This is a genomic window from Nostoc sp. PCC 7524 (assembly GCF_000316645.1).
GTDB lineage: Bacteria > Cyanobacteriota > Cyanobacteriia > Cyanobacteriales > Nostocaceae > Trichormus.
The window spans coordinates 3,579,286-3,694,628 of record NC_019684.1; the positions used below are offsets into that span (position 1 = coordinate 3,579,286).

Annotated in this window: 89 protein-coding genes (2 of these 89 only partly in view); 38 read left to right on the forward strand and 51 right to left on the reverse strand. The window is 41.7% G+C overall.

The features are described 5' to 3' along the window. Positions 1 to 823 carry the 5' end (the start) of an excinuclease ABC subunit UvrB gene (uvrB, locus tag NOS7524_RS14375; protein ID WP_015139203.1) on the reverse strand. Its footprint begins 1,175 nt before the window's first position, so the window shows 823 of its 1,998 coding nt (coding positions 1-823); its start codon is at positions 821 to 823; its stop codon lies off the left edge, out of view. 276 nt (positions 824 to 1,099) lie between these two features. On the opposite strand from uvrB, the gene NOS7524_RS14380 reads away from it, so the two are divergent. After that, the gene (locus NOS7524_RS14380; RefSeq protein WP_015139204.1) at positions 1,100 to 2,746 is read left to right on the forward strand and encodes a tetratricopeptide repeat protein; all 1,647 of its coding nucleotides are present in this window, start codon (positions 1,100 to 1,102) and stop codon (positions 2,744 to 2,746) included. Positions 2,747 to 2,775: 29 nt separating this feature from the next. Here the strand turns inward: NOS7524_RS14380 and NOS7524_RS14385 are convergent, their stop codons facing one another. Together NOS7524_RS14385 and NOS7524_RS14390 are read right to left on the reverse strand one after the other, a co-directional pair. Beyond that, positions 2,776 to 3,198 (reverse strand): hypothetical protein, encoded by a 423-nt coding sequence (locus NOS7524_RS14385; protein WP_015139205.1) that lies wholly within the window; start codon positions 3,196 to 3,198, stop codon positions 2,776 to 2,778. Positions 3,199 to 3,458: 260 nt separating this feature from the next. Further along, on the reverse strand, positions 3,459 to 5,096 hold the full coding sequence (locus tag NOS7524_RS14390; RefSeq protein WP_015139206.1) for a CTP synthase: 1,638 nt from the start codon (positions 5,094 to 5,096) through the stop codon (positions 3,459 to 3,461). Between the two features lie 246 nt (positions 5,097 to 5,342). Between NOS7524_RS14390 and NOS7524_RS14395 the strand changes: the two genes are divergently transcribed. After that, a complete protein-coding gene (locus NOS7524_RS14395; protein ID WP_015139207.1) occupies positions 5,343 to 7,121 on the forward strand; it encodes an N-acetylmuramoyl-L-alanine amidase in 1,779 nt (592 codons plus the stop codon). Positions 7,122 to 7,256: 135 nt separating this feature from the next. Continuing rightward, a complete protein-coding gene (locus tag NOS7524_RS14400; RefSeq protein WP_015139208.1) occupies positions 7,257 to 7,946 on the forward strand; it encodes an N-acetylmuramoyl-L-alanine amidase family protein in 690 nt (229 codons plus the stop codon). Between the two features lie 10 nt (positions 7,947 to 7,956). On the opposite strand, the gene NOS7524_RS14405 is transcribed toward NOS7524_RS14400, so the two are convergent. From NOS7524_RS14405 to argZ, 4 genes are all read right to left on the reverse strand, one after another. Beyond that, a complete protein-coding gene (locus NOS7524_RS14405; RefSeq protein ID WP_015139209.1) occupies positions 7,957 to 8,301 on the reverse strand; it encodes a XisI protein in 345 nt (114 codons plus the stop codon). Continuing rightward, the gene (locus tag NOS7524_RS14410; protein ID WP_015139210.1) at positions 8,289 to 8,705 is read right to left on the reverse strand and encodes an element excision factor XisH family protein; all 417 of its coding nucleotides are present in this window, start codon (positions 8,703 to 8,705) and stop codon (positions 8,289 to 8,291) included. Before NOS7524_RS14410 ends, NOS7524_RS14405 begins: the two co-directional genes overlap by 13 nt. Before the next feature lie 154 nt (positions 8,706 to 8,859). Continuing rightward, positions 8,860 to 9,363 carry a DUF2085 domain-containing protein gene (locus tag NOS7524_RS14415; RefSeq protein ID WP_015139211.1) on the reverse strand — a complete coding sequence of 168 codons (504 nt, stop codon included), beginning with the start codon at positions 9,361 to 9,363 and terminating at the stop codon, positions 8,860 to 8,862. 32 nt (positions 9,364 to 9,395) lie between these two features. Continuing rightward, a complete protein-coding gene (argZ, locus tag NOS7524_RS14420; RefSeq protein ID WP_015139212.1) occupies positions 9,396 to 11,507 on the reverse strand; it encodes a bifunctional arginine dihydrolase/ornithine cyclodeaminase in 2,112 nt (703 codons plus the stop codon). A gap of 372 nt (positions 11,508 to 11,879) precedes the next feature. Here argZ and NOS7524_RS30970 point away from each other — a divergent pair, with 372 nt between their 5' ends. Next, complete coding sequence (locus NOS7524_RS30970) at positions 11,880 to 12,005, forward strand: GNAT family N-acetyltransferase (protein WP_268741962.1); 126 nt, start codon at positions 11,880 to 11,882, stop codon at positions 12,003 to 12,005. Between the two features lie 155 nt (positions 12,006 to 12,160). After that, positions 12,161 to 16,708, forward strand: a complete 4,548-nt coding sequence (locus tag NOS7524_RS14430) for a phytase (protein WP_015139213.1) — start codon at positions 12,161 to 12,163, stop codon at positions 16,706 to 16,708. A gap of 85 nt (positions 16,709 to 16,793) precedes the next feature. Here the strand turns inward: NOS7524_RS14430 and NOS7524_RS14435 are convergent, their stop codons facing one another. Further along, positions 16,794 to 17,225, reverse strand: a complete 432-nt coding sequence (locus tag NOS7524_RS14435) for an NUDIX hydrolase (RefSeq protein WP_015139214.1) — start codon at positions 17,223 to 17,225, stop codon at positions 16,794 to 16,796. Positions 17,226 to 17,591: 366 nt separating this feature from the next. Next, the gene (locus NOS7524_RS14440; protein ID WP_015139215.1) at positions 17,592 to 18,803 is read right to left on the reverse strand and encodes a TetR family transcriptional regulator; all 1,212 of its coding nucleotides are present in this window, start codon (positions 18,801 to 18,803) and stop codon (positions 17,592 to 17,594) included. Between the two features lie 181 nt (positions 18,804 to 18,984). Between NOS7524_RS14440 and NOS7524_RS14445 the strand changes: the two genes are divergently transcribed. After that, positions 18,985 to 19,842 (forward strand): acyl-CoA desaturase, encoded by an 858-nt coding sequence (locus tag NOS7524_RS14445; protein ID WP_015139216.1) that lies wholly within the window; start codon positions 18,985 to 18,987, stop codon positions 19,840 to 19,842. On the opposite strand, the gene NOS7524_RS28740 is transcribed toward NOS7524_RS14445, so the two are convergent. From NOS7524_RS28740 to NOS7524_RS14460, 4 genes are all read right to left on the reverse strand, one after another. Next, entirely contained in the window at positions 19,833 to 20,036 is a 204-nt protein-coding gene (locus NOS7524_RS28740) for a methylated-DNA--[protein]-cysteine S-methyltransferase (protein WP_083882612.1), read from the reverse strand. The genes NOS7524_RS14445 and NOS7524_RS28740 overlap by 10 nt on opposite strands. A 49-nt stretch (positions 20,037 to 20,085) precedes the next feature. Next, positions 20,086 to 20,499, reverse strand: coding sequence for an HNH endonuclease (locus NOS7524_RS14450; protein WP_015139217.1), 414 nt, complete (start codon positions 20,497 to 20,499; stop codon positions 20,086 to 20,088). Between the two features lie 3 nt (positions 20,500 to 20,502). Beyond that, positions 20,503 to 20,709: a hypothetical protein gene (locus NOS7524_RS14455; protein ID WP_015139218.1), complete on the reverse strand. Its 207-nt coding sequence runs from the start codon at positions 20,707 to 20,709 to the stop codon at positions 20,503 to 20,505. Positions 20,710 to 20,784: 75 nt separating this feature from the next. Next, positions 20,785 to 21,390 (reverse strand): hypothetical protein, encoded by a 606-nt coding sequence (locus tag NOS7524_RS14460; RefSeq protein ID WP_144050870.1) that lies wholly within the window; start codon positions 21,388 to 21,390, stop codon positions 20,785 to 20,787. Between the two features lie 146 nt (positions 21,391 to 21,536). Between NOS7524_RS14460 and NOS7524_RS14465 the strand changes: the two genes are divergently transcribed. From NOS7524_RS14465 to NOS7524_RS14490, 7 genes are all read left to right on the forward strand, one after another. Further along, a complete protein-coding gene (locus NOS7524_RS14465) occupies positions 21,537 to 21,860 on the forward strand; it encodes a hypothetical protein (protein ID WP_015139220.1) in 324 nt (107 codons plus the stop codon). 49 nt (positions 21,861 to 21,909) lie between these two features. After that, on the forward strand, positions 21,910 to 22,134 hold the full coding sequence (locus tag NOS7524_RS14470; RefSeq protein WP_015139221.1) for a DUF433 domain-containing protein: 225 nt from the start codon (positions 21,910 to 21,912) through the stop codon (positions 22,132 to 22,134). Then, positions 22,131 to 22,463, forward strand: a complete 333-nt coding sequence (locus NOS7524_RS14475) for a DUF5615 family PIN-like protein (RefSeq protein ID WP_015139222.1) — start codon at positions 22,131 to 22,133, stop codon at positions 22,461 to 22,463. Before NOS7524_RS14470 ends, NOS7524_RS14475 begins: the two co-directional genes overlap by 4 nt. 133 nt (positions 22,464 to 22,596) lie before the next feature. Beyond that, positions 22,597 to 23,298, forward strand: coding sequence for a hypothetical protein (locus NOS7524_RS14480; protein WP_015139223.1), 702 nt, complete (start codon positions 22,597 to 22,599; stop codon positions 23,296 to 23,298). A 33-nt stretch (positions 23,299 to 23,331) separates the two neighbouring features. Next, positions 23,332 to 23,454, forward strand: coding sequence for a hypothetical protein (locus NOS7524_RS29495; RefSeq protein ID WP_327084583.1), 123 nt, complete (start codon positions 23,332 to 23,334; stop codon positions 23,452 to 23,454). A 62-nt stretch (positions 23,455 to 23,516) separates the two neighbouring features. Then, positions 23,517 to 24,437 carry a ribonuclease D gene (locus tag NOS7524_RS14485; protein WP_015139224.1) on the forward strand — a complete coding sequence of 307 codons (921 nt, stop codon included), beginning with the start codon at positions 23,517 to 23,519 and terminating at the stop codon, positions 24,435 to 24,437. Positions 24,438 to 24,716: 279 nt separating this feature from the next. Continuing rightward, the gene (locus NOS7524_RS14490; protein ID WP_015139225.1) at positions 24,717 to 25,559 is read left to right on the forward strand and encodes a tetratricopeptide repeat protein; all 843 of its coding nucleotides are present in this window, start codon (positions 24,717 to 24,719) and stop codon (positions 25,557 to 25,559) included. 178 nt (positions 25,560 to 25,737) lie between these two features. Here the strand turns inward: NOS7524_RS14490 and NOS7524_RS14495 are convergent, their stop codons facing one another. From NOS7524_RS14495 to NOS7524_RS30975, 4 genes are all read right to left on the reverse strand, one after another. Continuing rightward, positions 25,738 to 27,414 carry a sodium:solute symporter family protein gene (locus tag NOS7524_RS14495; RefSeq protein ID WP_015139226.1) on the reverse strand — a complete coding sequence of 559 codons (1,677 nt, stop codon included), beginning with the start codon at positions 27,412 to 27,414 and terminating at the stop codon, positions 25,738 to 25,740. Positions 27,415 to 27,423: 9 nt separating this feature from the next. Continuing rightward, entirely contained in the window at positions 27,424 to 27,678 is a 255-nt protein-coding gene (locus tag NOS7524_RS14500; RefSeq protein ID WP_015139227.1) for a DUF4212 domain-containing protein, read from the reverse strand. A 519-nt stretch (positions 27,679 to 28,197) separates the two neighbouring features. After that, positions 28,198 to 29,583 (reverse strand): hypothetical protein, encoded by a 1,386-nt coding sequence (locus NOS7524_RS14505; protein ID WP_015139228.1) that lies wholly within the window; start codon positions 29,581 to 29,583, stop codon positions 28,198 to 28,200. A gap of 93 nt (positions 29,584 to 29,676) precedes the next feature. Beyond that, positions 29,677 to 29,802, reverse strand: coding sequence for a hypothetical protein (locus NOS7524_RS30975; protein WP_268741963.1), 126 nt, complete (start codon positions 29,800 to 29,802; stop codon positions 29,677 to 29,679). A gap of 16 nt (positions 29,803 to 29,818) precedes the next feature. Here NOS7524_RS30975 and NOS7524_RS14510 point away from each other — a divergent pair, with 16 nt between their 5' ends. After that, a complete protein-coding gene (locus tag NOS7524_RS14510; protein ID WP_015139230.1) occupies positions 29,819 to 31,633 on the forward strand; it encodes an aspartate kinase in 1,815 nt (604 codons plus the stop codon). A 91-nt stretch (positions 31,634 to 31,724) separates the two neighbouring features. On the opposite strand, the gene NOS7524_RS14515 is transcribed toward NOS7524_RS14510, so the two are convergent. Further along, positions 31,725 to 32,606, reverse strand: coding sequence for a hypothetical protein (locus tag NOS7524_RS14515; RefSeq protein WP_015139231.1), 882 nt, complete (start codon positions 32,604 to 32,606; stop codon positions 31,725 to 31,727). Positions 32,607 to 33,004: 398 nt separating this feature from the next. On the opposite strand from NOS7524_RS14515, the gene smc reads away from it, so the two are divergent. Further along, positions 33,005 to 36,631, forward strand: a complete 3,627-nt coding sequence (gene smc / locus NOS7524_RS14520; RefSeq protein ID WP_015139232.1) for a chromosome segregation protein SMC — start codon at positions 33,005 to 33,007, stop codon at positions 36,629 to 36,631. Between the two features lie 58 nt (positions 36,632 to 36,689). Then, positions 36,690 to 37,664, forward strand: a complete 975-nt coding sequence (locus NOS7524_RS14525) for a PRC-barrel domain-containing protein (RefSeq protein WP_015139233.1) — start codon at positions 36,690 to 36,692, stop codon at positions 37,662 to 37,664. A 68-nt stretch (positions 37,665 to 37,732) separates the two neighbouring features. Here the strand turns inward: NOS7524_RS14525 and NOS7524_RS14530 are convergent, their stop codons facing one another. The 12 genes from NOS7524_RS14530 to NOS7524_RS30980 all read right to left on the reverse strand — a co-directional run bounded on the left by NOS7524_RS14530 (position 37,733) and on the right by NOS7524_RS30980 (position 50,104). Beyond that, a complete protein-coding gene (locus NOS7524_RS14530; RefSeq protein WP_015139234.1) occupies positions 37,733 to 38,305 on the reverse strand; it encodes a hypothetical protein in 573 nt (190 codons plus the stop codon). 229 nt (positions 38,306 to 38,534) lie between these two features. Continuing rightward, positions 38,535 to 38,843 (reverse strand): putative toxin-antitoxin system toxin component, PIN family, encoded by a 309-nt coding sequence (locus NOS7524_RS30730; protein WP_327084612.1) that lies wholly within the window; start codon positions 38,841 to 38,843, stop codon positions 38,535 to 38,537. A 99-nt stretch (positions 38,844 to 38,942) separates the two neighbouring features. Further along, a complete protein-coding gene (locus tag NOS7524_RS14540; protein WP_015139235.1) occupies positions 38,943 to 39,161 on the reverse strand; it encodes a hypothetical protein in 219 nt (72 codons plus the stop codon). A 257-nt stretch (positions 39,162 to 39,418) separates the two neighbouring features. Further along, positions 39,419 to 43,303, reverse strand: a complete 3,885-nt coding sequence (locus tag NOS7524_RS14545; RefSeq protein ID WP_015139236.1) for a hypothetical protein — start codon at positions 43,301 to 43,303, stop codon at positions 39,419 to 39,421. Positions 43,304 to 43,309: 6 nt separating this feature from the next. Further along, positions 43,310 to 43,564, reverse strand: coding sequence for an FGGY family carbohydrate kinase (locus NOS7524_RS14550; RefSeq protein ID WP_041555329.1), 255 nt, complete (start codon positions 43,562 to 43,564; stop codon positions 43,310 to 43,312). Next, a complete protein-coding gene (locus tag NOS7524_RS14555) occupies positions 43,543 to 44,436 on the reverse strand; it encodes an ROK family protein (protein ID WP_015139237.1) in 894 nt (297 codons plus the stop codon). Before NOS7524_RS14555 ends, NOS7524_RS14550 begins: the two co-directional genes overlap by 22 nt. Before the next feature lie 107 nt (positions 44,437 to 44,543). After that, a complete protein-coding gene (locus NOS7524_RS14560; protein WP_015139238.1) occupies positions 44,544 to 44,744 on the reverse strand; it encodes a hypothetical protein in 201 nt (66 codons plus the stop codon). A gap of 134 nt (positions 44,745 to 44,878) precedes the next feature. Beyond that, a complete protein-coding gene (locus NOS7524_RS14565; protein ID WP_015139239.1) occupies positions 44,879 to 45,775 on the reverse strand; it encodes an ABC transporter permease in 897 nt (298 codons plus the stop codon). Between the two features lie 208 nt (positions 45,776 to 45,983). Continuing rightward, entirely contained in the window at positions 45,984 to 47,354 is a 1,371-nt protein-coding gene (trxB, locus tag NOS7524_RS14570) for a thioredoxin-disulfide reductase (RefSeq protein ID WP_015139240.1), read from the reverse strand. 430 nt (positions 47,355 to 47,784) lie between these two features. Further along, positions 47,785 to 48,417 (reverse strand): exopolysaccharide biosynthesis protein, encoded by a 633-nt coding sequence (locus NOS7524_RS14575; protein ID WP_015139241.1) that lies wholly within the window; start codon positions 48,415 to 48,417, stop codon positions 47,785 to 47,787. 180 nt (positions 48,418 to 48,597) lie between these two features. Then, the gene (locus NOS7524_RS14580) at positions 48,598 to 49,473 is read right to left on the reverse strand and encodes a lipid kinase (protein ID WP_041555330.1); all 876 of its coding nucleotides are present in this window, start codon (positions 49,471 to 49,473) and stop codon (positions 48,598 to 48,600) included. Between the two features lie 505 nt (positions 49,474 to 49,978). Further along, entirely contained in the window at positions 49,979 to 50,104 is a 126-nt protein-coding gene (locus NOS7524_RS30980; RefSeq protein WP_268741964.1) for a hypothetical protein, read from the reverse strand. Between the two features lie 381 nt (positions 50,105 to 50,485). Between NOS7524_RS30980 and NOS7524_RS14585 the strand changes: the two genes are divergently transcribed. Beyond that, positions 50,486 to 50,677, forward strand: a complete 192-nt coding sequence (locus tag NOS7524_RS14585; protein ID WP_041555331.1) for a hypothetical protein — start codon at positions 50,486 to 50,488, stop codon at positions 50,675 to 50,677. Positions 50,678 to 50,721: 44 nt separating this feature from the next. On the opposite strand, the gene NOS7524_RS14590 is transcribed toward NOS7524_RS14585, so the two are convergent. The 6 genes from NOS7524_RS14590 to NOS7524_RS14615 all read right to left on the reverse strand — a co-directional run bounded on the left by NOS7524_RS14590 (position 50,722) and on the right by NOS7524_RS14615 (position 59,890). After that, positions 50,722 to 53,157, reverse strand: coding sequence for a tetratricopeptide repeat protein (locus NOS7524_RS14590; protein WP_015139243.1), 2,436 nt, complete (start codon positions 53,155 to 53,157; stop codon positions 50,722 to 50,724). 72 nt (positions 53,158 to 53,229) lie between these two features. Continuing rightward, positions 53,230 to 53,688, reverse strand: a complete 459-nt coding sequence (locus tag NOS7524_RS14595) for a hypothetical protein (protein ID WP_015139244.1) — start codon at positions 53,686 to 53,688, stop codon at positions 53,230 to 53,232. A gap of 460 nt (positions 53,689 to 54,148) precedes the next feature. Continuing rightward, entirely contained in the window at positions 54,149 to 54,997 is an 849-nt protein-coding gene (locus tag NOS7524_RS14600) for a nitrate ABC transporter ATP-binding protein (RefSeq protein ID WP_041555333.1), read from the reverse strand. 415 nt (positions 54,998 to 55,412) lie between these two features. After that, a complete protein-coding gene (locus NOS7524_RS14605) occupies positions 55,413 to 57,416 on the reverse strand; it encodes an ABC transporter ATP-binding/substrate-binding protein (protein WP_015139246.1) in 2,004 nt (667 codons plus the stop codon). Between the two features lie 126 nt (positions 57,417 to 57,542). Further along, positions 57,543 to 58,382, reverse strand: coding sequence for a nitrate ABC transporter permease (ntrB, locus tag NOS7524_RS14610; protein WP_015139247.1), 840 nt, complete (start codon positions 58,380 to 58,382; stop codon positions 57,543 to 57,545). Positions 58,383 to 58,504: 122 nt separating this feature from the next. Then, positions 58,505 to 59,890, reverse strand: coding sequence for a CmpA/NrtA family ABC transporter substrate-binding protein (locus tag NOS7524_RS14615; protein WP_015139248.1), 1,386 nt, complete (start codon positions 59,888 to 59,890; stop codon positions 58,505 to 58,507). Between the two features lie 640 nt (positions 59,891 to 60,530). Between NOS7524_RS14615 and NOS7524_RS14620 the strand changes: the two genes are divergently transcribed. The 3 genes from NOS7524_RS14620 (at position 60,531) to NOS7524_RS14630 (ending at position 69,637) form a co-directional block, all read left to right on the forward strand. Then, positions 60,531 to 61,988 carry a protein adenylyltransferase SelO gene (locus NOS7524_RS14620; RefSeq protein ID WP_015139249.1) on the forward strand — a complete coding sequence of 486 codons (1,458 nt, stop codon included), beginning with the start codon at positions 60,531 to 60,533 and terminating at the stop codon, positions 61,986 to 61,988. Between the two features lie 1,524 nt (positions 61,989 to 63,512). Further along, positions 63,513 to 68,651, forward strand: coding sequence for a PAS domain S-box protein (locus NOS7524_RS14625; RefSeq protein WP_015139250.1), 5,139 nt, complete (start codon positions 63,513 to 63,515; stop codon positions 68,649 to 68,651). 2 nt (positions 68,652 to 68,653) lie between these two features. Further along, positions 68,654 to 69,637, forward strand: a complete 984-nt coding sequence (locus NOS7524_RS14630; protein WP_015139251.1) for a response regulator — start codon at positions 68,654 to 68,656, stop codon at positions 69,635 to 69,637. An 80-nt stretch (positions 69,638 to 69,717) separates the two neighbouring features. On the opposite strand, the gene NOS7524_RS14635 is transcribed toward NOS7524_RS14630, so the two are convergent. Together NOS7524_RS14635 and NOS7524_RS14640 are read right to left on the reverse strand one after the other, a co-directional pair. After that, positions 69,718 to 70,623 carry a S1 RNA-binding domain-containing protein gene (locus NOS7524_RS14635; RefSeq protein WP_015139252.1) on the reverse strand — a complete coding sequence of 302 codons (906 nt, stop codon included), beginning with the start codon at positions 70,621 to 70,623 and terminating at the stop codon, positions 69,718 to 69,720. A gap of 76 nt (positions 70,624 to 70,699) precedes the next feature. After that, the gene (locus NOS7524_RS14640; RefSeq protein ID WP_015139253.1) at positions 70,700 to 71,449 is read right to left on the reverse strand and encodes a dienelactone hydrolase family protein; all 750 of its coding nucleotides are present in this window, start codon (positions 71,447 to 71,449) and stop codon (positions 70,700 to 70,702) included. 151 nt (positions 71,450 to 71,600) lie between these two features. On the opposite strand from NOS7524_RS14640, the gene NOS7524_RS14645 reads away from it, so the two are divergent. Beyond that, entirely contained in the window at positions 71,601 to 72,584 is a 984-nt protein-coding gene (locus tag NOS7524_RS14645; RefSeq protein ID WP_015139254.1) for a GntR family transcriptional regulator, read from the forward strand. A gap of 88 nt (positions 72,585 to 72,672) precedes the next feature. Here the strand turns inward: NOS7524_RS14645 and NOS7524_RS14650 are convergent, their stop codons facing one another. The 8 genes from NOS7524_RS14650 to NOS7524_RS14685 all read right to left on the reverse strand — a co-directional run bounded on the left by NOS7524_RS14650 (position 72,673) and on the right by NOS7524_RS14685 (position 83,193). After that, complete coding sequence (locus NOS7524_RS14650; protein WP_015139255.1) at positions 72,673 to 73,617, reverse strand: DUF4351 domain-containing protein; 945 nt, start codon at positions 73,615 to 73,617, stop codon at positions 72,673 to 72,675. 124 nt (positions 73,618 to 73,741) lie between these two features. Further along, complete coding sequence (locus NOS7524_RS14655; RefSeq protein WP_015139256.1) at positions 73,742 to 74,686, reverse strand: DUF4351 domain-containing protein; 945 nt, start codon at positions 74,684 to 74,686, stop codon at positions 73,742 to 73,744. Positions 74,687 to 74,813: 127 nt separating this feature from the next. Further along, positions 74,814 to 75,722, reverse strand: coding sequence for a DUF4351 domain-containing protein (locus NOS7524_RS14660; RefSeq protein WP_015139257.1), 909 nt, complete (start codon positions 75,720 to 75,722; stop codon positions 74,814 to 74,816). Between the two features lie 142 nt (positions 75,723 to 75,864). Then, positions 75,865 to 80,871 (reverse strand): S8 family serine peptidase, encoded by a 5,007-nt coding sequence (locus NOS7524_RS30985; RefSeq protein WP_015139258.1) that lies wholly within the window; start codon positions 80,869 to 80,871, stop codon positions 75,865 to 75,867. Positions 80,872 to 81,079: 208 nt separating this feature from the next. Next, positions 81,080 to 81,517, reverse strand: coding sequence for a hypothetical protein (locus tag NOS7524_RS14670; RefSeq protein ID WP_015139259.1), 438 nt, complete (start codon positions 81,515 to 81,517; stop codon positions 81,080 to 81,082). A gap of 122 nt (positions 81,518 to 81,639) precedes the next feature. Next, positions 81,640 to 82,071 carry a hypothetical protein gene (locus tag NOS7524_RS14675; RefSeq protein ID WP_015139260.1) on the reverse strand — a complete coding sequence of 144 codons (432 nt, stop codon included), beginning with the start codon at positions 82,069 to 82,071 and terminating at the stop codon, positions 81,640 to 81,642. A gap of 80 nt (positions 82,072 to 82,151) precedes the next feature. Continuing rightward, positions 82,152 to 82,583, reverse strand: coding sequence for a hypothetical protein (locus NOS7524_RS14680; protein WP_015139261.1), 432 nt, complete (start codon positions 82,581 to 82,583; stop codon positions 82,152 to 82,154). Positions 82,584 to 82,743: 160 nt separating this feature from the next. Beyond that, positions 82,744 to 83,193, reverse strand: coding sequence for a CVNH domain-containing protein (locus NOS7524_RS14685; RefSeq protein WP_015139262.1), 450 nt, complete (start codon positions 83,191 to 83,193; stop codon positions 82,744 to 82,746). Between the two features lie 349 nt (positions 83,194 to 83,542). Here NOS7524_RS14685 and NOS7524_RS14690 point away from each other — a divergent pair, with 349 nt between their 5' ends. From NOS7524_RS14690 to NOS7524_RS14710, 5 genes are all read left to right on the forward strand, one after another. Continuing rightward, the gene (locus tag NOS7524_RS14690; RefSeq protein ID WP_015139263.1) at positions 83,543 to 84,604 is read left to right on the forward strand and encodes a LuxR C-terminal-related transcriptional regulator; all 1,062 of its coding nucleotides are present in this window, start codon (positions 83,543 to 83,545) and stop codon (positions 84,602 to 84,604) included. A gap of 732 nt (positions 84,605 to 85,336) precedes the next feature. Beyond that, positions 85,337 to 86,701 carry an AAA-like domain-containing protein gene (locus NOS7524_RS14695; protein WP_015139264.1) on the forward strand — a complete coding sequence of 455 codons (1,365 nt, stop codon included), beginning with the start codon at positions 85,337 to 85,339 and terminating at the stop codon, positions 86,699 to 86,701. Between the two features lie 43 nt (positions 86,702 to 86,744). Further along, the gene (locus NOS7524_RS27845) at positions 86,745 to 88,868 is read left to right on the forward strand and encodes an AAA-like domain-containing protein (protein ID WP_015139265.1); all 2,124 of its coding nucleotides are present in this window, start codon (positions 86,745 to 86,747) and stop codon (positions 88,866 to 88,868) included. Positions 88,869 to 88,888: 20 nt separating this feature from the next. Continuing rightward, positions 88,889 to 89,422, forward strand: a complete 534-nt coding sequence (locus tag NOS7524_RS14705) for a GNAT family N-acetyltransferase (RefSeq protein WP_015139266.1) — start codon at positions 88,889 to 88,891, stop codon at positions 89,420 to 89,422. Positions 89,423 to 89,490: 68 nt separating this feature from the next. Next, positions 89,491 to 90,165, forward strand: coding sequence for a nitroreductase family protein (locus NOS7524_RS14710; RefSeq protein ID WP_015139267.1), 675 nt, complete (start codon positions 89,491 to 89,493; stop codon positions 90,163 to 90,165). 64 nt (positions 90,166 to 90,229) lie between these two features. On the opposite strand, the gene NOS7524_RS14715 is transcribed toward NOS7524_RS14710, so the two are convergent. The 4 genes from NOS7524_RS14715 to tig all read right to left on the reverse strand — a co-directional run bounded on the left by NOS7524_RS14715 (position 90,230) and on the right by tig (position 95,066). After that, the gene (locus NOS7524_RS14715) at positions 90,230 to 91,150 is read right to left on the reverse strand and encodes an alpha/beta fold hydrolase (protein WP_015139268.1); all 921 of its coding nucleotides are present in this window, start codon (positions 91,148 to 91,150) and stop codon (positions 90,230 to 90,232) included. 84 nt (positions 91,151 to 91,234) lie between these two features. Next, entirely contained in the window at positions 91,235 to 92,575 is a 1,341-nt protein-coding gene (clpX, locus tag NOS7524_RS14720) for an ATP-dependent protease ATP-binding subunit ClpX (protein ID WP_015139269.1), read from the reverse strand. 9 nt (positions 92,576 to 92,584) lie between these two features. After that, positions 92,585 to 93,283 (reverse strand): ATP-dependent Clp endopeptidase proteolytic subunit ClpP, encoded by a 699-nt coding sequence (gene clpP, locus NOS7524_RS14725; protein WP_015139270.1) that lies wholly within the window; start codon positions 93,281 to 93,283, stop codon positions 92,585 to 92,587. A 361-nt stretch (positions 93,284 to 93,644) separates the two neighbouring features. Beyond that, positions 93,645 to 95,066 (reverse strand): trigger factor, encoded by a 1,422-nt coding sequence (tig, locus tag NOS7524_RS14730; RefSeq protein WP_015139271.1) that lies wholly within the window; start codon positions 95,064 to 95,066, stop codon positions 93,645 to 93,647. A 734-nt stretch (positions 95,067 to 95,800) separates the two neighbouring features. Here tig and NOS7524_RS14740 point away from each other — a divergent pair. From NOS7524_RS14740 to NOS7524_RS14755, 4 genes are all read left to right on the forward strand, one after another. Beyond that, the gene (locus tag NOS7524_RS14740) at positions 95,801 to 96,841 is read left to right on the forward strand and encodes an aspartate-semialdehyde dehydrogenase (RefSeq protein ID WP_041555781.1); all 1,041 of its coding nucleotides are present in this window, start codon (positions 95,801 to 95,803) and stop codon (positions 96,839 to 96,841) included. A 176-nt stretch (positions 96,842 to 97,017) separates the two neighbouring features. Beyond that, positions 97,018 to 97,902, forward strand: coding sequence for a 4-hydroxy-tetrahydrodipicolinate synthase (gene dapA / locus NOS7524_RS14745; protein ID WP_015139274.1), 885 nt, complete (start codon positions 97,018 to 97,020; stop codon positions 97,900 to 97,902). Between the two features lie 244 nt (positions 97,903 to 98,146). Further along, a complete protein-coding gene (locus NOS7524_RS14750; protein WP_015139275.1) occupies positions 98,147 to 99,916 on the forward strand; it encodes a ribonuclease J in 1,770 nt (589 codons plus the stop codon). 320 nt (positions 99,917 to 100,236) lie between these two features. Beyond that, complete coding sequence (locus NOS7524_RS14755; protein ID WP_015139276.1) at positions 100,237 to 101,277, forward strand: 1-acyl-sn-glycerol-3-phosphate acyltransferase; 1,041 nt, start codon at positions 100,237 to 100,239, stop codon at positions 101,275 to 101,277. Between the two features lie 22 nt (positions 101,278 to 101,299). Here NOS7524_RS14755 and rppA read toward each other — a convergent pair whose 3' ends face one another. After that, a complete protein-coding gene (gene rppA, locus NOS7524_RS14760; protein WP_041555334.1) occupies positions 101,300 to 101,992 on the reverse strand; it encodes a two-component system response regulator RppA in 693 nt (230 codons plus the stop codon). Positions 101,993 to 102,090: 98 nt separating this feature from the next. Here rppA and hisG point away from each other — a divergent pair, with 98 nt between their 5' ends. The 8 genes from hisG to NOS7524_RS14805 all read left to right on the forward strand — a co-directional run. Next, the gene (hisG, locus tag NOS7524_RS14765) at positions 102,091 to 102,735 is read left to right on the forward strand and encodes an ATP phosphoribosyltransferase (RefSeq protein ID WP_015139278.1); all 645 of its coding nucleotides are present in this window, start codon (positions 102,091 to 102,093) and stop codon (positions 102,733 to 102,735) included. A gap of 340 nt (positions 102,736 to 103,075) precedes the next feature. After that, complete coding sequence (locus NOS7524_RS14770) at positions 103,076 to 105,826, forward strand: GAF domain-containing protein (RefSeq protein ID WP_015139279.1); 2,751 nt, start codon at positions 103,076 to 103,078, stop codon at positions 105,824 to 105,826. Continuing rightward, positions 105,823 to 106,263, forward strand: a complete 441-nt coding sequence (locus tag NOS7524_RS14775; RefSeq protein ID WP_015139280.1) for a response regulator — start codon at positions 105,823 to 105,825, stop codon at positions 106,261 to 106,263. The genes NOS7524_RS14770 and NOS7524_RS14775 overlap by 4 nt, the downstream gene beginning before the upstream one ends. Before the next feature lie 5 nt (positions 106,264 to 106,268). Continuing rightward, positions 106,269 to 108,527 (forward strand): hybrid sensor histidine kinase/response regulator, encoded by a 2,259-nt coding sequence (locus NOS7524_RS14780; RefSeq protein ID WP_015139281.1) that lies wholly within the window; start codon positions 106,269 to 106,271, stop codon positions 108,525 to 108,527. A 164-nt stretch (positions 108,528 to 108,691) separates the two neighbouring features. Beyond that, complete coding sequence (locus NOS7524_RS14785; protein ID WP_015139282.1) at positions 108,692 to 110,572, forward strand: ABC transporter ATP-binding protein; 1,881 nt, start codon at positions 108,692 to 108,694, stop codon at positions 110,570 to 110,572. Between the two features lie 129 nt (positions 110,573 to 110,701). Further along, positions 110,702 to 112,378 carry a serine/threonine-protein kinase gene (locus tag NOS7524_RS14790; RefSeq protein ID WP_015139283.1) on the forward strand — a complete coding sequence of 559 codons (1,677 nt, stop codon included), beginning with the start codon at positions 110,702 to 110,704 and terminating at the stop codon, positions 112,376 to 112,378. A 139-nt stretch (positions 112,379 to 112,517) separates the two neighbouring features. Next, the gene (locus tag NOS7524_RS14795; RefSeq protein WP_015139284.1) at positions 112,518 to 113,111 is read left to right on the forward strand and encodes a Uma2 family endonuclease; all 594 of its coding nucleotides are present in this window, start codon (positions 112,518 to 112,520) and stop codon (positions 113,109 to 113,111) included. A 455-nt stretch (positions 113,112 to 113,566) separates the two neighbouring features. Next, positions 113,567 to 115,343: the 5' portion of a serine/threonine-protein kinase gene (locus tag NOS7524_RS14805; RefSeq protein WP_015139285.1), read on the forward strand. The gene runs 14 nt beyond the window's last position; the window shows 1,777 of its 1,791 coding nt (coding positions 1-1,777); the start codon lies at positions 113,567 to 113,569; its stop codon lies beyond the right edge, outside the window.

Here is a 115,343-nt window from a genome sequence, read left to right on the forward strand (position 1 = left end):
TTTCTTCTAGTTCAGCTTTGCGCTGTTTTAATTCGGCTGCAATGTCTTCGCAAGCTTTTTCTAAACGTTCCTCTGGGGTGACAAAGTGACGTGCTGGGTAAATATTCACAGCTTGCAAACTTTGGATAATTTCACCCGTTACCGGGTCAATATAGCGAATTGCGTCAATTTCATCACCAAAGAATTCCACCCGAATAATTCTATCTTCGTAGGCGGGGCCGATTTCTAAAACATCACCCCGGACACGGAAACGTCCCCTTCCCATTTCGATGTCGTTGCGGGTGTACTGGACTGAAGTCAAATCCCGCAAAATCTGACGCTGGTTAACTTCCATCCCGATTTGCATGGGAATTGCTGCTTTCAGGTACTCTGAAGGGATTCCCAAACCGTAGATACAGCTAATTGATGCTACAACAATGACATCACGCCGTTCAAATAGCGATCGCGTCGCGGAATGGCGTAACATATCAATCTCATCGTTAATTGCCGCCGTTTTCTCAATGTATGTGTCGGTAACGGGAATATACGCTTCCGGCTGATAGTAGTCGTAGTAGCTGACGAAATACTCAACGGCGTTTTTGGGGAAGAACTCCCGCAACTCATTACAAAGTTGTGCAGCTAGGGTTTTGTTATGCGCCAATACTAAAGTCGGCTTACCCACCTTCTCAATGACTGCTGCTATGGAAAATGTCTTACCTGTTCCCGTTGCTCCTAGTAAAGTTTGATAACGGTTGTTAGCTTCAATGCTAGCAGCTAACTGCGCGATCGCTCGCGGTTGATCACCTGTGGGACTAAAGGGAGCTTGCAGACAAAATTCTGACATACATCTGTACTAAGAAAAACCCTATATTATGGTAGCGAGATTATGCTTTTACGGGATCTGGAAAACCTCTCTCTAAATCTCTCTCCTACAAGGAGAGAGACTTTGAATGTTCCCCCTTCCCGATGCGGGAAGGGGGTTAGGGGGTTAGGTTTGCGTGGGTTTTTCCACATAGCGCGAAAAGTCAGCTCTTCCTTGCCGTCCCCTACTTCTTAAGAGCTTTACTCTCACCTAAAATCTGAATAAAATAATCTCATCCCCAGACTCGCATAATTATAGATGGACTGGATTACGCTCCTGCGATCGCTACAGTCTGATTTTATTCACAGGTTATCATCGGGTTGTCTTCTGCATTGCGAAACAGAAGGTCAATATAGTGAGTTAACAGTTATCTCCGGTGAGAGGTTAAAAGCATTACGGGATTTTTGCTGGCAAATGGCTGAGAAATATAAGCGGGTTTCGCCAGTGCGTGATGTTTTTATTAGCTATCTCAAAGGTAAGTTGGGTGAGGAAGTTGTTAAAGAACGTTTAGCTGATTTGATTACAGAAGTAGATTATGAAAAGCGATTTGGTGGCGATGGCAAGATTGATTTTACTTTAACTGCTGACTCTTCTATTGGTATTGAAGTCAAATCACGCCACGGTAGAATTGAGCGTGTGAGATGGTCTATTAGTGCGGAAGAAGTGGAAAAAAATGCTGTTGTTGCTTGTATTTTTATTCAGGAAGAAGTTAATGAAGCACAATCGGCATATCATTTATTGTTGGCTGGATTTCTGCCGACTCGCATGATTAAATTAAAAACTGGAAAAATATCTTTTGGTATAGAGCAATTGCTTTATGGTGGTGGCTTAAGGTGCTATCTAGAACAGTTACAAGCGTCAAATAATCATCATCAAACTAGGCAATTTATGCCAATTTATCAATATCAAAATTCGTCATTATTACCATCTGAGCCAAATCAAGAGCAGTTATTAAAACCTGCTATATCTCGTCCAAATAACAATCATGTTTCCAGTTATAAACAAGATGAACAACTAAATTTGGATTATACAAAACTGGGTGATGAATATTTTTCTAAAGGTGAATACACAGTATCTATTAATCACTATAATCAAGCCTTAAAACTTAATATCAATGATAGTGAACTGTATTATAAACGGGGTTTAGCTTATTATCAAATTGGGAATTACGAAGCAGCGATCGCAGATTATTCTCAGGTAATTAAAATTAATCTTCATGATGCTAAAGCTTACCATAAACGGGGTTTAGCTTTATCGCAATTAGGAGCGTATGAAGCAGCAATTGATGATTATACCGAATCTATTAGATTGAATCCTCATGCTGCTGTAGCTTATAAACACCGTGCCGAAGTACGTTCTTATCTAGGAGATAATCAAGGAGCAATTGAGGACTATACCCAAGCCATAAAAATTAATCCTCAGTATGCAGATACCTATAAAAATCGTGGGATTGCTCGTTATATTTTAGGAACTCAGCCGGGATTTACACAAGCAATTCAGCTTAATCCCAATGATGCGAATGCTTATAAAAATCGCGGTAATGCTCGTGCAGATATTGGTGATTATGCAGGAGCAATAGAGGATTATACGCAAGCAATCCAGATTAATCCCTATCTAGCTGATGCTTATTATAACCGGGGAAATGCCCGTTATGATTTAGGTGATAATGAGGGAGCAATTGATGATTATACTCAAGCCATCCAAGTTAATCCTAATTATGCCGATGCCTATTACAATCGGGGCAATATTTATGCTGAACTGAAAAATCAGCCAGATGCGATCGCAGATTTTCAAACAGCAGCAGATATCTATCGCCAAGAAGGTAAATTAGCAGCACTACAAGATACCAAAGACCGAATTTTAGAATTAGAAATAGTCGAATCTATAGATATCTTAAATTTTTAATATTTTGATTCAAAACTATTGCCTATTGCCTAAGAAAAATTATAACCCGTAGTTTTCTGCACGTACTGCAAAACCTTTTCATAGGAATCTGGATTGCTGACGGGGTTAATCACAATGGGAATAGTCCCATCAGGCAACCAAAAAGTGATTCTGCCATTAGATTCCTGACAAAATGAACTAATACAATTAAGGTTAATTACATATTCATTTCTTTCATACAGAATTTTTACCCAATAGGCACTCTCTACTTCAAAGTCAGTAACTTTCTCTAAATAATCTAGAATTTTTTGATAATCTTCTAGATTATTTTGAGGATTAATGACAATAGGAATGGCACTATCAGGCAACCAAAAGGTAACTCTGCCGTTTTTTTCATAACAAAAAGCATTCACGCGGTCAAAATTGATCACATATTCTTTCCTCTCATAAAAAAGTTTTACCCAGTACGCCACAACATCTCCTCAAGTCCCAAGTTCATGATTGATGTTTACCCTGTATGTTAAGAAATCTGCTGATTTCATGAGTGATACCAATTCACCAAAATTATGAAACAAATTCAAATTCTCAAACCCTGTGAAAATCTGGATTCCTTAATTTTGAATGTTGAATTGGTGTGAGTGTTGTTGTTGTTTGTTGATGGAAAATTCCAAAAATGGATGGTGAATATGGTAGATGCCCTTGCCTGGGAAACCTGTAGGGGATGGTAAATGGTTTAAGATACCTCTACGGGTGTCTGGATGTTAGCAGTGGGATGATTACGAGCGATCGCAGCCTGCATAAAGCCTTTAAATAAAGGATGGGGGTTGCTAGGACGAGATTGAAACTCTGGATGGAATTGACATGCAATAAAAAATGGGTGTTGCGGTAATTCTACAATCTCTACTAACCGTCCGTCAGGCGAGGTTCCACTGATCACATAGCCAGAATCTAACAATAACTGACGATATGTGTTATTAAACTCGTAGCGATGGCGGTGTCGTTCATCAACTACTTCTGCTTGATAAAGTTGATATGCCAAGCTATTGGGGAGAATATGGCAAGGATAAACACCCAAGCGCATGGTTCCACCTAAATCGACAATATCTTGTTGATCTGGCAACAGGTTAATAACTGGGTACTTAGTAGATGGATCAAATTCTGCGCTGTTAGCACCTGTTAAACCACCGACATTTCTCGCCCATTCAATCACAGAACATTGCATTCCTAAGCATAAACCGAGGAAAGGAATTTGGCGATCGCGGGCATATTTAATGGCGGCAATTTTGCCATCTACCCCACGAGTTCCAAAGCCTCCGGGTACAAGTACGCCATCTACACCCGCCAGATATTCTTCTGCGGGTTGGGTTTCCAAATCTTCGGAATTCACCCACCGTAGGCGTAAATCCCCGTGAGTGGCAAATGCGGCATGACGCAGCGCCTCAACTACCGACAAATAGGCATCACTTAACCTGACATATTTACCGACAATGGCGATTTCTACAGTGTGCTTAGGACTGTATAAACGTTCTACCATTGTTTGCCATTTTTCTAGATTGGGCTGGCGTTGTTCCATCTGCAACAAGTCTAGGGCTTGTTGTGCTAGTCCTTCCCGTTCTAGAATCAGTGGGACTTCATAGATACTGCTAGCATCTTGGGCAGTGATGACACAGCCTACAGGGACATCACAGAATTCTGACATTTTTTGCTTTAACCCGACAGGGATCGGGCGATCGCTCCGACAGACTAAAATATCTGGTTGAATGCCAATTGATCTGAGTTCCTTTACCGAGTGCTGTGTCGGCTTGGTTTTCATTTCCCCCGCCGAAGCAATGTAAGGTACTAGAGTCACGTGCATATACAGCACATTTTGCCGCCCTACCTCTTTGCGTAACTGGCGAATAGCTTCCAAAAATGGTAGTGACTCAATATCGCCGACAGTACCACCAATTTCTGTAATCACTACAGACGGATTTGTTTCTTTCGCCACTAACAAAATCCGTTCTTTGATTTCATTAGTAATGTGGGGAATTACCTGTACTGTGCCACCATTGTAGTCACCCCGGCGTTCTCTGGTAATCACTGCTTGATAAATTGAGCCAGTGGTGACGCTGTTGAGCCGTGACATCAATGTATCGGTAAAGCGTTCGTAATGTCCCAAGTCTAAATCGGTTTCTGCACCATCTTGGGTAACAAACACTTCCCCATGTTGAAAAGGACTCATTGTTCCTGGATCAACATTAATATAAGGGTCAAGCTTTAAAATTGACACCGAATAATTTCGTGATTTGAGTAAACGGCCTAGACTTGCTGCTACAATGCCTTTGCCAATACTGGAAACCACACCTCCAGTTACAAAGATAAACTTAGTCATAGTAGTTTGAATTGCAATCAACTGCTAAAAATACCTTCCAAAAAGACATTCCGTCATTGTGCCACAGTCATACCAATTCAAAATTCAAAATAGCCTTTGCTTCGCAACGCTAGCGCGAAGGGCAAGACTTGCGCCTACAAAATTCAAAAATCAGAAATCCATAGTTTACAAGGGTTTCTGAATTTGAATCTGTTGCAGAATTTTCGTGGATTGGTGTGATATAGCAAATTCTTCTGTGATCCTGCTGTGAAAAAACTCCTAGTACCAGTAATATTAAGCTGCTTTATCACCTCCTCTGTCGCTTTGGCTCAACCAACACCATCGCTGAAAGTTGTTTATCCCCAAACCAATCACCAGACAAGTGCGGAAAAAATCTTCTTTATTGGCACCGCACCACCCAATGGACAAGTTCTCATTAATGGTACGCCAATTAACCGCAGTCGATCTGGCCATTTTGCACCAAGTTTCCCATTAAAGTTGGGAGAAAATATTTTTGAAATACGTCACCAAAATCAAGTGCTTCAGATTCGGGTGACAAGAATTAGCACTCAGCCTGAGATACCACAGGGGTTAGCTTTTGCTCAAGGTTCTCTGACTCCATCTGCTGATATTGCCAGACTACCGGGAGAACTAATTTGTTTTAGCGCAGTTGCACCCCCAAACGCCAGTGTCTCTGTGAAATTAGCGAATCAAACTGTGGCACTTTTGCCGCAACCGCAACAAGCTCAACTACCAAGTAATTTGGCAGCTTTGACAGGGCGTAATCAACCCACTACCCAGTCTAGCGTGGGTAAGTATGAGGGTTGCACTTCTGGTGTTGTCGTCGCGGATATCAAACAAGAGGTAGATTTGGGACAACCCCAGTTTCAACTAACGCTTAATGGTCAGAAGATAACTCAACCAGGAACTGGTAAAATTACTATCCTCTCACCTGCTCAGTTACCAGTAGCTGAAGTCACAGCAGATGCAGGTGTAGCTCGTACTGGCCCTAGTACCGATTATTCTCGACTGACTCCACTGCCCAAGGGAACAAGAGCCAGTGTTACAGGAAGGGAAGGTGAATGGTTACGTCTAGACTATGGTGGCTGGATTAATAGTAAAGAAACCCGCACTCTTCCAGGAGCGATTCCGCCACGCTCAATCATTCGCAGTGTTGGATATCGAAGGCTTCCCGGTGCTACAGAGATGGTTTTCCCTCTACAAACTCCTGTACCTGTGAGTGTGCAGCAAGGTGAGCAAACTTTGAGCCTCACACTCTACAACACCACTGCCCAAACTGATATTATTCGCCTGGATGATGACCCCTTAATTTCTCGCCTGGATTGGCAACAGGTAGCTCCAGGACAGGTACAATACACCTTCAACCTCAAAAAAGCTCAACAGTGGGGATATAAGCTGAGATACGACGGTACAACCCTGGTTTTAACTTTACGCCATGCGCCTGTTATCAAGCAGAATAGGCAAAAGTTCTTATCTGGTATCAAGATTCTACTAGATCCTGGTCATGGTGGTAAAGAATCTGGTGCAGCTGGACCAACTGGATATTTAGAAAAAGATGTGAATTTAGTTGTTTCTAAGCTGTTGCGGGATGAATTAGTCAAGCTGGGGGCAACGGTAGTAATGACAAGGGAGACAGATCAGGAAGTCTCTCTGCCAGAGCGTCAAGCAATTATCAATCGAGAAGAGCCTGCGATCGCCCTTTCCATCCATTACAACGCCTTACCCGACGCTGGCGATGCGGAAAATACGAAGGGCGTAGGTATGTTTTGGTATCATCCCCAAGCCCATAATCTGGCTATATTTATGCAAAACTATCTAGTAACAAAACTCGGTAGACCTTCCTACGGTGTATTTTGGAATAACTTAGCACTGACACGCCCAGCCGCCGCCCCCTCAGTATTATTAGAGTTGGGTTTTATGATTAATCCCAATGAATTTGAGTGGATAGCAGATCCCCAAGAACAGCAAAAGTTAGCCAAAGCTTTAGCTGACGGAATTGTCGCGTGGTTTCAAAGTCGTTCTTAGGGGACATAGGTGACAGGTGACAGGTGACAGGTGATAGCTAGTAGGGTGCGTCAGTCAGATTAACTCTTGACGTAGTAGGGATTTACTCGTACTGACGCAACCTTGTATATTGAGAGAAGTAGTAGGGGAATTGAGGTGAAATTCACATCACTACTGATAGGATTAACAGTTTTAAATTTTCTAGTAACTTCTAACGCAACTTGGGCGCAAGATAAAACCCTGAATCTGGCTGACTCATCTGTAATTTCCCACAGACAATACAAGCCTTTATCTGGACTCAAAATTGCACTTAACGCTGGACATGGTGGTGCAGAATTGGGTGCAGCTGGGCCAACTGGTTATTTAGCAAAAGACTTGAATTTGCAAGTAACCAAGTTATTGCGAGATGAGTTAGTGCAGCGAGGTGCAACTGTAGTGATGATCAGGGAATATGATCGAGACTTATCACTTGCAGAACGCCAGAAAATTATAGATCAAGAAGCACCTGCGATCGCTCTTACTTTTCACTATCGATTTCTTCCAGATGATGGTGATGCGGAAAATACCAGAGGTGTCAGTAGCTATTGGTATCATCCCCAAGCCCATAGTCTAGCTGTCTTACTACACAACCGTCTAGTTAATGATTTGGGTAGGCCTTCTTATGGTTTGTATTGGCAGAGTTTAGCACTCACACGCCCCCATACTGCACCATCAGTATTATTAGAGTTAGGTTTTATGAGCAACCCTGACGACTTTGAAGAGGCGACAAATCCCCAGGAACAGAAAAAGTTAGTCAAAACTTTAGCAGAGGGTATTACTGAGTGGTTTAGAAGCATTAAACCTTAAAATGCAGCAGTCAAGAGACTACAGCAAAATCTGTATACTGTCTCATCTTCGGCTCATGAAATGCTAAAACAATGTCTTCTTTGGGAACTCCAGCACGAACCAAATCAGTTGCAATACCGTCTTCCGTCCAATCTTCTTCGATCCAGAACTTATCATCACGAATCCGCACATAGACAGTCATAGCAGAAATGCGATCGCCATTTTGCCAACCAAGATTCATCCAAATGTAATGAGCCTTTGATTCGTCCACAATTAAAAACGTCTCAATACCTGGATTAGGATTAAGGTGACACAGTTCTACATACTCAGTCAAAATACGCTTAATTAACTTAGGATACTCAGTTAATTTATCCATTGTGTAATCTCCTCTGTCTCTATATCTACAACAATAATTGGTAGTTGATGTTTCTTGAGAATAAGTTGAATTACATCCTGAGTGAAAAAATTATTGTAAGCAACTTGGCTCACAGAAATATATAATTTACGGTCTGGTGCTGTTTCCTCTAAAAGATAACGGTAGATGTCATATTGACCAAGAGCCTCTTTCAAATCTTGTATTTTTGATGCACTAATAAAGCTTTTCACTTCCACAACCAGTTTTTGCTTGTCTCGTTGGGCTGCGATCGCGCGATCAGCACCCAGATCAGCGTACAATGTTGTTCTGCGATACTGAATTACATAAGGGTCATGTGTAATTGCCCAGCCATCTTTTATAAGTGCGTTTTTTACTGCATTGTGAATAATATCTAACTTAGGCATAGTTTAAGTATAAGTTAGTCTTTATATCTGTCAGCTTCTAACTCTAAATTAAATAGCACTGTCAAGAATTTCTTTTCTGGGCATATCTTGGTGTTGGTACTTTCATCATAGAAAATTGTATCCACCTTTACTATTTGCTTTCTACAGTAATTTTTCAATCATGCTGCCAACCATGTAAAAATGGCATCATAAACAAACCCCAAGCCAAACCTGTAATTAAACCAAAGGGTGTGACTAAATAATTATTAAAAACCCATAAACCAAAAATTTGCGCTGCTAATTCCAGAGGATACGCCATCATCAACACGCTAGCCAACGCCGCACCATTCCAACCGTACTGACTCAGCCAATAAAATCCTTTACCACCAGTCACGGCATACAGCAAGCGAGTAATGAGTAATCCTGTGACAGTACCGTAGCAGCGCATACACACAGCCATGAGGAATGGGGTTGCTAAATCTAAGCCCATATGTGGTTGCGGACATACATGATTACCCATGAAATAAATAATGTCCGCAATACCCCCAAGTAACCAAACCCCAGACGCAGCCAGAAAGGGAGCTAATGGAGGGCCGAATACCATTCCCACCAGCATGAAGTCAGCGATGAAACTAACCCAGTTAATTTGCAACTCTTTTGTTAAAGCTACTCTTACCATTTCCCTTCTGCGCGTCTAGTGTAGTCCGTTGACTAACCTACCTTAGAAACGTAGGGGCTTGTCAACTTATCTAACTGCTGGATTAACAGACTGAGGAATAATCCTACGTCTGTAACTACACCCACTGATTCTATTGAACCGCGATCGCTCAATTTAGTCACGACAGCCGGGTTAATATCCACACAAACCATTCTCACACCGGCGGGTGTCATATTCCCTACCCCAATAGAATGCAGCATCGATGACAGCATTAAAATCATCTCCGCACCTTCGAGGTTTTTGGCGTATTCTTCCTGTGCTGCAATCAAATTCATTTGGGTATCGGGTAAAGGGCCATCATCCCGAATTGAACCAGCCAAAACAAACGGTACTTGATTGCGGACGCATTCATACATTACGCCGCTATGAATTACCCCCGCTTCTACAGCTTTGGCAATGCTGCCATGACGACGAACGGTATTAATTACCTTGAGGTGATGGCGATGTCCACCACGAACTGCGACACCCCGCTTCATGTCCACACCGAGGGATGTACCCATCATATTTTGTTCGATGTCGTGGACTGCGATCGCATTTCCACCCAGCAAGGCTTGTACATAGCCTTCCCGAATTAGCCGGGCTAGGTGTTCGCCGCCACCTGTATGAATCACTACAGGCCCAGCCGTGACAACTACTTTACCACCAGCATCACGGATTTTACGTAACTCCCAAGCGACTTGTTCCACGACCAATTCCACCCGGCGTTCACTGGAAACACCAGAGGACATAAAGGTGAATTCTTGGGCGTTGCGTTGTTCTCGTGATTCGGTTTTGCGGACAGTGCGGATACCTTGCACGTCTACAACTACCTGTTCACCTACCTTCAAATCACGTAGAATTTTACACCGTGCGAGTAAGCCGTTGGGGGTGTGAGTAATGGCGATCGCGCCGTCCATGCGCTGATTTTCTACTTTCACCCACTGCCCATTTATCCTAACTTCGGTAGGATAAATCGTACTGACGTAGAAATCATCAGGGGCGACACCATCTTGAAGCACAGGCTCAAGCTTGACATCTCGCTCATCTTGTGGTAGGTCTACCGCACCTAAATCAATCAATTGGGAAATGATTTCTTCCATCACCTCATGAGAAGGTGCGGAAACTTTCACTTCTGCGGCGGAGGTGCTTTGGCGTTGTTCTCCTAAGTTGAAATTGAGAACTTGGAAACTACCGCCAGTATCAACGATCATATCCAAAGCGCGGTTAATCAAGCCAGAGTCAAGCAAATGTCCTTCGATGCGAATAATTCGGCTTTCGACTGAAACATTGGCGTGAACTTCTGCCCGTACTGGTTCTGTAACGCGCAAAGTCAGACATTTTGCCGCACCACCAGCTTTGAGAAATTCGGTAAGTTGGGTTTCCAAAACACGGAAACCAACAGATGCTAAACGGGACTTTAAGCCCTCACTGGCTTTGTTCATAATCACAATGCTGTCTACATTCACCGCATTACAAGCAAAGTTGACAGCATCCGCTTCAGCTATGGCGATACGCTTTTCGGCGGCAACGCGCATTTCAATTAGGCGGTTGGAGTAGGAATCAAACGCGCCGGGGTAATAGAGCAAATAGCCGTTAGCTAAAGGACAAAAACAAGTATCTAAATGATAGAAACGCTCATCAATTAACCGCAGGGATAATACCTCAATATCCAGCCATTTAGCGAGATATGGATGAGAATCTAATTCTGAACGGAAACCGTAACCAGCCCACAACCAACGCCCTTCTCTATCTAAAAGTGCATCGCCTGCACCTTCAAAGGGTAAGTCTTTAGGTAATTCATAAACTGTGTAACCATTGCCTTCAAACCATTTCTTGAAGTATGGTTCTTCTCCCTGCCGCTCCTTGTGTAAAAAGCGACTTAAAACTACATTTTTACCCAAGACTAATCCGGCGTTAGCTGTGAAAACCATATCTGGCCAGCCTTTTTCCGGTGTCACCAAATCCACAATTGCGTGTTCTTTCAAAATTTGGTGTAGTCCTTGCCACTGTTCCACCGCGCGATCGCGTGATGATTTGTGGATATTACCTTCCATCCAGGGATTAATCACATAATCCACATCATAGTGGTCAGGAGCGCACATCAAAAAACGAATCCGGGAAGTCATAAAAATATTACAAATGCTACAGAATTAACGCAAACAGAAGTATGATCTTTTTTCGGTGGTGTATAATCCCTTACTTGGTATCTATCTCTGGATAGTCCCAGGATTGACAAAATTTTGGCTCTAATTCTATTAGCCAAAGCAATGGTAACAAACCTATAGGTAAGGACTTAGTAGTATACCTCTGAGGCTATAACCTCGTGCTATTTTAGCCACATTTATTGTGAATAATTTAAGTTTTAAATAACAAATTTAACTTTAACTTTAGAAGATAATCCTGATATCGAAGATATTCGGGCAGTAATTAGCAAAATACTGAAATATAACAACGATATTCAACAGGATAAGGATATTGCTTATCCTCTAGGCGTTTTCATGCGAGATGCTCAATGTGAAATTGTTGGTGGTCTAGTGGGGAAAATACACTGGGGATGGTTGTTTGTTTCTCACCTATGGGTAGCTGATGCGTTGCGAGGCCAAGGCTATGGACAGCAACTTTGACAACAACAGATTTAGAGGCGATCGCTACGTCAATAGATTCTCTGCTAACTTGGACACAGCGATCGCTTCCCTATGCTGTACCTAAGTATAATTCCTGATGATAATCAAAATTAGGTAGTTTATTATCCAAGCGGCATTTACCTCATCGCAAAACCATGACTACTCTACGCTTCTCTCAATTTAACGCTTCCCTGAATCGTGGTGCAGCAGGTCAATTAGTATCTGATTTAACTAATGTTGATAACCCTAATAATGATACAGCAACACAAGCTAGAATAAATCAGGCGAAAACTGTAGCCGAAATTATACAGCGCAATAATCCAGATATATTGCTAATTAATGAGTTTGACTATGCTCCAGAAGCGGTAGACTTATTTAAACAAAATTTTCTGGAAGTTTCCCAAAACGGTGCTACTCCTGTTACTTATCAATATGCTTACATTGCACCTTCTAATACAGGTATTGCTTCTGGGTTTGACTTGAATAATGATGGCACAGTAGGTGGAGGTAATGACGCTTTTGGGTTTGGGAACTTCCCTGGACAATTTGGGATGTTACTGTTATCAAAGTATGAAATTGATACGGAGAATGTCCGCACCTTCCAAAATTTCTTGTGGAAGGATATGCCAGGAAGCCTACTAACTGATGACCCCACAGTAGACAATCCTAACACTCCGGCCAGTGAAAATCTTAACGGTTTCTATTCACCGGAAGAGATTGAAATTTTGCGTTTATCGTCTAAAAGCCATTGGGATGTGCCAATTAAAGTTAATGGGGAAACAGTTCATGTTTTAGTTAGTCACCCCACCCCACCCTTATTTGACGATCCCGCTAACACTCCTCCTGATCAAATCATAGACTGGAACGGGAAGCGTAACCATGATGAAATTCGGTTTTGGGCTGATTATGTAACTCCCGGTAAAGGTGATTATATTTATGATGATAATCAGAAAACGGGAGGTTTAGCGGCTGGGTCGCGCTTTGTGATCATGGGTGATCAAAATGCTGATCCCAATGATGGCGATAGTTACAATAACGCAATTCTACAATTATTACAAAATCCAGGTATTAACACTAATTCTATCCCTAGTAGTCCTGGTGCAGCCCAACAAGCAAGTTCACAGGGTATTGCTAATAATAATCACAAAAGTAATCCTAGTTTTGATACTGCTGACTTTAATGATAATGCTCCTGGTAATTTGCGGGCTGATTATGTTTTACCTTCGGTGGACTTGCAAATTACTAATTCTGGAGTTTTTTGGCCACTGAATACTGATCCCACATTTCCATTAGTGGGTACTTTTACTTCTGGTATCCCTGGTGGTTTTCCTAGTTCTGACCATCGCTTGGTGTTTGCAGATGTGCAGATGGGAGCAACAGAAAAGGGTGCTAGTTTACCGGAAGTGGAATTTGAGGGAGAAACTACATTTGTCACAGGTTTTGTTCCTGGTGGTGCAGCAGGTACAGAAGCTGTTGGGGGTTTGTCTGGTGTTGTTTATGATGCTGGTAATCAAGTTTACTACGCTCTCTCAGATGCTCGTTCTGATGCGTCTACTGGGGGTTCAGTTAGGTTCTATACTTTTACCGCAGATTTGACTGACATTACCAACCCTCAAGTAAGTTTTACTGATGTTACGACTTTAACAGATGCTGAAGGTGATGCCTTTGCACCTTTTAGCCTTGACCCGGAAGGTTTTGCGTTAACCAATAATGGCACAGTTTTCGTTTCCTCTGAAGGGGAAGCGAGTGCTAATCGTGTGATAGACCCCTTGATTAAGGAGTTTAACCTATCCACAGGTCAAGAAATCAGATCCCTCCCTGTTCCTGAGAAGTTTAAACCAGTTTTTAACGATTTTAATAACAATGGTGTTTTAGATGCTGGGGAACAAACTTCAGGTGTGCGGAATAATTTGGCCTTTGAAAGCTTAACTATTACACCTGACCAAAAAACCCTGTACACAGCTACAGAAAGTGCTTTAACCCAAGATGGAGCGATCGCTACTACCCAAACAGGCGCTCGCGCTCGGATTATTCAATATAACCTGGCCAGTGGACAACCAGAAAAAGAATATCTCTACATGGTTGATCCAGTAGCGGAAGCATCATCACCAGCCAACGCTTTTACTGTTAGTGGTTTGGTTGATTTATTGGCTATTGATAATCGGGGTACATTTTTAGCATTAGAGCGTTCTTTTTCAGTTGGTGCGCCTGGTACTGGTAACACGATTAAAATTTATGAGGTGAGTTTGCAAGGTGCTACAGATATTAGCACTATTGACTCTCTCGCAGGAGATATTACAGGGATTCAAGCAGTTCAGAAGCGGCTACTGTTAAACCTGAATGAGTTAAATTTACCCAATGGTTTAGATAATATTGAAGGGTTGGCTTTTGGCCCAAAATTGGCAGATGGTCGGCAGTCAATTGTTTTGGTCAGTGATAATAACTTTAATGCAATTCAATTTACCCAAATTTTAACTTTAAGTGCTGATTTAGTACCGACGGCGACACCAAGGGTAGAAACCCGTCCTGATTTGTTGGATGATGAGACTTTACCGACAGATCAACAAGCTGATGCTGATGATCCGGCGATTTATTTACATCCTACAGACTCGGCTAGAAGTTTAGTGTTGACGGCGGTAAAAAATGCGGGTTTGCGGGTTTATGATTTGTCTGGGAATTTGTTACAAACGATTAATCCAGGGGGGATTCGTTACAATAACATTGACCTACAATATGGTTTTATATTAGGTGGTCAAAAAATTGACATTGCTGTAGCAAGCGATCGCCGCAACGATAAGTTAGCCATTTTCAAAATTAACCCTGATGCTACTGGTAATAATTATTTAGAAGACATCACTGATACTAGTATTGGTGCTATTTTCACACAACCCACTTTCCCAAATTCCATAGAAGATGAATCTCATGCTTATGGGTTAGCTCTTTATCGTAGCCCTATCACTAATGATTACTATGTTTTTGTCAATCGCCGCAATACTGGAGACGTTGCCCAGTTAAAATTAGTTGATAATGGCAGTGGTAAAATTAGCACGGAGTTTGTTAGAGGTTTTACCGTTACTCCTCCCCCAGAAATTGTAGATGCAGAACTGCAAACAGAAGGGATGGTAGTTGACCAAGAAACCGGTTATTTGTACATTGGTCAGGAAAATGTCGGACTGTGGAAGTTTGAAGCTGAACCAACAGGTAACAATCAAGGAAAACTAATTGATAGAATTAAAGAGTTTGGTGGCAGCAATCTTGTTGATGATGTAGAAGGTTTATCTATCTACTACGGTGCAGATGGCAAAGGTTATTTACTGGTATCTAGCCAAGGAGATAACACTTTTGCGGTTTATCGTCGGGAAGGAGATAATGAATTTATAGGCCGCTTTGCTGTGGGGAACAACGGCTCAATTGACAGTGTACAAGAGTCTGATGGTGCAGATGTCATTAACGTTCCTTTAGGTGCTAATTTCCCCTTCGGTTTATTTGTTACTCAAGATGGTAATAATGATCCAGAGGTACTGGTTGAGGATGAAGGAGAATTAGAAAACATCAATAGCAACTTTAAGTTTGTACCTTGGGAAAATATTGCTAACTCATTCCCAGAAGCTTTAGCTATTGATATTACTAGCTACGATCCTCGTAATCCTGTTAATCGAATTGCCGCACAAATTAAGATTTTACCTGCACTTAACCAAGTTGCTGATGATATTTTTCAAATTACTGGAGGGGAAAATCTTAAACTCAAAGTTACTGTTTTAGGACGTAATTCTCAGTTAGTAAATGAATTGGGCGTATTTACAGTTGATGATACGAATGGCACAATTGACGGTATTGCCCCTGGTGCGGTAGGTTATACAAATGCAGCTTTAGCTAGAAGTAAAGTAATTTTTTCTGCGATCGCAAATAATCCCAATGGCTTTAATCCTGCCAATTTAGTCAGATTATTAGAATTCAATGAAAATAATAATTTGAGATTTTACTTAATCAAAAATAGTTCTAAAGATGCTGTTAATACTGGAACAATTTCCTCAGATAACATCATTTTCTCTAGTAACTCGACACAAAAAATTACTAATTTAGGAACAGAGGGTTTTTCTCTGGGATGGACAGAAGGTTCTAGTAGTGAATTCAACGATTTAGAAGTAAAAATTAAAGCTGTTGATGAATCCTTTCCTTTGGGGACAAATTTACAAGGACAATCCCAAGGCGAAGTAATTGATTTACTTGGTGTTACTGGTTCTATCACAGCCAATTTCATCGTTAACCGTGAAGCCGCTTTTAATAACTTTGTTGGTTTCTACAAAGTAGCTAATATCAACGGAGGAATTGATACTAATAATGATGGTGTAGCCGATATTCTCCCCGGACAATCTGGATATATTCAAGCCGCCGTAGAAAATCGCATTGCGGGAATTGATTTAACAGTCAATAACCAAGGAACTGCAACTTATACTGGCAGATTTCAAGGTGGTTCTATCTTCGCACCCTTTATCATTATTGATGGCAGACCCGATGCTCTGCTTGATAGCAACACTACTAATGATCCTGCGGTTTACTTCCCTTATTTGGGTGCAAACGCTGATAACTTTGATCATATTCGTTTGTTAGGAGATAACGTCTTTGGTTTTGAAGACTTACCAAACGGTGGTGATCAAGATTTCAATGATGTGATTGTGCAAGTTAATTTAAGTGTTGTTTAGTCACTGAAGGCTAAAGCCTTCAATCGTGGCTTTCATCTGCTCTAAAGCCAGAAATACGCAACTACGTTGCGTTTATCTGGGGTTTTCAGCCAACCTTCTGATAAAATTTATGCTGGATAATCCCTTTTAATATCCGCTTGAGAGCAGCTTTTTTAATTAGCTTCATGGCTTGTTTTGCTCCTAGCCAGCGTCGATATCTTTTACTCGCTTCGGGATAATCACTACTAACTATCTCAACTGGTAATAAATACATCTTTACCTGGTAAGTTTTACCTCGTTTGCGATATTTATAACTACCTAATTTATTAGCTTTTACTTGGCCAATGACTCCAGCTTCTTCCCAGGCTTCTTTAGCAGCTGAAGCTGGTGGAGTCATACCACTGACAATCCCACCTTTAGGTATTACCCAACGTTGGCGATCGCGCGTTGTAATCAGCAGTATTTCTACTCTACCGTTTCTAACACGATAAGGAATTACCCCGGATTGCTTAAATACTTTGCTCACTTTTCGCCCCATAGGAATGCTCTCTTTGTCTTGCTGTTTTGGTGTACGATGTTTACTCCCAAATCCGGAGCGTCGATACCGGATTAATTTTAGTGAAGATATGTTTTACCTTATTAAAATTGATCCATACCATAAACTGATGTAAATTTTCTGAATAAAAGTACGCAAAAAATTCAGCTAGCAACTATTTGCAGCTAGTTTCTCCGTTAAGCCACCGAATGAACTACTACTCAAAGACAGACATAAAAGAGCGATCGCTCAAAAATAAGTAATAAAAATTACAGGGTGTAGGGTGAGATGAGGAGGATGTAGCTGGCTTTGCTACCCAGGCGTAAGCCTACCTACAGGGAGATTTTAGCCCTGCCCAATACCCAATCTTTACACAGGCTTCTGATCTAAACGCATTGCTTGCTCTAATGCTGCTTTTTCTTTGGCTCGATGAGCGTAGGGTTGTAGTTGAATGCGATCGCAACCAGTCAAAATACTCAAATTTTCTAAACTCATTCCCCGCATTAACATTTCTATGCGCCAAGTATGTTGGGCTTGGGTGATTTCTGGTGGTTTTCCTTGGGGGGTTAATAAACCTGCTGTCCATGTTTGCCAATGTGCCAATACTTCAGATTCAGATATTGGTTTACCTGCTGCATTCAAAAACATGAAATTCTGGCTATCTTTACGACTTTTGAGCCATTTAATTAAAGGATTATTCGTGTAATAACCATAGCGTTTGCCTAAAATCCACTGATTGACGGGTACTTGCCGCACATATCCTGGGGTGGTAATTTGCAGCACATGACTTTGAGGATCATAAATTTGGTGATTGCGCTGCAAATTGACTATTTCTGTTGGAGACAAGCCAGTGGCAAATAATAAGTAAGCGATCGCATAATCTTGCACTCCCGACTTTTTAGCTTGTTGAAGAATTTCGTGAACTAAAACAGCAGGTAAATCAGTTATGTCTTGGCAGTTTGTTTGCAAGCTGTTCATCCTTGATGACATAGCACCGTGGAGAAATAACTCCACCAAATTCTCGATAAAATCATCCCGACTTTCCCACAATTCATGAAATTCGCTGGTTAATTCAATCACGGCATATCCCAAAATCATGCCATTGAGTAAACTAGCCAATTTTTCTGCTGGGAGATAGGTGTTCAAATCTCCCTGTTGAATGACAGTAGCTAGATACTGGGCTACGTAACGGTTCGCCTCTGTTAATCCTCGTCCTAAAGCACGACGATTTTCCGCCGGAAATTGATCTGCTTCTCCTACTACAGAACGAACCAGTTCTGGCATTCTCTCTAATGCCTGCAAAGTGTCACTTGCATAATCTTTCAAAGCTTGGTAAACATCACCAGGAGGATTAGCCCGACTGACTAGGGATTCACCTAAATTAATAAAAGCTGCTGATTCTTCTAGTACAGCTAATAATAATCCATGTTTATTACCAAAATTGCGAAATAACGTAACTTCATTGACTGCTGCTTTTTCCGCAATTTGGCGGGTGGTGGTGGCACTAACTCCCTGAGCCGTAAACAACTCCAGCGCAGCTTGAATTAGACGTTGACGGGTGGAAACAGGTTGAGATGTCATAAAGAAAATGCAAGTAACACTTGCACGAAAAACATAGAACTGGTAGCATGGCAAGTGTAAGTGATACTTGCTCTAGTCTACTGTAATGAACTGGGTTGCAGAGTGGATAAATCCCTTTTGAGCTATGTAATGCACTAGATACAAGAGCAAATCTTTACAGGAACCATCAACAGGAATTTTTATGACTGCAAAAAATCTAGCCATTGCCTCTGAGGGAGAAACACCACTGCGTCTCAGGTGGATCAATGTGGTATTTTTTGGGACAATTCATGCCTTAGCCTTGTTAGCGCCTTGGTTTTTCTCTTGGCAGGCATTGGGTTTGCTGGTGTTTCTACACTGGTTGTTTGGCAGTATTGGTATTTGCTTGGGATATCACCGATTACTTAGCCATAAGAGTTTTCAAGTACCCAAATGGTTAGAATATGCGATCGCTATTATTGGCGCATTAGCTCTGCAAGGCGGGCCAATTTTTTGGGTGGGAGGACACCGCCAACATCACGCCCACACGGAAGATATCAACTTAGATCCTTACTCTGCCAAGCGCGGCTTTTGGTGGAGTCATATGTTGTGGATCTTATATCCTCGTTATGAGTTTTTTGATGAAGAAACCTATCGAAAATATGCACCCGACTTAGCAAGACAACCTTTTTATCGTTGGTTAGATCGCTATTTTCTCCTACTGCAAATTCCTATGGGATTATTGCTTTACGCCTTGGGAGGATGGCCTTTTGTCTTCTATGGTATGTTTCTCAGAGCCGTATTGCTGTGGCACTCTACTTGGTTTGTCAACTCTGCAACCCATATGTGGGGTTATCGCACCTTTGACGCTGATGATAACGCCCGTAATCTCTGGTGGGTTTCTCTCGTTACCTACGGCGAAGGCTGGCATAACAACCATCACACTTATCCCCATGTAGCCAAAGCTGGTTTTCAGTGGTGGGAGATTGATGTCACTTGGTGGAGTATTAAACTTTTACAAACTCTGGGTTTAGCGAAAAAAGTTATATTACCTCCGCCGCTAAACACAACTCAAGGGTAATTGACGATTACCTCATGGCGAAGCAACCAACGCTTACATTCTATTCCGCCTGCGTATCCTGTGAGTTGATTGTTTGTACCAATCACCCGATGACAGGGAATGGCGATCGCAATTGGATTCAGTGAATTAGCCAAGCCGACAGCACGATAAGCCGTCGGCTGATTAATTTTTGCTGCTAGTTCACTATAAGTAATTTCAGAGTATTAGTTTGATTATAAAAAGATCAACTACAAGTAGCAATTATCAAGGTGGTGGATGACGACCTAAAAGTTCTTGTTCTGCTCGGATTGCTAATATTAAAGAGCGATTCATCCGGAGTGCATTAATAGTAGCTCTTCCTGTTGCCGTCAATCCTACAACTCTCACACCATGCCAACGAAAATGTTCTTTCCACACTTGTTGACGAGGATTAAAAATATTTACTTTTTCACCTGTTTCTGGGTCTTCCACTATTTGTTTAGCAGCCTTGTAAAGCGAACATGAAACACAAGCAAGTGCCAAATTATCTGCTGCGGTTTTACCATTCGCCACCACAGGAATTACATGATCAATATGAAATGTTGCTTCTTGCCCTATTTGGGATAACCCACAATATTCACAGCGATTGTCTGCTCTTTGAATAACTAACCGACGTAAAGAATTTGAAATTTTGGACATTGATTATTTTTTTGTAACACGGTGAGACCGTAAACGAAGCAGAGATAAAAACTCAGCTAACTCAACCAATCCTTCTGCTTCTTGACGCTCTGCCTGGGTCAATTCCTCACCTGCATCCTGTCTATCTAGCAAAAATTGCAGACGTTCTTGAACTGCATTTGGTAGTTGAAAATGGGTAAGTTCTACAGGTATTTCAATTACTTCAGGCATAAACAAAGGTATTGTGAAAGAGTAGGAGATAATTAGTAGTCTTGATACAGTTAGTTTATATCAAGTTTTTTAGCACTAGACTAGACCAACCATTTTCATTGCCTGAACCACTTGTGGGTGCAATGTACAGTACCAGAAATCTTTTTTATGCCATTTAACAATAAAAGCTGTAGGAAATGGAGAACCATCAGAGTGTTGAGGCAAAGACCAATTTAGGTATTCTGCAAGCATCTCACCCAATCTTGCATATTGAAGATTAACTGCACCAAAATGCTCGTAGCCAGCAGCTTTAGCTAATTCGGGAGTAGTGCTGGTCTGATTCTGTTTATGATAGTGAGCCTTAAGCATAGCTCGATGTCCTTCAGTTAATTTGTCTGCAATAGCATTGAAAGCTTTTGCATATTTCTCAGCAGAAGGTAGAGGTGAATCAGTTTCACACTCAGGAGTATCGATAACTGTCTCAAAGTCATCTAATGCGGCTGAAATTAGTTCACTACAGAAGGCACTTTTTGAACGACCTATGATTTCAGCCAGCTTTTCTAAACGCAAGTTGTCTGTTTTTGTTAGCGTTATAGAAAATCTAACTGACTCTTCTTGACGCTGCAAAACCTTATGCGCTAATTCCCGAACCTTATTCATAACCAAATATAGAATCAATATCTGAATCAAAATTAGCATCATTAATGTCAGTCGTCAATTAAGGTAAGTCATAGCTAAGACTGCTCCTTAACTGCTGTTTTGGGCGTTAAGCTGAAATATACTGATGAATACCTACGGCTTCATTTACTTCACAACAACCGAAACTAAATTAAATGTAGTAATTTTCTATGAATAAAATGCAAGCTAGTGTTTGGAACACTGGTAAAAGCCATGAAATAGCAAATACCTATGGTATTCGCGTAGGTATAAAAAATAGAGATCAATTTTTTGATCAGAATTGGCAAGAAATTAAACTAGAGATTGATGATAAGACTTATACTTTCTCTCTTACACCTGGATTTTGGAGAAAATGTCCAGAGTTTCGTGATAGCAGAGAACAAGTTATTCGGCATTGGTTACTGCAATACAAAACATTGCAATGGAATAAAGGTGAACCACCCAAAGTAGAACTTGTTTCTCTCGGTTATGGAAAATTTCACTTACTTTCTTAGGGCAGTGAATTAGATTATGATGAAATTAAGTAAATACTCTCACTAACTCATGGACTACCAAAATATCATCACAATTGAACCTGAAAAACGTAGTGGTAAACCTTGCATTCGAGGAATGAGAATTACGGTGTATGACATTTTGGAATATTTAGCTAGTGGGATGACGGAGACAGAAATTTTAGAAGACTTTTCGGAACTTACATCTGAAGATATCAAAGCTTGTTTGGCTTTTGCGGCTGACCGCGAGAGAAAATTATTTGTAACATCCCTGTGAAACTACTTTTAGACGAAAATCTTTCTGACAGAATTATTCCTCAGATTGTGGATATTTATCCGAATTCAACACACGTAAAATTACTCGCACTTACCCAAAGTGATGATTTATTGATTTGGGAATATGCCAAAGCTCATGATTTTGTGATTGTTTCCAAGGATTCTGATTTTCATCAGCGTAGTCTTGTCTACGGTCATCCGCCAAAATTTATCTATCTCCGTGTCGGTAACTGCTCCACTGCCAAAATTGTGCAAATATTACGGGAAAATTACACCACAATTAGCATTTTTGGCAATGCAGAGCAAGAAAGTATTCTAGTATTAACATGATGTGTTATTGGCAACTGAATTAATCAATATCGCTCAACCGAGAAAATATAAATGTAAATCTAGTTTGGTAATGATATGAAATATACTGGTGAAGACCAACGGCAGCATTTACTGAGCAATAGCCGCAACCAGTATGAATGAGCATATACATCGATTGATTGAGAGTATTCATCAAGAGTTACTACCTGAGTTGCAAGTTGAGAGTGTCAATCCCTATGATCCAGTCGAAGTGCGCTATCTTCCCCATCCTTGGCAGCTAATTGGTAGAGGTAACTATGCGGCAGTAGTTTGTCATACAGAATACCAAGATGTGGTAGTGAAGATTTATGCACCTGGAAGACCAGGATTTACAGAAGAAGTAGAAGTATATCGTCGTCTTGGCTCTCACCCAGCATTTTCGGAATGTCTCTATGCAAAAGACGGTTGTTTAGTCCTCAAGCGGTTATATGGAGTGACTTTATACGACTCCATCCAACGGGGTTTGCGTATCCCTAAACAAGTAATACAAGATATAGATCAGGCTCTAGATTATGCGCGTCAGCGTGGGCTTTACCCCCATGATGTTCACGGGCGTAATGTCATGATGTATGAAGGTAGAGGTTTAGTAGTAGATATTTCCGACTTTCTTGATGAGGAGAAATGCTCTAAATGGAATAACCTCAAAAGAGCTTATTATTGGCTATACCGTCCCATCCTTTCACCACTCCGGCTAAGGATTCCTTACTTTATACTTAATTTTATTCGTAAATCTTATCGCTGCTTGACTTTATTGAAAAAGAGAACACAGAAATCTGTTAGTCCCAATTCCTCTGCTTCCCTAAGCACCCGCAGTTAGGAACTTTGTTACACTCAGAGCAAACAGTTTGTAGTGACAAAAATTATGATTGTCGCCAAACCCTTATGCCTAAAGCTGGATGAGTTTCTCCAACTACCACAAACAAAGCCGGCTAGTGAGTATATTGATGGTGACATTAGTTATCAAGTTGGTTAATCAAGTGACGGCTAAATGTTAATTTGGGAAACTGGAACCCAAAACTCAGGAAATATTAACAAATGCCATATTTGAGTGATGCGCGTGAGATTAGTGCCATAGTTGCCGAATATACTCAAGCTACTACTCTGTGGATAGATACCGAAGTAGCAGAATATAAAAGTCGTAATCCTAGATTATCACTGATTCAGGTCTTAGATGATCCTCACGATATGAGTGGCGATCGCGTTTACCTTTTAGATGTCCTGAATCAGCCTGAAGTCATAGCTGAATTTATTGAGCAGATTATGGTCAATCCAGCTATTGAAAAGGTGTTTCACAATGCTAACTTTGATCTGAAATTTCTTGGTAATAAACAAGCTAAAAATATCACTTGCACCTGGGAATTAGCTAAAAAAATTCCTTACTATCTTTTACCATTACCAAACTACCAATTACAAACTTTAGCTACAGAATTATGTAATTTTAATTATATTGATAAACAAGAACAAAGTAGCGATTGGGGACGCAGACCACTGAGTGAAGAACAAATTGAATATGCTTATTTAGACTGTATTTATCTTGCTCAAATACATCAAGGTTTGTTAGAATTACAATTAGTAAGTAACCCAGACCCGGAATCAGAAGATTTAACAGTTCTGGGCGCACAGTTCACTCAAATTGAAGAACAGTGGAAGCTGTTAAATTCTGAGTATGAGCATCTACAAGAGCGTTTAAGAAGAGCGATGCAAGCTCAAAATGTCTCAGAAACGGCGTTTTATAAACTGAGTAGTTACGAACGCAAAGTTGTCAAAGTGCAGTTTGTAGAACTGGCAAGACTGGTAGAAAACCAAGGGATTAATTTAGATTTTCCGGTTACACTCACTCAGAAGCTGCAAAAAGATTTAGGGGAGAATCTCGAACAGTTGTCTGTAGATATCGAACAAAGTACATCTTGGCGGCTGTCTCCTCAAAAACCGGGAAGTGATGCACAGGAGGCATAAATCTCTTAACTTAGCTAGTCAAAAAACTATATATTTTTGATGAAAAAGTTAAGTTATTAATTGGATAAAATCTTAAAAGTATAATAAATAACAATATAATTTATTTCATAAAATTCCCGGTTGATACAACAGACTACTGTTAATTAAACCTAGAGGATAGGAGGTAGACGCGTCAATTGACTGGGCAAATCGATCAATAGTTAGCATCCATTGGAAGTTAGTGAATTCACTAACTTGGTACTAATTAAATCCAGTTGTCATGACGATTGTGAGCAACTTATGAAACTGCGGTTATTGGAGCAAGGGCGGGTGAAGTTCAACAAAATATTGACTATAGGTGTGTTTACCGCACTAAGCGCAATTACCATTGTTTCTTGTAGTAACACTAAAGACGTTTTAGTGACGGAAATTGGAGTCAATCCTCCTAGCCGTCGGGCAAGTAAAAACTCTCAAGCTGGTTCAGCTTATATTCAAGGACAAAAACAGCACGCTCAAGGTAATTTGCAAGCAGCGATCGCCTCCTATAATCAAGCTCTCAGTCAAGATCCGGAATATGCTGCTGCTTACAAAGCCAGAGGATTAACTTACTTTGATTTAGGAGACAAACAAAAAGCGATCGCAGATTACAACGAAGCCATTCGCCTTGCTGCCAACGATGCGGAAGCCTTCAATCTTCGGGGCAACGCCCGCGCATCTCTGGGTGATCAAAGAGGCGCGATTACAGACTACAACGAAGCGATTCGCCTGTCTCCCAATTATGCCGAAGCCTACAATAATCGGGGCAATGCCCTTTCTGTACAGGGAGACAAAAGCGGCTCTATCGAAGATTTTAACCAAGCTATTCGCCTCAATCCCAGATATGCGATCGCCTACAACAACCGAGGTAACGCCCGTGCTGCTCAAGGTGACTTACAAGGGGCAATCAGCGATTATAACCAAGCCATTCGCCTCAATCGTAATTTTGGCCCCGCTTACAACAACCGGGGAAACGCCCGTGCAGCCCAAGGTGACAGACAAGCAGCCTTACAAGACTTGCAAAAAGCGGCAGATATTTTTCAGAAACAAAACAATAATGATTTATACCAACAGGTGATGAACAACATCCAAGAATTGGGACAGTAGTAATCTATATTTAACGTGCGCCTCCGTTGGAGATTCACGTTATAAATCGGTACCGTTCAGTTAAGGCTAAAAATTAAAGCTGGGGTAGCAAAAATCATCGCCGACAATTATTTGACTAAATTTGATTCTACAAATAGGGACACAGATAGGCTGTGTCCTTATATATACGTATTATTATTTAGTGCAGAAGTATTTCAGATTCATCTTCAATTGTCGGAGAACGTAAATCTTCTACCATCGCCTGAATCTCGGCTGGCGGTGGAGGGGTGAGACGAGAAACTACTAGCGTCACCACCAAGTTAATCAGCATACCCAAAGTACCAATCCCTTCGGGAGATACGCCAAAAAACCAAGGCTGTACACCTCCGAACTTCACACCGATGATGTAGACAATGGTAAAAATTAATCCTGTCAACATCCCCGCGATCGCACCTTGGGAATTGGTACGCTTATCGAAAATCCCCAAAACTATCACTGGGAAGAAGCTAGCAGCTGCTAAACCAAAGGCAAAAGCTACCACTTCACTCACAAACCCCGGCGGATTTACACCAAAGTAACCAGCCAACACCAAGGATAAACCCACCATCACACGCCCGACAAACACCCGTTTGTGTTCTGAGGCGCTGGAATCAATAATGCGGTAATAAATATCATGAGCAACGGAACTAGATATAACTAGCAACAAACCTGATGCTGTAGATAAAGCCGCCGCTAACCCACCAGCTGCTACCAAAGCAATCACCCACGGGGCGAGTTTGGCTACCTCTGGGGTAGATAGCACAATGATATCTCGGTCAATTTTAATTTCGTTGGTGTCTTTATTAGGGGTTAACTGAAAACGCCCATCTTGATTTTTATCCTCGAATGTCAGCAGTCCCGTTTTTTCCCACTTGTTCGCCCAGTCTAACTGCTGTACTTCTGTGACTGTGTGATTATGCAGAGAATCAATCAAGTTATAACGGGCAAACATGGAAAGTGCCGGTGCTGTAGTGTACAGAATGGCAATGAATAACAATGCCCAACCAGCAGAAAACCTAGCAGCCCGTACACTGGGAACTGTGTAAAACCTAACGATAATATGAGGTAAGCCAGCCGTACCCACCATCAAGGCAATTGTGGTGAACAGTACATCTAGCATGGACTTGTTCACAAAAGGCTGAGTATATTCTTGAAACCCTAAATCAACCTGAATTTGATTGAGTTTGGTAGCAACATCACTAAAGGTAAACGCTAACTGGGGGATGGGATTACCAGTGAGTATCCAGGCGATCGCCACAGCCGGAATCAAGTAAGCTAAAATCAACACACCGTACTGGGCTACTTGTGTCCAGGTGATGCCTTTCATCCCACCTAAGACAGCAAAAAAGCCGACAATCACCATCCCGATGATCACACCAGTGTTGATGTCTACCTGTAAGAAACGGCTAAAGACAATACCCACACCGCGCATTTGCCCAGCAACGTAGGTAAGAGAGACGAAAATGGCTGCTACTACTGCCACTAAACGAGCGATATTTGAATAGTAGCGATCGCCTACAAAATCTGGCACTGTATACTTACCAAATTTCCGCAGATAGGGAGCGAGTAATAAAGCTAGCAGCACATAACCGCCAGTCCATCCCATCAAATAGATAGAACCGTCGTAACCCAAAAAAGAAATCAGCCCCGCCATAGAAATAAACGAAGCCGCAGACATCCAATCGGCGGCGGTGGCTGCACCATTAGCAATAGAAGGGATATCTTGTCCTGCTACATAAAAGTCTTTGCTACTTTTAACTCGTGATTGCCAACCGATGTAAATATAAGCAACAAAAGACAGTCCAACTATTAAAATCGTCCAAGTTTCAACTGACACTGTTTTTCCTTACTTCTTGATATTATATTTGCGGTCTAATTTGTCCATTTGAAAGGCATAAACGAAAATCAATCCTACAAATACGAGGATTGATCCTTGTTGTGCCATCCAAAAGCCGAACGGTACGCCAAAAAAGCGAAATCCATTCAATGGTTGAACTAACAAAATACTAAAAACTAGGGAAACCAGTACCCAAATAATTAAAAGATTGCGAATTAAAGCCGTATTAGCACGCCAATAAGATTGACGTTGATGTTCATTCATGGTTGTCTAGCGTAAGTGCATCAAGAATCTTACCAATAAGCCGTGATTACGCTAGATGATCTGGTATATTTCTTTATTTATTTATTAAATTTTATTAAAATTACCCATTGTAAAAAAATCTTTTATAGCAAGCTTAGAAGTTGTTTGCAAAGTCCCTGATTATGTATCAAATATTTTTAAAACCCCCTAAATTCCCCTTAAAAAGGGGGAATTTGATTCTATTTCCCCCCTTTTTAAGGGGGCTAGGGGGGAGCAACAAGTGTTTAAAAACACAGCCAACTACTTTTCAAACATCCTCTTAAATAATTAGTAAGTAAAACAAGGTAAATAATTAAAGGTTTGTAGTAAGAACTTTAGTTCTTAGAAAAGGACTAAAGTCCTGACTACGAACTGAATCCTGGTATTTTTACATTGCTTAACATAGTTGATTTTTGCCAGTCGTTCTACTTATAAGAATCCCATTTAATTTTTGAAATACAAACAGAAACCCCAGATATAGTGGGCAAAGCCCACCCTACCTTACTTAGCACTCACACCCACCTGTTGAGAATAATATGTAGGCTGGGCATAGATGCTGATAATGCTATCGTTTACTACAAAAAAATCACCTTCTTGCTCATATTTAGAAAACTGTAAATCAGGATATCTCCTAGCAAGTTCTTTGGCAGTTATGGCTGGTACTGATATTTCTTGAGGTAGCGTACCAGTAGCACCGATGTAAAAAACTAAAGGAGAAATTTTTTCTTGATAAATTTTATTAGCATATTGTTCTAGTTTGGTTTTTGCATCGGTTAAAGCTGCTACCGTTACATCTTTACTCACACTATAACCAGAGAATTTATCTTGTAATAACTGTGCCAAACTATTAGCACCTATTTTAGATAAAGTTGCTGAGACTATGCCGTAATTTTCAAGTCCTAAAAAATCATCAAAAATCACCTTCATGAATTCATCAACTTTTGTGATTTTGATGCGAGATGACAGTAGCTTATGTCTAAAAGCGAGATTTTCATGAAAAGCCATTGTCAAATTAGGCTTAGTTAAAATTTCACCAGTTTCTTTGTCATACACTCGATACATTTTATCCAGAAACTTGTTTGCAGAATAAAACTTGCTGAGATTCAAAATATCTTTACTGCCGATATCAATTTTGTAAATCCTCTGTAAGTCAATATTGCCATCAGTTAATGCTTGTTGACGATTTATGTATTCGTTAGTTGTGGGGAAATTAATGTAAAGATTACTAGAAAGACAGTGATTTTTTAGTTCATCTAACTGTGGTTCTATAAAGATATCGGATTCTCCCTTGAGATGAGCCGTAATCATACTCAAAATCACTTTGATTTTTGCTAACTCATCGAATAAACCAGCAATATTTGGATATTTAATATTGTCATTTACTAGGGGCAAATTATCCAAGTTTATGGTGTATTCATGATGAAAATCAAACTCTGCTCTATCTAAAACATCTTTGAGTAATTCAAAAGCTTTCTTGCTGCTAATTTTGATTTTCAAAAATGAAATATAAAGTTTACCATTACTAACAATGGTATAATTATTAAATAAATATAAATCATTAGCTAGCAAACCAGCTACTTCTAAAATCGGGGTTTTATCCTCAGATTTTACTAACTTAACTTGACGTTTAACTAGCATATTCACTGTGGCAGTGTTGCGATTAAAGGCAAACTTATCTATGCTGACATACTCGGCATTATCTATATATTCTGTTTGTAACCAAGGCCGTTTGAGTTCACCATTTTCATCTCTGATACCGTGAACTCGTTTGATACCAGTTCGCTGATAATTTGCTTGCAGATGTTTGATATTGATAATTATATTTTTGCGGTATTCTGTCAAAATTTCGATGAGTTCTAGCAGAGAAATTTTGTGATGATTTGCCATACTGCTATCCTCCATATTCAGTGCAGAACTAATTAATAGTCTTTCTGTATTGCACCATTTATACCTTTATAGTACATATGTACCATAAAAATGTCAAGTGACTATTAACTGCTTGTGTAGTGTAGCGGCAGTATTATTGTTAAATTTAGGTAAACTAAATAACGGATCAGTCTGCCAAGCTTCCGCCGAGTCACGACGCATTGCTAGCAGCAGGCACATTGCATGAAGAAAATTTATGGCGCTTATAGTTCAGAAATACGGTGGTACATCTGTCGGTTCAGTCGAACGCATCCAAGCTGTGGCACAGCGTGTCTACAAAACTGTGCAAGCGGGAAACTCTCTGGTAGTAGTGGTTTCCGCAATGGGGAAAACCACCGATGGACTTGTTAAGTTAGCCAATGGAATTTCTCGCAATCCCTGCCGCCGGGAAATGGATATGTTGCTTTCCACTGGTGAGCAAGTCACCATTGCGTTACTCAGTATGGCGTTGCAGGAAATTGGACAACCAGCCATCTCTATGACTGGCGCTCAAGTGGGTATTGTGACTGAAGCTGAACACACCCGCGCCCGGATTTTACAGATTGAAACAGAACGTCTGATGCGTCACATTGACGACGGCAAAGTAGTTGTAGTTGCGGGTTTTCAAGGTATCTCTAGCAACGGAGAACTGGAAATTACAACTTTGGGACGTGGTGGTTCTGATACATCGGCTGTAGCTTTGGCGGCAGCATTACAGGCAAATTTTTGTGAAATTTATACAGATGTGCCAGGGATTTTAACTACAGATCCTCGTTTAGTTCCTGAAGCGCAGTTGATGGACGAAATCACCAGTGATGAAATGTTGGAACTAGCGAGTTTGGGTGCAAAAGTATTACATCCCCGTGCTGTGGAAATTGCTCGCAACTATTGTGTACCTTTAGTAGTGAGATCAAGTTGGACAGATGATCCTGGTACTTGGGTAACAACACCCCAACACCAAGAGCGATCGCTGATTAATTTAGAAATTGCCCGTCCCGTAGATACGGTAGAATTTGACACCAACCAAGCCAGGGTAGCACTATTGCGTGTACCTGATAAACCAGGGGTAGCAGCCAGATTATTTGGGGAAATTTCCCACCAAAATGTAGATGTAGATTTAATTATTCAATCCATCCATGAAGGTAACAGTAATGACATCGCTTTTACTGTCACCACACCCATATTAAAGCGAGCAGAAGCAGTAGCAGAAGCGATCGCCCCAGCCTTACGGAGTACATCCGATCCCCATACCGACGAAGCTGAGGTAATGGTAGAACAAGACATTGCTAAAGTTAGCATAGCTGGGGCAGGGATGATTGGTAGGCCTGGGGTAGCTGCCAAAATGTTTGCCACCTTAGCGGCAGCTAGGGTAAATATTCACATGATTTCTACCAGTGAAGTCAAGGTAAGTTGTGTAGTTGATGCAGCAGACTGCGATCGCGCCGTCACTGCCCTATGTACCGCCTTTGAAATCGTCGCTTCCCCGACTTCCCTAGCCTCTCCCGCCGCCCCGACAGTCTCCCATCCTGCTGTGCGCGGTGTCGCCTTGGACTTAAACCAAGTACGTTTAGCGATTCGCCAAGTCCCAGATCGTCCAGGAATGGCGGCAAAGTTGTTTGGCATACTAGCCGAACACAACATCAGCGTAGATATGATCATTCAATCTCAACGCTGCCGGGTAGTTGATGGTGTGCCGAAACGGGATATCGCCTTTACAGTACCTCGGATGGATGGGGAAACAGCCCAACAACTGCTAACTCAAGCCGCAGTAGATTTAGGTTGGGGTGATGTAGTTTTAGATAGTGCGATCGCCAAAGTCAGTATTGTCGGTGCAGGTATGGTAGGACACCCAGGTGTCGCCGCTAAAATGTTTGAGGCACTAGCCCAACACCAAATCAATATTCAAATGATTGCCACCTCAGAAATCAAAATTAGCTGCGTAGTGGCACAAGAACAAGGTGTACAAGCTTTGCAAGTCATTCACGCCGCCTTTGGGTTAGCTGGTAGCCAAAAATTTGTCGTACCAGCGTAGAAAGAGGGAGTTGGGAGTGGGGAGTTGGGAGTAGGAAATGGGCGTGGAATATGAAATTTTCTCCCCGCCTCCCCTGCCCCCCCTGCCTTCTTCAACCATTCCTCGGATGCCAATCCTCCATTGTGGCGATAATTTCTGCAATGCGACGCTCACCACACCAGATTAAATCTAGTTTTCTGAGTTTTTCTAAAATCATGGAGTTATTTTCATAGGTGAGGTTATAAGCTTCGCCTTCTCTCATTGCTGCCAACAAATCTTGAATGATGATTAATTCATCAAACTGGGGATTTGGTTCCTCATCATTGATAATGGCAGTAACTCGTTCCTGGGGTAATTCTGCTAAACAACTAAAGATAAATTTTGTTGGGAAATCGACATCTTGCAGTGCAGAATTACGCTTAACTAACCCAGCAATCAATACTCCCAAATAAGCAGCTGCTTGAGAATTACTTAACCTTTGTACTTTTTGAGATGCAATTGCTGTTAAATTGGCAAAAAATCGACATCCCAATTGTTGTTCCATAACCGTAATGATATCTGGAACAGTCGAGGTTTGTAATTGTGCTGCAAATAAAGCTTGATGTTCTTGGGGCAATCGATTGAGTAAGACTTCCTTGGCGCGATCGCTAATCATAACTTCTTCATTGCTGCCCAAACTAAAGTCTTTACCTGGTTCTAAACCAGCACTCGTTAATATTTGCCACAAATGATTTTCCGCTTGTTGCTGCACTTGTTGATAAGATGATTGCCCGCAAAAATTTTGTACAAACCATCTGTGACTATCTCCATCACATTCCACCAAGACTTTGTTAACAATTAAAGTCGTTAATTGTTCTGTTCCCAGAATTCTTGTCCAATAAATAATTAATCTTTGAATAGCAATTTGATCACGCTTTTGTAGCGCCTTCAGCAATTGACGTTTAGCAGTATCTTGGTTTTTATCTCGTCTTAAGTTGTTGAAGTTCACGCTCACTACTTTTTTTATTTACAGGTGATAGAGATTACAACTTTTTTACAAAATTTACTGATGGAATGTCATTAGTGCTATTTCTGAAAATTTGATATTTCAAATTAAAGTGTGGCGACAGCTTAACATCATTGACAATCTATGACTTCTGGCTAAAGTATTAGCTACACACACAAAAAAATTAGCATAATGTCAAAACTTAGAGATAACTTAATTCTTTGAGATCAGTTCTAGGCGATCGCCTAGGATTTTCGGTCTTGTTGTACTATGAACAGATTGGCAACACCGGGTAATTTATCTTTACCCTCTAGGGTGCGAAAATCCAGAATTTTTTCGTCTAACCAGTTGCTATTTTTTAATTAATTGATACACTTGTTCTTCATTATCCGAGTTAACCAGCACCTATGGTGCATATTAAGCGCGTAGAACTTACCAATTTTAAATCCTTCGGTGGCACTACTTCCGTCCCTCTGCTACCGGGGTTTACTGTCATCTCTGGGCCGAATGGTTCGGGTAAGTCTAATATTTTGGATGCGCTGCTGTTTTGTTTGGGATTGGCTAGTTCTAAGGGAATGCGGGCTGATCGTTTGCCGGATTTGGTTAATAATAATCAAACGGCTAAAAGTCGGGCGGCGGTGGAAGCTAGTGTGACGGTGACTTTTGATTTGTCGGAGGAAGTTTCGCGCAAAGGCGCAGAGGCGCAGAGGGAGGGAGGCGCGGAGGGATTAGAGGAAGATTCCGACTCCCTACTCCCTACTCCCCACTCCCTAACTGAATGGAGTGTGACTAGACGGTTGCGGGTGACTCATCAGGGAACTTATACGTCGAATTACTATATCAATGGTGTGAGTGCGACTCTGACGGAGTTACATGAGGAGTTGGAGAGGCTGCGGATTTATCCAGAAGGATATAACGTGGTGTTGCAGGGGGATGTCACGAGTATTATCTCGATGAATGCGAAGGAACGCCGGGAAATTATTGATGAGTTGGCTGGGGTGGCGGCGTTTGATCGGAAGATTCACCAAGCTAAGGGAACTTTAGATGAGGTGAAGGAGAAGGAAGATAGTTGTCGGATTATTGAGAATGAGTTAACTTTACAGCGCGATCGCCTGTCTCAAGATAAGGCGAAAGCGGAGAAGTATCAAAAGCTGAGGACGGAGTTTCTGCATAAGCAGTCTTGGGAAGCGGTGTTGTCTTGGCGTTCTCTCCAGGTACAGCAGGAGAAGTTAGCTACGGAGATTCAAGCAGGCGATCGCAATTATAGTGAACTGACTACTCAACTAACTGCCTTAAATGCGGAAATTGCCCAAAAAACGGCTGAATTAGAGCAACTTAACGCCCATGTGAAGGCTTTGGGGGAAGAAGAACTGTTGGCGGTACAATCTACCCTGGCAACTCAAGAAGCGGAAAGGAAGCAATTACAACGTCAGCAAGCGGAGTTAGAGGCGGCTATTCAAGAAACTGCTAAACGCTTGGCGCACACTCAGCAGGAAATTCAACAGCATCAGCAGGGTTTGGGTGAAATTGCTCAAGCACAGGATGTAGAACGCCAATCTATTGTCTATTGTCAACGCCAACGGGATGAAGCACAACAAGCTTTGGAACAATCCCGTGAAGCAGCCGCAGAAATCGCTTCGGCTTCGGAAGCATGGGTACAGCAACAAACGGCGTTAAATCGTCAAATTGAAACTTTACTGCAAACTCTAGAACCCCAGCGTACTGAACAAGCCCAACTGCGGGAACGGAATAGTCAATTACAGCAACTAATTCAAGAGGAAACCGAGTTAATTGCTAATTTAGAACCTCAGTTAGCAGAGAAACAAGCTGAGTGTACGCGGTTAGAAACCGAGTTTAATACTTCCAGTGAACCCATCCAAGATTTAGCGCAAAATCTCGCCGCTACAGAACAGGAGTTACAAATCCAGCAGGATACCCAAAAACGGCTGTTACAAGAGCAACGGGAAAAACAACGGCAGTTAGATAAAATTGAGGCACAAGCCCAAGCACAGCAAGAAGTTCAGGGAACCCAAGCCAGTAAGGTGATTATCCAATCGGGAATACCTGGGGTTTGTGGTTTGGTGGTACATTTGGGACGGGTAGAACCCCGCTTTCAGTTGGCGTTGGAAATTGCGGCTGGGGCGCGTTTGGGGCATATTGTGGTGGAAGATGACGGTATCGCCGCCGCCGGGATTGAATTACTCAAACAAAAACGCGCCGGGAGAGCCACGTTTTTACCGTTAAATAAAATTCAAGCTCCGAGAATTACCCAAGATGCTACCCTGCGGTTAGCTCATGGCTTTGTTAACTATGCCGTTAACTTAGTAGAATGCGATCGCCGTTATCGGGATGTGTTTAATTATGTTTTCGGTAACACAGTCGTATTTGCCAACTTAGAACAGGCACGGAAAAATCTTGGCTTATATCGCATCGTCACCTTAGACGGGGAACTATTAGAAACCAGTGGCGCGATGACTGGTGGGAGCATGAACCAGCGTTCAGCGTTACGCTTTGGCAAGGGAGAAGCGGCGGAGTCAGATGAAGCCGTAGCTTTAAAACAGCGTTTACAGGATATTGACCGCATTTTAGACCGTTGTAGTGATGCGATCGCCACTTTAGCCACTAAAACTAAACAATTATCCCAAGAACTTACCGAAGCCCGTCAAGCCCGGCGAGAACAGCAGTTACAGTTAGAACAGCTACAAAAAGAGATTAAGAGTTTAACCGCGCAGTTAGCAGGGACGCGATCGCAACTGAGCCAAAACACCGAAAAATTTACCACTTCCCAATCCCGCCTGGAAATATTAGACAATGAACTTCCAGGACAAGAAACCCAATTACAACAATTACGCCACACCCTAGCCGAATTAGAAGCTTCCCAAACCCCCAGCGAATGGCAACAAATCCAAGCGACAATTAAAACCCAAGAACAGCAATTACAACAACGGGAAACCGCCTTACGGGAAGCCGAGCAAAGATTAAAAAACCTAGAAAATCAGCAACAACGCCTCCTAGAACGCATCCAAGAAGCTGAACAACGCATTACGGAATATCAACAAGAACAACAAACCCAACAAACCCAAATCACCACCCTCAGCACTCAGCACTCAGCACTCAGCACTCAAATCACAGAAACTCGTGCCAAGCTGAGTGAAATGGAAAAGAATTTGGGCGAAGAAAAGCAAAAACGCGACGCAATAGAACAGCAAGTGCGATCGCATCTGCTACGTCAACAACAATTAGAGTGGGAAATCCAAAAGCTGGAAGAAACCCAACACAAACGCCGCGAAGATTTAGCAGCCATCCAAAGCCAATTACAAGAATTACTCCCGGAATTGCCTAATCCCTTGCCAGAAGTACCGGATCAGGTAGACTTAGAGGAATTACAGAAAGAATTGCGATCGCTTACCAAACGCCTACAGGCAATGGAACCTGTGAATATGCTAGCCTTGGAGGAATACGAGCGCACCCAAAAACGTCTCGAAGAACTCAGCCAAAAATTGCAGACATTAGAAGCAGAACGCACCGAATTATTATTAAGGATTGAAAACTTTACTACCTTGCGGCAAATAGCTTTTAAAGAAGCCTTCGATGCTGTGAATGAAAACTTCCAATCAATTTTCGCCACCCTCTCCGACGGTGACGGCTACCTGCAACTCGATAATCCCGAAGATCCCTTTAATAGTGGCTTGAATTTAGTCGCCCACCCCAAAGGTAAACCAGTCCAAAGACTCGCTTCCATGTCTGGGGGTGAAAAATCTCTCACCGCCCTAAGCTTTATTTTTGCCCTGCAACGCTACCGCCCCTCACCCTTTTACGCCTTTGACGAAGTAGATATGTTCCTGGATGGCGCAAACGTCGAAAGATTATCTAGAATGATCAAACAGCAGGCACAGCAAGCACAGTTCATAGTTGTGAGTTTGCGTCGTCCGATGATAGAATCAGCCGAACGCACCATTGGCGTTACTCAGGCTAGAGGAGCTTATACTCAAGTTTTGGGAATTAAGTTACAATCCTCGAATACATCTGCTTGAGTTTTTGTTAATAATAGTGTATAGATAAACCGGATTCGAGATCAGGACTCCGTATAGAATGACCTCTGAACAGATAATTAGGCGTTCCGACATATTAAATACCCAGGTGATTACCCGCGACAATGGCAAACGGTTAGGCATCGTCAGTCAAGTCTGGGTAGATATTGATCAAAGAGAGGTTGTGGCTCTTGGTTTGCGAGACAGCCTGATCTCTATTTCTGGTCTGCCACGCTATATGTACCTGAGCAGCGTCAGCCAATTTGGTGATGTCATCCTGGTGGATAACGAAGATGTCATAGAAGATATTGAAGTTGAAGCCCTCAGCAACCTGATGAACTGGGAAGTGATCACAGAAACAGGTGAAGTTCTCGGCAGAGTCAGGGGCTTCAAGTTTGAGGGCGAAACAGGTAAGCTCAACTCCATTGTCATCGCCTCTTTGGGAGTACCCCAAATTCCCGACCAGTTTTTGAGTACCTACGAAATATCCATAGAAGAAGTAGTCAGTACAGGCCCCAACAGATTAATTGTCTTTGAGGGAGCAGAAGAACGGGTGAACCAGTTAACCGTCGGTGTTCTGGAACGCCTGGGTATTGGCAAAGCACCTTGGGAAAGGGAATCCGAAGAAGAATACTACTCCACACCCCGCGCCGTTGCACCATCCAATCAACTACCCAGTGGTGTCCCATTGCAGCCACCCAAGCCCAAAGTCCGCACCCCTGAACCTGTAGCTGTAGAAGAAGAATGGACTGAAGACTACATCGAAGAAGAAATACCCCAGCGTCAAGTCATGCGGGCGCGACAGTACGAGTCTATTCAATACGAAGAAGACGAAGAAGATAACTGGAGTGAAGCCACAGGTAGGGATAGATATCAAGAACCACCAGCCCAGCCCTATAAGCCCTACACCAATGATTACGACGATTATGACGATGTAGAAGGCGATGCTTGGGAAGATACGCCGCCGCAACCAGTGAATATTCCCAAGAAAGTCAAAGAAAGACAGCCAGAATACGAAGAAGAAAGCGGATATTAAATTTTCACCCCTCCTCAGCCACGAGGAGGGGTAATTTTTGGGTTTGGTAATTTACCCAGTCTCTAAGTTCAATTAAGGTTAATAGCAGAATTAGCCATTTTTACCAATTCAGCCCGCTTACCTGCTTTCAAAGCGATAGAATATTGCACACCCTGTTGTCGCCAACTCAAGGTAGCATCTGAGCAATTAGCACCACAACGAAAATCAACAAAATAGCCAGTAATACCCTTAGCTAAAGCCACGGGTTTACCAGTCAGACGCGGTATTTTTTTGGTAACAGCTTCAGCCGAAACCACACCCAAACGACAAGCTGTCCCCCCAGTGCAGTCAGGAGTAAAACCCAGCAGAATATCGTACTTTTTGGGTGTAACAGTTTCCAAAATGGCGTAAATGGGGTTTGCGCCATCAGATTCAGGAATATATGTTGGTAATAAAATCTTAATTTGGCTTTTTTGCTTTAATTTGGGGATGATTGATTTAAAAACTGCGTGAGGCTGGGGTTTGGTTGTTTTAATCTGCTGTTGTGCTAATGGTTGTGTTGAGTTGTTTGGATGAGCTACAGCTGAATAATTGCCACCACTAACACCGACTAATAGAAATAATCCACAGACATAACCAAGATTTTTGCAGCTAAAAATCATGTTTTCAAACCTATTTTTAGGGAACTACTATCTTGTATTTCCCATTTTTCGATTGCAATTACGGATATGTATTGCAATTACCACTTGTTGAATTCGTTTCATGCTGCTTGCTCCTGGGGATATTTCAGCATAATAGCCTGACTGGGAAAGCAAACGATGAGGGGCGCGGAGCAGATAAAGGAAAGGGTGAGCCACTTTTAGAACTGCCACCGTTGATCGCATTTCATTATCAATCTGAGAAAATTTCTAAAAATTGCGTGGCGGTAATAATATGAACTCCTTGAAAGGGATGAAGTTCTAATAAATCTTTATCTCCTGTAATAATATGAGTTGCATTACCATTAATAGCCACTTCAAGAAATTGGTCATTTTTTGGATCTCTACACTCTTTGATCATCTGGACTATTTCAACTTCTTCTGATTCAAGTTTTAATTTAGCTAAAAATTGAGTACGAATAGTCAGAGAAATATATTTATCGAATTTTGAACGATGGAGAATTTCTTGTAGTTCTTTAAAATTCGCATCTGAAAATAAAATTCTCCCTAAGCTTTTGGCTTTTTAAATGCCACATCTGGCACAGATGATTTAATCAAGACTGCACTAAATAGAATGTTTGTATCAATAACAAACCGCAGTTCATCCATTCTGAAGAATTTCATCTAGAATTTCTTGAGTTAAACCCCTATTTTTCGCTTCTTCTTGCATTTCTTGAATAATGTCATCTAGGGATTTATCTTGAATAATTAATTTAAGCAAATCGTTAATAATAGTCTGAATTTTTTGCTGTTTTTGTGGTTCTGCTTCTTGATAAGCTTTGGCTACTTCAGCATCAACTTGAATTGCAATTGTTTTCATGTTTTTAGAAGAAAAAATAAATTATATTTGTTTAATTATAGCATTTAATAACTACAAGATTTATAACTTCAGAGATTGGAGGTATTACTCAGGCATAAAATGGGGTTGGTGTGGCTTGTGATGCTATTGAAAGACAGGTGTAAGGTATGTGGTGATCGCATCGAGGGAGTGTTATGTGCGATCGCTTTGCCAAGTTGCGTTGGGTTACATTCACAGTAAGGCTTCACTCAAGCTTATCCGCAAAAATAGCAACCATACTATGAATTTTTCCTTTCCCGTTTACGTTCACTAGCTATTTCTCTTTCTAGGAAATAGTACATCTCTTTTGCCCAAACAGACATTTCAGGTACTGGATGTTTAAACCATGTTTCCAAAGGTGTTAAATAAATTTCAATGTATGGGATTATAGACCCTGACCATATATTAGGAGAGAGACGGTGTGCTAAAGTCTGGCGAAATTCTTTAAAAGTCCCAAATTCATGAGTCAATTTTTCCAAAACTGGATGCCATCTATGATTACCTTGATCGTCTATTTCAAGAATAGGATAGAAAATACATAGGAAGGATGCTCTAATTTCTGGATTAACTTTAGCCCATTCTCTAAATATAGAATCAGAAATACCGAATAGTATGCCTTCTTTATAATGAACTCCTACATTATGGGAATTAACATCAAAAGCGTCTTGTTGTGGCTTAATCAGAGTTTCTAAGTGATAAATTTCTGATTGAGTTGCCATGTCAAAGAAATGTGATAAATTTTCCCACAGTACAATCGGTTTCTCTTTCACTAATAATTCAATGATATTTCGACAATAGTTTTTTAGCGCAGAGAAAAGTTGATACTCTTCAACTTGGCATAACCTTATGACTTGATTGCTAAGTCTAATGGCGAATTCGTCATCTATACCATAATGTTTTTGCACCAATAAAACAAGCTGTTCAAATAAATATCCATCTGTAGTAGCTGATCTTACTTTTTCAAAAAGTTCCTTTGAAGTAATAATTTCTTTAATCCGTTTGGCAAGTTGCCTGTCAAGAATATCTCTATTATGTTGGTACATGGAAATAATTTCGAGAGCTACCCACATACCTTCCGAGCCGTGATTAGAAGCTAATTCATCAATTAAACTAAAAATATCTTCAGAATTAAGTTGGCTTAGTGCTTGTCCATAAGATAAATAGACACATTCTGTTACCGAAATACTCCCATCTCTTATTCTTTGAACAATTTCATTTAGTCTATCAACAGAAATATAAACAGCCCTATAAATATTACTTATTTCATGCTTGAGGGCATCGCAATTAAGAGCAATGTCAATGCACTTATTTGCAGTTTCAGGGTCTCTTTTATCAATCCCAGAAAGTAATGCTCTAAGAAAATTTATTCCTCTCCTGTCAGAAGATATTTCAAATTCGTTTACTGCGAACTGAAAAGATTGTACTGGGTCTTCCAATCGCATGGCTAACTCATGAGCGAATGGAAACACATTGTTCAGTTCTTCCCTAATCATTATTTGGATAGCACGATTGATAAGTTCTTTGTCTACTGCAATTTCAGCAGCAACTTCCTTCGCCTTTCTCGACGAGTATTCAAAGTCTCGATTATTGGTATTTTCTTCATCGTATTTTATATCAGGATTGCGAAGATGCGATTCCCAAAATTTTGTATAGAGCAGTGCTTTATGAACTGGATCTGTTGGTATTATATTATCGTAAAGCTTCCTAACTTTTTGCGAAAATTCTTCTAGTGCTTTCGTTCTGTCAAAATATAGCCAATCGCCAACTCCCTGAATAGCATCAAGCCAAAATTTTTTTTCCTCAGTAACTTTGTATAAAATTTGTTCAATCTCATTTAAGATATTTTCACAAATTAGTGAGCGAATAGCTCTAGCAATAATGTTCTCACACTGAATCGATAATTTTGGATATTGTGAGCGTATATAGTCTAGTCTTTGAAGACCATTTCTATGAAAATCAAATTCATCACATCCTTTTGGTTTCCATTCTTTAGGAGTAGGTTTACTTCCAATTTTATGAGAGATTACTGAACCATAAAAATAATTTCGTTTGAGGGTATTTTCTAGTGCGTCAATACAAATAGATACAATCCTTTCATCACCTGATGATATTCCTTGATCTAGTATTGCAAACCTCTCAAAAGGTTCAGCTTCAGTTTCACTGAGACGTAATTGAAAAAGTTGTTTAAAGCGATTACCTGCATCATTTGAATAAGTATTATGTTCAATCACAGCTAACCGCATGAGTAGTGGTGCTGCTATGTAAAAATATCTTTTTCGGGAAACAAGTTTTGCTAAAATTTGGAGAAAATCATGCTTTCTTATTATGGCTTCTTTCAAATCATCTATGGATAAATCCTTATATAGATAATGAATAACATTAGCTACGCCATCAGGATCGATGTGTACTATGGCATTCAGGCATTGTGAACCAAGCTCAGTTTTCAAATTTTCTCGTGAACCACACCACCCATCTCTTGACAAAAGCCTTTTAGCGACTGTAGCGGCTGTTTTTGAAGCGTCGAAATAACACCATTGACTTAAGAAAGATGCACGTAATGTTGGAGATGCACTTTCTATGAATTTAAGGATACTGTTTACACGCAGTAAATCTAACCTTCTTTTTCCAAGGAAAACAGCTATGGGAAGAGGTTTAGCTATGAAATAACAACCAAAATGATCTACAAGATGTTGTTTTGCTGCATAAGCTAAATGTTCATACATCTCATCACCAGTTTGTCTGGCTAAATTTTCACTAACAAAGTCAATCTCATCACTGACATTTTCATCCGCACCTAATTGCTTGAATAGCGCAAGACACTCAATTGCTCGAACTTGTTCGGCTCGGTTTATGCCACAACTTGTAAGAATGCGCTCTACAACATCTTCTACAGATTTCAGAATTGGTAGTCCCTCTGAATAGTTATCTGTAGCTAATACTGCAATGCGTGGATATCCTCCACTTATATTTTTAATAAATTGAATATCTGAGTAATCAGCTTTTGGATATCGCTGCTGAATAATGCCTTCAATAAGAGTTTCATCAGCAGGAGTAACGGAAATATTTAGGCAGTTATTTTTTTCAATAGGTTTGTTATCATTACCAATTGTTATGATTTTAAGGTTACTACCCTCACTTGTTATAATTTCACCAAGCTTAACAGCAGCTTCGCGTGGACATTCATCCACAATCATGAGAGCAGAATTTCCAACATCTGAAAGACTCTCAGCTATTTGAAAAATCTGATAGCTAACGTCTCTAAAATCACAATAAATTGCAGATGTTACTAATGCGATTTTTGCTGTGGTGGTTTCATCTCTAAACACCTCATACACAAACCGAGTTTTTCCTACGCCCGATGATCCAATAATTCGGATTGATGTTTTAGAATCAGCTAAGTAATCTACAATTCGTTCTTTTGCTTTCTCGTAACTAAGCGAGTTATCACCAGTAGAATCGCTCTTAGTTCCAATTAGAAAGCGGCTGGCTTTGTCTTCGACCTTTGGAATTGAAAAGATATCAGATTTCTTACCCAATCTTTCAATTGTTTGAAAACTTTTTAAAGTAAGTCCAGATTGTTTTTCGTTAAGCCAAACTGCGATTGCTGGATATTTTTCCACCCAGTCTTTAATCTTATTTGCATCATAAATATCAATACTCTTTAACTGAGCAGGATCAGCCCCAGTCTCTTGAATACCTTCCTTAATAGCTGTAATTAGATCATCTTTTTTAGATCCAATAAAAATTTCAGAGGTAAATCCGATATAAGAGCCATTTTCATTAATGACTGTTTTTAAAGCATTATTAAGTTCTCGTTTGACACCCTTTTTTTGACTGGGCTTTGTCCAAACCTCTTTTTTCCAGCCTGCTTTTCCCAATTTAGTAGCTTTTGATTGAAATATGCAAAATCTAGATGGTAGATAATCTGTTTTTTCACACCCTCCTGTCCATGAAATTCGTGCATCTTCTCCTCCATCGGCAACAGTAATCTGAAGGGGTACTGAAACTCCTCGTAAACAAATACCAGAACTTTGTGCTTCGGCGTGTAGCAATTTTTTCAGCAGTTCTACAAGCTCTTTGCTATCCAAGCTTTCAATCTGAGATGGGGAGATATTAAAAATCATGCTGTTTCAAGCTGTGTGTAAGTTGATAAAAAGTGTAAATTTATGTACAACTCCTGCCAAGCTACCTGTAGCTTTGCCATAGATGGCTGATGAAGGGTGAATTTCTGGCAGCATTTGCCGAGGAATACCCATAATTTCCAAGATTTCCCCTTCCCAGTCCAAAGTGTTCCAGTTCATCAGCAAAGTACGACTGGCATTGGTAACATAAGTAATATGCAAACCGCCTTCTGTACCACCTGTTAAATACGAAACTTTTGCCACGCTAATTTAGCCGCGCCTACCATCCCAGCAGAGTTACCCAATTGTGCAGGGATAATCTGTAAACCCATCCGCGAGGTTGGCATCACCCGCTTGTCAATTTCTGCCTGAACTGCTGGAAAGAAAAATTCAAAACTAGCACTCACACCACCACCAATGACGATCGCTTGCGGTGTTAAAACATAAATTAAACTAGCTAAACCTATACCTAAATCTCTACCGTATTCTTGCCAAAATGCTAAAGCATTAACATCTCCAGCTTGTGCTAGCATTCCTAATTCCGCAGGTTCTTTCCCAGTCCGGCGACGAATGGCTTGAATTGATGTGTATTGTTCCAGAGAACCTTGATTACCACTCTTACACATAGGGCCATCCGGTTGCAGGGTAATTAATCCCAGTTCTCCGGCTGCGCCTCGTTGTCCCACAAACAATTTGCCATCGAGAATAATTGCACCACCAACCCCAGTTCCCAAGGTTAACAGCATAAAATTCTGAAATTGCCGACCGGCTCCCAACCAAGCCTCTCCTACACCTGCACAATTGGCATCATTATCAATAACGGTTGGTTTGCCAGTTTTAGCTTCCAACCAATCAGCCAGAGGGACATTCTGCCATCCCGGTAAATTAATCGCAATTTGGGCAATGCGTCCTGTGGCATCAGCCGGGCCGGGAGTACCCACACCAATAGCTATAGTTTGATTATCTACATCAATTTGCGCGATCGCATCCACCATCACAGCTAAAACCGCCTCTGGTGTCTGCGGTTGCGGAGTTGCGACAGTCAAAGATTGCAGACACGTACCATCTTGACTGAATCGCCCCAATTTAATTGCCGTTCCCCCTACGTCAATCCCAATTACTTGAGAATTCCCCACTGTTAATTCCTCACACCCAGCTACTAGCCACAATAAAAACTAGCAGCTTTAACTAAGCTGACCAAAATTCCCCACCTTGACAGGTCTGGGTACTTCAGAAAAGCATATTAGCTTTTGGCTGTTTTTGCATCAAAAAATTCTAAGTTATCAGTCTTTTTAGGAGCCAATCTTAAATCAGTCACCGTGGGACGAAAATTAGATTGTTCACCTAAAGCTGTCACCGGCGCACCTTTTAAAATCCCAGCCAAAGCCACTGAAAGCATAAACCCACCAGCCGCCGCCGCAATTAAAGAAATGTTATCTTTCACTCTTTTCTCTCAGTTGTAAATACAAAGATTAGTTTCAATTCAACATCCAAAAGCAGAAATCCTAATTTTGAATTTTTTAGGCGCAAGCCTTCGCTACGCCGACGTAAGCCTATCCGTAGGGTATTTTGAATTGTCTATTTCCGGTTTCCATTTTCTCCCCGCAATCGGGGATTGACAAATTCATTTAACCCTTCACCAAGTAGTGATAACCCTACCACCATAAAAGTCATTGCTAAACCAGGGAAAAGGGTAGTCCACCAAACACCAGTAGGTAAAGCTTCTAGAGCTTGTTTCAAATCGTACCCCCACTCTGGTATTTCTTCCGGTAAGCCTAGCCCTAAAAAGCCCAAACCACCTAATACTAGAATTGCATCGGCAGCGTTGAGGGTAAAAAGTACGGGTACGCTTTGAATAACGTTGAAAAATAAATATCGAGATAGCACAATCCAAGTAGAAGCGCCCATTGCTTGAGCCGCCTCGATAAATACTTCTGTTTTGACACTGACGGTATGATTACGAACCACTCGATAATATTGCGGGATGTATGCAATACTAATAGCGATCGCAGCGTTTAATATCCCTCGCCCTACTACAAAAGCCAGTGTCACCGACAACAGTAACCCCGGTAAAGTGTAGATACTATCCATCAGAAACAGCAACACTTTATCTAACCTACCGCCGAGGTAGCCACTAACCATCCCCAAGGGTACGCCAACAATCATACTCAGCGCCGTGGCTAAAACCACTACTTGCAACGCTGCTTGAGCGCCAAATATCGTGCGGGAAAACACATCATGTCCTAAGCGACTGGTGCCAAACCAATGTTTAGCAGATGGTGCTTCCTGAATCGGGTTTGAGAGAAATTCTTTCGGGTTTTGTAGCCATCCCCAAGCCTGGAAAGCAGGAGCAAAGAAAGCCAGGAAAATGAAGAACAGAGTAATCGCCAATCCAACTAGCATTAATTTTTGGGAAAGGCTGGGATTTTTAGCAAAACGTAAAAATAACGGTAGTTGACGTTTAGTGATGGTCATGTGCGAGCCTGCATTGAGCAAGATACGCTGACCATTTTACATATCAGATTGGTAATTGGGGAGTCAACCCCTGCGGGGAATTCAAAATTCCAAATTCAAAATTAAGAAATCTGAATTTGGAATTGGCATAACACACCTAAAATGTTGCAAGGTGTGTTGTGCTATGCAACAACGCACCCTACTGGCATATACTTTGCGATAAGTGAACCTACAGATTACTTTCAATTAACTGGCGATACTCACTCTTTTGTTTAACACCTTTGAGTTCCTTCAATAGTTCTTTATTCTTGAAAAATTGAATGGTCGGTGTTCCTGTCACGCCAGCATTTTCAGCAATCTCGCGGTCTTTGTCGATGTCAATTTCGACAAAGTGGATTTTACCGTCAAATTCATCCACGACTTTATTTAATATCGGCTTGAGGGTATGACAAGGGCCGCAACCAGGGGCGACGTACTTGACTACTAGCAGGCGATCGCTTTCATGGAATAATTTTCTTAAAGCGTAACTACCCTCATGACGGGTTGCAGCTAAATCAAATTCCGCCGCTTGTTCTGCTTCTGTTTTCTGAGCAGCTGGCTGGGGTTCTAACTCATTATTAATTGTTGGTTCATGGTGAAATTCATGAATCAACCCATTACTAGACAGCCAACGTTCCGCCAACAACGCCGCCGCACAGCCACTACCAGCCGCCGTAATCGCTTGGCGATATTCATGGTCTTGTACGTCACCCGCCGCAAAGACACCCTCTACACTGGTTTCTGGTGAACCATGTTTAGTGACGATGTAACCCACCTCATCCAGTTCGATTTGTCCCTTAAACAAAGAAGTATTAGGCGTGTGACCAATGGCATAGAATAAGCCCTTAGCTGTCAGCTTACTTTCTTCTCCAGTTTTGTTATTACGAACTACTATCCCTTCCATGAAGCTGTTACCAAATATATCTATGGCTTCGGTGTTCCAATGTACTTGGATTTTGGGATTGCTCAATACCCGGTCTTGCATGGCTTTAGATGCCCGCATCTTATCAGAACGGACTAACAAGTTAACTTTCGAGCCATACTTAGTTAAATAAATAGATTCTTCCGCCGCCGAGTCGCCAGCCCCAACCACCGCTAAGTCTGCACCGTGAAAAATCGGAGTTGCGCCATCACAAATCGCACAAGCAGAAATTCCCCGACTCCAGAATTGATGTTCACTAGGTAAACCTAAACGCTTGGCTGTCGCACCAGTGGCAATAATTATAGTATGTGCCTTAACTTCCCTTTCTTCCGAACGGATAGTAAAAGGACGCTGACTCAAATCAACTGATACCACATCTTCAGTATATAATTCAGCCCCCCAACGTTCCGCCTGCGCCTTCATTCTATCCATTAATTCCGGCCCAGTAATTCCTTGTGGGAAACCAGGAAAGTTTTCTACTTCTGTCGTCGTCATTAGTTGCCCACCAGGCAAACCCCCAGCTTGAAAACCTTCAAATACCACAGGTTTTAGGTTAGCTCGTCCAGCATAAATAGCAGCTGTGTAACCTGCTGGCCCAGAACCGATAATTACTAAGTTTTCTACAGTCGGGTTAGTCATAATATTTATACGAACTCATAACGACTACGTTTAGTATAGCATGATATATCCAGGAGTTATGCAACAGACTGATTCTTTGACATTAGGCGTAGGGCAAGAACTTAAATATTTAGTATTCCCCTCTGCTCCCTTCTGACTTTTCACGGGGTCTGGAAAACCTCTCTCTAAATCTCTCTCCTACAAGGAGAGAGACTTTGAATGTTCCCCCTTCCCGATGCGGGAAGGGGGTTAGGGGGTTAGGTTTTTCGTGGGCTTTTCCACATAACGTGAAAAGTCAGCTGCTCCCCTGCCGCCGCTCCCAGCCCTAGTTACTATCTTTGAAAGCAACTCAGTATAATTCTTCCTGATGCCACAAAAAACTATATGGATATATAAATAAGTAGATGCACCTTAATTAAAAGCAAGCCCCTCAGTTTTTGACTAGGGGCTTTTATCTCAAAATAGATGGCAATAAGCTAGGAGCTACCCATAAGGCATAACCAATAAATGCAAATAGCATGGTAATTACAACAGTAATGCCATAGCTGATGCAAATTAATAAGCCATCGGATTCAATGGTAGCGACTGCCAAAAGTAAAATCCCTACTGTGGGAATGGGATTAGTAAAGGGAATGGGTGAGATAAGTAACAGTGTTAACCAAGAGATACACAACCCATTGATGCGCCAAGTTAAAGGATTTTCGGCGATTTTAGTCAAGCGGGGACGGGTGATGGATTCTAATACTTTGGTAACACGGCGCAGGTTTTGTAACAGGAACTGAGCAAAGGGACGAGGAAATTGATAGCGGGCGATGCTTTTCGGTAGCCAAGGCGATCGCCTACCAAGTATCATCTGTACAGATAATAGTAAACACGCAGCTCCAAAAGGCCCTGTTAATCCCGGTGGCATAGGGAACAAAAAGGGCAAAACTAATAATGTAATGACTAAGCTAAAACCGCGTTCAGATGTCTGTGCCAGAATTTCACCGAGAGACAGATGTTGTTCTGCTAGGCGTTGCAGCAGTAACTTAATATCTTGAGAAAATCTCAGGTGTATTTGGCGTGAGTTGATGTGAGTTTTCACAATACCCCGCTCTTTACTTAGCTAAAAGACACTTCAGATTAAATACAAATGCACCCGTAGCTATTCCTTACGTTTCTTTACCATATCAAATTCTTGGGTAGCACCGCAGATATAGGAAATAGGCAATAGCCACTCTTGCAATAGGTAATAGTTACTCGGCTCCTCTGCTCCCCTGCTTCTTCAAACAGGTGGCACAAAAACAGCAACAGCTTTAGGGATGACGCGGAAATGAGCCGGAGTGTAGGTGGTAATTTCGCCATCGGTGTTGATGGGGCGGGTTTTACGGGTGTAAATTTCTATTTCTTGTCCATGCAAGGAGCGGACATTTTGCCGATGAATATGTCTCCCTTTGCGTATAGCAGGTAGTAAGGGAATTATTTGCCACCAGTGTTTAATCTCTAAACTATAAAGGTCTAGTCTTTGGTCATCAATTTTGGCATCATGCACTATAGCCATACCACCCCCATAGTAGCGGCCATTACCCACAGCAATTTGGACTGTCTTGACTCGATAGGATTTACCATTCATCCGAATTTCCGCGCTAAATGGTCGAGATTCCCAAATTACTTGCAATGCTGTAGCAGCATAAGCAAGAACTCCCCAGCGTTTTTTGACTTCTTTGGTCAGTTTTTGGGTAATTTTTACACTCAATCCTAAACTAGCCACGTTGAAAAAATGTTTACCGTTTACCCAACCTAAATCAATGCGTCGCAATTCTCCATGAGCAATGATTTCACACGCTTCGGGTAGAGAGTTAGAAATTCCTAAAGTTCTAGCTAAATCATTGGCAGTTCCTAAAGGTAGAACTCCCAAAGGTAATTGAGTTTCTACTAAAGCATCTACTACGGCATTGAGAGTACCATCACCACCACCAACTATAACTAAGTCAACATGATTTTTATATTTATGTATAATTTCTGCTAGATGTGAGGGATGTTCTGTTGATTCTTCAGTTAATTGAAAGCCAAGTTTTTGTAAGCAATTAATCGCCTCTAAGAGTCGATTTTGCCCTTGACGAGCATGACGATTTACTAACAGTAGTGCGTGGGGACTCATGGGGCTTACTCTTTGTGGGGGATATGATGAATTATCCACAACCATCTATAAATCACTGTTTTTTCTTGCATCATATAATTTTTTGTTTTTTAAGTTACCAAAAAAATTCTAACAGAAATCTGGTGTAATCTAGCTTAACTTGATTATCTCTAGATGTGTCTATGCTGGGGGATGAAATAGCAAAAACAAGAGGAAAGATAGTTATAACTAATTAATTTTTCTTTGATGACGTACAACGTTGGTTTTGTGATGTTTTTATTTGTCAATTCTCATTGTGGCAGATTGAAAACTGTCCATAGATATCAGGTTATTATTTAAATAGATATCGCCTTTTCCATCATTGCTGGGGTTGATCCCAAAGTGGGGCTATATGCCTCATTTATACAGATTTTAAGTTAACTAATAAAACAGGCTTTTTAGTAGATTGTTTTCATGAATTTGCAAAAAACACAGACTTAATTGTTTTAGGTAAACGGGGAGAAGCCGCAGAGTTTGCATCGGGACACTAGCCTTTGGGGTTGCTTCCCGTGCAAGAGCGATCGCACATCATCGTCATGTTTGGATAGTCGTTACCCGTGGACAAGTACAGCGACGCATTACCCACCTTGACTTGCAGCGATTCTGTCAGCATAACCATGAGTCCTCTTTCACCTTGTCAGCCCAAATTAATCAGGTGGAAAGCCGCATACAGGCGTTAGAATCAGCATTTGCGGTGATTCAGTTAGATACAGACCTAACCCCCTTCCCTACAAGGGAAGGGGAGTAAAGCCGCATTTCTCACAAACAGTAGGGGCAGGTTCACAGATATGCTCAAATCATTCACGAATATTTCGCTCAACCCGCCCCTACTCTGGACTGAGGTTGCAATAATTGGTGAGAAATCCGGGTAAAGCTCAAAGCCTCTCTCCTTGTAGGAGAGAGGTTTGGAGAGAGGTTAGAGTGTATTGCATACAAACGAGAACTTCTATACTCAAAACACCATCATTCAACCTCAGAACTAGAAGATTCTCCTTTGCAGCAAGAACGTTCTCACTGGAAACAGGAAAGTTCTCGTTTGCAACAGAAACATTCTCGTTTAGAACAAGAACATTCTCACTGGAAACAAGAATACTTTAGTTTGAAACAGAAACATTCTCGTTTGCAACACGAAACTTCGGGTTCTGAACATGAAACTTTGAGTTCAAAACAGGAAACTTGGAGATAAAAGCTAGAGTGATGAGATTGGGAAGGTAAATGTTCGTGTTCTCATTAGAGAGAATCGCGTAAATTTGCTAAATTCTCACGCACTCTCACAGTATGAGGATGATTCCCTCCTAAACTTTGCTCGAAAATATTCAAAGCTTGGGAATACAGGGGTTCGGCTTGGTCGTACTTTCCTTGGGAATAGTAGAGTTTAGCCAAGTTGTTGAGGCTAGTGGCGATATCGGGATGATTATCTCCCAGCAGGCGTTGTCTAAGTTCTAAAGCTTGGAGATACAAGGGTTCGGCTTGGTCGTACTTTCCTTGGGAATAGTAGAGTTTAGCCAAGTTGTTGAGACTAGTGGCGACATGGGGATGATTATCTCCCAGCAGGCATTGACACAGTTCTAAAGCTTGGAGATACAGGAATTCGGCTTGGTCGTACTTGCCTTGGGATTCGTAGAGTCCAGCCAAGTTGTTGAGGCTGGCGGCGACATCGGGATGATTGTCTCCCAGCAGGCGTTGTCTGAGTTTTAAAGCTTGGAGATATAGGGGTTCGGCTTGGTTGTACTTGCCTTGGGATTCGTAGAGTCCAGCCAAGTTGTGCAAGCTGGTGGCGACAGAGGGATGATTGTCTCCCAGCAGGCGTTGTCTGAGTTTTAAAGCCTGGAGATACAGGGGTTCGGCTTGGTTGTACTTGCCTTGGGATTCGTAGAGTACGGCCAAGTTGTTGAGGCTGGTGGCGACATGGGGATGATTGTCTCCCAGCAGGCGTTGTCTGAGTTTTAAAGCCTGGAGATACAGGGGTTCGGCTTGGTCGTACTTTCCTTGGGATTTGTAGAGTAATGCGAAGTTGTTGAGGCTAGAGGCGATATCCGGATGATTGTCTCCCAGCAGGCGTTTAGAGAGTTCTAAAGCTTGAAGATACAGGGGTTCGGCTTGGTCATACTTTCCTTGGGATTCGTAGAGTACGGCCAAGTTGTTGAGGCTGGCGGCGACATGAGGATGATTATCTCCTAGCAGACGTTGACAGAGTTCTAAAGCTTGAAGATACAGGGGTTCGGCTTGGTCGTACTTGCCTTGGGATTCGTAGAGTCCAGCCAAGTTGTTGAGGCTGGTGGCGACATCGGGATGATTGTCTCCCAGCAGGCGTTGTCTGAGTTCTAAAGATTGGAGTAACAGGGGTTCGGCTTGGTCGTACTTGCCTTGGGATTCGTAGAGTAATGCCAAGTTGTTGAGGCTGGTGGCGACATGAGGATGATTGTCTCCCAAGCGGTTTTGTACTGTTGATAAACACTGTTGATTCCAAGGTTCGGCTTGGGTATATAACCCTTGTCCTTCATAGAAGTAACCCAAGCCGAAGAAAGGCGAAATTAAATCTTTATCACTGAGGTGTTGAATGAGATTGTTTGCTACTTCAGCTATGTGTGGTATGGCAAGGAAAACAGCGTTAATTTCTTCAAGGGTAGGAGTCTCAGAAATTTCTTTAGCAATTGCTACCATTACCTGACAAAACGATCGCTTAAATTCCTCTGCTTGCTCTAAACCTGTAAACTTAGATTGGAAAAATTCCCGCAGTAGGGGATGTAGTTGATAGATTCCTTCACCTTTGCGCTGGAGTAGATGCAGATTCAATAATTTATCATCCCGAATTTCTTCTAACTCATCTTCATCTTTCTCTGTTAAGCACTGTTCTACTAATTTCCAGGGTATGGGTGTGGTTGCAAATAAACTGAGTACACAGCCTAATAACTGATCATCCTCTGCTAATTCCTGCCAACTCAACTCAAAGGCGGCTTGCACTCCCCTTTGTGCTGTCATATCAGCTTCTGGTTTTACAAGTGCAGGTTGTTCTAATCGCTTTTTCTCTAAACGCTGCATCATTGCTGATAAGGATAAATCCGGTTTTCGCGCCAGATATCGCCCCACCAACTCTAAACCCAAAGGCAAATACCCCAGCCATTCACATAACTGTTTTGCTACATCTAATTCTCTCTCAATTCGCCCTGGTGTTTCTGCTAGCAAAGACCGTAACAACTCCAACGCTGCATCTGGTTGTAATACATCTAAAGGTAATTGCTTGATGGCTGCACCCAACTTTTTGCGCGTAGTCATCAACACTTTAAATCTGGAAGATGCGCCCTGTAGGTAAGGTTTGATTTGCTGGTAATCTGTAACATCATCCACCACCAGCAGCACATTACCCTCACGCCAATACCGCCAGCAGTATTGTACTTGTGCAGGTAAATCAAAATCTTCTGGTGGGTTTAAATCAAGCTGAGTTCTGGCAAACCGCACCACTTGAACGCCAAAATCCTCAACTTTCGCCTGTAACCAGCACAGTCCACCTTTGTAGTTTTCGTGCTGAGTCATGGCATATTGCAAGGCGAGTTCTGTTTTACCCAGTCCACCCATTCCCAAAATAGCTGCAATGGCTACTTGGTTATTTTCCTGCAAAAGTTTATGGAGTTCTTGCAGTTCTTCATCACGTCCGACAAATTTCACCACCCCACTCAGGGGTAAATTTTGCGGTATTTCAGGATTTGACTTTACCCGTTCCTGTTCGGGCGACTGTAGTCAGTTGTATGTGTTGTGCTGTTCCCCAATTGTGATTTGTTGGGCAACCATTGCCCCTTTTTCAGCTTGGATACTTTCTGCTAACTTGGCAAAGTTATTAACAATTGCTGGCTGCGCTTGAATTTCTGCGGCTAATTTTTGAATTTTCTCAGCACTCTGGGACTGATCTTGATTGATTGTGGCTTCTACTTCCCGCACTGATTGAGCAATTTCGGTATCTGTATCGGCTGCGGCTTTCAACTCCAACACAGCTTGACCATAATCTAACGGCTGCTGTGTGTTTTCCTGTGACGTATTCGCTAGTAAGGGGACTTTATTTTTCTTTTTTAGCTGTGCGATTAACTCATTACTTTTTTCTAATGCTGCTTCCCCCAGCTTTTCGCCTGTTTTTTCTAAAGCCTTAGTTAAAACTATAGTAGCGATCGCAGTTCCTACGGCTGTTAATGTTACTGCTTCCATAATTTAACAATAATATTGCGAGATTATACTGATTTTTCTCAGCATAACAGTTTCTCAACAGAGAAAAAAGCACAAATTATATAGCGTCTCTCTTTGTAGGAGCTACGGTGTACACACAAGTTTTCAATTTGCACTATGAAACCACATCTCGCCTAGAACAGCAATTCAGTATTCCTAGAAGAACCCCTCCCCCAGCCCCTCCCCTGCAAGGAGAGGGGAGTTTTGCTCCCCCTTCCCTAGTAGGGAAGGGGGTTGGGGGGTTAGGTTTTTCATTCCTGAATCGATGCTCTAGAACAGCATGACAAAATTTAATTATTCATTAAAAAGAAAAAGGCAAAAGATAAGCGGTAAAATTTTGTACTTTTACCTTTTATCTTTTACCTAAGATCCCAGTAGTCGTCATCTGGGGAAAACTGTGAAAACTTACCTATGAAGGGTGTAGGGGTCGAATATTCACCAACTAACCGACATCATCATGGGCGAACCGGTTAAAGAGGAAATCTAAAGCATAGTTCCGCAGCTGATAATATTGTGGATCTTCCATGATGCGGGCGCGATCGCGAGGACGAGAAAAAGGAATTTCCATCACTTCCCCAATCTTGGCGTGTGGGCCATTGGTCATCATCACTAATTTATCTGCTAAAAACAACGCCTCATCGATGTCGTGGGTAATCATCAACACAGTACAGCGATTTTCGTTCCAAATCTTCAGCAGTTCTTCCTGTAATTCCTCTTTGGTAATTGCGTCTAATGCACCAAAGGGTTCGTCTAAAATTAGTACCTTGGGACGAATTGCCAAAGCACGAGCAATAGAAACCCGTTGTCTCATACCGCCGGACATTTGGGTGGGTTTCTTGTCCATCGCATCGGCTAATCCTACCATTGCTAGGTGTTCCCGGACAATCGCCCGTTTTTCGGCTTCGATTTTGTTGGGGTAAACAGCGTTAACTGCTAAGTAGATGTTTTCAAAAGCTGTCCGCCAAGGTAGCAAAGCATAGTTTTGAAAGACTACCATTCTATCGGGGCCTGGTTTGGTGATGGGTTGACCTTCTAATAAAACTTGACCCGTGGTAGGAGTGTTAAAACCAGACACCATGTTTAACAGTGTGGATTTACCACAGCCAGAGTGACCAATGACACAAATGAATTCACCCTGTTCTACGTTGAGGTTTACGCCATCAAGGACTGTGAATGGGCCTTTCTTGGTGGGATAGACTTTGGTAACGTCTTTGATTTCTAAGAATGGTCTGGAGTTGGCGAAGGTGGATGTTGGTTGTCTGTCTCTGAGGGTTGTGCTGCGGTTTTGCATGGCGGTGATGGGGGTGAAGTTTTTAACGCAGAGGATGGGGAGGTAAGCGCATTGGCCGTTAGGCGTTCCCGCAGGGTAGGTACGCGGAGTATGAGGATGATTAGGGGAGTTGGGCGCGAGTTGTTGCTTACTCTTGAATGAGGTTCCGATACTCGTCAACGGAGCAAAAATACTCGTCAACGGAGTAAAAATACTCGTCAACGGAGTTCCGATACTCGTCAATGGAGTAAAAAGACTCATCAACGGAGTTCCAAGATAGATGAACGGAGTAAAAAGACTCGTTCATCTAGTTCCGATACTCGTCAACGGAGTAAAAAGACTCGTTCATCCAGTTCCGATACTCGTCAACGGAGTAAAAAGACTCATCAACGAGGTGAAAAAACTCGCGCATGGTTTTCATCTCCCCTAGATTGGCTTAGGCTACTCTTCTAGTTGGGGAGTCAAGAATGACTTCGGCAACTGAAAAATCACGTTTAATGTCTAAGTTGTTGAGATAGGCAATGGGATCATCAGCATTAAAGGGAGTACCATCAAATAATTGAATGGGTTGGCGGGTATAGCTGACATCTAAACCTAATTCTCTGGCGGCGGTGCTGAATATCCTGACGCTGCACACCCTTTCGACAATTTCTACCCAGTTTCTAGGGAAGGGAGTGTCACCCCAACGGGCTAATTGAGTCATAATCCACATTTGTTCGGTGCGGCTGGGGCGATTAATTGCTGACTCAGAGTAAAACTGATGGTGGGCATACTGGCGCAGGGGATGGTCTAAGCTACAAGCCTCAGAGTTGGGGTCTTCCAATTGGATATACTCAACGTCAGTGCTGACGTAATCTCTACCCGCTAAAATTAGCCTGATTTCTTCAGCATTTTCGGGTTTAGCGCAATACTGACAAGCTTCTAGTAAGGCTTTGGTGAGGGCAATATAGGTATTAGGATATTTCTCTGCCCAATCTTCCCGCACACCCAGCACTTTACCGGGGTGTCCTAACCACACTTCTAAGTCTGTGGCGATGGTAAAGCCTATACCTTCCTCAGCCGCGCGGTAGTTCCAAGGTTCACCGACACAGAAACCGTCAATGGTGGCGGCTTGTAAGTCAGCAACCATCTGGGCGGGAGGGATAGTTTTCATATCTACATCTAAGTCGGGGTCAATTCCCCCAGCTGCTAGCCAGTAACGCAGCAATAAGTTGTGCATGGATGCGGGATGCACTACGCCCATTATGTGGCGCTGTTCACGGGTACGCAACAGGTAATTTTTGAAGTCTGATAAGGTACGCACACCTTGGTCATAGAAGCGTTTCGCTAAGGTGATGGCGTTACCGTTGCGAGTCATGGTGAGGGAGGTGACAACGGGGAGGGGTTGATTGTTGTGTCCTCCCAATGTTAACCACATGGGCATCCCGGAAGGCATTTGTGCCGCATCGATATAACTGCCAACCATGCCATCCACGATACCGCGCCAGCTAGTTTCCCGCACTAGGTTAACTTCATCTAAACCGTGTTTAGTGAAGAAACCTTTTTCTTTAGCCACGGCGAGAGGGGCGCAGGCGGTGAGGGGTAAGAAGCCAATATCTAGGTTAACTTTTTCTAACCCATGACGAGCCACAGCCGCAGTTTTTCTGGCGCGGATTTTCTTGACTCGTTTTTGTTGGTTGAGGAAGTAAATCATCTCACTCCGCAAGCTGTAGTAGCTGGGATGTTCTACTACTTCCATGCGTTTGCGGGGGCGGGGGATATCGACTTCGAGGATGTCACCAATTTTCGATTCTGGCCCATTGGTGAGCATGACAATTCTGTCAGATAACAGCACTGCTTCGTCTACGTCGTGAGTTACCATGACGGCGGTAACTTGATTTTCTTCGCAGATTTGCATTAACTGTTCTTGTAAGTTACCCCGTGTGAGGGCATCTAGTGCGCCGAAGGGTTCATCTAATAGTAATAGTTTAGGACGAATTGCTAAGGCGCGAGCGATCGCTACCCGTTGTTTTTGTCCACCAGATAACATCCCTGGTGGTTTATCTGCATGGGGACGCAACCCCACCATATCAATATGTTTGTCAACGATTGCCTTACGTTCTGTGGCAGACATCCCCCGCATGACTGAATCAACAGCCAGGGCAATATTTTCTCTCACTGTCCGCCAAGGCAATAAGGAATAATTTTGGAATACCACCATCCGGTCTGGCCCTGGCTTGGTAATTTTTTGTCCTTCCAGAGTCACAACACCTTCACTGGGTAAATCCAAACCAGCAATCATATTTAAGAGAGTGGATTTACCGCAACCAGAGTGACCAATCAAAGAAACAAATTCACCTTTTTTAATTTGCAGGTCAATTCCTTTGAGGGCAATATATTGGCCACCGCCAGTGAGATTAAATACTTTGTCAATTTGGTCAACAGCAACAAATACAGCCATAGTTTTCAGGTATTGGTGATTGGTGATTGGGGAATAGGTGATAGGTGACAGGTAACAGTGGAAAGAAGAGATAAGGGGGTACAGATGATGAGAATATTGATCAACCTGTACCCTGTAACCTCTAACCTATTTCTGTTCTGCTGGTAAAATCAGGTTCTGTAACCAAGCCATGAATTTATCGAGAAGTAGACCGACAACGCCGATATAAACTAGGGCTAAAATTACTTCGCTGACGTTGTTGTTTTGATAGGCATCCCAGATAAAGAAACCAATCCCGACGATACCGGACATAACGATTTCTGCTGCAATAATCGCTAACCAAGCCAAACCGATGGCAATTCTTAAGCCTGTGAAAATGTAGGGTAAGGCGGCGGGAATCAGAATGTTAATAAAGTATTCTTTGCGGTTAAGTTGCAATACTTTGGCTACGTTATTGTAGTCTTGAGGAATTTGGGTAACACCAACCGCAGTATTAATTAAGATAGGCCAAATCGCAGTGATGAAGATGACGAACAAAGCGGCTGGTTCGTTTTGACGTAAAGCCGCCAAGGAAATCGGCACCCATGCTAAAGGCGGTACAGTCCGCAGTAGTTGGAAGATGGGGTCTAAAGCTTTGGACATGGTTTGGTTAATCCCAATCAAAATGCCCAAACCAATACCGACAATTGCCGCGAGGATATAGCTAATTGCTACCCGTTGCAGACTGGCTAAGATTTGCCAAAATAGTCCTTTATCTATACCACCTTTGTCGTAAAAGGGGTACAAAATTAACGTCCAAGTGTCTGTAATGACTTGGATTGGCCCTGGTAGTGTTGCGCCGGGAGTCCAAGCGAATAACTGCCAGATTACCAGAAAAATAGCGATCGCGATCGCGGGCGGTACAATATTCGGAAATTGCTTTTGCAGTTGAGATAATAAGCTGTTATCAAACTTTGGGTTAACAGCTCTTCTTTGTGCTATGGTCATGATTTTTGTGTTCCTCAGATGACGAATAAAAAGGGTGTAGGGGTGTAAGGGTATAAGGAAGGGTATAAGGAAGAAAAACTCTTGCGTCTTCCCTGTCACCTGTCACCTGTTCCCTACTATTGCTAAACACTCACTTTCTTGATAGACAAACTCTTGAGATATGCTTCTGGGTTTTCGGGGTCAAACTTAGCACCATCAAAAAATTCTTCTACACCACGAGTTGTGCTGGTGGGAATATCAGCAGCCGCAATTCCTGCTTCTTTCGCTGCTTCTTTCCAAATATCTTCGCGGTTAACTTTCTTGATTAATTCTTTGGCTTTAGCTGCACCGTTGGTAATGTAATCTTTGGGCAAGAAACCCCAGCGTACACTTTCGGTGATGAACCATAAATCATGGCTTTGATATGGATAAGAAACGCTACCTTTTTCATCTTTCCAGTAATAAGCCGCCATTGATTTGTCTTCAACTTTGCGACCATCACCCATGTCATAATTTCCTTGGAATGGAGCTAAAAGAATATCTGCTGAAGGTAAATTAAAGTAACTTCTAGCAGCCAGGATTTCTGCGGCTTCTTTGCGGTTATCAAAGTTATCCAACCACTGTTGAGCTGCCATGATGCCTTTTAATAGTGCTTTGGTAGCTTTGGGATGTTGGTCAACCCAATCAGCTCGCATTGCTAGGTATTCTTCGGGGTGATTCTTCCAAATTTCCGCCGTTAATGCCGCCATAAAGCCGATTTTGTCTGTGACGATGCGGTATGGCCAGGGGTCGCCTGTGCTGAAGGCATCCATTGTGCCTGTTTTCATGTTGGCGACGGTTTGCGCTGCGGGGACTGTAAGCAGTTTCACATCTGCATCTGGGTCAATACCACCAGCTGCTAACCAGTAGCGAATCCAGAAATCTTGGTTAACGGCTGGAAAGGTTTGGGCGGCTGTGAAGGGGGTGGCTGAGGCTTTGAGTTTGGAGAATACAGACTTGGCTCTTGCTAAGTCTAAACCGATACCGCTACCTTTGTGTTTGTTGGCGATCGCAATCCCATTTCCATGTGTAATTAATTGACACAATACATACATGGGGATTTTTTGATTACCCTTAGTAATTAAACCTTCAGTAATCAAATGCGGCATCGGCATTTGCCATTGACCACCATCAATCCCACCGCCAGCCGAACCAATTTCTACGTTATCTCTAGCTGCACCCCAAGAAGCTTGTTTAGCAAGCTCTACATTAGTCATGCCATACTTCGCAAAAAAGCCTTTTTCTTTGGCAATAATTAAAGGCGCAGATTCTACAATCGGGATATAACCTAACTTGACGGTAGTAACTTCTGGGGCTTGTTCTGGATTAATATTCGCGGCTGGTTGAGCAGTTGGAACTGATTGATTGCCACCACCAGTATTAGCTTCAGGAGGATTTCCCAAACAACCTTTCAAAAACACAGCACCAGCCGATGCACCTGCTGTCACGATAAATTTACGGCGGGAAATTTGATTGAAAAAATCTGACATATTAACTCCTTAAGATGGGATTTTAATTGTTTATGCACAAAAACTTCTGCAAGTAAACTTGGATGTCTCTTGCGGTATTCATGAAGCTTTTTGTTATATTTAGTTAGTCGATGGCAACTACTTTTTTACAGCAACGCTAGTTATGACTAACTCTTGATAAATTGATGCTTTTTTTGGGCGGTGGCTATCGGATTTCTTTGGCTGTTGAAATCAGTTTACAGGTATTTATGCCCAAGTGGTTTACTCTGGACAGGCAATTATTAAATAAATATTAGATTGGATATATAAGTAAAAATTTATCTTTGGCAATTACAGCGTCCGCGACCTTTCAATGTATTGGTATTTGTGAATGATGATGATTGAAGTAATCCAAAAAATTAGCAATTTTAATTAGCTATATATATTGATGATATTAGTTGCTGAAAATATCCCTAATATAAACAATGATAACTATCAACTAAAATCTATATAGCGGTTGCCAATGACATGAGGACACTCTAGCCTCTAACCTCTAACCCCTAGCCTTTATTTTCTAGGCAGTTATATTTATACTCACCCTCAAAAATGTCATTGTGTAGCTCACTCTCAAGCTGCTGTCAGATGTACTATTAAAAGAAGGCTCAATTACCCTTTGCTCATAATGACTTTGGCTGAAACTCCCAACACCGAAGATTCCCTCAACCCCTTTCTCACCCTTAACTACGAAGCAGCCTTGGCATCCTTGGGTGATGATTATTATGACGAAGTAAAAGCAGCAGAATTTCCGCAACACATTCTGCGCTGGCGCAATGACTCTTTACTACCAAAATTGGGGTTAAATCCCCAAGTAGTGAAAGACGAAGATTTTATCAATACCTTCGGCAAGTTTCAGGGAAGTCAACCGTGTCTAGCACTGCGTTATCACGGCTATCAATTTGGTGAGTATAATCCACAATTAGGTGATGGTAGAGGGTTTTTGTACGGACAAATTCGTGGAACCGACGGCGAACTGTACGACTTCGGCACTAAAGGTTCTGGTAGAACACCCTATTCTCGTGGTGGTGATGGGATGCTCACACTCAAAGGTGGGGTGCGGGAAGTTTTAGCAGCAGAAGCATTGCATCAGTTGGGGGTACGTACATCCCGGTGTTTGAGCATGATGGAAACTGGCTTATCCCTGTGGCGGGGGGATGAACCTTCTCCTACCCGTTCATCTGTGATGGTGCGGATGAGCAGTTCACATATTCGTTTTGGGACTTTTGAGCGGTTGTACTTTCTGCAACGCCCAGATTTAATTCAAAAGTTATTAGATCATGTAATTGAGCATTATTACCCCCATTTAGCGCATGAACCAGATAAATATGCGTTGTTCTATGCAGAATTAGTGCAACGGGTAGCCAAACTGGTAGCACAGTGGATGGCCGCAGGTTTTTGTCATGCTGTCCTCAATACTGACAATATGTCAATTACAGGAGAAAGCTTTGACTACGGCCCTTACGCATTTATTCCTACTTATGATCCATATTTTACGGCTGCATACTTTGACTATTACAAACGCTACTGTTATGCTCATCAACCAGGTATTTGTCAACTGAATCTGGAAATGCTCCAGCAACCATTAAAGGCAATTATCCCTCAAACTGCTCTAGAAGCAGGACTGGCACAATTTAGCGATTATTATTCTGCTGAATACCAGACTTTAATGCTGAAGAAGTTGGGGTTTGAGCAGTTATCGTTTCCCGAAGCTGATGAACTTTTAAGCTTAACAATTAAAGTTTTACAGGATAGCCAAGTCGGTTATCATCAGTTTTTCTATGAAATGGCTCGCACCTTTTCAGTTAAGTGGAGAGACGAACCAGGATGTATCCTCAATAGTTCAGACTGTGTGCCTGCATCTGGGGCATCGGCCATCTTCGATAACTGGTGCATACTATATCATAAAATCTTAAATAATTTCGATCCAGATGACATGGGGCGTATTGCCCAAACTCTGGCTCACTACAATCCTCAGACTGTGTTATTAAGACCTGTAATTGAATCAATTTGGGAGCCAATTGCTCAGGAAGATAATTGGCAACCTTTTTATGAGTTAATCAAGAAACTCCAATCTAGGGATTAGTCATCAAATGTTGACTATGAACCTTGCCATCATTAGTCAGTTCCAGTAATATTATCTAAGCATCTAGATGGTTGATTAAAAAAATACTATTTTAGATGTTGATGTTACACATAACCCGATGTATTGAATCTGTCTTTGATAATCGTGGTTAAATATTGCTGCAATCGTTATCCCGTTTTTGACAGCAAAAACCTGTTTTATTAAGCTCCTTCTCTACCTTCGCGGAGCGTGTCGTAGACAGAGGCTGCGCCAACGGAGCGGGAACAGGGAACAGAAGAGAAAAAGAGCAGCAGTATAGCTGCGCTTAACGCGTAGCGTCTCCTTTAGGAGAAGTCAGGTTTTAAACCGAGTGGAATTGTGGGCGTACCACTCCGGGGAAGCAAGGTACGCGTAAGCTTCCCGCAAGAAACGAAGAGAAAGTCATAGAAAGAATCGTGGTATCGCAAGGTAGGTTGAAACCTTAACGCCAGTTCTTACCCTGCGGGTAGGCTTACGCCATCGTAAGAGAAGCAAGCTACAAGTCGGGAAACCCCCCCACGAGACTGGCTCCCCTTGTGGGTGGCTTGTTTCCCTGTTGCCTGTTGCCCATTCTCTAGATTGATATGGTGCTTCCCAATTACATCAGGTGTACCTTAGCCTCTGAGCTTAACGGGATGTAAAGCTGTAAATAATATCTCGTTAACTAATCAACACAAACAATAAATTGTGTGGTCTTGATGTCTAGTTGAATATGACAACTTTATTTTAGTTGTCATATGGAACTAACTTTTAGTGCGTAGTAAGAGTGATGAGAGTGTATTTACTACGGCAGTATGAAAATAACTATGATTAAAATTACTTTGATTAGCCATTTGAATTACCTATACTTGTAGTTCAGTTGTGAAAACACATACATACAGCAGATTGTAGGTAAATGAGCTACAAGTTTTAAGGACAAAGCCACATACCAAAAGAGTTGCAATCATGTCTCCTGTTCTCTGCTGTATATTTGCAGTCCGATAGCAGAAATGCACACAAAAGATTATTGATATTTATTTTTTTATTTCTGCCATTATTTTCGATATTTTTACTATCCAGATAATAATTTTGGTGTACACGATTACAATTGCAATTAACTAAATTTCAACTCAACATTTTATTCTCTAGCCAATTAATAACCATACGAATCTACTGTCATATGAGATGCTTCAACTGGCTGTTAATTATCAAGTTAATAAGCGTATGGCTAATACATTTAGCATACTCAAAACTTAGAAATTTTATAGTTTTTTAAGATAGTCAATTTAAAGTTAAATAAAGTTTTATTGTGATTTATTCAAAGACAAAAAACTATTTTCCTAAAAAAAAGACTTTCAAAAATTAAAAAATAAATATAAAATTAATGGACTTAGTAGAACAAGTTATATATGGGTTGTTTAAAAAAGACAACTTGCGTAATTGTCCCCTTGCTATCTTTCTTTTTAATTACTTAAAAAGAAAAAAAAATGATGTTAAAAAACGCTCAAGGTGTTGGAGGGTGAATCAGTGTACAAGCGGCACAAATATCACCTATGTAAACCAGTGAATTTCCTGAGAATACAGAGGTTGCTGCCGCTTCTGGTGGGTGTGATCGTCTTCCTGATAGTAGTTATACTTTGGCAGAGGCTATTAGTTGCAGAGCAGCTTAACATTCAAAAACTGATTCAACAACAAGCGATCGCCACCAAAACAGAATTCATTACCCAAATCAAGACTCGCATTCTGGCATTAGAGCGGATGGGTGAACATTGGCAGTGGCATGGTGAGATTCCCCAATCAGAGTGGGAATTAGAAGCCGCAGCCTATATTCAAGATTATGGAGGCTATCAGGCTATTGAAAGGGTTGATTCATCATGGCGGGTGCGTTGGATTGTGCCATTAGCCAGTAACGAAGCAGCCCGAAATTTTGATCTCAGCCAAGAATGGCGACGATCCAAGGCGTTAGAAACTGCACGCAAAAGTCATCAAACTACTCTGACGAATACCATCAACCTTGTCCAAGGTGGGCGGGGATTTTTAGCTTGTGTACCTTTATTTAAGAAGTATGAATTCAATGGATATATCCTAGGAGTTTTTCAAATTCAGCACCTATTAGAAAATGTTTTACACATACCACCGGGTTATAAAATCAGGGTATTTGATGGTCAAGAGTTAATTTATAGCTCAGATGTACAACCGCAAGTGAATTCATTCTGGAAGCAGAATGTAGATATTAACTTGTATACAGTCAACTGGCATTTAGAAATTTATCCTACGCCTGAGCTACTCAGAGATTTGCACTCACCTCTGCCTACATTTGTTTTGGTGGCAGGTATATTAGCAACTGTAGCACTGACATTATTAACTTATTTTGTCCAAGCCACCAAAATTAGCAATTATCAAATAGCAGCCATCAATCAAGAACTAGCACAAAGAATTGCCGAACAAAGACAAATAGAAATTGCCTTACGTGCCAGTGAAACGCGGTGGCGACAATTAATAGAAACAGTCAAAGTTATCCCTTGGGAATTAGACTGGCAAACTTTGCGTTTTACCTATGTTGGGCCACAAGCCGAAACTGTATTAGAATACCCCATTGAAAAATGGTACGAAGAAAATTTTTGGATTAATCATTTACATCCCCAAGATCAAGACAAGACTTTAAGTTTTTGCCAAGATGCAGTCAGCAGAGGCGAAAACCACGAAATGGAATACCGGATGTTAGCAGCTGATGGTAGGGTTGTGTGGCTGCGAGACATTGTGAGTGTAGTGCAAACAGACAAAACCCCGGTAATGCTCAGGGGTTTCATGTTTGATATTACCGACTTGAAACTCGTGGAAGAAACCTTAAGACTGCGAGAGAGAGCCTTGGCTGCTACCAATAATGGTATTGTCATTGCCGATGCCAGACTAGCCAATAATCCTGTAATTTATGTAAATTCTGCCTTTGAGCAAATCACAGGCTACAGTGCAACAGATGTGATTGGACAGAATTGTCGCTTTTTGCAAAGTACAGATACCGATCAACCAGCACTGCAAAAACTGCGACTAGCCCTAAAATCTGGGAAGGATTGCCAATTAATTCTGCGAAACTACCGCAAAGATGGCAGTTTATTTTGGAACGAATTAAGTATTTCTCCAATTTACGACGAAACAGGTACATTAACCCACTTTCTGGGGATTCAAAGTGATGTGAGCGATCGCCAAACCGCAGAAATGGCACTGCGTCGGCAAGCCCTTACCTTTGCCAATATCTATGATGCCGTGATTATCACAGATTTAAAGGGTCAAATTCTGGACTGGAATCCGGCTGCTGTCAGGATTTTTGGCTACACTAAAGCCGAAATTTGTGGTCAATCTGTGAGTATACTGCATCAACCTGAAGAAGATGCCATCTTGAACGCCTCCATCATAGAAGACATCATCCAGCAGGGACGTTGGTCTGGCGAGATTAACTTTATTCGCAAAGATGGTAGCACCGGAGTTTGTGAGACTACCATAGTAGCCCTACAAGATGAACAAGGGCAAAATGTCGCAACTATTAGTGTCAATCGAGATATTACCGAACGCAAACAAGCAGAAAAATTACTGCGTCAGAGTGAAGAACGCTTCCAAGCATTCATGAACCATACACCCACACCTGCTTGGATTACAGATACTGATGGCACCATTGTCTTCTTGAGTGAAACTTATCGCAGTGCTTTTAAATTACCCTTATCAAAACTGATTGGTAAAAAGATTGTTGACTTTTATGAACCAAAATTTGCTCAACACTTTCTAGATACTATCCAAACGGTAGCCCGTACCCAGCAAGTGATTGAAACCGTGGAGTCTGCTCCATGCGGCAACGGTACTGCTAGAGAGTTTTTAGTCTATCAATTTCCCATTGCCAATCAGCCTGGGCAGTGTCTAGTAGGAGGAATTGCTATTGATATTACCGCTCGCCAACGAGCTGAAGAAGCACTGCAACGACAATTAAATCGGACATTATTACTGGAAAAAATCACCCAGAAAATTCGCCAAAGTCTTGATACTAAAGAGATATTTGAGACTGCTGCCACTCAAATTGGGCAAGCTTTTGCAGTTGATCGGTGTCTAATTCATGCTTTCATCAGCGATCCAGTTCCCAGTATTCCCCTAGTAGCAGAATATAACATTGCACCGAATCCTTGCTCCCAGCAGACATCAGAAGTGCCGATGGTGGGGAACCCTCACGTCATCGAGATGATGACTCACGATCGCGCGATCGCTTCCCCCAATGTCTACCAAGATCCCTTACTCCAGTCTGCCTGCCAGATTTGTAGTCAAATGGGGCTGAAATCCATGCTTGCAGTCCGCACCTCCTATCAAGGAGAACCCAATGGCGCGATTGGTTTACACCAATGTAGCTATTTCCGGGAGTGGACAACCGAAGAAATAGAACTTTTAGAAGCAGTAGCCGCACAACTTGGCATAGCCCTAGCCCATGCCCATTTACTAGAGCAAGAAACCCGGCAACGAGAAGAACTCACAGTTAAAAACTTTGCCTTAGAACAGGCCAAACGGGCAGCAGAAGCCGCCAACCGTGCCAAAAGTGAATTTTTAGCCATGATGAGCCATGAAATTCGTACCCCCATGAATGCCGTCATTGGGATGACGGAACTACTACTGAATACTGAATTGACAACGCAGCAGCGCGACTTTGTAGAAACCGTCCTCACTAGCAGCGAAGCCTTGCTGACGATTATTAATGACATTCTCGATTTTTCCAAAATTGAGTCGGGTAAGTTAGAACTAGAAGCCCAACCTTTTGATTTGAGAACTTGTGTAGAGCAGGTAATTGACCTCCTAGCACCCAAAGCTGCCCACAAAGATATTGAGCTGGCTTATCTGATTCATCCCCAAGTCCCCACCCAGATTGTTGGAGATTTGACTCGTCTGCGCCAAATTTTAATGAATCTACTCAACAATGCCATTAAGTTTACCGAAAAAGGTGAGGTCATACTGTCGGTACGAGCCGAGCCAGTAACAACTCACAAAGCCAAAAACTCTTGTCAAATTCTGTTCACCATCAAAGACACAGGCATTGGCATCCCCCCAGATAAAATGGGGCGATTATTTCAACCTTTTGTACAAGCCGATGCTTCCATGACTCGCAAGTATGGCGGGACAGGATTAGGGTTAGTAATTAGCAAACGCTTAGGCGAGATGATGAGCGGTTATCTGTGGGTGGAAAGTCAAGGGTGTGTTGGTGGTAATCCCCCTCCCCAATGGCAAGCTAAAAAGCCAGTGTTATCCAATCTCCCTTACCCTGGTTCCACCTTTTACTTTGCCATGACTGCCCAGGTGGTGGATCATGCAGACTCCAATGAATTGACACTCACTTACCCGATTCAGCTTAGGAATAAGCGGTTATTAATCGTAGATGATAATCCCACCAACCGCAAAATTCTGCACTTACAAACCGAGCCTTGGCAAATGCAAACTTACACTGCTCAATCCGGTGCCGAAGCCTTAGCTTTAATTGATCAGGGGATGCAGTTTGATATTGCCATTTTGGATATGCAAATGCCAGAAATGGATGGACTCACCTTGGCACAAGAGATCCGCCAGCGTTCTGGTTATCAATATTTACCCTTGGTCATTCTCACATCTTGGGGTCAACCAGACAATGACAACGCATTGAGGAATCTGGGCTTTACTGCCTATCTGCATAAACCCATTAAACAATCTCAGCTTTATGATGTCCTGGCTTGTACTTTAGAAAATCAGCCAATTCGGGCAAAGCTTCCTTATCCCTATCCGCCCCAAATCAATCAGCATTTGGCAGAGCAACTGCCATTACGAATTTTGTTAGCAGAGGACATCGTTGTTAATCAAAAAGTGGCCTTACTCATGCTGAAAAAAATGGGTTATCGGGCAGATGTAGTAGCTAATGGTTTAGAAGTGTTAGCAGTTTTGCAACATCAGCCTTTCGATGTGGTTTTGATGGATGTGAATATGCCCGAAATGGATGGACTAGAAACCAGTCGCAGAATCCGTCAAACCTGGAATGATCGTCCTTACATCATTGCCATGACTGCCAATGCCATGCAGGGCGATCGCGAAGCTTGTTTAGCAGCTGGTATGGATGACTACATCAGTAAACCCCTACAACTTGAGGAATTAGCCAAAGCTCTAGGCAAATGTCAGCCCCGTCACAGAGAACAAGCACATCATGGTGAATCTCCCTTGCAGTCTAATACTGATGAATTTATCACTCAACAGCAATTACTGCCCCGAACTCCACAAACAAGTGAAAAAAACCAGACATTTCCCGATACCAATCATCTAAATTCTGCTACAATAGATACAAAGGTATTGAAAGAATTACGTAAGATGCTGCGAGGGGAATCAGGGGCATTTGCTGAATTAATTAGTTGCTACCTGACGGAAGCTCCGAAGTTAATCCAAGATATTCAAGTCGCGATCAATACTGATGATGCCGCAACTCTCTGGAATACAGCTCATAAGTTCAAATCCAGTAGTGGCTCAGTTGGTGCAGTATTGTTGGCACAACTTTGCAAGCAGCTAGAAAGCAAAGGACGCAGTAACAACTTGGCAGGCATTGCGGAAATCGGCTCCCAACTATGTCAAGAGTATGAGTTAGTCAAAGCGGTTTTGCAAAGAGAAATTAACAAGGAGTGATCATGAAAAATCATTTTCTAGAAGACCAATCCTTAATTCTCATTGTTGATGATGAACCGTTTATTCGCGCACAGCTGCGCCTATCTCTACAATGTGAGGGCTATAGAACAGTCGAAGCACAAGACGGCAGAGAAGCTTTGACTGTGTTTAAGCAATTAAAACCAGATATCGTCCTGCTCGACGCGATTATGCCAGATATGGATGGCTTTGAGTGCTGTACTCGTTTGCAAGAACTAGATAATAGCAAATATACACCAGTGTTAATGATTACAGGATTGGAGGATCAAGAATCTGTTGACCGTGCATTTGAAGTTGGTGCCATTGATTATGTCACCAAACCCATTCACTGGGCTGTTTTGCGTCAACGGGTGAGACGCTTGATTCAACAATCTCACCTGCAACAAAAACTAGAAGCAGCTAACCGAGAATTGCAGCGATTAGTAACAATTGATGAGTTAACGCAAGTAGCTAACCGCCGCAGGTTTGAAGAGTATTGTTCCCAAGAATGGCAGTGTATGGCCAGAGAGCAACTACCCTTGTCTCTCATCCTCTGTGATGTGGATTTCTTCAAAGCTTACAATGATACCTATGGCCATCGTGCAGGCGATCGCTGTTTGCAATTAGTTGCTAAAGCCATTCAAGACAGTGCCAAGCGTCCTGCTGATTTAGTGGCACGTTACGGTGGCGAAGAGTTCGCCGTGATTCTGCCCAGAACCGATGCTGAAGGCGCTGTTCATATCGCTACAACAATTTGTGAATCGGTGAGGGGACTGTTAATTCCTCATTATGGTTCTCAGATTAGTGATTATGTCACCTTGAGTGCTGGTGTAGCTACCGCCGTTCCACAGCCCAACTCTGATTTTCAAGAAATTATTGATGAGGCCGATCGGGCATTATATCAAGCCAAAATTGCCGGGCGCGATCGCTATCAACAATATAGTAAACTATCAACCTCTACAGCTTTTTTCTGGAAGTCGGAAGTTTAAATTGAATGCTGTTAGCTTGCTTCGGGGCTTGAGCCGATGCTGAGTAAAAACCTAATCCCCAGTCCCCAGTCCCTCCTGCCTTATCCCTCCGTCATCTTATTAGCAACTCGATGAGCGCGTGCTTCAGCTGAAGACATGACTTCCTCTAAATTTTCGAGGATTTCGCCGGGGAAGTTTTCTAAAACTCGCGTCGAAATCGCTACCCTACCTTTACCTTCATCCAAGTCAATAATCACAGCTTTAATTTGTTGCCCGACTTGAAAGACTTTTTCGATAGAGTCAATGAATTTTTGACTAATTTGCTTGATGTGTAGCAAAGCACTGATGCCATCGATATCAACAAACACACCAAAAGGTTTGATCCCAGTCACTTTACCTTCTACTAACTGACCAATTTCTAACAGGTTTAAGTTACTAGAACGAGTTGCTAAACGCTGGGACAGGATCAATTTTTTATTGTTACGGTCTACTTCCAAAAGTGCAACTGTGAGATTTTTACCTTTGAGTGCTTCTAAGTTATCACGCTCTGCCAAGTGCGATCGCGGGATAAATCCCCGCAATGATTGCAAATCGACAGTCACACCACCTTTATTGACACCTGTCACCCTCACTTCCACCGTCTGGCTATTTTCTTGCATCTGTGCCAGTTTGTCCCAAATATGCTGAATTTCTAATTGCCGACGCGAAAGAGTGACTTGACCCTCTGCATCCTGCTCGCGGATAATCAAAAACTCTAACTCCTCGTGTAAAGGCAACACCTCCGATAAATCGGTAACAGTTCTCAAAGAAGCCTCATCACGAGGAATATAAGCCGACGACTTGCCACCAATGTCAACATAAGCTCCATCCGGATCAAGTTGAAACACTTTGCCGTAAACAACTTGTCCCTTTTGAAATTGGTAGTCGTGTTTTTCTAATGCTTTGGCAAAATCGTCCATTGTAAAAGACGAGTTGGCTTTTTGAGAAAGTTTCGATTCGGAATTCATGACAATTAACAGGAAATTATTGTTATTTTATGGGATACCACTGGAGTTTGATTAAAGTCTGTAACCTTGGCATTTCCTATGCAGTTAGCACAGTGCCGAACAGTTGCTTAACTTGCTCCCAAGCATCAGCCGCAGCTGCGGGATGATAACTGGCACGACGGTCACAGAAAAATCCGTGGTCAGCTCCATCGTAGCGGAACATACGATGGTAAATGTTGTATTTTTCTAACTCTGTTGTAATCTGATTGACATGATCTGAGGGAATGCTTGCATCTGCCGTGCCAAAAAACACATAAATTGTGCCTTTAATATCTGGGGTACGGGTGATACTGGGATTGCCATTACCGGGTGTGCGTGTGGGAATTCCAGCGCCGTAGAAGGAAGCTGTAGCTGTAATATCTGGGAGAGTGGCAGCAAGATATGCTACATGACCACCAAAACAAAAGCCGATGCAGCCAAAACCATCTGGTTTGACTTGGGGGAGGGTTTTGAGATAGTCGATGGCTGCTTGAATATCACCGAGTAACTGGGATACTTGAGTTTGTTCCCAGGCGTATTTTCTGCCGATTTCAATATCTTCAGGGGTATAGCCTGTTTCAAAACCAGGGGCGACACGTTGAAACAATGCTGGGGCGATCGCTACATATCCCAACTTGGCAATCCGTTCTGTCACGTCCCGAATATGCTCATTCACACCAAAAATTTCTTGTAAAACCACCACCCCTGGGTAAGAACCCGGTGCTTGTGGCTGTGCTAAATAAGCAGTTATTTGCAAGCTATCATGGGGAATCTTCACGGTTTTAGTGTCTAATACTAGCTCAGTCATAATAATTTTTACCCGTGCTATGTGCTGAAGCTCTGTGATTATTTGATATAACTATGCCAGTATGTCTAGGTTATTTCCAATCAAATTATCGACTATCAATATCCAGTTTCTTCATTTTGAATTTTGAATTGCCTACTTGGGAGGTTGGGTGATGATTCAATTCCGTATTCAGCCAGACAGTGAAATTCCCGCATCAACCCAGCTATTTAACCAAATTCGCTTTGCGATCGCTTCCCGGCAATATCCACCCGGATACAAATTACCCAGCACCAGGGCATTGGCGATGCAAACGGGATTACACCGCAATACCATCAGTAAAGTTTATCGTCAGCTAGAAGAAGACGGTTTTGTAGAGAGTCTAGCTGGTTCCGGAATTTATGTCCGCGCCCAAGGACATGAAGGTGGTAGCAGGCTGCAATCACCGATATTGCAACAGTATCCCGAAGCAGCGAAAGTTTTGCAGCAAGCCCTGGATGAACTACTCAGCCAAGGATGCACACTCCATCAAGCACGGGAAATATTTCTAGCAGAAATTGACTGGCGTTTACGTTGTAGTGCGCGGGTATTAGTGGCGGTTCCCTCTCAAGATATGGGTGTAGGTGAGTTAATGGTTTATGAACTGGAAGAAGCCCTACAAATACCAGTGCAGCTAGTAACAATCCAAGAACTAGCGGCGGTACTCGATAAAACTACCTCAGCGACAGTAGTTACCAGTCGCTATTTTATCAATGACGTAGAAGCGATCGCCGCTCCCAAGGCTGTGCGAGTAATTCCTGTAGATATCTACGACTACACCAGAGAAATCAACCTCCTGAAAACCCTGCCAAAAGATAACTGCGTAGGTATAGTTAGCCTCAGTTCTGGAATTAACCACCAAGCAGAAGTCATTCTCCACGGCTTACGCGGTGACGACTTACTGGTAATGACTACTCAACCAAAAGATACATATAAATTGCAGGCCATTGTCAAGCGAGCAGAGGTGATTATTAGTGATCAAGCTAGTTTTGCCATAGTGCAAGCTACTCTACAAGCTGCTGCCGATGATATCATTCGTCCACCCAAACTGATTAAAGTGGAGAATTACATCGGTACAAATTCCATTAACTTGCTGAAGCGAGAATTAGGATTGGGTTAACACAATCATGAGAGCGATCGCTGAGAATGAGGTGTAGGCGATCGCTCATGAATTTAATCCCTGTAATCAAGATTAATTTGGCATCAATTTACTGATTTGTTGTGTCTTGTTCTTGGCTTAACCAAACTTCTAAATCCGCTACTGTGGAGAAATCTAACAATGCTTCTCCTAATGCTTCTAACTGCTCAGTAGACAATCTTTGAACCTGTTCGACCATAGATAAATCGATATTTCCCAAGCGTCGATTTAACTGGCGCAGAATTAGCTGTTGTTCTCCTTGTTGTAAACCTTGTTGTAAACCTTGTTGTAAGCCTTGTTGTACACCTTCTTGTCTAGCTCGTTCTCTGTCTTCCTGATACAATGGTGCTAATCTCATCACTAACTCCCTATCTTCTGTTTCGATATTTTGATTGATTCTCAAGTTTTGTTGTAGGTTATAGAGTAATTCTAGCGTCACTCTCACAAAGGGATGATTGGCTGGCAGTGCTGCTAATTCATCAATTGCTTGTTGCTGTACTCTCCCACGTCCTAGTATTCTTAGCCATAGTGTTTCGGGAATAGATGGTAACTGATGAATTACAACTATGGCTGTGCGGAAATACTTGGGTAAAAAGTACACTCCATCTCCCCAATCTGATTTTAGTTGCCCACCATACCCTGAAATGGTATTTTCGGAGGCGGTAGGTGTGAGTATCCACAGTTGGGGAATTTCTGCTTCTAGTATTTTAATTTGATTGCGCTTTGCTTCTCGCTGCATTGCACTCTTGATTTCTAATAACTTAGAGATACAATCGCCAATTTCGTCTACTGATGCGGGGTTGCGGAATGGTTCAAATATGGCTGGTGTTGTGGCCATTGAGCCTAATATTCCCAAGGTGTTTAAGTTGGCTGTTTGTGTGGGAATTGGTGTGAATAATACGTCTATTTCTTTGACTTCTGCTGCTACTCTACTTGGTGCTTGGACTGTTCCGAATGGTTTTAGTAGTTCTTCTAGGTAGTCTTTGGAGAATTGGTCATGGATGAATCTGGTCATTCCTTTGGATTGGGCAAGGATATTTGATGGTATTTTACCAGAGCGTAGGCTTTGCCCGTCGTAGACATCGCCCGTCAAATCAATAGATACGGCGGGCGATCGCTCATATTAATTATGATTAAATTTATTGATTGGTAGTGTTTTGTTTTTGTCTTAACCAGAGTTCTAAATCTGCGACTGTGGCAAAATCTAATAATGCTTCTCCCAGAGATTCTAATTGTTCAATAGATAATTGTTGAATTTGCTCGATGAGAGATGAATCGATGTTTCCCAGTCTTCGATTTAATTGGCGCACAATTAACTGTTGTTCTCCTTGTTGCAAACCTTGCTGTACACCTTGCTGTAAGCCTTGTTGTAAACCTTCTTGTCTGGCGCGTTCTCTGTCTTCCTGATACAGTGGTGCTAATCTCATCACTAACTCCCGGTCTTCTGTTTCGATATTCTGGTTGATTCGCAAATTTTGTTGCAGGCTATAAAGTAATTCTAGCGTCACTCTTTGGAATGGGTGATTTGCTGGTAGTGCTGTTAATTCATCAATTGCGCGTTGCTGCACTTTCCCACGTCCCAGGATTCTCAACCATAGTGTTTCGGGAATAGATGGTAACTGATGAATTACAACTATGGCTGTGCGGAAATATTCAGGTAAAAAGTACACTCCCTCTACCCAATCTGATTTGAGAACTCCACCAAAACCAGCAATGATTGTTTCTGATGCGGTGAGTGTGAGTATCCATTGTTGGGGAATTTCTGAGTCTGATATTTTGCTTTTGTTGCGATTTGCTTCTCGCTGAATTGCCTTGTTTACTTCTAATGATTTTGATAGACAATCTTTAATTTCTTCGATGGATGTGGGGTTGCGGAATGGTTCAAATATGGCTGGGGTTGTGGCCATTGAGCCTAATATTCCCAAGGTGTTTAAGTTGGTTGTTTGTGTGGGAATTGGTGTGAATAATACGTCTATTTCTTTGACTTCTGCTGCGACTCGACTTGGTGCTTGGACTATTCCGAATGGTTTGAGTAGTTCTTCTAGGTAGTCTTTGGAAAATTGGTCATGGATGAATCTGGTCATTCCTTTGGCTTGGGCAAGGATAATTGATGGTATTTTACCAAATGGCGTAGGCTTTGCCCGTCGTAGACATCGCCTGCCAAATCAATAGATAACGGAGGGCTATCGCTCATATTAATTATGATTAAATTTATTGATTTGTGGTGTTTTGTTGTTGGCTTAACCAAACTTCTAAATCTGCAACTGCGGCAAAATCTAGTAATTCTTCCCCTAATATTTCTAACTGCTCTATTGATAACTGTTGAATTTGTTCAATGAGCGAGGAATCGATGTTTCCCAGTCTTCGATGTAACTGCCGTAGAATTAACTGTTGTTCTCCTTGTTGTAAACCTTCCTGTCTAGCGCGCTCTCTGTCTTCCTGGTACAATGGTGCTAATCTCATCACTAACTCCCTATCTTCTGTTTCGATATTTTGATTAATTCGCAAATTTTGTTGCAGACTATAAAGTAATTCTAGCGTCACTCTTTTGAATGGGTGAATGCTTGGGAGTGCGGCTAATTCGTCAATCGCTTGCTGCTGTACTTTACCACGTCCTAGTATTCTCAGCCATAGTGTTTCGGGAATCGATGCTAACTGATGAATTGTAACTATGGCTGTGCGGAAATGCTGGGGTAAAAAGTATATTCCTTTGACCCAATCTAATTTCGGCTCTCCTCCATAACCGGATATGATGTTTTCTGATGCGCTGGGTGTGAGTATCCACAGTTGGGGAATTTCTGTGTCTAGTATTTTAATTTTATTACGCTTTGCTTCTCGTTGGATTGCGCTCTTTACTTCTGATAATTTAGAGATACAATCGCTAATTTCGTCTACTGATGCGGGGTTGCGGAATGGTTCAAATATGGCTGGTGTTGTGGCCATTCTACCTAATATTCCCAAGGTGTTTAAGTTGGTTGTTTGTGTCGGAATTGGTGTGAATAATACGTCTATTTCTTTGACTTCTGCTGCGACTCTACTTGGTGCTTGGACTGTTCCGAATGGTTTTAGTAGTTCTTCTAGGTAGTCTTTGGAGAATTGGTCATGGATGAATCTGGTCATTCCTTTGGCTTGAACAAGGCGAATTGATGGTATTTTACCAAAGCGTAGGCTTTGCCCGTCGTAGACATCGCCCTCCAAATCAATAGATAACGGAGGGCGATATCTTAAGGTTTTTTGATGTGAAGTAACTGATTAGATTTTATTAGGTAAATAGGAAATTAGCTCCGAATAAATTAACATTCACATCACTGCTAATAAAGCCAGATGTACCTGATATGGTGGCTAATAATTGACCTGTTCCAAAGCCTGTATTACCAGCCAGACCATCACCGATTCTTAGTTGTGTACTTGTTCCTGATTTCACTAAATCAATGTTAGCGATACCTGTGAATTGTAATTGATCACCACCGACACCACGCACAAACTGATAAATAGTATCTGTTCCATGACCAGAGGCATAGTTAACGATATCCGCTGCATTATCATTTAGGCCTAAATAAAGGCTGTCATTACCAGTACCACCATTGAGCGAATCTGCCCCGAAACCGCCATTAAGGGTATCATCACCAGAACCACCAATTAAGGTGTCATTGAAATTAGAACCAATCACTCGCTCAATACTGATTAGGGTGTCTGTACCTCCTAATCCATCAGTGGCTATACCCGTGAAGAGGTTGACATTAACTGCGGCAGCGGCACTTTGATAAGAAACGGTATCATTACCAGACCTACCATTGAGCGTATCATTACCAGCCCCGCCAATTAAGGTGTCATAACCACCCTCACCAATTAGGGTATCATTACCATCACCACCATTGAGGCTATCATTGCCATTGCCACCTTCTAAGGTTTCATCACCAGAACCACCAATTAAGGTGTCATTGAAATTAGAACCAATCACTCGCTCAATACTGATTAGGGTGTCTGTACCTCCTTGTCCGTCAGTGGCTATACCTGTGGAGAGGTTGACATTAACTGCGGCGGTGGCACTTCGATAAGAAACGGTATCGTTACCAGACCTACCATTGAGCGTATCATTACCAGCCCCACCAATTAAGGTGTCGTAACCACCCTCGCCAATTAGGGTATCATTACCATCACCGCCATTGAGGCTATCATTGCCATTGCCACCTTCTAAGGTTTCATCACCAGTGCCACCAATTAAAGTGTCATTAAAATTAGAACCAATCACTCGCTCAATACTGATTAGGGTGTCTGTACCTCCTTGTCCATCAGCTGCTGTACCTATGGAGAGGTTGACGTTGACAGCCGCTGTGGCACTTTGGTAAGAGGCAGTATCAATTCCTAAACCACCATCAAGGGTATCATTACCAGCCCCGCCAATTAAGGTATCATTGCCATCTCCCGCCCAGACTTGATCATTACCATAGCCTGCATCGATATAGTCATTTCCTGCGCCTCCAAAAATGTCATCATTGCCACCTTCAGTTATATTCCGCCCAGGAAAATCTTTATCATCTCCGTAAAGCTTATCATCACCATCCTGTCCATCTATGGCATCATCACCAAAACTGCCATAGATAGTGTCATTGCCTGCACCTCCTTTAAGGGCGACATAATCTCCGTTGGGATCGAATTTGTCGTTTCCAGCACCCCCATCAATGAAATCATCACCAGCATCACCAAGTATCCGATCTACACCAGCCGCACCATAGAGTGTGTCGTTGCCATCTCCACCCCAGGCTGTGTCATCACCGTAACCTAGATCAATATAGTCGTCTCCAGCCCCTCCAGAGATAACATCGTTACCACCCTGAGTTTGATTGAGAATATCTTGATTTAGCTCATCTCCGTACAGTCTGTCATCACCGTCGCCACCATCAATGATGTCATCACCAAAACCACCATAGATGGTGTCGTAACCTCCACCACCTTTTAAGGCGGCATAATCTCCGTTGGGGTCGAGAACTTTGTCATTCCCAGAACCGCCAAAGATAATGTCATCACCTTCGTCGCCATAGATAATGTCAACATCATCCTGTCCATCAATGATGTCATCACCATAGCCACCATAAATCAAATCATTGCCGGCTCCACCTCTTAATCCAGCAGTGAAGTCTGGACGGCGATCATCTCCATCTCCTCCATAGATAGTGTCATTACCGTTATCACCTTGCAGTTGATCTCGTCCTGCTCCACCGTCGAGAATGTCATTGCCATCGCCGCCGTAAATGAGGTCATTGCCACTTGTGCCGATATATGTATCGTTGCCTAAACCAGCACTGGGAATAAAATTAATAGTTTCGTCAGGTCTTCCACCTCTGGGCAAGGCGTTAAATAGATTCAGAACGTCATAGCCAGATACATTGCCTAATTGCTCAATGAAGCCTACACCAGCTGTAGCTCCAGTGGCTGTGGGGTCAAAAAAGAAGTTAATAAATAAGTCATTGGAACGTGTGGCATAACCATCTTTATTGAGGTCGATTAATAGGTTGTTATCATCCCATCTGTAAAGTCCCACTTTTCCGCTTTGAAGTTCAGATAGGGAAATAATTACATCTTTGATATTGAGAGCATCATATCCGCCATCATCTTGAATGATAGTTGCAAACCCATCGGCTGCTGAGACGAGATATAAATCATCTCCTGTACCACCGTAGAGTTCATCCTTTCCACCTTTGGCTACGAGAATGTCATTACCTGCATAGCCATAAATCTGATCCTTTCCTGTCTGTCCACCAAGATAGTCATTACCTGCTGTACCCTTGATTGCAGATTGATCGCGATCGTCTCCTGTAGTTCCAGTCTTAGGACTGTTACCAACTAAACTTAAAAAACTGGTACTATCCAAACCAGCAATGTATTCAATAAAGCCAGTTCCTTTAGTATTGCCTGTGCCGAAAAAGTTGAGGAGAGTGACATCTTGAGCAAAGATGAATTTGTTGTCTTTGTTCAGGTCAATTACTAAGGCAGTTCCAACCCTGGCAAGGTTAGATATACTGAGTGGGAAGTTACTAATGTTGAGTTGAGGGTTTGTAGGTAACTGTTGCAGTGTTAAGGTATCTATGCCAGATTCATCTTGAATGATGCTTCCAGAGTCATTGACTACTGGATTGTTGGGATCGAGATAAACCAGGTAATAGAGGTCATTTCCTGTTCCTCCTAAAAGGGTGTTAACACCACCACCACCTGTTAAGAGGTCATTGCCTGTTCCTCCTAAGAGGATATCGTTGCCATCTTGTCCATGAACGGCATCGTTACCATCACCACCTAAGATGATGTCATCTCCAGCACCGCCTTTTAACCCTTCACCGCGATTTGCATCTTGGTCATCTCCCGCACCGCCATCAATATAGTCATTGCCATCATCGCCGTATAGGAGATCCGTAAAAGTTCCAGCACCTCCTAAAATGGTGTCATCACCATTGCCACCATGAATGTAATCGCCTCCAGATCCACCATCAATGCTATCGTTGCCATTATCACCATAGATGGTATCGTTCCCTGCGTCACCATTGAGAATGTCATCACCCCTACCACCAGACAGAAAATTAGCAGCACTATTACCGATAATTGTGTCGTTACCATCCCCAGTAAAGGCTTTTTCGATGGTAGTTCCTGCACTGATAATTAAGGCATACCCATTCAGATTACTTGTAGAACCTGGATTGAGGTTGAGGTATGAGTAGTTAACAGCCGCAGCGTTAATGGTATCAATACCCGAAGTATCAGTCAGTGTATTGGAGTCATTAATACCATCATACTCATTAGTGTAGAAATAAGTGTCATCAGCTGTATCTGCATCCCCGTATATATTTAATTTCCAACTGTTGAACATCCCAGTGTTTGTAAGCTGTGAATCACGTATTTTGAGTATCCAATCGCCAGCACTGTTTTCTCCCCAAAATTGTGAACTTGAAAACCTAAAATTGATATTATCTCCAGCATCTGGATATCTAACTAAAGTGCTTGTAATTTTTTTACTGGGGGAGATAAGTTCAACAATTAAATCGCCTCGATGGGGATGAGTTATATTGAGTTCTACTTCCACCCAATCAATATCTAAACTAGCAGCTAGGATAAAAGTATAACTAATCTCACTATTATCTGTAATGGGCAAGCCTACATTGCCTGAAGCATAAGAATAAGACTGTTCATTGTTAAATCGGCTCTGTTTTTGCCAAGTTTCTGCCAAACGGACGGCAGCATGAGCATCAACCAAGCCAAATCCATAGTCATCACTGACGTGTAAACCTTTATTATTCCAGTTCTTAGCTCCATTATTGTTGTAACTGGAGCTAGAACCTGTTTTACGGGCAGAATAGGCGAGAATTTCTTGAATATCTCGATAGCCCAAATTGGGGTTTGCTTCCAACATTAAAGCCACTACCCCAGATACCATCGGAGCAGCAGCTGAAGTACCATCAAAATTGTTAGTATAATCTCCAAAACTATAGCCAGCAGTTCCTGTGCGATCAGTGGTAACAATGCTAGAAGGTTCGCTGCCAAAAGCAGAAACAAGAATAGAAGCACCAGGGGTACTATAGGATGTGATGTTTCCATCCTTCTTAACAGCAGCGACTGTAATTACGTGTCGGGAGTTTTGAAAGTTGTGATAGTTGGTATTATCTCCTGTGTTACGGCTGTTTCCGGCTGAAAATACTATCGCTGTTCCTCGTCCATTACGTCCATTGGCAACAGCATTTTGGATAGCTTGTCCTGCTTGGGGAAAAGTATAAAAATTATCGTAAAAGCGGTTATAGCGATGATTACCTAGCCCTCCAAACCCCCAACTATTATTGACAACATCAACATTGACGAAGTTATGCAAAGCATTAGTAACCGCACTCATGAATTTATTAGCGTTACTGTCGGAATCAACGAGAATAGAAATAGCTCGAAACCCTGTAATCTTTGCACCATAAGCCACTCCTACCACACCATTACCATTTCTTTCAGCAGCAATGATACCTGCTACAGCAGTACCATGTGCGTTGCCAGAAGTTCCGAAGGGATCTTTATCGTTATCGTCATAATCGTAGTCTTGAAATGTATCGTAATTATCATTCAAATCTTCGTGGTTGTAATCAAACCCATCATCAATCACACCGACAACAACACCACGCCCTGTATAGTCATCCCAAACATTAACTACGTTGAGATCAACACCAAGAACACCAGTGGATTGATCGTAGTTGTATAGATACCATTGATCCTTAAATAAGGAGTCGGAAGGCAAAGTAGCCATAAGGTTGTTTATTTATTTTGACAATTAACGTTTCATGGCAGCCCAAGAGGGTATTTGAAAACTTGTCCCAAATAACCTGTATAAATTCGCAGTGTCCAGATCCCCGACTTCTTTGAGAAGTCGGGGATCTAACTTCTTCCTAATTTCTTAGCGAATGATTTCTGGTTGCTAAGAGCGATCGCATCTTAGTTCATTAAAAAATTAACGATTATCTCAGTGAACCAAAAAGATCAGATAAATCTTTTCCGATCTCTTGTTTGTATGTAGGTTCATCCATATTTAAACATTTGTTTATCAGGCTATAATGCTCTTCTGATCGACCTTCAAATAACCTAAAACGTGTATTTTTTAAATAGGCATAAGCTTGACAAGCATTATCACTACTAGCTGAGAAAAAATAATCTTGGGCATTCTGAATTTCTTGCAGCATTGCATCCTTCACATCACGAGTAGTATGGCTATTAGCCCAATTTATTGATTCCTGCGGATCTACAATAGATTCACCTCTAATAGCCTTACCTGCATTGACTAAATAAGCATATGATTCTGCAATTTCTACACGAGTTTGGGCTTGTGCTGGGTTAGAGGAAATTACAAAATAGGTATAGGTGAGCATTAAAGCACTCACAACATTAAACTTACGCATGACTAACTCCTGATTAGTTGTAAATTGCTTTCAAAGCATCCATAAATGTGTGCTTATTACAAAAAGCGATCGCACCTCAAAATACTTACCTATTATGAGAGCAATCACCTAATTTTTACTGCTTATCTCAGTGAACCAAAAAGATCAGATAAGTCTTTGTCAACCTCTTGCTTGTATTTAGGTTCATCCATATTTAAACAGGTATTTACTAGGCTGGAATGATTTTCTGAGCGACCTTCAAATAACCTGAAACGTGTATTTTTTAAATAGGCGTAAGCTTGACAAGCGTTGTTACTGCTAGCTGATGAAAAATAATTCTGAGAAACTCTAATTTCATGTAGCATTGCATCCTTAACCGCACGAGTTTTACGCTTGTTAGCCCAGGCTATTGATTGTTTATGAGGTACAGGGGATCTACCTCTAATAACCCGACTTGCATTAACTAAGTAAGCGTATGATTCTGCAATTTCTACACGAGTTTGGGCTTGTGCTGGTGTAGAGGAAATGACAAAACAGGTGAGCATTAAAGCACTCACAAAATTTAATTTACGCATGACTAACTCCTAAGTAGCTGTAATTTTTTCCAATAATCAATAAATTTGTACTTGTCTTGATAAGGCGATCGCACACATTTTTACCTAGTTCTCACCTGATAACAAACATCATGTATGAGATTTGGCTCTGAAATATTTATTGGTTTGCCTTCTCTTTTGTCTATTCTCCCTCGCTTACAATCCACATAGACTTTATAAGTACCACTAGCAGTAGCAATTAAAGCAAGAACTTTTTCTACTTTTCCTTGTAGATCAACTTTTGTTACCCTAGTACTTAATACACGCCATGCCCTGCGAATGCCAAAAGTTTGTGCAAAAGAACTTGAATAAGAACTGCCTAGCAGTAATACAGAAACATTTACAACAATCCATAAGCTAGTAGCTGTGAGTAATGTCAACAAAATTTTCGGTGCTTTCTTCGTGTTAATCATTGAGTTAACCATGCGAGTAATACTTAGTTGATAATAGTGGTTTTTCTCAAATACATATTTCTCTATTTTGATGACGATCATTTCTAGATTCCTGATATATTTTTAAGGCTAAAAATTTTCTGTCAGCCATTGAGAATAAGGTATTGAGAAAATAAATACAGGGATAACTGCAAAAACTCCAAATAAAAACTGAGAACAAGCTGAAGTTTTGGATGCTTACCCTTTATTTATGCAATGCTAATTAATATCTTTTAGTACAGCTTAAATTGCCATTAAAATTAGCAATATCTCCTATACATAGATTGAAGTTTACTAATTGAGAACTTTGCCAGCGACGACGTTGGTTCTTGCAAGTTGCATATAGGGTGTTTTGATGTGAATAAATATTCACACAGGATTCTAAATAGCTTCCTCTGGGACCCTCTATACATTCTAAATCACCATTTATATTATTAATTCCACCTATACATCGTCTGGGATTGTTGAGGTAAGTTTCAACCCAGTAACCTCTCCTATTTTTACATACTGCATTCAAATTACCTGCTCGATCTATATAAGCATGAGTGCAGCTATTTAAATAAGATCCGTTGGGGACTCGATTATTTGCATTTGCTGTTAGCATCAATGATTCAAAACTAACAAGAACAACAGTTATTATTCCAGTAATAGTTTGATAGTAAATAATTTTCATCTTCCTTTTCCTTTAACTAAAGAATACTTTTAGAGGCTGCCATTTGTGACATCAGACTGTAATCACAAATGTGACATTGTTTTTTATCGCTGTCAACCAGGAGTAGATATATGTAATACAATTACATACAAGTACAAATACGTGTAAATACTTTTAATTAAAGGAAAATAAGCTTAAACTAGCCACCCTGACCTAAATTAAACAACATAAAACCCAAAACCCTTACTTAGTCAGGATTACAACAACAAATTTTCATTCATATACCCCCAATTACAGAGGATGATGAACATTAACTTCTATTAAGATAGTCACAAATGTGATTATAATCTGAAGAAAATAAAAACAACCCATGAACCAACAACAATTCGAGGTGAAATTTGAGAAACTGACAAGCAGACGAAAAGAAGTGTTGCACAGGATACTGGCTGGCGAGACAGATGCAGACATCGCAGCCGCTATGAATATTGGCGAAGCTAGCGTCAGAAAATTTATTGAGAGGATATGTCAGGAATTTGGACTGAACAATGAACATTCTGACAGTCGCCGCTATAAACGTTCAGAGCTAGTGACACTCGTCGCTAAACACAAACCTGACTTATTAAGTGAGCATCATCCACAAGTTACATATCAAGTAACTGTAGCTGAACCTGAAGAGACTGATGATGCTAACGTGACGGAATTTATCTTGCAATTGCTGTCAACGCACCAACCTATCAATGAAGAGTTTAGCAAATTTCTACTGCGGTTTAACTTCAATGAACAGGAGAAAAAGCAAATGCCTAAAGCTCTTAATAAAATAGGATATCAACACTATCTCAATAGCGATTTTAATACCGCATTATCCTATCTAAAAATGGCTGTGGAATTAAAACCAGATTTTGCTTCTGCTCACTACAACTTAGGAGCAACTTATGAAAAATTAGATAATCGTCATCAGGCTTGTGAACATTATAAAATTGCCATGCAATATCAAAATCGAGCAGCAGATGCGGCGATGAATAATTTAGCTCGGTTGGAAATTATCCAAGGAAATAATATTGCTGCTATAGAACTGATTGAACCAATTTTATCAAGGGTAAAAGATAATACCGTTAAAGCCGCATTATATAAAAATCTAGGTTGGGCATATTTTCAGCAAAATTGTTATGCACCAGCCAAACAGCATTTACTCACATCTTTGGAATTAGAAATAGATTATGCTCCAGCTTATGCTTTATTAGCACAAGTCCAAGAAGCAGAGGGAAATCAAGAAGGCGCTATATCATCATGGCAGAATTTCCTGGAATCTTACTCCCATGATCAGCAATTAAATAGAGTCCGTTGGAAGTTACCAGAATTAGAGATTTGGAAACTGAATGCCATGAGAACTGTCAATATCTCAAATTACAAAGATTGCAAGATACACTCTTAATTGAGTTTGTAGTAAGGACTTTAGTCCTTATTTGACTTATTTGAGGGCTAGAGTAAATATTCAGTAGGGTGTGTTACGGCATTGTCATGATTTGAGTATGAGCAACAGTATAAATTGCCGTAACGCACCCCATGATCAAGTTGTGTTACTTATAGAACTTACGCAACTGGCACATTCGTAAGGTGCGTCAGATTTGAGGTTTTCGCTATTCTCAACAGATTTTTGGTATCTGACGCACCCTACAAGATAGGTTGAGTGTGACACCTGCGTAAGTTCTGACTTATTTGAGGACTAAAGTCCTCACTACGAACCTTTAACGTGGTTAACTGGGTGGAACGGTTGGATCATCATCCTCGTCTTCATCCCCACCATGAACGGCGTTTTTAATAATTGATAATGCAAATAGCATAAATCGTCTCTCAGTTCATATTAATTGGTGTTTAAACCAAGAAGAAGCAAGGGTAATTTCTCCGCTTGTTAAGTTTCTTGTTTAATATCCCTAGATTTCTTGTTGTTATTATGTCTGAAAGTATTTGAGATCCCAACACGAAAAAGTAGGGAAATTTTGAATTGAATATGAACTTTCTCAGCCTCAAATCAGAACAAGGTAGGGAAAAGTAAGGTGCAAAGGTGCATGGCAGATACTCAGATACCCTACATCTCAAAGACATAGGGGATCTGTTGCTTTCAAATTGCGGTAAGATTATCCATATTTATCTTGATATATTACCTATGGACTCCAAAGCTAAAATTCCTTGGGGGGAGATTAAAAAATTAGTTGATACCATCGTATTTGAATCTACTCAAAAGTATCTGACTGATGTAGAAGTTCAGGTATTAAAAGGTAGTTGGGAGGGGAAAAAATATGATGATATTGCCAGAGAATTAAATTTAGCTAATACATATATTCAAAATGATGTGGGGGCTAAATTATGGAAAAAACTTACAGAAATTATCGGCGAACCTGTGAGTAAAAATAATTTCCGTCAAGCACTAAATCGCGCCAGAGAAAAGCGACAATCACTACCAATACTGCCACCTATTAACAGGCTAGAGCTTCCCCATGATCCAGTCCCGCTTAATTCTCCTCTTTATATAGAACGCTATTCCCTAGAATCTCTGCATTACACTATAGAGTCTTTCTGCTATGAAACCATTACCCAACCAGCTGCACTCATCCGCATCAAAGCACCAAGGCAAATGGGTAAAACTTCCCTACTGGATAGAATTCTCGCGCAAGCACGTAACTATGGTTATCGCACAGTCCGCTTAAACCTCCAAGATGTAGATGAAGTAAACTTTAGTAACTTAGATAGGTTTTTGCGTTGGTTTTGTGCATATATCAGCCTAGAGTTAAATATAGGCGATCGCATCAATGATTTTTGGAAGCAGCCCATCGGTAGTAAAATTAGCTGTAAAACTTACTTGCAAGACTATGTATTTCCACAAATAGACACCCCCTTAGTCTTGGCTTGTGATGAAGTAGACCGAGTTTTTCGTTACCCTGAAGTTTCTCAAGGCTTTTTTGGACTACTGCGAACTTGTCACGAAGAAGCGAATAACCGAAATATCTGGAAGCAACTGCGACTGATGGTAGTACATTCCACCGAAAATTATGGGCCATTAGATATCAATCATTCGCCGTTTAATATTGGGGAAGCAATAGAGTTGACAGAGTTTACCCCCACCCAAGTCAAGGATTTAGCACAGCGACATCAACTTGATGGGGATGATGATTTAGTACAGCAATTGATGGCTATGGTAGGAGGACATCCTTATCTAGTGCGATTAGCACTTTATCATCTCGCTCAATCATCTCCAGGAAAATGGGGAAGTTTACAACAATTGTTGCAAGATGCTCCTAGCGACGCGGGAATTTATAGCCAACATTTGCGCCGACACCTCGGAATTCTCCGAGAGAATGAAAAACTAGCAGCAGCGTTCAAGCAAGTGATTAGCACAATTGACGCAGCACCATTAGACTCAATATTAGGCTATCAATTGTACAGCATGGGATTAATTAAATGGCAAAGTAATCAAGTCATACCACGCTGTAAGTTATACCGACAGTATTTTCAAGAACGCCTGGGAGATTAATAAATTCCAACTTACTGATTGAATTTATATAAATCTATAATTTATGAATTATGACACATCATTTAAGTCAGCTTTCAATTATTACAAAGTTGGTGGTAGTTTATCCCCAGAGCATCCCAGCTATGTAAAGCGACAAGCAGATGAAGAATTATATACAAGCTTAAAAAACGGAGATTTTTGTTGTGTATTTAATTCCCGACAAATGGGAAAATCTAGCTTGCGAGTTCAAATCAGAAAAAAGCTGGAAGAGGAAGGTATCAATTGTACGTCAATTGACATGACAACAATAGGCAGTTCTGATCATACTGCCGAGAGTTTTTATGCAGGTATTACTTTTGAATTATGGTCTGGTTTTCTAGATGATGTATCTAGATTTTATGAATGGTGGCAACAACATCAAGTTTTGTCACCATTGCAACGACTGAGCCAATTTATTGATAAGGTATTGTTGACAGAAGCATCTCAAAATATTGTTATTTTTATTGATGAAATTGATAACTTAATCAATAGAGAAACTAAAGATGAATTTTTAGAATTTATTCGTGCTTGTTATAATCAACGCGCAGACAAACCCAAATATAAAGGACTAACATTTTGTCTTTTAGGGGTAGTCACACCATCAGATTTGAAAGATAAACAGGGAATACCTTTTAATATCGGCAGGACTATTGAGTTATCTGGATTTAGTCTAGAAGAAGCCAAGCCATCATTAACTAAAGGATTAGCCCAAAAAGTAGATGCGCCTGAAAAGGTTTTACAAGAGATATTATCTTGGACTGGTGGACAACCATTTCTCACACAGAAATTATGCAAGCTGATTGTGGAAAAGCAAGAAAGTAGCCAGCCTAATATCGATACATTAGTTCAAAATTATATAATTAAAAATTGGGAATTTTACGATGATCCAGAGCATTTAAGAACAATTAGAAATCGCTTACTTTTTGATCAGCATCTAGCATATAATAGGCTAAAAGTTTATAATCAAATATTACAGTATGGTCAGATTGATGCTAGTGATGATTCTGAACAAATAGCATTACGCTTATCTGGCTTAGTAGTCAAATACCAAGGCAAGCTAAAAGTTTGCAACCAAATATATCAAAATGTCTTTAACCAAGAGTGGGTTGAAAAAAATCTAGCTACACTCCCACAACCTGTAGATACTACTTCTGAATTTAAAAGTGTAAGAATTTTAAACTATAGTTTGCTAGTTCCCATAGCAATTATTTTGGCTGTCATCAGTTTAATTTCACTGGGTTTTTCATATATTGTTGTTGAAAGTAAACCTTGGAATCAAGCATATAATAGTAGTAATATAGGAGCTATACTTGAGTGTATACGTGTCTGTTTCTTATTAACATTAGAAGTTTATGTGATTTGTTCGGAATTTAGTGAAGAAACTATTCAATTGATTCTAGATAAAAAATTTTATTTGAGACGGAGAACTACCTGCATTGTAGGATTTGTATTTTTATTAATGTTGCTCTTCCATCATTTATGGTATGGGCCACATCAACTGTTGGGAAATAATCAAGTCACATCTCGTGAATATTTTCACCAATACCTACTACCTTATCTTTGGTATTTTCCTTACTCTTTTATTAACTTTATTATTATAGGTATTCCATTATCTGGTTTAAGTATACACGTTGTTATCCAAGATTGTAGTAAGCTCAGTATAAAAATCAAGAAATATCACAAATATCTGACTCAAGTCACCAATAAAATTAAAAAGGCATCTGTTCCAACTTCTGTTGCTGATAAAAATGAAATCATTCAAGAATTAAAACAAATATACTGGGATTTCCATGAAAAAATCCAACGCCCTATCAACTTACTTTTAGGTATTTTAATTTTGATTTATTTTGATGCAACTTTCAGTAGAAGCACATTGTCAAATAGTGCGTATCTCTGGACACAATTATTTTGTATTTTTGGCTTTATGACTCCTGCAATCGTGTTGATTCTCTGGGGATTATTAGCATATCAGAAAAATTTGGCGGAGACTATTGGTGTTTTATTCAAACTCAATTTTGATTTCACTGAAATTGAAAATCAATATAATACGGTTAATTTATTAAAGAAGCTTTTAATATCAAATGTTTTATTCCGTATAATCTGCGTAATTTGTTGTTTACATATTATTTACATAATATTTAAAATCTAGTTCTCAAGCACTTTAATATTATGATCAAAATTGTTAAAAGAAAAATTACCCAATCAGAAGCAGAGTTACTGATTAGAGAAATCAAGCTAACACCTAATATTATGGGTTATGCTTTAACGGAATGGATGGCGGCAGAACACATCATAGTTGCGGAAAATGAAGATGGTAAAATGCTAGGAGCCTGTTTAAATTATGACTTTCATGAACATTGGAATAAAATAGCAGCATTATTTGTATTTAAAGATTTTCGAGGCAGAGGTATTGGTAAACTCTTGTTTTATGAATCATATCAAGATGCAGTCAGACGTAACAAGAATGTATTTACAAATAGTGCTAATCAAATTGTCATCAAAATGATGAAAGATTTAAATTTTATTATGTTTAATAATTTATTAGATTTGCCACAAGTCATTAATCAATATCAATTGACATTTTATTGGCATTCTCTTATATGGCTCATGAATTTATACAGAATTCAAGAAATAATTAGGAAAACAATAGTTTACGGTTATCACACAAACTTTGTTTACGGCATTAATATCACTGCTATTTAACCCATAGATAGAGGGTAAAAGACAAACGAAAATGGGAAAATATCAAAGAAATCCATGACTAAAAACCCATGATTGTAGAAATGCACCCTTATGTGGGTTTGGTAGAAGCTATCAAACAACGCCGTGCTGCTAGAGCCTTTAAAAGTAATGTCATACCCGAAGCGATATTACAAGAAATTTTAGAGCTAGGAATACAAGCACCATCTGGTTTTAACCTCCAGCCTTGGAGATTTATCGTAGTTCAAGAACAACGAAATAAAGACAAACTCCAAGCCTGCGCCTTTAATCAACGCCAAGTAGGTGAAGCACCCGTTGTCCTAATTTGTTGTGGTGACAGACGGGTAAAACAGATGGAAAATATTACCTCCGTCATCCAACTAGGCGAAGAACAGGGAATTATGACACCCAGCTACGCCAACTATATGCGTTCTAACATACCCGAATTCTTCACCAACCATCCCAGTTTCGAGACAATAGAAGCCTGGACAAATCGCCACACCATGATAGCTGTAGCTTATATGATGATTGTGGCTAAAAGCTTTGGTGTTGATAGCTGCCCAATGGAAGGATTTGATAGCCAGCAAGTCAAACAAGCATTTCAAATCCCCGAAGAAGTCGATATTTGCTGCTTACTAGCCCTAGGCTACGCCACCGAACCCTTCAAAGAATATGGCGGACGCTTCCCCATCAACCAAGTATGCTTCCAAGAAAACTATAACCAACCCTTCCGACTCAACCCTTAACCTCTCAAAAAAACTCCGCGCCCCTACCCTGCGGGTTCCGCCTTTGGCGGTATGCGTTTCAAACCTAACCCACTTGCAACTCCGCTATCGGAACTTGCAAAAACTCCCGCACCTGCCGCAAATAAGTAGCCGCATCCTCCAACATCGGAAAATGAGCCGTATCAGGAATCATCACAAACTCCACCTTTTCATTTAAAGCTGCGGCTTGTCGCCCCATTTCAGCCGGAATAATCTGGTCATATTCCCCAGCCACTATGAGAGTTGGCACTTGCAACTTAGCAAACTCCTGCGGCATCAATTCCGCCTGCGCTTTACTTACTGAAGTAAAAATAGTACCTAACGCCGCATCGTAATCTGCTTCCAGAAAATCTTGTAAAAAAGCCTGACGCTCAAATCTTGGTATAGGACGATGTAAAAATCTCGCCATAAACATCCTGTCAACAAATGGTATTTTCCCTAACCATTTGGGACGGAATTTCACAACATAACCACCAAATTTATGAAAAGCTGCAAAGGCTTTTTCATCGTACTCAAAAATGCCACTACAGGTCAAAATCCCCCGTTCCACTCGTTGGGGATAGCGGTTAAAAAACAAAGTCGCAACAGAAGCGCCCATTGAGTGAGCATTTACATAAACAGGCTGGAGCTGCAATTCATCGAGCAGAACCGCCAAATCTTCAGCGTATTCTTCTAGCTCATAAGTTAACTCTTGAATTGCCTGAGTTTTTTCTGGGTTTGATTGCGACTCAACCACCGACTCACTAGCTTGGACGACAGTTGGTTTGCCCTTGGAACGCCCAAACCCCCGTAAATCGTAGAGTAGACAATCAAATTCATCTAGTAAAGCATTGGCTGTACTTCTCCAGTACCTAGCTGAACCCGCCCAACCATGAATGAAAACCATCACAGGCTTTGCCAAACCACTAGATGGTTGTTTCACCCACTCGTAATAATGCTCAACGCCACGAATAGTAATATAAGGCATTAGTCAACAGTCCAAAGTCAACAGTCCAAAGTCAATGGTTATTAGTCAATAGCCTATTAACTAATAACTATTGACTATTGACTACTAAGCTGATTCTGGTTTGGGTAGTGAAGATGGATGTACTAGCAGTTCTGCTGTGGAACGCTTCTCAACCATTTCCCGTGTGACGGTGCAGCGAGTCACATCTTTACGAGATGGCAACTCGTACATCACATCTAGCATGAGTTCTTCGACAATTCCCCGTAATGCCCTCGCACCAGTTTTCCGCCGGTAGGCTTCTTGCGCGATCGCTCGCAACGCTTCTGGTTTAAAGTCTAATTGGACGTTATCCATCTTCAGCAGTTTTTGGTACTGCTTGACTAAGGCGCTACGTGGTTGGGTGAGAATTGCCATTAAAGCTTCTTCATCTAGGGGATCTACCACTGCTACCATTGGTACACGCCCGATAAATTCGGGAATCATACCAAATTTCACTAAATCATCTGGTTCGAGATGACGCAGTACATCTGCTGCCCGCTTTTCTTTTGATTGCCCGTCCCCAGGTTGCACAAAGCCGATTGACTTTTTGCCTCCTCTCTGCTCTACCACCTTCTCTAAGCCAACAAAGGCTCCACCGCAAATAAACAGAATGTTGCTGGTATCAATTTGAATGCAGTCTTGATATGGGTGCTTGCGTCCCCCTTGGGGTGGAACGTTGGCGATTGTGCCTTCTAGCATCTTCAGCAAGGCTTGCTGTACACCTTCACCGGAAACATCTCTAGTAATTGAGGGGTTTTCGCTCTTGCGGGCAATTTTATCAATTTCGTCGATGTAGATAATGCCTCGTTGTGCTTCTTCTACATCCAAATCAGCTACTTGCAGCAATCGTAGTAGAATGTTTTCTACATCTTCCCCTACATACCCTGCTTCTGTCAGTGTTGTGGCATCTGCAACCGCAAAGGGAACATCCAGAATTTTGGCAAGGGTTTGGGCTAGGAGCGTTTTGCCACAACCAGTAGGGCCAATTAACAAGATATTGGATTTTTGCAGTTCTACGGCATCATCAGCACCATTTTTCCCACTACCCTTAGACTGCAAAAGTGCTAGCCGTTTGTAATGGTTATAAACCGCCACTGACAAGACTTTTTTGGCTTCATCTTGCCCTATGACGTGTTCGTCTAGGTATTTTTTAATCTCTCTGGGTTTGGGTATTTGGGTCAGGGAGAGACTGGAAGAGCGGGTGCGGCGTTTTTGTGGGGGTTCTGACTTTGGTGCTGGTTGTGCCGCCGCACCATTTGTATCTAGTAACTCCTCATCTAGTATTTCATTACACAAGTCAACGCATTCATCGCAGATGTAGACTCCCGGCCCTGCGATCAATTTACGCACCTGCTCTTGAGACTTGCCACAAAACGAACATTTCAAATGGGAGTCGTACTTAGACATACCAGCCTCTTATTTCACAACAGTGACATTTTCCCCAGCAGTGGGGAGATTTTGTCTGGAGATAACTTGATCGATCAAACCGTAACTCTTTGCCTCTTCTGCGGACATAAAGAAGTCGCGATCAGTATCAGTTTCGATTCTTTCTAAAGGTTGACCAGTGTGTTTAGCTAATAACTGATTCAACTGAGCTTTAATGTACAGAATTTCCCTAGCTTGGATTTCTATGTCAATTGCTTGACCTTGAGCGCCGCCTAGGGGTTGGTGAATCATAATGCGGGAATCGGGTAGAGACATACGCTTACCTGGTGTTCCGGCTGTTAGTAAAAACGCCCCCATGCTTGCGGCTAATCCAAAACATATAGTAACAACATCGGGACGTATCTGTTGAATTGTATCATAGATTGCCATGCCTGCGTAGACAGAGCCGCCAGGGGAGTTGATGTACAGTTGGATGTCTTTTTCCGAGTCTTCGGCATCCAGGAATAACAACTGGGCAACAATGGTATTGGCTACGGCATCGTCGATGGGAGTTCCCAAAAATATAATCCGCTCTCGCAGTAGGCGGGAGTAGATATCAAAAGCCCTTTCACCCATACCTGATTGTTCTACTACCATTGGCACAATATTGCTGATACCGTTCAAATGGGAGTAGATTCCGATTGGACTGGAATTGCTAATGGTGTAGTTTGCCGACTGCGATACAAGCATAGGAGAACAGTTAAAAGATAGTTGGTACAGATATTTTGGCAGCTGTGGCTGCGCTAAATTCATAGATGGAATTTTGAATTTACCTATGTGTTAACCATTATGCCTCATCTATATTCTTCTCGTATAACACAGGATCAGGCAAAGAAGATCATGAAATAAATACGGCATCACTACACAGGGCATTGGGAATATAATCTCCTTCGCAGAAAAGCCAGCTACATCCTACACCCCTACATCCGTACTCTCCACTCCCTGTATTTCTTAAATAATTGGAGTTGATGATTGCTGAGTGTTGAGTACAAAGTTTTGTGACTCATATACTCAGCATTTATAACCGCAAAATCAGCTTTTGTGGAAAATTTTATTCCCCTGCTGTTGATTCTGTGGCAACTTCTGGTGTTTGTGCCTCAGTCTCAGGTGCAGTTGTCTCTGACTCTTCCTCTGGGCTTTGTAATGAACCTTCTGGTACAAGTTCGACGGTGGAATGCTCTAACAGCCAATTGATGATCTTTTCGGTCAATAGTTCGTTTTCTACGACTGAGCGCAGTCTGTCTTCGTCAATATCTTCCTCTGGATACTGTTCCAACAGTTCTGTGACTCTGGCTTGAATTTCTTCTGGGGTGGTTTCAATTGACTCACGTTTAGCAACTTCTTGTAAAGCCAAAGACCGCTTCAGGCGTTCAATGGCTTCATCGCGCGATCGCTCCCGTAATTGCGGAATAATATCTTCGGTAAATAACTTTCTCACATCCAGCCCTTGCTGCGACAGCTTAATTGCTGTTTGTGTGAGCATCGTGTCGATTTCTTGATCAATGAGGGTGGCAGGTAAATCGACTTCTATGTGTTTCAGTAATTCTGCTAATAAAGCCTCTTGCTGGTTGGCTTTGGTTTTCTCCTCAGCTTCTTTTTGATACCGCTCTTCTAAAGATCCACGCAGAGCTTCTAAGGTGTCAAAGTCGCTGACTTCTTGGGCGAAATCATCATCTAATGCCGGCAGTTCTTTTTCTTTAATTTCTTTGAGTGTCACCGTAAAAATTGCCGGTTTCCCTGCTAACTCTTCGTTAACGTAGGGATCTGGGAACTGAGCGGCAACTTCTTTGGTTTCTCCAGGGTTCATCCCCACTATGCCAGACACAAAACCAGGAATAAATTTATCTTCCTGCAATTCCACCTGAAAATCGCTAGCTTCACCACCTGGAATTGGTTCTGGTTCTGCTGTTTCGTCATCTCCTTCGGCTTTGGCTATGACACCTTTAAAATCAACTACAGCTACATCACCAATTTGAGCTGCACGTCCTTCTACGGGAATCAAGGTTGCCATTTGCTGACGTTCTTGTTCTAGAACTTCATCCACCCGATTGGGATCATGCTTGATTTCTTCGGCTTGAGCTTGCAACCCTGTGTACTGCACTAAATTCACTTCTGGTGATACATCAACAGCAGCTGCAAAAGTCAGGGGTTGGCCTGGTTCGTAGTTATTGATTAAATCATCAAAGTCAGAGCGCAAGCGGGGTTGACCAATTGCCTGAATAGATTCCTGCTTGACGGCTTGCTCAATGCCATCTTGAATGAGTTCTTCTAGTGCTGCGGCTTTAATGCGAGTAATGCCTAAACGCTGTACCAATATCTGCCTAGGTACTTTGCCTTTACGAAACCCAGGAATATTGACTGTACCTGCTAAGTTTTTAATAACCTGTTCGTAAGTTTTCTGAGTAATTTCTGGTGTTATCTCTATTTCCAGCCCAATTTGGCTGGCGGGAAGTTTTTCCTGGGTAACTTTCATGCTTCGTCTCTAATTTTCTGGTGTTTGTGACTCCAAGTACATACAAGAGGCGATCGCTCGCTTCTATTCGGTTAATGTCTCTTGGTTTAAAATGGGAGGTGTCTACAAGGCATATGTCCTGCCTAGCGTAAAGATCCAGTTTACTGCTAATGGCAAAGGTCTTGACAGTATTACCGATATAACTTTACTGATTAAACAGGCGACTCTTAACGAAGTTGGGGAGCAGGGAGTAGGGAGAAATGGGGAAAGTCCTCCTCTGTTGCACCGTACCCCCTGACTTGAAAGAGCAGGGGGAGCAGGGGAGGCAGGGGGAGAAAGACATCTTTCATGTTTGACTGTGAAACTTGCTTCATCGGGACTGACTTAATTTTTCTTCTCCCCATACCCCACTCAGATGTTTCAATTTCCCAAGTATGCCTCCTGACTTCTTCAATGATTCATAACATGGGAATTTTGCCATTAGGCGTAAACACATCACTTAATTGATTTTCTACTGATAGCTGGTTGTTGTATAATACATATAATTTTTTTAATCTAATGGTAAATTAAACTAAAGATATATTGTAAAATCCGGCATTAATACATTTAAGTACCGAAAAAACAGCGTGGTGGCAAAAAAGAAGAAGATAACAAAATAAAAAATTATTTAAACTCAGTTATTGCTATTTAGTGGATAAATTGTAAGTCTTGCTCAAAAATTAATGATCTATAACCTCTTAAAGGAGGAAGTTAGTTTGTCAAAATCGTATCGTGTAGCTATTTTAGGGGCAACTGGTGCTGTAGGTACAGAGTTGCTGGAATTACTAGAAAGCCGGAATTTTCCGGTGGCTGATTTAAAGTTATTGGCATCAGCCAGAAGTGTGGGGCGATCGCTCCCCTTTAAAGGTGAAGATATCCCCATAGAACCAGTCAGCGATCGCGCTTTTGAAAATGTGGATATCGTCCTCGCTAGTGCGGGTGGTTCTACATCCAAAACTTGGGCAGCAGTAGCTGTAGAAAAGGGCGCAGTCGTCATCGACAACTCCAGCGCCTTTAGGATGAACCCCGAAGTTCCCCTGGTAGTCCCAGAGGTGAATCCCCAAGCCGCAGCTAACCATCAAGGGATTATCGCCAATCCCAACTGCACCACAATTTTAATGACATTGGCAGTCTGGCCTTTACACCAAGTCAAACCAGTGCAAAGGATTGTCGCCGCTACCTATCAATCTGCTAGTGGTGCGGGTGCCAAAGCCATGGAAGAAGTCAAAACCCAAAGTAGCGCCATTTTACAGGGGCAGCCACCAGTCGCCGAAGTCTTGCCCTATCCCTTGGCATTTAATTTATTTCCCCATAATTCCCCCATGACCGATTCCGGGTATTGTGAGGAAGAAATGAAAATGGTCAACGAAACCCGCAAAATTTTTGGTACACAACAAATTAGAATTACAGCTACTTGTGTACGGGTTCCCGTACTCCGCGCCCATTCAGAAGCCATTAATCTAGAGTTTGCTGAACCATTTTCCCCAGACGCAGCCAGAGAAATTTTAAGCCAAGCCCCTGGAGTGAAATTATTAGAAGATTGGGGCAGAAATTACTTCCCCATGCCAATAGAAGCTAGTGGCCGCGATGAAGTTTTAGTGGGTAGAATCCGCCAAGATATTTCTCATCCCTGTGGTTTAGAACTTTGGCTGTGCGGTGATCAAATTCGCAAAGGCGCAGCCTTGAATGCAGTGCAGATAGCCGAGTTGTTAGTAGAGAAAAACTTACTCCAACCTGCAAAGGCATACGTTTCTTAGGAGGGAGTGGGGAGTAGGGGTATAGGGGTTTAAGGCAAAAGAATTACTACCTATTAACTTCTGAGCCGCTAACAGCACTCGTTACTACTAATCTTGTAAGCAACTCGCAAATAAGTTATTACAATGAAAACCACCAAGACAAAAAAACAAAAAGGTAATTGAGGAGTAAAAAGAGGGTGGGAGATTTTGGCAGAGTTTTAACCGCTATGATTACACCGTTTAAAGCAGACGGTGGTGTAGACTATGCTTTAGCGGCAGAACTAGCAGCACATCTAGCTGATAACGGTACAGACACCTTGGTGGTGTGCGGCACAACTGGTGAGTCTCCTACCTTAAGTTGGGACGAAGAATACCAGTTATTTGTGGAAGTATTGCAGGCAGTCGCAGGCAAAGCCAAAGTCATAGCAGGATGTGGTTCAAATTCCACCAAAGAAGCGATCGCAGCAACCCAAAAGGCAGTTAAAATAGGTGTACATGGTACATTACAAGTTGTCCCCTACTACAACAAACCACCACAAGCAGGTTTGTACCGACACTTTCAGGCAATAGCTGAGTCCTGTCCCGAACTACCGCTATTGTTGTACAACGTCCCCGGCCGTACAGGTCAAAATCTCAGTCCAGAGACAGTTGTACAGTTAGCCGCAATTGACAATATAGTTGGTATCAAAGAAGCTAGTGGTAATATCGATCAAGCCAGCGAAATTCGTAGGTTGACACCGAAAGAGTTTCAGATTTACTCTGGAGATGATTCGTTGACCCTGCCCTTGTTAGCGATCGGGGCAAAGGGTGTAGTCAGTGTAGCTTCTCATCTGGTTGGTAATCAACTACAGCAGATGATTCAAGCTTTTGAGTCCGGGCAAGTTGCAGTTGCCAGTGAAATTCATCTCCAACTCTTCCCATTGTTCAAAGCTTTATTTGTCACTACAAATCCGATTCCCGTTAAACAAGCACTAAAACTTCAAGGTTGGGAGGTTGGTTCTACACGTCCGCCATTATGTGAAGCTGACCCAGAAGTTAGCCAAAAATTAGCGGCGGTAATGAAAAATCTCGATTTAATTTAATCATAATTGCTAATTACTGTTGGCCAAAACTGTATATCAATATCATGTAATAGGCGGATAACGCCTGTTAAAAACTCTTATAGATATACACAAAATTACTCTATGTAAAGTCCTTTTTATTGAATCAAAAACTGCACATTTAATTAAAAGTTGGCTGCTTTCCAATAGCAGGCTTGTCTTGTCATTCCTACAAACTTTCAATCGATTTATTCTCAAACAACAAACAACAAATCTTCAGGAGAAAATGGCTAAAAACGAAACTAACTCCGCCCTAAAAATTATTCCGTTGGGTGGTTTGCATGAAATTGGTAAAAATACCTGCGTTTTTGAATATGATGATGAAATTGTCTTATTAGATGCGGGTTTGGCCTTCCCGACAGAAGCCATGCACGGAGTCAACATCGTCCTCCCAGATACGACTTATCTGCGGGAAAATCGCCACAAAATTAAAGGCATGATTGTCACCCACGGTCATGAAGACCACATTGGCGGGATTGCTTTTCACCTCAAACAATTTGACATTCCCGTAATTTACGGGCCTAGGCTAGCAATGGCGATGCTAGAGGGGAAATTAGAAGAAGCCGGAGTCCGCGATCGCACAGAATTAAGAACAGTCCTACCCCGTGATGTCGTGCGGATTGGCAAATCGTTCTTTGTCGAATACATCCGCAACACCCACTCCATTGCTGATAGCTTCACCATCGCCATCCACACGCCTTTGGGTGTGGTGATTCACACCGGGGATTTTAAAATTGACCACACCCCAGTCGATGGTGAAAGATTTGACTTACAACGCCTAGCAGAACACGGTGAAAAAGGTGTACTTTGCTTGTTGAGTGACTCCACTAACTCAGAAGTACCAGGATTCACTCCTTCCGAACGTTCCGTTTATCCCAACCTAGATCGGGTATTTAGTCAGGCCAGTGGGCGATTATTTGTCACTACCTTTGCTTCTAGCGTGCATCGGATCAATATGATTTTGCAGCTAGCGAAAAAGCATAATCGGACTGTGACAGTGGTTGGGCGTTCCATGTTGAATTTGATTGCCCATGCCCGAAATCTGGGTTATGTCAAGTGTGAAGACAGCCTACTGCAACCCCTGCATATGGTTCGCTCTCTTCCCGATGAGAATGTACTGATTCTCACAACTGGCTCTCAGGGGGAAACAATGGCAGCCATGACCCGGATTGCCAACAAAGAACACCCCCACATTAAAATCCGTCAAGGAGACACAGTTGTATTTTCTGCTAACCCCATTCCCGGTAATACAATTGCTGTCGTTAATACCATTGATAAGTTGATGATCCAGGGGGCAAAAGTCGTATATGGACGCGATAAAGGTATCCACGTCTCCGGACACGGCTGTCAGGAAGACCAAAAACTGATGCTTGCCTTGACTCGCCCCAAATTCTTTGTGCCGGTTCACGGTGAACATCGGATGTTAGTGAAGCACTCAGAAACTGCTCAGAGTATGGGTGTACCTCCAGAAAATATGGTGATTATTCAGAATGGTGATGTCATAGAACTGACAGAAGATGCCATTCGGGTGGCTGGTAAAGTGCCATCTGGGATTGAACTGGTGGATACTACAAGTTCTGGGATGGTGAGTGCGAAGGTTTTACAAGAACGCCAGCGTATGGCAGAGGAAGGGATTGTCACTATTGCTGCTGCCATCGATTGGCAGGGTAAACTCATGGCCAAGCCAGAAATTCATCTGCGCGGTGTTGTTACCAGTGTAGAGCGATCGCTGGTACAGAAATGGGTACAACAGCGTATTGAAGAAATCCTCACCGTGCGTTGGTCGGAGTTCGCTGCTGGGGAAGGTGAACAACCGGAAGTCGATTGGGGTGGCTTGCATGGCACTTTGGAGCGAGAATTGCACCGTTCCATTCGTCGGGAATTGCAATGTCAGCCTTCTGTGACTTTGTTGATGCAAATGCCAGATGAGCCACCTGTGAAAGTTGCTGATGGTAGAAGGCGACGGACTCGGACGGCTGCTCAGGTCGCTTCGTAAGAATAAGCTCACCCATACTGCCAGCAGAACCCGTAGGGTAGGCGCAAAAGAACAGTAAGCTCAATTCAATTTCTCAGGCTATGCAAGGATTTGAGCGTAAGAGAGAGTAGAAATTAGCCGTAAAGCACCGCATAATTGTGGTGCTTTAACGCACGCCACTACAATTTGAGGTTGATTTTATAAATCATCTCTGATTTTGTTCATAGTAATTTTGTGATGATCATGTAATAATTCTTACGTCCAGAGTCAGATACACAGCATGAATTGATCAAGATAAGATATTTGCCAAATATAATTTACATCTTATCTACTCAGTATTTGTGGTTAATCAACATTCTGAAAGCCTGATACATAATCACCTAGAAAAGCCCTCAATCCAGCAATATCAATTTAGCTGGTTTGACTGGTTTTGTTTGTGGTATCCTCCGGGTTGGCTAATTTTATTTAACCGCCACTGGCAACATTATCATACAGACCCAGAGGGTTGGCATTGGCTAGAATATTTACTATTTTTAATTCCTGGGGGATTTTATCTAGCATTTTTGAGTCGCTGGTTGCGCTTAGGTTGTCGTTCACCTAGAACGGATATTGAAGAATTTAATCCTAACTATCAACGGGCATTCCGTGAAGAAATTTTAGCTCCCATTGTGAAGTATTATTTTCGTGGGGAATTGCAGCAAGTTGAGAATTTACCTACAACAGAACCAATCATCGTGGCGATGAATCATGCAGGGATGTGTTTTCCTTGGGACTTTATTTGTTTGGGTTATTTATTAGGCGAAGCCAGAGGTTGGACAGCACAACCTTTAGCGGGGATATCATTATTTGATCATCCTTGGGTGGTATGGTGGCTACCTCCCAAATGGTCGCAGATTTTAGGGGCTGTTCGAGCAGAGTTAGGTGAGTTTGAACAAGCTATTTCCCAAGGTAAAATTCTGTTATATGCACCCGAAGGTTTACGCGGGCCGTTAAAAGGTTGGGGGAAACGCTACCAACTGCAAAAATTTGATCTGAGTTTTTTACAGTTGAGCGATCGCTATCATATTCCCATTCTCCCAGTCGTTTGCATTGGTAGCGAATCCTTACATCCTTGGACTGTCAATCTCAGAAAATTACAAACACTATTCAAATTACCGTTTTGTCCCTTATCACCTTTGATGTTGGTGCTAATTCTTTTTCCCTCAATGGGGGTGTGGGCTATGAGAACTCGCTTGCGTTATTTTATTCAGCCAGTAGAAGCAGTAAACACAAAAACAGAGTGTGATCACGAAGTCAGCAAAGGCAGGAAAGCAATTTATCAACGCGTCAATCAATTACGTGAACAATTGCAAATTCAAATTAATCAATTGATCAGTCTTTAACTGAACACGATATGATAGCTTTTTACTCCACTGAAGCAGTCCCGAAGCGATAGCCTTTACCGTAAACTGTATGAATCAAAGGTGTTTCTTTGCCTACCTCAATTTTGCGCCGGAGAAGACGAATTAATGCTGCTATGACGTTACTACTTGGCTGTTCTTCATCTTGCCAGAGATATTGCATAATTTGGGCATGAGTTAGTAACTGTCCAGTATGTTCCATAAAGTATTGCAACAGCTGGCTTTCTTTGTCTGAGAGTTCAATTACCCTTCCTTGACGGTAGGCGACTTGGTTCTCATAATCAAGTTCTAAATCAGCTACAGTTAATCTTCCCGTTGTCGCTTCATAACTTTGTGAACCAGAACGACGCAACAAAGCACGGACTCTAGCCAATAACTCCCGCAGTTCAAAAGGTTTAACTAAATAGTCATCGGCACCGGCATCTAAGCCTTCTACTCTGTCATCTAGAGTATCTTTGGCAGTGAGAAACAATACAGGGGTAATTTTGCCTTGATGACGCAATTCTTGACAAATCTCTAACCCCGTTTTTCCAGGTAGCATCCAATCTAAAATCAGCAAGTCATAACCGCCTGACTGTGCCATATCGCTGCCACTTGTACCATCATAAGCGGCATCTACGACGTAACCCTCACGCGTCAAAACACGGCTTAAAGGGGCTGTAAGTTCTACTTCATCATCAACTAATAAAATTCTCATGCTGCTTGGGTGAGCAATAGAGATATTCTCAATATTATTGAACTGCTTAGACAAGGACATTGATAAAGTGTCCATAGCCAAGGATACCAATAAAGAGAATGTTAACTGTTGCGTTACCGAAAGGGGAACTACTTAAAAATAGCATCCGCCTCCTGCAATCTGTGGGCTTGGATTTTAGTGCTTTTTTAGACTCAGGAAACCGCCAACTGCAAATTACTGATGCTAGCGGAAAAGCCAAAGGATTATTAGTTAGAGGGCAAGATGTGCCTGTATATGTAGAATATGGTCAGGCACAAATCGGTATTATCGGTTACGATGTACTTAAAGAAAAGCAGCCACAAGTTGCCCATTTAGTTGATTTGCAGTTTGGCTATTGTCGAATGTCGGTAGCTGTTAAAGCATCCAGTCCCTACAAATCGCCTTTAGATTTACCACCTCACAGTCGGGTTGCTTCTAAATATGTCAACTGTGCTTGTGAATACTTCCAAAGTTTAGATTTACCTGTGGAAATAGTACCGCTTTACGGTTCTGTAGAACTTGGCCCCATTACAGGGATGTCTGAGGCTATTGTTGATTTAGTCTCTACAGGGCGGACTTTACGCGAAAACGGTTTGATTGAAATTACTACTTTGTATGAAAGCACGGCACGGTTGATTGCTCATCCCCTAAGTTATCGGCTGAATATGGGTAATTTACATCAATTGGTTGAGCAACTGCGAGAAGCGGTTTTGACACCTGCCTAACCCATTATCTGCAATTGATGGTTGGTTAGGGTGCGTCAGTATGAATAATTTCTTGGTACAGCTAGGTTTTCTCGCACTGACGCACCCTACATTTACTACATTTACGTTTTATTCTTTTTTCAGAAATTTTGGATACACTGAAATTAGCCGTAACGCTTCCTGCCTGGAAAAGAAATTTTAGTAACATTTTGTATAAGTTTTTAGTAAAAATCTAAAAAAAGTCTCATATAAAGCTCAAGATTTAGAAAAGTTCTGATAAATGTAAAAAATAATTAAGCAGGGCATGAAATCATCAGTATGCTTGCTTTGTCTACTTTTGAAAAATTTTTAATAAAAATTTATGACATTTTACTCAATTTCACAGGAACAGGCGAGACTTGCAGCTCTGCGCCAGTATCAAATTCTGGACACTGAACCCGAAGAAGCCTATGACAATCTGGCTCAGTTGGCTGCTTTTATTTGTAGTACGCCCATAGCGTTGGTCAATTTTATTGATGAACATCGTCAGTGGTTTAAGGCAAAATTGGGCATAGATGTTTCAGAAATGCCCCGTGGTGTGGGTTTTTCATACTTGTGTCAAGAAACACAGGGTGTTGTAGTCGTTCCCGATGCTTTAGCAGATGATCGCCTGGCTAGTAACGCAGTAGTAACCTCATATCCTTACGTGCGGTTTTATGCAGGTGTACCACTTTTTACTCCCCAAGGTGAGATATTGGGAACTCTCTGTGTGCTTGATCATGAACCAAAACAACTCAGTCAACAACAAATTGATGCACTGGTAGCTTTAAGTCGCTTAGTTATCAATCAATTGGAACTGCGGCGCAGTGTAAGAGATGTAGCACAGATTACAGAACAACTGATACAGCAAGAGCAGACAGCTCGCTTAGAATCGGAGACGGTAAGCGATCGCATTAGTAATATACTAGAAAGTATTACCGATGCGTTTTTTGCCCTAGATCAAGAGTGGCGATTCACTTACATCAATCGTCAAGCCGCAAGATTATTACAGAGAAACCAAACTGAGTTATTGAGTCAAAGTATCTGGGAAGTGTTTCCAGAGTCAAGAGAAACGTCATTTTATCGAGAGTATCACAGAGCGATCGCACAACAGATCAGCGTCGAATTTGAAGAGTTTTCACCATCCCTCAACAGATGGTTTGTAGTCCATGCCTACCCAAGTAGAGATGGCTTATCTGTTTATTTTCAAGATATTACCGACAAACGGCAAACCGCAACCGCACTGCAAGAGAGTGAAGCACGCTGGCAGTTAGCCTTACATGGTAATAATGATGGCATTTGGGATTGGAATGTTAAAACCAATGAAGTCTTCTTCTCCACACGCTGGAAAGAAATGTTGGGGTATGAAGACCATGAAATTGTTAACAATATAGAGGAATGGTCAAAGCGAGTTCATCCAGATGACTTAGATGAGGTAATGCAAGCCATTCAAGCTCATTTTGCTAAACAGACACCGTTTTACATTACCGAGCATCGCCTATTGTGCAAAGATGGAAGTTATAAATGGATATTGGATCGAGGACAGGCACTTTGGGATGAAAGCGGTAATGTAGTCCGCATGGTTGGTTCTCACACAGATATCCATGAACGCAAACAAGTAGAAGAAGAATTCAAAAGACAGAATTTGCGATCGCAACTATTTGCTGAAATAACCCTCAAAATTCGGGAAACGCTGCAAATTGAGGAAATTTTGCAAACATCAGTCAATGAAGTCCAAAAACTTTTGCAAGCAGACAGAGTATTAATTTTTCGCTTGTGGGCTGATGGTTCAGGAACCGTGGAACAGGAAGCCGTATTACCTGGCTGGCCTGTAGTGCTAGGGAAAAATATTGTTGATCCGTGTTTTCAACAAGACTATGTAGAGAAATATCGCCAAGGTAGAGTCAGTGGAATACCTGATATTGAAAAAGCAGATATCCTAGACTGCCATCGGGAATTTTTGCAACAATTTGGTGTAAAAGCTAACCTCGTAGTCCCCATTCTCAACGGAGATGGCATTTGGGGTTTACTAATTGCCCATCAGTGTGCCACCCCTCGCTATTGGACAACCTCTGAGTTGGACTTATTGCAACAGTTAGGCAATCAAATGGGCATAGCTTTATATCAAGCCCAGTTATTAGAACAACAAACCCGCCAAAGTCAAGAACTGGCTCGCTCTAATGCAGAATTAGAAAATTTCGCCTATGTTGCCTCCCATGACTTGCAAGAACCATTACGGATGGTGACTAGCTACTTACAATTATTAGAGCGCAGATACAAACAACAACTAGACGCTAACGCCGAACAGTATATTAGCTATGCCGTAGATGGGGCGCGGCGGATGCAAACCTTAATTAACGACTTATTAGACTATTCACGGGTGACTACCCGTGGGCAACCCTTTGTGTTAGTAGATTGTGCTGATATTTTAGACAGAGCGATCGCTAATCTCAAAATTGCCATCGAAGATGCTGGTGCAATCATCACCTATGATACTTTACCTACAGTGATCGCCGATCCCACCCAACTAACCCAAGTTTTTCAAAACCTCATTGCTAACGCCATCAAATTCCGCCGGGAAATCCCTTCCCAAATTCATATCGGCGTAGCCAGGGAATTGGGAGTAGGGGGAGCAGGGGGAGCAGGGGGAGCAGAGGAGCAGGGGAGCAGAGGAGATGAGGGAGACAAGGGAGACAAGAGAGAGTCTTCCCAATCCCCAGTCCCCAATCCCCAATCCCCAATCCCCAATCCCCAATCCCCAATCCCCAATCCCCAATCCCCAATCCCCAGTCCCCAATCCCCAATCCCCAATCCCCAATCCCCAATCCCCAATCCCCAGTCCCCAGCCCAATGGCTATTTTCAGTCCGCGATAACGGAATTGGGATAGAACCGCAATATACTGAACGTATCTTTGCAATTTTTCAACGCCTACATGGCAGAAGTAAATACCCAGGGACTGGCATTGGTCTGGCAATATGTAAGAAGATTATAGAACGCCACGGCGGTCATATCTGGGTTGAGTCGCAACCGGGTCAAGGCTCGGTGTTTTACTTCACAATCCCAGAGCCAGTAAATCAACCATCGTCAATATGACAGCAGTGATTATGCCAATTGAGGTTTTGTTAGTAGAAGACAATCCAGGAGATGCCCAACTAACACGTATTGCCTTAGAAGATAGTAAAATCTCAGTTCACCTCAATGTGGTTGAAGATGGGGTAGAGGCAATGGCATTCCTGCGAAAACAGGAAAAATACGCCAATGTGCCTCATCCTGACATAGTGCTGCTAGATTTAAATTTACCGAGAAAAGATGGGCGGGAAGTCTTAGCTGAAATTAAAACTGATGAAAATCTTAAACGGATTCCTGTGGTTGTACTTACCACTTCCCAAGCAGAAGAAGATATCTTGAAAGCGTATAACCTAGCCGCTAACTGTTACATAACTAAGCCTGTTGATTTTGACCAGTTCGTTAGAATTGTACAATCTATAGAAAACTTTTGGTTTGCGATCGTCAAGCTGCCACCGGAGTAGAGGTTATGGCAGGTAAAACAATAAAAGTCTTGTTAGTAGAAGATAATCCTGGTGATGTCTTTTTAATCAAGGAGTTATTATACGAGGTAAATACAACTAGAGTAAATCTAGAAAACGTTGAGCAATTATCAGAGGCATTCCATCTGTTAGCAAACCAAAGTTTTGATGTCATGCTATTAGATCTGTCTTTACCTGATAGCCAAGGACTAGAAACTTTTGTGAAAGCTAATCGCCAGGCGAAGACAATTCCTATCATTGTGCTGACTGGTACGGATGATGAAAACTTGGCGCTCAGGGCGATGCAAGAGGGAGCGCAGGATTATTTAGTTAAAGGACAAGTAACTGGCGACTTATTGGTGCGTTCTATGCGCTATGCCATTGAACGTCAACGTATAGAAGATGCCCTGCGCCACAGTGAGGAGAGATTTCGGGTAGCCTTAAAAAACTCCCCAATTTTTGTGTTTAATCAAGATAGAGACTTACGTTATACCTGGGTTTACAACCCCCTAGCTGGGTGGACAGTGGAAGAAATGTTGGGTAAACAAGACTGTGAAATGATTTCCTACGAAGATGCCCAACGTCTCACGGCGATTAAATATCATGTCTTATCCACAGGTATAGGTACTCGTGCAGAAGTAGCGATTACTACTGCTCAAGGGACGCAATATTACGATCTAACTATTGAACCATTGCGGAATGAATCCCAAGAAATTGTGGGCATAACTGGCGCAAGCATTGATATTAGTGAGCGCAAACTAGCAGAAGCAAAAATCCGTGAACAAGCAGCATTGCTGGATATTACTACTGATGCCATTTGTGTACGTGATTTAGAAAATAAAATTCTGTTTTGGAATCAAGGCGCAGAAAAACTTTATGGCTGGCAGGCTTATGAGGCTATAGGTAAAAATGCCAGCGAACTTTTGTTTCCAGAACCTGCTCCAGAAATTGAAGCCGCATTGTTACAGGTGATATCTCAAGGTAACTGGCAAGGAGAGCTAAATAAAGTTACCAAAAAAGGTAAAGAAATTGTAGTGGCTAGTCGTTGGAGTTTAGTCCATGACGAACAAGGAAAGCCTAAATCAATCCTGTCTGTGGATACAGATATTACTCAGAAAAAACATTTAGAAGCCCAATTATTTCGTACCCAACGCTTAGAAAGTATTGGCACTTTAGCTAGTGGCATTGCCCACGATCTCAACAATATTTTGACCCCAATTTTGGCAGGAGCGCAATTGCTACCACTGAAGTTTCCTGATGCTGATGAACGGACACAGCATTTGTTAGAAATTTTAGAAATTAATGCTAAACGTGGTGCAGATTTAGTTAAACAGGTATTGTCTTTTGCCAGGGGTGTAGAAGGTAAACGCATTACCTTGCAACTTAGACACATCATTGTAGAATTAGCCAAAGTTTTACGAGAAACATTTCCCAAATCTATCGAAGTGGTGACAGATATACCCAAAGAGTTGTGGACAGTTTCTGGAGATAGTACCCAACTCCATCAGGTACTCATGAATCTCTGTGTTAATGCCCGTGATGCCATGCCCAATGGTGGCACTCTCAAAATAGTAGCCGAAAATTTGTTCATTGATGAAAACTATGCTCGCATGAACTTGGAAGCTAAACAGGGGCCTTACATAGTAATTACAGTATCAGATACAGGAGTTGGTATTCCTGAAGAACACTTAGATAGAATTTTTGAGCCATTCTTTACTACCAAAGCAGTAGGACAAGGTACAGGTTTAGGGCTGTCTACTGTGATTGGCATTATTCAAAGCCACGGTGGTTTTGTGAATGTAGATAGTGAAGTAGGACGTGGCACTACCTTTAAAGTTTACTTGCCGGCGGTAGGAGATACAGCAGAAATAGAGGTAGATTATTTACCGCCACCCATAGGCAATGGAGAGTTAATTTTAATTGTGGATGATGAACCCTCAATCAGAGAAGTGACTCAAACATCTTTGGAAAGCAAGCAATACAAAACCGTAGTTGCTTGTGATGGTGTGGAAGCGATCGCTATCTATGCCAAGTATGCAGATAAAATTAGTGCTGTGCTAATGAATATCATGCTGCCAGGGTTAGATGGACTAACTACTATTCGTACCTTGAAAAAAATTAATTCCGAAGTCAAAATCATTGCCACCAGTGGATTGATTTCTAAAAACAAGCTGGGGGAAATAGTCAACACTGGTGCTGATGGCTTTTTATCTAAACCCTATACCGTCAATGAATTGTTGTTCGCGTTAAATCAAGTGATGACGTGATGGGTAGGGCAATAGGTATTTTTTCTGGCTCCTTGCTTACCCTTTTTAGGGCGAGTTCGACGTTTGGAAACAACCCCTCTCCATAGAGCATTACAAAAAAGATACAAATGTTACCTTCAGATAAGTGCTTCTAGAATTGTAAAAATTAATATAATGCTCGTACTATGAGCATCTATCAAACATCCCCCAAATCTTACAAACAAGACCGTTGGCGTAACAATGACTGGCGACTATTTCTTCGTCTAGTACCTTACGCCCGCCGTAGCAGCAAACTGCTGATCATCGCCATGATACTGCTGTTACCCATTGCTTTAGCTAATGCTGTGCAGCCTCTTTTCATTGGACAGGCTGTATCTCTAATTCGCAATGAACCTAGTACATACGAGTTTCTCAGGAATCGTCCCATATTTCAGGGACTCCAAATCATAGAAGGTTTATTGCTGATTACCATTGTGGTGCGATTAGTCCTGACTGGTATTCAAGGTTACTTACTACAGAAGTTAGGACAAAAAATCACCGCCGCCATTCGTCAAGACTTGTTTCATCATGTCACATCTCTGGCAGTGCGTTTTTTCGATCGCACACCTGTGGGTAAATTGGTAACTCGCCTGACTAGCGATGTGGAAGTATTAGGGGATGTGTTTTCTACAGGGGCTATCGGCATCGTCTCGGATGTGTTTTCGATGCTGGTAATCTTGGGTTTAATGTTTTCGATTCAGTGGCAACTGGCTTGTTTACTACTGGTGATGTTGCTACCGGTGACTTGGTTAATTATTTATTTTCAGCAACGATATCGCCAAGCTAATTACAAAGCCAGAGAAGAACTGTCCTTGTTAAATTCCCAGTTACAAGAAAATGTCCTGGGGATTAACGTTGTACAGTTGTTCCGGCGAGAAAAGTTTAATGCTGAGTTATTCCGCGCCACTAACCAACGCTACAACCAGCAATCAGATGAAACTATTTTCTATGATTCTGCTGTTTCTGCAACTTTAGAATGGATTGGCTTAATTGCGATCGCCGGGGTTTTATGGTTAGGTGGTTGGTTACTGTTGCGAAATAACTTGACTTTTGGGACTTTATCAGCATTTATTTTATATGCCCAGCGATTGTTTGATCCTTTACGGGATTTTGCCGAAAAATTCACCGTCATTCAAGCGGGCTTTACCGCAATGGAACGGGTGAGCGATATTTTAGATGAACCGATAGAAATTAGCGATCGCGTCAATCCCCGCTTTTCCCTCCTAGATCAGCAATTCGGTTACATCGACGAAATCATTGCTAGTTTAGAATCCCAAGAAACCAAATCAGCAACAAGTTTAGGAGAAATCCACTTTGAACACGTTTGGTTTGCCTACAAAGATGATGATTACGTCATTAAAGACTTAGATTTTGTCATCCATCCTGGCGAAAAAGTAGCATTAGTAGGGCCGACAGGTGCCGGGAAAAGTTCCATTATCCGCCTGTTGTGTCGTCTCTACGAACCCACCCAAGGACGCATTCTAGTAGATGGCGTAGATATTCGAGATTTACCCCAAGCCGAACTACGTCGTTATTTGTCCGTAATCTTACAAGAAGGTTTTGTATTTGCTGGTGATGTGAAAAGTAATATTACCTTGGGTGATTACTATACCTTAGATGAAATTGAAACTGCTGCTGAAAAAACCAACATTGCCGATTTTATTGCACAATTACCTGCAAGTTATCATACCCAACTCCGAGAAAGAGGGACAAATCTTTCTAGCGGTCAAAAGCAACTGTTAGCCTTTGCCCGTGCAGCAATTCGTAATCCTCAAATTCTCGTCTTGGATGAAGCCACCGCTAGTCTAGATGTAGGTACAGAAGCTTTAGTACAAGAAGCATTAAATGAGTTATTAATTGGGCGGACTGCAATTATTATTGCTCACCGCTTGTCTACAATTCGCAATGTAGATCGCATTTTTGTATTAAAGCGAGGTGAATTAATAGAACAAGGTAGCCATGAGGAACTGTTGAAAACCGGAGGACTCTATTCCACTTTGCATAACTTGCAAATGTTAGGGACTTGAGGGGATTGGGGATTGGGGATTGGGGATTGGGAAAACTCTCTCCTCCTTGTGTCCCTTGTCTCTCTCATCTCTCTCATCTCCTCTGCCCACTTCCCACTCCCACTTAACTACAAATCGGTATAAATCTTTATGGAAACGTTATTAAACAATCGCTATCGAGTAATTCGGACTTTGGGAGGAGGGGGATTTGGGGAAACTTTTATTGCTGAAGATATCCAAATGCCATCTCATCGGCGTTGTGTGATTAAACAACTCAAACCAATTCACAACAACCCCGAAATTTACCAGTTAGTACAAGAACGTTTTCAACGAGAAGCAGCAATCTTAGAAGATTTAGGCAGTTACACAGACCAAATACCGACTTTATACGCTTATTTTCAATCTGATGGGCAATTTTATGTAGTCCAAGAATGGGTGGAAGGAGAGACACTCACAGTTAAATTTCGCCAGCAAGGTGTATTTAGTGAAAGCGCAGTTAGAGAAATTTTAGCTAACTTATTACCCGTTTTAGAGTACGTCCATTCTAAGCGCATCATCCACCGTGATATTAAGCCAGATAACATCATTTTGCGTCATCGGGATGGCAAACCTGTACTGATTGATTTCGGGGCTGTGAGGGAATCTATGGGAACAGTGGTAAATTCTCAAGGTAATCCTACCAGTTCGATTGTGATAGGTACACCTGGATATATGCCCAGTGAACAAGCGGCAGGTAGACCGGTTTATTCTAGTGATTTATATAGTCTAGGCATCACAGCAATTTATTTACTGACTGGGAAACAACCGCAGGAATTAGAGACAGATCCCAGAACTGGGGAAATTATGTGGCATACACACGCCTTGAGTGTTAGTCCTACATTAGCAGCTGTAATTGATCGGGCGATCGCCTACCACCCCAGAGAACGCTTCGCTACCGCTAGGGAAATGCTAGAAGCCTTGCTCTCAGGTGCAGTCAACTTCCCCCCAACCCTCGCTTATCAACAATCACCAACTCCCACAATTCCCTATCAACAACCACCAGTAGCAACAGCACCACCTGCGACAATATCACCTCATACCATCGCCGTCAGTCCAGCCCCTTCCCCATCTCCCCAACCGATGAGCCAAAACAATGGTAATCGGGGCATCTTACTTGGTAGTTTAATTGCTGGGGGTTTAGTGAGTGCATCTGTCTTAATTGGTTTCGCCTTAACTAGACCAAATCAACCAGTAACACAGTCAACCACATCCTCTAATGAATCTACCATCAACAGCAACACCAGCCGAAATTTAGAACCAACAACCACGCTACAAGCGCCTGAAACAACCATAAATCAGCAAACAACTCAAAATACTGCACCACAGGTAAATCCTCCTGTCACCAGAAATTTACCTCCTGTCAGCAACCCGGTTAATTCTTCAACTGCTGATAACTCCGAACCCAGCACATCAGAACCAGAAGAGACTACATCACCTGAAACTCCAGAAGTTGATCGTCCCTCACCAGAACAAGCAGTAGAAAATTATTATGCAACTATCAATCAGGGAGAATATCAGACAGCTTGGAGTCTGTTATCTCCTAGTTTTCAAAATAATCGCAAGCTTCACCCCAATGGTTATTCTTCTTACGTGGGTTGGTGGGGAGGGCAGGTAGAAAGTGTCACTGTTGAGGCAGCCAATTTAGAAGAAGCTAATGCAGAAACAGCTACAGTTAATACTCGGTTAACATACTTCATGAAAAACGGTAGACAAGCACCTGCTTCTGTACGGTTCTATTTGTTATGGGATGCTGAGAATAACAGATGGGTTGTTAATGGTGCTAGGTAGCTAGTAGCAGCTGCTGGCGATGATTTAGGTAGTTCAGCAAACTAATTCTCAAAGCAACTGTGATTTTTGGATGGCATAAATAATTAACATATAATCACATCTACAAACTCAACATCATCTCAATAGAGTCATAAATGTTATGCAAACCGCAACCCAAAAACGTTATTACACCCCCGAAGAATACCTAGAACTAGAAGAAAAAGCCGAATTTAGAAGCGAATACCGCGATGGAGAAATCATACCGATGACAGGTGGCACTACCAATCATAATAAAATAGCCGGTAACTTTTACTCGTACTTGAGATATGCTTTACGGGGTCAAGATTACGAAATTTACATTGCTGATGTGCGTTTGTGGCTACCCCGTTATCGGCAATACACCTATCCTGATGTGATGGTAATTAAAGGTCAACCAGTGTATACAGGAACTAATACCACCACCGTCACAAATCCATCATTAATTGTGGAAGTTTTATCTCAATCCACGAAGAATTATGACCAAGGAGATAAGTTTCATTACTATCGCTCAATTCCAGAGTTTCAGGAATATATTTTAATTGACCAATATCAATATCATGTGATGCAGTATGTGAAAACTGCGGCTGATCAATGGTTATTTACTGAATTAGAAAGTGAATCTGCTACCTTGTCCCTGAGTACAATTAATTTGCAAATCTCACTACCAGAAATTTATGAAAAAGTGGATTTTAGCAACAGCAGTGATGAAGAGTAATGCTGTTGGAATTATGAATCAAAAGCATCTTTACACTTACTTTTTTTACTAAATTGGCTACCCAATACCCAATTCCCAGCCCCCAATCCCCAAATCGTGATTTGGCACTCCTCAGCCGTCATGCTAAGGATTCTTGCTTCATCCGTCCTCCCTAGAAACCTGAATACAAAATATTCAAATCTCCCCGTTTGGATACGTCCACAAGCGCACACGGACTGCCCGACCGCGTTTGAAACGATTTCTTTAATTTTTGCTCTACTCCCAAATTTGTACAAGATTTAGGATTTTTACTACCAGGGTTCCGGATCAGGAGTTGTCCGCTTGACCTACTTCGTTTTTTATTGATGCGCTTTACCGCTAAGGATATCATATCACGAAAGCCGTCCTAGAAGGACGGGGAACTTTAAACCCAAATTTTCGGTAAATTGAGAAATGGCGGATATATTGAACTATTAATGACATCCATTCTGCTAAACAATCGCTATCAAGTTATTCAGGTACTCAGTGCTGGTGGGTTTGGAGAAACCTTTTTGGCGGAAGATACTCATATGCCTTCCCGCCGTCGCTGTGTGATTAAGCAACTCAAACCGATTAATAATGATCCCCAGGCTTATCAAAGCATTCAACAGCGATTTGAGAGAGAAGCTGCAACTTTAGAGTATTTGGGTGAACATAGTGATCAAATCCCTAAACTCTATGCCTACTTTTTAGAGAATGGGCAGTTCTACTTGGTGCAAGAATGGATTCAAGGTCAGACTTTAAGAGATTTGTGGGAAACTAAGGGGTATCAGAGTGAAACTGTTGTCCGGACAATTGTCTTGAGTCTGCTATCAGTATTGGATTATATCCACAGTAAAGGGATTATTCACCGCGATATTAAGCCAGATAACATTATTCTTCGTTCCCGTGATTTAAAGCCAGTTTTAATTGATTTTGGGGCAGTTAAAGAAACAATTCGTTCAGTGGTGGGTTCTCCTGGTTATCCTACACACTCTATGGTGATTGGTACACCTGGATATATGCCTAGTGAACAAGCCGTTGGTAGGCCAGTCTACGCTACAGATATTTATAGCTTAGGTTTGACAGCGATTTATCTGTTGACTGGCAAAAACCCGGAAGAATTACCAACAAATGCCCAAACTGGAGAGATTCTTTGGCAGCAACACGCACCGCATATTTCCCCTGATTTAGCGAGGGTGTTGACTCAGGCAGTTAAACCGCAGGCAGGCGATCGCTTCAGCACTGCTCATAAAATGCTGTATGCTTTATCTGCGGCTGATAGTATTCCTATACAGTCATCTACTGCCACTGCTACTTTTCCCGCCACCCAACAAACCCAAGCAATATCGACACCTGCCAAAATTCCCCAAAAAAATCCCCAAAAACCGATTTGGATATTCGCCAGTTTAATAGTTGGTGGTTTAATGACTGGCGTAGCACTATCAAATCTGACTCGTCCATTACCATCTACCGCACCCATTGCTAATAATCCTCTCCCGACATCAGAGTCTCAGGCTACCACTCCTGCACCTACTAATTCGCCCATTACTTCCCCATCTCCCATTGCATCTAACCCCAATCCACAGCCAGTAACTTCTGCACCTATACCGCAGATTCAGAACCGCGAAGTAGAAGACAATCCTCCAGAAACATCAACATCAGACAACGTACCCGTAGCAGCTAATACTCCCACCCCTCAAGCCACATCAGCACCAGAACCAGAAATAGAGAATCCAACTGTTGCAGAACCTCCACAGGAAGCACCACCACCCCCCACACCCCCGAAAAAAAAAGAAAATACCAGTAGGCAAAGCGTTCCAGCATTTCCCACAGGTACATCAAGAAGCACAGTAGAAGCCACACTCGGAAAACCAAAGAGAGATTTAAGAGGTTTATGGGGTAATACCCGTGCCGTTGTTTATCAATTAGTTCCCAATCAAATTGACTTAGGTTACTTATTTGATCGCAATACGGGAGAGCTAAAGCAAACTGAGGCATCTTTTGCCCAGTCTGTAGATTTGCCCCTCATGCAAGCTACTCTCAATGGTAAGTTAAATGGACAAGCTAATGCCAAAATTCAACAGGGATTGCAACAAATATACCAGCGTCAGAAAGCTGATTTTAGCTTTAGAGTAGGTGCAGTTAAGGGTCAAATTGTCCGGAATAACTGCGATTCAATTTACATTAGCATTTGGGATGCAGACTTACACGATTTTGTGAATCCGGCAGCAG

Coding starts and splice junctions, on each gene's coding strand:
- NOS7524_RS14630 (WP_015139251.1), top strand. CDS start 68,654: ATGAAAAATCATTTTCTAGAAGACCAATCCTTAATTCTCATTGTTGAT.
- NOS7524_RS14480 (WP_015139223.1), top strand. CDS start 22,597: ATGAATGAGCATATACATCGATTGATTGAGAGTATTCATCAAGAGTTA.
- trxB (WP_015139240.1), bottom strand. CDS start 47,354: ATGACTAACCCGACTGTAGAAAACTTAGTAATTATCGGTTCTGGGCCA.
- NOS7524_RS14645 (WP_015139254.1), top strand. CDS start 71,601: ATGATTCAATTCCGTATTCAGCCAGACAGTGAAATTCCCGCATCAACC.
- NOS7524_RS14595 (WP_015139244.1), bottom strand. CDS start 53,688: ATGGAAGCAGTAACATTAACAGCCGTAGGAACTGCGATCGCTACTATA.
- NOS7524_RS14530 (WP_015139234.1), bottom strand. CDS start 38,305: ATGATTTTTAGCTGCAAAAATCTTGGTTATGTCTGTGGATTATTTCTA.
- NOS7524_RS14715 (WP_015139268.1), bottom strand. CDS start 91,150: ATGCCTTATATTACTATTCGTGGCGTTGAGCATTATTACGAGTGGGTG.
- NOS7524_RS14690 (WP_015139263.1), top strand. CDS start 83,543: ATGAACCAACAACAATTCGAGGTGAAATTTGAGAAACTGACAAGCAGA.
- NOS7524_RS14440 (WP_015139215.1), bottom strand. CDS start 18,803: ATGACATCTCAACCTGTTTCCACCCGTCAACGTCTAATTCAAGCTGCG.
- rppA (WP_041555334.1), bottom strand. CDS start 101,992: ATGAGAATTTTATTAGTTGATGATGAAGTAGAACTTACAGCCCCTTTA.
- NOS7524_RS14650 (WP_015139255.1), bottom strand. CDS start 73,617: ATGACCAGATTCATCCATGACCAATTCTCCAAAGACTACCTAGAAGAA.
- NOS7524_RS30975 (WP_268741963.1), bottom strand. CDS start 29,802: ATGTGCCTGCTGCTAGCAATGCGTCGTGACTCGGCGGAAGCTTGGCAG.
- NOS7524_RS14405 (WP_015139209.1), bottom strand. CDS start 8,301: ATGGATAAATTAACTGAGTATCCTAAGTTAATTAAGCGTATTTTGACT.
- NOS7524_RS14500 (WP_015139227.1), bottom strand. CDS start 27,678: ATGAATGAACATCAACGTCAATCTTATTGGCGTGCTAATACGGCTTTA.
- NOS7524_RS14655 (WP_015139256.1), bottom strand. CDS start 74,686: ATGACCAGATTCATCCATGACCAATTTTCCAAAGACTACCTAGAAGAA.
- NOS7524_RS14525 (WP_015139233.1), top strand. CDS start 36,690: ATGACCTCTGAACAGATAATTAGGCGTTCCGACATATTAAATACCCAG.
- NOS7524_RS14695 (WP_015139264.1), top strand. CDS start 85,337: ATGGACTCCAAAGCTAAAATTCCTTGGGGGGAGATTAAAAAATTAGTT.
- NOS7524_RS14380 (WP_015139204.1), top strand. CDS start 1,100: ATGGACTGGATTACGCTCCTGCGATCGCTACAGTCTGATTTTATTCAC.
- NOS7524_RS14510 (WP_015139230.1), top strand. CDS start 29,819: ATGGCGCTTATAGTTCAGAAATACGGTGGTACATCTGTCGGTTCAGTC.
- NOS7524_RS14680 (WP_015139261.1), bottom strand. CDS start 82,583: ATGATCGTCATCAAAATAGAGAAATATGTATTTGAGAAAAACCACTAT.
- NOS7524_RS14705 (WP_015139266.1), top strand. CDS start 88,889: ATGATCAAAATTGTTAAAAGAAAAATTACCCAATCAGAAGCAGAGTTA.
- NOS7524_RS14545 (WP_015139236.1), bottom strand. CDS start 43,303: ATGATTTTTAATATCTCCCCATCTCAGATTGAAAGCTTGGATAGCAAA.
- NOS7524_RS14410 (WP_015139210.1), bottom strand. CDS start 8,705: ATGCCTAAGTTAGATATTATTCACAATGCAGTAAAAAACGCACTTATA.
- NOS7524_RS14670 (WP_015139259.1), bottom strand. CDS start 81,517: ATGCGTAAGTTTAATGTTGTGAGTGCTTTAATGCTCACCTATACCTAT.
- NOS7524_RS14430 (WP_015139213.1), top strand. CDS start 12,161: ATGACTACTCTACGCTTCTCTCAATTTAACGCTTCCCTGAATCGTGGT.
- NOS7524_RS14540 (WP_015139235.1), bottom strand. CDS start 39,161: ATGAAAACAATTGCAATTCAAGTTGATGCTGAAGTAGCCAAAGCTTAT.
- NOS7524_RS14485 (WP_015139224.1), top strand. CDS start 23,517: ATGCCATATTTGAGTGATGCGCGTGAGATTAGTGCCATAGTTGCCGAA.
- tig (WP_015139271.1), bottom strand. CDS start 95,066: ATGAAAGTTACCCAGGAAAAACTTCCCGCCAGCCAAATTGGGCTGGAA.
- NOS7524_RS14750 (WP_015139275.1), top strand. CDS start 98,147: ATGGCTAAAAACGAAACTAACTCCGCCCTAAAAATTATTCCGTTGGGT.
- NOS7524_RS27845 (WP_015139265.1), top strand. CDS start 86,745: ATGAATTATGACACATCATTTAAGTCAGCTTTCAATTATTACAAAGTT.
- NOS7524_RS14460 (WP_144050870.1), bottom strand. CDS start 21,390: ATGATGCTAATTTTGATTCAGATATTGATTCTATATTTGGTTATGAAT.
- NOS7524_RS14710 (WP_015139267.1), top strand. CDS start 89,491: ATGATTGTAGAAATGCACCCTTATGTGGGTTTGGTAGAAGCTATCAAA.
- NOS7524_RS14775 (WP_015139280.1), top strand. CDS start 105,823: ATGACAGCAGTGATTATGCCAATTGAGGTTTTGTTAGTAGAAGACAAT.
- NOS7524_RS14450 (WP_015139217.1), bottom strand. CDS start 20,499: ATGTCCAAAATTTCAAATTCTTTACGTCGGTTAGTTATTCAAAGAGCA.
- NOS7524_RS14780 (WP_015139281.1), top strand. CDS start 106,269: ATGGCAGGTAAAACAATAAAAGTCTTGTTAGTAGAAGATAATCCTGGT.
- NOS7524_RS14635 (WP_015139252.1), bottom strand. CDS start 70,623: ATGAATTCCGAATCGAAACTTTCTCAAAAAGCCAACTCGTCTTTTACA.
- NOS7524_RS14580 (WP_041555330.1), bottom strand. CDS start 49,473: ATGAGTCCCCACGCACTACTGTTAGTAAATCGTCATGCTCGTCAAGGG.
- NOS7524_RS14470 (WP_015139221.1), top strand. CDS start 21,910: ATGGACTACCAAAATATCATCACAATTGAACCTGAAAAACGTAGTGGT.
- NOS7524_RS30985 (WP_015139258.1), bottom strand. CDS start 80,871: ATGGCTACTTTGCCTTCCGACTCCTTATTTAAGGATCAATGGTATCTA.
- ntrB (WP_015139247.1), bottom strand. CDS start 58,382: ATGACCATAGCACAAAGAAGAGCTGTTAACCCAAAGTTTGATAACAGC.
- NOS7524_RS14505 (WP_015139228.1), bottom strand. CDS start 29,583: ATGGCAAATCATCACAAAATTTCTCTGCTAGAACTCATCGAAATTTTG.
- hisG (WP_015139278.1), top strand. CDS start 102,091: ATGTTAACTGTTGCGTTACCGAAAGGGGAACTACTTAAAAATAGCATC.
- NOS7524_RS14640 (WP_015139253.1), bottom strand. CDS start 71,449: ATGACTGAGCTAGTATTAGACACTAAAACCGTGAAGATTCCCCATGAT.
- NOS7524_RS14445 (WP_015139216.1), top strand. CDS start 18,985: ATGACTGCAAAAAATCTAGCCATTGCCTCTGAGGGAGAAACACCACTG.
- NOS7524_RS14490 (WP_015139225.1), top strand. CDS start 24,717: ATGAAACTGCGGTTATTGGAGCAAGGGCGGGTGAAGTTCAACAAAATA.
- NOS7524_RS14660 (WP_015139257.1), bottom strand. CDS start 75,722: ATGACCAGATTCATCCATGACCAATTCTCCAAAGACTACCTAGAAGAA.
- NOS7524_RS14615 (WP_015139248.1), bottom strand. CDS start 59,890: ATGTCAGATTTTTTCAATCAAATTTCCCGCCGTAAATTTATCGTGACA.
- clpX (WP_015139269.1), bottom strand. CDS start 92,575: ATGTCTAAGTACGACTCCCATTTGAAATGTTCGTTTTGTGGCAAGTCT.
- NOS7524_RS14600 (WP_041555333.1), bottom strand. CDS start 54,997: ATGCAAAACCGCAGCACAACCCTCAGAGACAGACAACCAACATCCACC.
- NOS7524_RS14565 (WP_015139239.1), bottom strand. CDS start 45,775: ATGACCATCACTAAACGTCAACTACCGTTATTTTTACGTTTTGCTAAA.
- NOS7524_RS14455 (WP_015139218.1), bottom strand. CDS start 20,709: ATGCCTGAAGTAATTGAAATACCTGTAGAACTTACCCATTTTCAACTA.
- NOS7524_RS30980 (WP_268741964.1), bottom strand. CDS start 50,104: ATGCTGACAGAATCGCTGCAAGTCAAGGTGGGTAATGCGTCGCTGTAC.
- NOS7524_RS14415 (WP_015139211.1), bottom strand. CDS start 9,363: ATGGTAAGAGTAGCTTTAACAAAAGAGTTGCAAATTAACTGGGTTAGT.
- NOS7524_RS14605 (WP_015139246.1), bottom strand. CDS start 57,416: ATGGCTGTATTTGTTGCTGTTGACCAAATTGACAAAGTATTTAATCTC.
- NOS7524_RS30970 (WP_268741962.1), top strand. CDS start 11,880: ATGCGAGATGCTCAATGTGAAATTGTTGGTGGTCTAGTGGGGAAAATA.
- NOS7524_RS14465 (WP_015139220.1), top strand. CDS start 21,537: ATGAATAAAATGCAAGCTAGTGTTTGGAACACTGGTAAAAGCCATGAA.
- NOS7524_RS14795 (WP_015139284.1), top strand. CDS start 112,518: ATGCAAACCGCAACCCAAAAACGTTATTACACCCCCGAAGAATACCTA.
- NOS7524_RS14390 (WP_015139206.1), bottom strand. CDS start 5,096: ATGACTAAGTTTATCTTTGTAACTGGAGGTGTGGTTTCCAGTATTGGC.
- NOS7524_RS14620 (WP_015139249.1), top strand. CDS start 60,531: ATGACTTTGGCTGAAACTCCCAACACCGAAGATTCCCTCAACCCCTTT.
- clpP (WP_015139270.1), bottom strand. CDS start 93,283: ATGCTTGTATCGCAGTCGGCAAACTACACCATTAGCAATTCCAGTCCA.
- NOS7524_RS14770 (WP_015139279.1), top strand. CDS start 103,076: ATGACATTTTACTCAATTTCACAGGAACAGGCGAGACTTGCAGCTCTG.
- NOS7524_RS14790 (WP_015139283.1), top strand. CDS start 110,702: ATGGAAACGTTATTAAACAATCGCTATCGAGTAATTCGGACTTTGGGA.
- NOS7524_RS14685 (WP_015139262.1), bottom strand. CDS start 83,193: ATGAAAATTATTTACTATCAAACTATTACTGGAATAATAACTGTTGTT.
- NOS7524_RS14675 (WP_015139260.1), bottom strand. CDS start 82,071: ATGCGTAAATTAAATTTTGTGAGTGCTTTAATGCTCACCTGTTTTGTC.
- argZ (WP_015139212.1), bottom strand. CDS start 11,507: ATGACTTCCCGGATTCGTTTTTTGATGTGCGCTCCTGACCACTATGAT.
- NOS7524_RS14435 (WP_015139214.1), bottom strand. CDS start 17,225: ATGGGGCGAAAAGTGAGCAAAGTATTTAAGCAATCCGGGGTAATTCCT.
- NOS7524_RS14785 (WP_015139282.1), top strand. CDS start 108,692: ATGAGCATCTATCAAACATCCCCCAAATCTTACAAACAAGACCGTTGG.
- smc (WP_015139232.1), top strand. CDS start 33,005: ATGGTGCATATTAAGCGCGTAGAACTTACCAATTTTAAATCCTTCGGT.